Source organism: Micromonospora globbae, assembly GCF_003610785.1.
Lineage (GTDB): Bacteria > Actinomycetota > Actinomycetes > Mycobacteriales > Micromonosporaceae > Micromonospora > Micromonospora globbae.
In genome coordinates, this window is sequence record NZ_RAQQ01000015.1 from 1 (window position 1) to 115,343 (window position 115,343).

The 115,343-nt window shown below is 73.5% G+C and carries 89 protein-coding genes, 2 pseudogenes and 1 riboswitch; of the genes and pseudogenes, 42 read left to right on the forward strand and 49 right to left on the reverse strand.

Annotated features, from left to right (window positions below):
- Nucleotides 1-128, forward strand: a pseudogene (locus D7I43_RS20280) (IS5 family transposase); the annotation flags it as partial.
- A gap of 181 nt (nt 129-309) precedes the next feature.
- On the forward strand, nt 310-2,154 hold the full coding sequence (locus D7I43_RS20285; protein WP_120330129.1) for a M28 family peptidase: 1,845 nt from the start codon (nt 310-312) through the stop codon (nt 2,152-2,154).
- A gap of 48 nt (nt 2,155-2,202) precedes the next feature.
- On the opposite strand, the gene D7I43_RS20290 is transcribed toward D7I43_RS20285, so the two are convergent.
- The 3 genes from D7I43_RS20290 to D7I43_RS20300 all read right to left on the reverse strand — a co-directional run bounded on the left by D7I43_RS20290 (nt 2,203) and on the right by D7I43_RS20300 (nt 4,407).
- Nucleotides 2,203-2,892: an acetoacetate decarboxylase family protein gene (locus tag D7I43_RS20290; RefSeq protein WP_240033062.1), complete on the reverse strand. Its 690-nt coding sequence runs from the start codon at nt 2,890-2,892 to the stop codon at nt 2,203-2,205.
- Between the two features lie 165 nt (nt 2,893-3,057).
- Nucleotides 3,058-3,756, reverse strand: a complete 699-nt coding sequence (locus D7I43_RS20295; protein ID WP_120330130.1) for an SDR family oxidoreductase — start codon at nt 3,754-3,756, stop codon at nt 3,058-3,060.
- Nucleotides 3,757-3,921: 165 nt separating this feature from the next.
- Nucleotides 3,922-4,407 (reverse strand): winged helix-turn-helix transcriptional regulator, encoded by a 486-nt coding sequence (locus tag D7I43_RS20300; RefSeq protein WP_120330131.1) that lies wholly within the window; start codon nt 4,405-4,407, stop codon nt 3,922-3,924.
- A 151-nt stretch (nt 4,408-4,558) separates the two neighbouring features.
- Between D7I43_RS20300 and htpG the strand changes: the two genes are divergently transcribed.
- The 5 genes from htpG (at nt 4,559) to D7I43_RS20325 (ending at nt 16,829) form a co-directional block, all read left to right on the forward strand.
- Nucleotides 4,559-6,472: a molecular chaperone HtpG gene (gene htpG, locus D7I43_RS20305; protein WP_120330132.1), complete on the forward strand. Its 1,914-nt coding sequence runs from the start codon at nt 4,559-4,561 to the stop codon at nt 6,470-6,472.
- Nucleotides 6,473-7,259: 787 nt separating this feature from the next.
- Nucleotides 7,260-10,379 carry an OmpL47-type beta-barrel domain-containing protein gene (locus D7I43_RS20310; protein WP_120330133.1) on the forward strand — a complete coding sequence of 1,040 codons (3,120 nt, stop codon included), beginning with the start codon at nt 7,260-7,262 and terminating at the stop codon, nt 10,377-10,379.
- A gap of 22 nt (nt 10,380-10,401) precedes the next feature.
- Nucleotides 10,402-11,367 (forward strand): sugar phosphate isomerase/epimerase family protein, encoded by a 966-nt coding sequence (locus tag D7I43_RS20315; RefSeq protein ID WP_120330134.1) that lies wholly within the window; start codon nt 10,402-10,404, stop codon nt 11,365-11,367.
- A complete protein-coding gene (locus D7I43_RS20320; RefSeq protein WP_204985241.1) occupies nt 11,364-12,578 on the forward strand; it encodes a multicopper oxidase domain-containing protein in 1,215 nt (404 codons plus the stop codon). The genes D7I43_RS20315 and D7I43_RS20320 overlap by 4 nt, the downstream gene beginning before the upstream one ends.
- Before the next feature lie 204 nt (nt 12,579-12,782).
- On the forward strand, nt 12,783-16,829 hold the full coding sequence (locus D7I43_RS20325) for a ThuA domain-containing protein (protein ID WP_120330135.1): 4,047 nt from the start codon (nt 12,783-12,785) through the stop codon (nt 16,827-16,829).
- 90 nt (nt 16,830-16,919) lie between these two features.
- On the opposite strand, the gene D7I43_RS33100 is transcribed toward D7I43_RS20325, so the two are convergent.
- The gene (locus D7I43_RS33100; RefSeq protein ID WP_192902215.1) at nt 16,920-17,348 is read right to left on the reverse strand and encodes a hypothetical protein; all 429 of its coding nucleotides are present in this window, start codon (nt 17,346-17,348) and stop codon (nt 16,920-16,922) included.
- 189 nt (nt 17,349-17,537) lie between these two features.
- Between D7I43_RS33100 and D7I43_RS20335 the strand changes: the two genes are divergently transcribed.
- The 3 genes from D7I43_RS20335 to D7I43_RS20345 are packed head-to-tail and all read left to right on the forward strand — an operon-like array spanning nt 17,538 to nt 18,927.
- The gene (locus D7I43_RS20335; RefSeq protein WP_120330136.1) at nt 17,538-17,894 is read left to right on the forward strand and encodes an ArsR/SmtB family transcription factor; all 357 of its coding nucleotides are present in this window, start codon (nt 17,538-17,540) and stop codon (nt 17,892-17,894) included.
- Nucleotides 17,891-18,349 carry an SRPBCC family protein gene (locus D7I43_RS20340; protein ID WP_120330137.1) on the forward strand — a complete coding sequence of 153 codons (459 nt, stop codon included), beginning with the start codon at nt 17,891-17,893 and terminating at the stop codon, nt 18,347-18,349. The genes D7I43_RS20335 and D7I43_RS20340 overlap by 4 nt, the downstream gene beginning before the upstream one ends.
- A gap of 47 nt (nt 18,350-18,396) precedes the next feature.
- Complete coding sequence (locus tag D7I43_RS20345; RefSeq protein ID WP_120330138.1) at nt 18,397-18,927, forward strand: GNAT family N-acetyltransferase; 531 nt, start codon at nt 18,397-18,399, stop codon at nt 18,925-18,927.
- 61 nt (nt 18,928-18,988) lie between these two features.
- On the opposite strand, the gene D7I43_RS20350 is transcribed toward D7I43_RS20345, so the two are convergent.
- From D7I43_RS20350 to D7I43_RS20380, 7 genes are read right to left on the reverse strand one after another with little or no spacing between them, the layout of a single operon-like run.
- Entirely contained in the window at nt 18,989-19,696 is a 708-nt protein-coding gene (locus D7I43_RS20350) for an N-acetylmannosamine-6-phosphate 2-epimerase (protein WP_120330139.1), read from the reverse strand.
- Complete coding sequence (locus D7I43_RS20355) at nt 19,693-20,634, reverse strand: ROK family protein (RefSeq protein WP_120330140.1); 942 nt, start codon at nt 20,632-20,634, stop codon at nt 19,693-19,695. Before D7I43_RS20355 ends, D7I43_RS20350 begins: the two co-directional genes overlap by 4 nt.
- On the reverse strand, nt 20,631-21,473 hold the full coding sequence (locus D7I43_RS20360; protein ID WP_120330141.1) for a carbohydrate ABC transporter permease: 843 nt from the start codon (nt 21,471-21,473) through the stop codon (nt 20,631-20,633). Before D7I43_RS20360 ends, D7I43_RS20355 begins: the two co-directional genes overlap by 4 nt.
- Nucleotides 21,463-22,410, reverse strand: coding sequence for a carbohydrate ABC transporter permease (locus D7I43_RS20365; protein ID WP_120330142.1), 948 nt, complete (start codon nt 22,408-22,410; stop codon nt 21,463-21,465). The genes D7I43_RS20360 and D7I43_RS20365 overlap by 11 nt, the downstream gene beginning before the upstream one ends.
- Before the next feature lie 12 nt (nt 22,411-22,422).
- Nucleotides 22,423-23,706 (reverse strand): ABC transporter substrate-binding protein, encoded by a 1,284-nt coding sequence (locus D7I43_RS20370; protein WP_240033063.1) that lies wholly within the window; start codon nt 23,704-23,706, stop codon nt 22,423-22,425.
- A gap of 22 nt (nt 23,707-23,728) precedes the next feature.
- A complete protein-coding gene (locus D7I43_RS20375) occupies nt 23,729-25,324 on the reverse strand; it encodes an FAD-dependent oxidoreductase (RefSeq protein WP_120330144.1) in 1,596 nt (531 codons plus the stop codon).
- Nucleotides 25,325-25,363: 39 nt separating this feature from the next.
- Nucleotides 25,364-26,410 carry a LacI family DNA-binding transcriptional regulator gene (locus D7I43_RS20380; protein WP_120330145.1) on the reverse strand — a complete coding sequence of 349 codons (1,047 nt, stop codon included), beginning with the start codon at nt 26,408-26,410 and terminating at the stop codon, nt 25,364-25,366.
- 459 nt (nt 26,411-26,869) lie between these two features.
- Between D7I43_RS20380 and D7I43_RS20385 the strand changes: the two genes are divergently transcribed.
- From D7I43_RS20385 to D7I43_RS20395, 3 genes are all read left to right on the forward strand, one after another.
- Nucleotides 26,870-28,222 carry a glycoside hydrolase family protein gene (locus D7I43_RS20385; protein WP_192902216.1) on the forward strand — a complete coding sequence of 451 codons (1,353 nt, stop codon included), beginning with the start codon at nt 26,870-26,872 and terminating at the stop codon, nt 28,220-28,222.
- A 196-nt stretch (nt 28,223-28,418) separates the two neighbouring features.
- Entirely contained in the window at nt 28,419-30,419 is a 2,001-nt protein-coding gene (locus tag D7I43_RS20390) for an elongation factor G (protein ID WP_120330146.1), read from the forward strand.
- A gap of 119 nt (nt 30,420-30,538) precedes the next feature.
- A complete protein-coding gene (locus D7I43_RS20395) occupies nt 30,539-31,645 on the forward strand; it encodes an AAA family ATPase (RefSeq protein ID WP_204985242.1) in 1,107 nt (368 codons plus the stop codon).
- A 21-nt stretch (nt 31,646-31,666) separates the two neighbouring features.
- Here the strand turns inward: D7I43_RS20395 and D7I43_RS20400 are convergent, their stop codons facing one another.
- The 9 genes from D7I43_RS20400 to D7I43_RS20440 form a co-directional block, all read right to left on the reverse strand.
- Nucleotides 31,667-34,477 carry a glycoside hydrolase family 38 N-terminal domain-containing protein gene (locus D7I43_RS20400; RefSeq protein WP_120330148.1) on the reverse strand — a complete coding sequence of 937 codons (2,811 nt, stop codon included), beginning with the start codon at nt 34,475-34,477 and terminating at the stop codon, nt 31,667-31,669.
- On the reverse strand, nt 34,477-35,622 hold the full coding sequence (locus D7I43_RS20405) for a Gfo/Idh/MocA family protein (protein WP_120330149.1): 1,146 nt from the start codon (nt 35,620-35,622) through the stop codon (nt 34,477-34,479). The genes D7I43_RS20400 and D7I43_RS20405 overlap by 1 nt, the downstream gene beginning before the upstream one ends.
- Nucleotides 35,619-36,530: a sugar phosphate isomerase/epimerase family protein gene (locus D7I43_RS20410; protein WP_204985243.1), complete on the reverse strand. Its 912-nt coding sequence runs from the start codon at nt 36,528-36,530 to the stop codon at nt 35,619-35,621. The genes D7I43_RS20405 and D7I43_RS20410 overlap by 4 nt, the downstream gene beginning before the upstream one ends.
- Entirely contained in the window at nt 36,521-37,729 is a 1,209-nt protein-coding gene (locus D7I43_RS20415; RefSeq protein ID WP_120330150.1) for a CehA/McbA family metallohydrolase, read from the reverse strand. The genes D7I43_RS20410 and D7I43_RS20415 overlap by 10 nt, the downstream gene beginning before the upstream one ends.
- Nucleotides 37,726-38,871 (reverse strand): ABC transporter ATP-binding protein, encoded by a 1,146-nt coding sequence (locus D7I43_RS20420; protein WP_120330151.1) that lies wholly within the window; start codon nt 38,869-38,871, stop codon nt 37,726-37,728. The genes D7I43_RS20415 and D7I43_RS20420 overlap by 4 nt, the downstream gene beginning before the upstream one ends.
- The gene (locus tag D7I43_RS20425; protein ID WP_204985244.1) at nt 38,871-39,755 is read right to left on the reverse strand and encodes a carbohydrate ABC transporter permease; all 885 of its coding nucleotides are present in this window, start codon (nt 39,753-39,755) and stop codon (nt 38,871-38,873) included. Before D7I43_RS20425 ends, D7I43_RS20420 begins: the two co-directional genes overlap by 1 nt.
- Nucleotides 39,752-40,693: a carbohydrate ABC transporter permease gene (locus tag D7I43_RS20430; protein ID WP_204985245.1), complete on the reverse strand. Its 942-nt coding sequence runs from the start codon at nt 40,691-40,693 to the stop codon at nt 39,752-39,754. Before D7I43_RS20430 ends, D7I43_RS20425 begins: the two co-directional genes overlap by 4 nt.
- On the reverse strand, nt 40,668-42,065 hold the full coding sequence (locus D7I43_RS20435; protein WP_120330152.1) for an extracellular solute-binding protein: 1,398 nt from the start codon (nt 42,063-42,065) through the stop codon (nt 40,668-40,670). The genes D7I43_RS20430 and D7I43_RS20435 overlap by 26 nt, the downstream gene beginning before the upstream one ends.
- 161 nt (nt 42,066-42,226) lie before the next feature.
- Complete coding sequence (locus tag D7I43_RS20440; protein ID WP_120330153.1) at nt 42,227-42,964, reverse strand: GntR family transcriptional regulator; 738 nt, start codon at nt 42,962-42,964, stop codon at nt 42,227-42,229.
- A 188-nt stretch (nt 42,965-43,152) separates the two neighbouring features.
- On the opposite strand from D7I43_RS20440, the gene iolC reads away from it, so the two are divergent.
- From iolC to D7I43_RS20470, 6 genes are all read left to right on the forward strand, one after another.
- On the forward strand, nt 43,153-44,136 hold the full coding sequence (gene iolC, locus D7I43_RS20445) for a 5-dehydro-2-deoxygluconokinase (protein ID WP_120330154.1): 984 nt from the start codon (nt 43,153-43,155) through the stop codon (nt 44,134-44,136).
- Nucleotides 44,133-45,053, forward strand: coding sequence for a Cgl0159 family (beta/alpha)8-fold protein (locus D7I43_RS20450; RefSeq protein ID WP_120330155.1), 921 nt, complete (start codon nt 44,133-44,135; stop codon nt 45,051-45,053). Before iolC ends, D7I43_RS20450 begins: the two co-directional genes overlap by 4 nt.
- Entirely contained in the window at nt 45,050-45,952 is a 903-nt protein-coding gene (gene iolB / locus D7I43_RS20455) for a 5-deoxy-glucuronate isomerase (RefSeq protein ID WP_120330156.1), read from the forward strand. Before D7I43_RS20450 ends, iolB begins: the two co-directional genes overlap by 4 nt.
- Entirely contained in the window at nt 45,952-47,796 is a 1,845-nt protein-coding gene (gene iolD / locus D7I43_RS20460; RefSeq protein WP_120330157.1) for a 3D-(3,5/4)-trihydroxycyclohexane-1,2-dione acylhydrolase (decyclizing), read from the forward strand. The genes iolB and iolD overlap by 1 nt, the downstream gene beginning before the upstream one ends.
- Nucleotides 47,797-48,116: 320 nt before the next feature.
- Nucleotides 48,117-50,543, forward strand: coding sequence for a M14 family metallopeptidase (locus D7I43_RS20465; protein ID WP_120330158.1), 2,427 nt, complete (start codon nt 48,117-48,119; stop codon nt 50,541-50,543).
- 194 nt (nt 50,544-50,737) lie between these two features.
- The gene (locus D7I43_RS20470; RefSeq protein WP_120330159.1) at nt 50,738-54,151 is read left to right on the forward strand and encodes a S8 family serine peptidase; all 3,414 of its coding nucleotides are present in this window, start codon (nt 50,738-50,740) and stop codon (nt 54,149-54,151) included.
- A gap of 60 nt (nt 54,152-54,211) precedes the next feature.
- On the opposite strand, the gene D7I43_RS20475 is transcribed toward D7I43_RS20470, so the two are convergent.
- Nucleotides 54,212-56,602 (reverse strand): WD40/YVTN/BNR-like repeat-containing protein, encoded by a 2,391-nt coding sequence (locus tag D7I43_RS20475; protein ID WP_240033064.1) that lies wholly within the window; start codon nt 56,600-56,602, stop codon nt 54,212-54,214.
- 223 nt (nt 56,603-56,825) lie between these two features.
- Between D7I43_RS20475 and D7I43_RS20480 the strand changes: the two genes are divergently transcribed.
- On the forward strand, nt 56,826-57,158 hold the full coding sequence (locus D7I43_RS20480) for a PadR family transcriptional regulator (protein WP_120330160.1): 333 nt from the start codon (nt 56,826-56,828) through the stop codon (nt 57,156-57,158).
- A gap of 258 nt (nt 57,159-57,416) precedes the next feature.
- Nucleotides 57,417-58,121, forward strand: coding sequence for a hypothetical protein (locus tag D7I43_RS20485; protein ID WP_240033065.1), 705 nt, complete (start codon nt 57,417-57,419; stop codon nt 58,119-58,121).
- 2 nt (nt 58,122-58,123) lie between these two features.
- On the opposite strand, the gene D7I43_RS20490 is transcribed toward D7I43_RS20485, so the two are convergent.
- On the reverse strand, nt 58,124-59,362 hold the full coding sequence (locus D7I43_RS20490; RefSeq protein WP_120330161.1) for a helix-turn-helix domain-containing protein: 1,239 nt from the start codon (nt 59,360-59,362) through the stop codon (nt 58,124-58,126).
- Between the two features lie 120 nt (nt 59,363-59,482).
- Between D7I43_RS20490 and D7I43_RS34120 the strand changes: the two genes are divergently transcribed.
- Nucleotides 59,483-59,608, forward strand: coding sequence for a hypothetical protein (locus D7I43_RS34120; protein ID WP_275670846.1), 126 nt, complete (start codon nt 59,483-59,485; stop codon nt 59,606-59,608).
- Between the two features lie 67 nt (nt 59,609-59,675).
- On the opposite strand, the gene D7I43_RS20495 is transcribed toward D7I43_RS34120, so the two are convergent.
- The 9 genes from D7I43_RS20495 to D7I43_RS20535 all read right to left on the reverse strand — a co-directional run bounded on the left by D7I43_RS20495 (nt 59,676) and on the right by D7I43_RS20535 (nt 66,377).
- Complete coding sequence (locus D7I43_RS20495) at nt 59,676-60,470, reverse strand: phosphotransferase (RefSeq protein ID WP_120330162.1); 795 nt, start codon at nt 60,468-60,470, stop codon at nt 59,676-59,678.
- A 19-nt stretch (nt 60,471-60,489) separates the two neighbouring features.
- Entirely contained in the window at nt 60,490-60,981 is a 492-nt protein-coding gene (locus D7I43_RS20500) for a glycine-rich domain-containing protein (RefSeq protein ID WP_120330163.1), read from the reverse strand.
- Between the two features lie 115 nt (nt 60,982-61,096).
- Nucleotides 61,097-61,342, reverse strand: coding sequence for a hypothetical protein (locus tag D7I43_RS20505; protein WP_240033066.1), 246 nt, complete (start codon nt 61,340-61,342; stop codon nt 61,097-61,099).
- 29 nt (nt 61,343-61,371) lie between these two features.
- Nucleotides 61,372-61,587, reverse strand: coding sequence for a hypothetical protein (locus D7I43_RS20510; protein WP_120330164.1), 216 nt, complete (start codon nt 61,585-61,587; stop codon nt 61,372-61,374).
- 273 nt (nt 61,588-61,860) lie between these two features.
- Nucleotides 61,861-62,331, reverse strand: coding sequence for a hypothetical protein (locus D7I43_RS20515; RefSeq protein ID WP_120330165.1), 471 nt, complete (start codon nt 62,329-62,331; stop codon nt 61,861-61,863).
- Between the two features lie 18 nt (nt 62,332-62,349).
- On the reverse strand, nt 62,350-63,231 hold the full coding sequence (locus D7I43_RS20520; protein ID WP_120330166.1) for a carbohydrate ABC transporter permease: 882 nt from the start codon (nt 63,229-63,231) through the stop codon (nt 62,350-62,352).
- Nucleotides 63,228-64,241, reverse strand: a complete 1,014-nt coding sequence (locus D7I43_RS20525; RefSeq protein ID WP_120330167.1) for an ABC transporter ATP-binding protein — start codon at nt 64,239-64,241, stop codon at nt 63,228-63,230. Before D7I43_RS20525 ends, D7I43_RS20520 begins: the two co-directional genes overlap by 4 nt.
- Nucleotides 64,234-65,526 carry an ABC transporter substrate-binding protein gene (locus tag D7I43_RS20530; protein WP_120330168.1) on the reverse strand — a complete coding sequence of 431 codons (1,293 nt, stop codon included), beginning with the start codon at nt 65,524-65,526 and terminating at the stop codon, nt 64,234-64,236. The genes D7I43_RS20525 and D7I43_RS20530 overlap by 8 nt, the downstream gene beginning before the upstream one ends.
- Nucleotides 65,523-66,377, reverse strand: coding sequence for a carbohydrate ABC transporter permease (locus D7I43_RS20535; RefSeq protein ID WP_158610121.1), 855 nt, complete (start codon nt 66,375-66,377; stop codon nt 65,523-65,525). The genes D7I43_RS20530 and D7I43_RS20535 overlap by 4 nt, the downstream gene beginning before the upstream one ends.
- A 360-nt stretch (nt 66,378-66,737) precedes the next feature.
- Here D7I43_RS20535 and D7I43_RS20540 point away from each other — a divergent pair, with 360 nt between their 5' ends.
- Nucleotides 66,738-68,651 (forward strand): Xaa-Pro dipeptidyl-peptidase, encoded by a 1,914-nt coding sequence (locus D7I43_RS20540; RefSeq protein WP_120330170.1) that lies wholly within the window; start codon nt 66,738-66,740, stop codon nt 68,649-68,651.
- Between the two features lie 95 nt (nt 68,652-68,746).
- Here the strand turns inward: D7I43_RS20540 and D7I43_RS20545 are convergent, their stop codons facing one another.
- Nucleotides 68,747-69,973 (reverse strand): PucR family transcriptional regulator, encoded by a 1,227-nt coding sequence (locus tag D7I43_RS20545; protein ID WP_120330171.1) that lies wholly within the window; start codon nt 69,971-69,973, stop codon nt 68,747-68,749.
- A gap of 238 nt (nt 69,974-70,211) precedes the next feature.
- On the opposite strand from D7I43_RS20545, the gene D7I43_RS20550 reads away from it, so the two are divergent.
- The 3 genes from D7I43_RS20550 (at nt 70,212) to D7I43_RS20560 (ending at nt 74,024) form a co-directional block, all read left to right on the forward strand.
- Nucleotides 70,212-71,546: a nicotinate phosphoribosyltransferase gene (locus tag D7I43_RS20550; protein WP_120330172.1), complete on the forward strand. Its 1,335-nt coding sequence runs from the start codon at nt 70,212-70,214 to the stop codon at nt 71,544-71,546.
- Between the two features lie 205 nt (nt 71,547-71,751).
- A complete protein-coding gene (locus D7I43_RS20555) occupies nt 71,752-72,978 on the forward strand; it encodes an SGNH/GDSL hydrolase family protein (protein ID WP_240033067.1) in 1,227 nt (408 codons plus the stop codon).
- A gap of 14 nt (nt 72,979-72,992) precedes the next feature.
- Entirely contained in the window at nt 72,993-74,024 is a 1,032-nt protein-coding gene (locus tag D7I43_RS20560; protein ID WP_204985246.1) for an alpha/beta hydrolase, read from the forward strand.
- A gap of 48 nt (nt 74,025-74,072) precedes the next feature.
- On the opposite strand, the gene D7I43_RS20565 is transcribed toward D7I43_RS20560, so the two are convergent.
- Nucleotides 74,073-74,993 (reverse strand): RNA polymerase sigma-70 factor, encoded by a 921-nt coding sequence (locus tag D7I43_RS20565; RefSeq protein ID WP_120330267.1) that lies wholly within the window; start codon nt 74,991-74,993, stop codon nt 74,073-74,075.
- A complete protein-coding gene (locus tag D7I43_RS20570) occupies nt 74,990-76,150 on the reverse strand; it encodes an NAD(P)/FAD-dependent oxidoreductase (protein WP_120330175.1) in 1,161 nt (386 codons plus the stop codon). The genes D7I43_RS20565 and D7I43_RS20570 overlap by 4 nt, the downstream gene beginning before the upstream one ends.
- Before the next feature lie 232 nt (nt 76,151-76,382).
- On the opposite strand from D7I43_RS20570, the gene D7I43_RS20575 reads away from it, so the two are divergent.
- Nucleotides 76,383-79,424 carry a P-loop ATPase, Sll1717 family gene (locus tag D7I43_RS20575; protein WP_120330176.1) on the forward strand — a complete coding sequence of 1,014 codons (3,042 nt, stop codon included), beginning with the start codon at nt 76,383-76,385 and terminating at the stop codon, nt 79,422-79,424.
- Here D7I43_RS20575 and D7I43_RS20580 read toward each other — a convergent pair whose 3' ends face one another.
- Entirely contained in the window at nt 79,425-79,757 is a 333-nt protein-coding gene (locus D7I43_RS20580; protein WP_120330177.1) for a hypothetical protein, read from the reverse strand.
- Nucleotides 79,758-79,998: 241 nt separating this feature from the next.
- Here D7I43_RS20580 and D7I43_RS20585 point away from each other — a divergent pair, with 241 nt between their 5' ends.
- The 3 genes from D7I43_RS20585 (at nt 79,999) to D7I43_RS20595 (ending at nt 85,306) form a co-directional block, all read left to right on the forward strand.
- The gene (locus D7I43_RS20585) at nt 79,999-83,121 is read left to right on the forward strand and encodes an amidohydrolase family protein (protein WP_120330178.1); all 3,123 of its coding nucleotides are present in this window, start codon (nt 79,999-80,001) and stop codon (nt 83,119-83,121) included.
- Between the two features lie 66 nt (nt 83,122-83,187).
- A complete protein-coding gene (locus tag D7I43_RS20590) occupies nt 83,188-83,961 on the forward strand; it encodes a hypothetical protein (RefSeq protein ID WP_240033068.1) in 774 nt (257 codons plus the stop codon).
- A gap of 88 nt (nt 83,962-84,049) precedes the next feature.
- The gene (locus D7I43_RS20595) at nt 84,050-85,306 is read left to right on the forward strand and encodes a cupin domain-containing protein (protein WP_120330179.1); all 1,257 of its coding nucleotides are present in this window, start codon (nt 84,050-84,052) and stop codon (nt 85,304-85,306) included.
- On the opposite strand, the gene D7I43_RS20600 is transcribed toward D7I43_RS20595, so the two are convergent.
- Together D7I43_RS20600 and D7I43_RS20605 are read right to left on the reverse strand one after the other, a co-directional pair.
- On the reverse strand, nt 85,255-86,127 hold the full coding sequence (locus D7I43_RS20600; protein WP_120330180.1) for an NAD(P)-dependent oxidoreductase: 873 nt from the start codon (nt 86,125-86,127) through the stop codon (nt 85,255-85,257). The two genes, D7I43_RS20595 and D7I43_RS20600, sit on opposite strands and share 52 nt — an antisense overlap.
- A 48-nt stretch (nt 86,128-86,175) precedes the next feature.
- Nucleotides 86,176-86,802, reverse strand: coding sequence for a flavin reductase family protein (locus D7I43_RS20605; protein WP_120330181.1), 627 nt, complete (start codon nt 86,800-86,802; stop codon nt 86,176-86,178).
- Nucleotides 86,803-86,906: 104 nt separating this feature from the next.
- Here D7I43_RS20605 and D7I43_RS20610 point away from each other — a divergent pair, with 104 nt between their 5' ends.
- The 3 genes from D7I43_RS20610 (at nt 86,907) to D7I43_RS20620 (ending at nt 88,652) form a co-directional block, all read left to right on the forward strand.
- Nucleotides 86,907-87,527 carry an L-threonylcarbamoyladenylate synthase gene (locus D7I43_RS20610; RefSeq protein WP_120330182.1) on the forward strand — a complete coding sequence of 207 codons (621 nt, stop codon included), beginning with the start codon at nt 86,907-86,909 and terminating at the stop codon, nt 87,525-87,527.
- A 113-nt stretch (nt 87,528-87,640) separates the two neighbouring features.
- Nucleotides 87,641-88,099, forward strand: a complete 459-nt coding sequence (locus D7I43_RS20615; RefSeq protein WP_120330183.1) for an SRPBCC family protein — start codon at nt 87,641-87,643, stop codon at nt 88,097-88,099.
- Entirely contained in the window at nt 88,089-88,652 is a 564-nt protein-coding gene (locus tag D7I43_RS20620) for a TetR/AcrR family transcriptional regulator (protein ID WP_120330184.1), read from the forward strand. Before D7I43_RS20615 ends, D7I43_RS20620 begins: the two co-directional genes overlap by 11 nt.
- Here the strand turns inward: D7I43_RS20620 and D7I43_RS20625 are convergent.
- The 3 genes from D7I43_RS20625 to D7I43_RS33705 all read right to left on the reverse strand — a co-directional run bounded on the left by D7I43_RS20625 (nt 88,630) and on the right by D7I43_RS33705 (nt 92,163).
- Complete coding sequence (locus D7I43_RS20625; RefSeq protein ID WP_120330185.1) at nt 88,630-90,819, reverse strand: FUSC family protein; 2,190 nt, start codon at nt 90,817-90,819, stop codon at nt 88,630-88,632. The genes D7I43_RS20620 and D7I43_RS20625 overlap by 23 nt on opposite strands.
- A 100-nt stretch (nt 90,820-90,919) precedes the next feature.
- The gene (locus D7I43_RS20630; RefSeq protein ID WP_120330269.1) at nt 90,920-91,663 is read right to left on the reverse strand and encodes an N-acetyltransferase; all 744 of its coding nucleotides are present in this window, start codon (nt 91,661-91,663) and stop codon (nt 90,920-90,922) included.
- A gap of 167 nt (nt 91,664-91,830) precedes the next feature.
- A complete protein-coding gene (locus tag D7I43_RS33705; RefSeq protein ID WP_240033069.1) occupies nt 91,831-92,163 on the reverse strand; it encodes a hypothetical protein in 333 nt (110 codons plus the stop codon).
- A gap of 452 nt (nt 92,164-92,615) precedes the next feature.
- Nucleotides 92,616-92,798, forward strand: a riboswitch (cyclic di-AMP (ydaO/yuaA leader).
- Here D7I43_RS33705 and D7I43_RS20640 point away from each other — a divergent pair.
- The 4 genes from D7I43_RS20640 to katG all read left to right on the forward strand — a co-directional run bounded on the left by D7I43_RS20640 (nt 92,796) and on the right by katG (nt 102,142).
- Nucleotides 92,796-93,467, forward strand: coding sequence for a LysM peptidoglycan-binding domain-containing protein (locus tag D7I43_RS20640; protein ID WP_120330186.1), 672 nt, complete (start codon nt 92,796-92,798; stop codon nt 93,465-93,467). (Overlaps the previous riboswitch by 3 nt.)
- A 309-nt stretch (nt 93,468-93,776) precedes the next feature.
- A complete protein-coding gene (locus D7I43_RS20645; protein WP_120330187.1) occupies nt 93,777-99,224 on the forward strand; it encodes an ATP-binding protein in 5,448 nt (1,815 codons plus the stop codon).
- Between the two features lie 247 nt (nt 99,225-99,471).
- A complete protein-coding gene (locus D7I43_RS20650; protein WP_192902218.1) occupies nt 99,472-99,876 on the forward strand; it encodes a Fur family transcriptional regulator in 405 nt (134 codons plus the stop codon).
- Nucleotides 99,877-99,910: 34 nt separating this feature from the next.
- The gene (katG, locus tag D7I43_RS20655) at nt 99,911-102,142 is read left to right on the forward strand and encodes a catalase/peroxidase HPI (RefSeq protein WP_120330189.1); all 2,232 of its coding nucleotides are present in this window, start codon (nt 99,911-99,913) and stop codon (nt 102,140-102,142) included.
- A gap of 165 nt (nt 102,143-102,307) precedes the next feature.
- Here katG and D7I43_RS20660 read toward each other — a convergent pair whose 3' ends face one another.
- Both D7I43_RS20660 and D7I43_RS20665 read right to left on the reverse strand, forming a co-directional pair.
- Nucleotides 102,308-103,144 (reverse strand): aldo/keto reductase, encoded by an 837-nt coding sequence (locus D7I43_RS20660; protein ID WP_120330190.1) that lies wholly within the window; start codon nt 103,142-103,144, stop codon nt 102,308-102,310.
- 57 nt (nt 103,145-103,201) lie between these two features.
- The gene (locus D7I43_RS20665) at nt 103,202-103,939 is read right to left on the reverse strand and encodes a TetR/AcrR family transcriptional regulator (RefSeq protein ID WP_120330191.1); all 738 of its coding nucleotides are present in this window, start codon (nt 103,937-103,939) and stop codon (nt 103,202-103,204) included.
- Nucleotides 103,940-104,053: 114 nt separating this feature from the next.
- Between D7I43_RS20665 and D7I43_RS20670 the strand changes: the two are divergent.
- Nucleotides 104,054-105,038, forward strand: a pseudogene (locus tag D7I43_RS20670) (NAD(P)-dependent alcohol dehydrogenase).
- A gap of 6 nt (nt 105,039-105,044) precedes the next feature.
- Here the strand turns inward: D7I43_RS20670 and D7I43_RS20675 are convergent.
- From D7I43_RS20675 to D7I43_RS20705, 7 genes are all read right to left on the reverse strand, one after another.
- A complete protein-coding gene (locus D7I43_RS20675; protein ID WP_147427267.1) occupies nt 105,045-105,557 on the reverse strand; it encodes a hypothetical protein in 513 nt (170 codons plus the stop codon).
- 63 nt (nt 105,558-105,620) lie between these two features.
- Nucleotides 105,621-106,649, reverse strand: coding sequence for an SEC-C metal-binding domain-containing protein (locus tag D7I43_RS20680; protein WP_240033070.1), 1,029 nt, complete (start codon nt 106,647-106,649; stop codon nt 105,621-105,623).
- Between the two features lie 121 nt (nt 106,650-106,770).
- Entirely contained in the window at nt 106,771-107,424 is a 654-nt protein-coding gene (locus D7I43_RS20685; RefSeq protein ID WP_120330271.1) for a response regulator, read from the reverse strand.
- Nucleotides 107,421-108,626, reverse strand: coding sequence for a sensor histidine kinase (locus D7I43_RS20690; protein WP_240033071.1), 1,206 nt, complete (start codon nt 108,624-108,626; stop codon nt 107,421-107,423). Before D7I43_RS20690 ends, D7I43_RS20685 begins: the two co-directional genes overlap by 4 nt.
- An 87-nt stretch (nt 108,627-108,713) precedes the next feature.
- Nucleotides 108,714-109,688 carry a hypothetical protein gene (locus tag D7I43_RS20695; protein ID WP_204985247.1) on the reverse strand — a complete coding sequence of 325 codons (975 nt, stop codon included), beginning with the start codon at nt 109,686-109,688 and terminating at the stop codon, nt 108,714-108,716.
- 148 nt (nt 109,689-109,836) lie between these two features.
- The gene (locus D7I43_RS20700; protein WP_120330194.1) at nt 109,837-110,736 is read right to left on the reverse strand and encodes a permease prefix domain 1-containing protein; all 900 of its coding nucleotides are present in this window, start codon (nt 110,734-110,736) and stop codon (nt 109,837-109,839) included.
- Nucleotides 110,733-111,146, reverse strand: coding sequence for a PadR family transcriptional regulator (locus D7I43_RS20705; protein WP_120330195.1), 414 nt, complete (start codon nt 111,144-111,146; stop codon nt 110,733-110,735). The genes D7I43_RS20700 and D7I43_RS20705 overlap by 4 nt, the downstream gene beginning before the upstream one ends.
- 144 nt (nt 111,147-111,290) lie before the next feature.
- On the opposite strand from D7I43_RS20705, the gene D7I43_RS20710 reads away from it, so the two are divergent.
- From D7I43_RS20710 to D7I43_RS20725, 4 genes are all read left to right on the forward strand, one after another.
- Nucleotides 111,291-111,758 (forward strand): nuclear transport factor 2 family protein, encoded by a 468-nt coding sequence (locus D7I43_RS20710; RefSeq protein WP_120330196.1) that lies wholly within the window; start codon nt 111,291-111,293, stop codon nt 111,756-111,758.
- Between the two features lie 148 nt (nt 111,759-111,906).
- The gene (locus tag D7I43_RS20715; protein WP_120330197.1) at nt 111,907-112,383 is read left to right on the forward strand and encodes a VOC family protein; all 477 of its coding nucleotides are present in this window, start codon (nt 111,907-111,909) and stop codon (nt 112,381-112,383) included.
- A 20-nt stretch (nt 112,384-112,403) separates the two neighbouring features.
- The gene (locus tag D7I43_RS20720; RefSeq protein WP_192902217.1) at nt 112,404-112,745 is read left to right on the forward strand and encodes a YciI family protein; all 342 of its coding nucleotides are present in this window, start codon (nt 112,404-112,406) and stop codon (nt 112,743-112,745) included.
- Nucleotides 112,742-113,938, forward strand: a complete 1,197-nt coding sequence (locus tag D7I43_RS20725; RefSeq protein WP_120330198.1) for an RNA polymerase sigma factor — start codon at nt 112,742-112,744, stop codon at nt 113,936-113,938. Before D7I43_RS20720 ends, D7I43_RS20725 begins: the two co-directional genes overlap by 4 nt.
- Nucleotides 113,939-115,343: the final 1,405 nt, after the last annotated feature.

Consider the following 115,343-nt stretch of genomic DNA (forward strand, 5'->3'; position numbering starts at 1 on the left):
GCATCAATCGGCTCAAACGCCACCGTGGTCTGGCCACTAGGTACGACAAGCTGGCCGTCCGCTACGAAGCCACCATCCACGTCACCGCCATCAACGAATGGCTACGCGCACTTCGAGACACGACCTAGCTGGGGCGGGCCGGGACTGACCTCCTAGAACAACCTCGACGTCGGCGGGCGGTCGGCGCTCGGGCACCCCGGACATCACCGCACCGGAGTCGTTCATGCCGGCGGTTCCGGACGAACGGCCATTGCGCCAATGAATCGACGAGTGCCACTGTCTAATCCCCTCCGACCCCGAGGAGCCCCCATGAGAGGCAGTGCGTTGAGCGCGCGGATCGCGTTCGTCGTGTGCGCCGGGATATCGGTGACGCTGGCCGCCCACCCCGTGGTCGCGTCCCCGCCCGTCGACCTCCCAGCGCAGTCCGCCGGCCCCCACCCCGTGGCCGCCGCCCCGGCCGTCCCGGCCCCGGCAGCCCCGTTCACCGCTGCGGACGTCGCCGCCGCAGACCGGGCAGCCCCAGCGCCCGCGGCGCTTCTGGCCGCGCCGGACATCTCCGTGGCCAACGTGCAGGCGCACCTGGCCCAGTTCGGCAGCATCGCCAGCAGCAACGGCGGCAACCGGCGCGCCGGTTCGGCGGGCCACACCGCCTCCGTCGCGTACGTGAAGGGCCGGTTGCAGGCGGCCGGCTACACCGTCACCGAGCAGCGGTGCACGTCCTGCACCTACCCGTCGAACAACCTCATCGCCGAGTGGCCGGGCGGCCCCGCCGACCAGGTGGTCATGTTCGGTGCGCACCTCGACGGCGTGTCCGCCGGGCCGGGCATCAACGACAACGCCTCCGGGTCGGCGGCCCTGCTGGAGAACGCGCTCGTGCTCGCCGCGCAGAACCCGACGACCACCAAGCGGGTGCGGTTCGCCTGGTGGACCGACGAGGAGCAGGGACTCAACGGCTCGCGCTTCTACGTCAACTCGCTGAGCGCGACCCAGCGCGGCTACATCAAGGGCTACTACAACTTCGACATGGTCGGTTCGACCAACGGTGGCTACTTCATCAACCGGCTCACGTCGAGCACGGCCGCGCCGCTGAAGGCGTACTGGGACTCGCTCGGACTGCAACCGGAGGAGAACGTCGAGGGGCAGGGCCGCTCCGACGACTACCCGTTCCAGCAGGCCGGCATCCCCACCTCCGGCTACGCGGCCGGTGCCAGCGCCCGCAAGACCAGCGCCCAGGCGGCGAAGTGGGGTGGAACGGCCAACGCGGCGTACGACCCGTGTTACCACCGCTCGTGCGACACCACCAGCAACGTCAGCGCGACAGTGCTCAACCGGGCGGCGGACGGCATCGCGTACGCCATCTGGCAGCTGGCGGTCGGCGACGGCGCCCCGGCCGACGACTTCTCCGTCGCGGTGAGCCCGACCTCCGGCAGCGTGGCGCCCGGCGCGTCGCGCACCGCCACCGTCACCACGGCCACCACCGCCGGGTCGCCGCAGACCGTCGCCCTCTCCGCGACCGGCGTGCCCGCCGGCGTCACGGTGACGTTCAGCCCGTCGTCGGTCACCTCCGGCGGCTCGTCGACGATGACCGTGACGGCGTCCGCGACGGCCACCACCGGCACGTTCCCGATCACGGTGACCGGCACCGGGTCGGCGCGGCGGACCGCCACCTACACGCTCACCGTCACGGGTACGGGCGGCTGCCCCGGCGGCCAGCTCGTCACGAACGGCGGCTTCGAGAACGGCAGCAGCCCGTGGACCGCCACCTCCGGCGTGATCACCAACTCGACCGCGCAGCCGGCCCGCACCGGCACCTGGAAGGCCTGGCTGGACGGGTACGGGCGCAGCCGCACCGACACGCTGGCGCAGACGGTCACCCTGCCGGCCGGGTGCACCGGCTCCACCCTGTCGTTCTGGCTGCACATCGACACGGCCGAGACCACGACCTCCACCGCGTACGACCGGCTGACCGTGCGGCTCGGCAACACCACGCTGGCGACCTGGTCCAACCTCGACGCCGCGCCGGGCTACGTCCAGCGGACGCTAGCCGTCGGGGCGTACGCCGGCCAGACGGTGACCCTGACGTTCACCGGCACCGAGGACGCCTCGTTGCAGACCAGCTTCGTGATCGACGACGTGTCGCTGACGGCGAGCTGACCTGCTCGCCCGGCCGGAGCCGCCGGTGGCTACGCGCTCGGGGATCGCTCAGTCGAGCACCGACTCGCCACCCGGGTAGGCGAAGGACGACCGTGGCGAGTAGAAGCCCCACACGACCTCGAGCGGCTCGGCCGGACGCAGTGCGTACACCGGGTGGTCGGGTTCCAGGAACTCCAGTGACGTCACCTCGAAGGGGTCGACCGGCTCCGCCACGAACGGGTAGTTGCCGCTGACCAGCGTGCCGTCCACCTGCGTGAGGTAGCGGAGTTGTCCCCGGTTCACGGCGTCGCCGGTGCGGCCCACTCGGGCCGTCGCCCTGATGACGGGCACGCCGTCCGCCTCGGTGGTGGCGACCAGCCGGTTACCCCGTACCTCGATGGTGGTCGTCCCCGGGGTGGCCGGTACGCCGCGGGCGGTGGCGTACGCCCGGACCACCGGGCTCGAGTTGAAGTAGTGCGTCCACCACCGACCGGGGGTGACCCCGTCGGGAGCGTCCACCCCGGACAGGTCGGGCCCGATGTACGTCAGGGAGTAGGCGCCGAAGCCGGAGGTCTGTGCCTCGTCGTCGACGACGTACTGGTTCATGAACACCTGGCGGTTCGGTGCGGGCTTGAGCCCCTCGGGCACGAGGGCGGCCACGGCGTCGGGGTCGGCTGGTATCCAGCCGAAGTAGAGCATCCGGCTGTTCACGACGAGTTGAGGAGCGACGAGTTCGGTCACGAGGGGCCCCTTCCACACGACAGCAGTGTGTGGTCGCGACGCTACGGAGCCCTCTGGTGCGGGGCAACGACGGATTGCCGACACGCGACCGCCCGACCGGGGTCTCCCCGCGGTCACCGCCGTCTCGGCCCGGTCAGGGCGGGGTGGGGCCGACCTGCGCCACCCCGCCACCTACGCCGGCCGTCAGGGCAGGTCGGGGTAGAGCGCGGCGACCCCGCCGGCCAGGCCGGCCCGCACCTGGCGGCTCAGGTCGTCGGCCAGGATCTCGTAGGAGTCCGCCTCGATGCCGTCCACGGCGATCCGGGCGACGTCCGCCGGGTCGAGCTTCGGGGCGGTGACGTTTGCCGTCATGTCGGTGTCCATGTAGCCGACGTGCAGGCCGGCGACCCGGACGTTCCGCTCGGCGAGCTGGGTCCGCAGGGCGTTGGTCAGGGCCCACTCGGCCGACTTGGCCGCGCTGTACGCCCCGGCGTTGGGCAGGGCGATCCAGGACAGCACGGACAGGATGTTGAGGACGGTGCCGCCGCCGTTGCCGGCGATCACCGGTGCGAACGCCCGCACCATGGACAGCGTGCCGAAGTAGTGGGTGTCCATCTCCAGCCGGATCCGCTCCGGGTCGCCGTGGAGCAGGTCCGCCCCGGTGCCGGAACCGGCGTTGTTGACGAGCAGGTTCACGTCGCGGGCGCGCTCGGTGGCGGCGGCCACGGAGGCGGGATCGGTGATGTCGAGCCGGACGGGCGTGACGCCGGGCAGGTCGACGGTGTCGGGGTTGCGGGCGCCGGCGTAGACGGTGGCGCCGCGGGCGACGAGTTCGGCGGCGAGGTGCCGGCCGAAGCCCCGGTTGGCGCCGGTGACGAGGGCGGTGCTTCCGGCGATCTTCATGCGTTGCTCCTGGTGCTCGTGGGATGGCCGGGACGGCGGGACGCCGGTCGGCCGGTGGGAGTTCCGGGCGGCGGGGCGCCGACCGGGTGGCGGGAGGGTCGGGGACGGCGGCCGGATGTCGGCCGGTGGCGGGGGAGGAGGCGGCGCGCCGGCCGGCTCCGCGGATCAGTTGCCCTCGGCGCGCCGCAGGCCGGGCCCGGGGTGTACGTCGATGGCGTCGGGGTCGACGTCGTGCCCCGCGGTGCAGCGCAGCACGGCGTGCACCTCGGCGCCGCAGTCGTGGTGTGCGACCCGCACCGAGGGGCCGGCCGGGTCGGCCGCCCACGCGTCGCCCCACTGGCGCAGCGCGGTCAGCACGGGCAGCAGTTGGGCGCCCTTGTCGGTCAGCACGTACTCGTGGCGGGTGCGTTGCCCAGCCTCGCGGTAGGGCCGCCGTTCCAGCAGCCCGTCGGCGACGAGCTGCTTGAGCCGGGCCGCGGCGACCGGCTCGCTGACGCCGACGCGGGCGGCGAAGTCGTCGAAGCGGCGCGTGCCGAAGGACGCCTCGCGCAGCAGCAGGAGCGTCGAGCGGTTGCCGACCACGTCGAGCGCGCGGGCGATCGAGCAGTTGGTCGTGAGCCAGGCGTCCCGGTCGGCGAGGAGATCCGTCATGCCGGCGACGCTACCCGAGCTGACTTAGGGAAGACAAAGTCAGCTACGTCACGCCGCCAGGGACGGGGATCGGGAAGAGGTCGGCCCGGGCCGCCCGGGTGACGGCTCGTATCCTGTGCGCGAACACCACGTGAGGCAGAAGGGAGACGGTGTGGGCAACCCGGTCGAGACGCTGGAGTTCCAGGCCGAGGCGCGGCAGCTGCTCCAGCTGATGGTGCACTCGATCTACTCGAACAAGGACGTCTTCCTCCGCGAGCTGATCTCGAACGCCTCGGACGCGCTGGACAAGCTGCGGCTCGCCTCCCTGGTCGACAAGGACCTCGACGTCGACACCTCCGACCTGCACATCGCCATCGAGGTCGACCGGGACGCGCGGACGCTGACCGTCCGCGACAACGGCATCGGGATGACCCGCGACGAGGTGGTCTCGGTGATCGGCACGATCGCCAAGTCGGGCACCGCCGAGCTGCTGCGTACGCTGCGCGAGTCCAGCGACTCCGCCGCCTCCCAGGAGCTGATCGGCCAGTTCGGCGTCGGCTTCTACGCGGCGTTCATGGTCGCCGACCGGGTGGAGCTGCTCACCCGCAAGGCCGGGGAGTCCGGCGGCACCCGCTGGTCGTCCACCGGCGAGGGCACGTACTCGGTCGAGACGGTGGACGCGGCGCCGCAGGGCACCGCGGTCACCCTGCACCTCAAGCCGGCCGACGCCGAGGACAACCTGCACGACTACACCGCCGAGTGGACGATCCGGGAGATCGTCAAGCGCTACTCCGACTTCATCGCCTGGCCGATCCGGATGGAGGTCGAGCGCTCCGGCGAGGGCGGCGCCACGACCCGCGAGGTGCAGACGCTCAACTCGATGAAGGCGCTCTGGGCCCGGCCGCGCGACGAGGTCGACCAGGCCGAGTACCACGAGTTCTACAAGCACGTCGCGCACGACTGGGCCGACCCGCTCGAGATCGTGCACATGAAGGGCGAGGGCACCTTCGAGTACGAGGCGCTGCTCTTCATCCCGGCCCACGCTCCGCTGGACCTCTTCGCCCCGCAGGGCCGCCGCGGCGTCCAGCTCTACGTCAAGCGGGTGTTCATCATGGACGACTGCGAGGCGTTGATGCCGGGCTACCTGCGCTTCGTGAAGGGCGTGGTGGACGCCCACGACCTGTCGTTGAACATCTCCCGCGAGATCCTCCAGCAGGACCGGCAGATCCAGGTCGTGCGCCGCCGCCTGGTCAAGAAGATCCTCGCCACGGTGAAGGACCTCAAGGCCAACCACCCCGAGCGGTACCGCACGTTCTGGACCGAGTTCGGCGCGGTCGTCAAGGAGGGGCTCGTCGACGACGCGGAGAACCGGGACGCGCTCCTCGAACTCGTCAGCGCCGCCTCCACCCACGACGCCGCCGAGCCGACGGACCTGCGCGGCTACGTCGAGCGGATGAAGGACGGCCAGAGCGAGATCTGGTACGCCACCGGCGAGTCCCGCGCCATGCTGGAGAACTCGCCGCACATGGAGGCGTTCCGCGCCAAGGGGCTCGAGGTGTTGCTGCTCACCGACCCGGTCGACGAGGTGTGGGTCGAGCGGGTCGGCGCGTACGACGGCAAGCCGCTGCGGTCGATCGCCAAGGGCGAGGTCGACCTGGACACCGACGAGGAGCGCCAGCAGGCCGAGGCCGAGCGGGAGCAGCAGCGCAAGGACTTCGCCGACCTGCTGACCTGGATGGGCGGGGCGCTCGCCGACAGCGTCAAGGAGGTGCGCCTCTCCTCCCGGCTCACCACCTCGCCGGCCTGTGTCGTGGGTGACGCGCACGACCTCACCCCGACGCTGGAGAAGATGTACCGGGCCATGGGGCACGAGGTGCCGCCGGTCAAGCGGATCCTCGAGGTGAACCCCGGCCACCCGCTGGTCGCCGGGCTGCGCAAGGCGCACGAGCAGGGGGGAGACCAGGCCGAGCTGCGGGAGACCGCCGAGCTGCTCTACGGGATGGCGCTGCTCGCCGAGGGCGGCGAGCTGGCCGACCCCTCCCGGTTCACCCGGATCCTCGCCGAGCGCCTCACCCGTACCGTCTGACAGCCGTCGCGCCGGTCGACGCCCGCCTGGCGTCGACCGGCGCGGCACGTCCCGGCCCCGACGGGCGCGCCCGCGTCTCCTTCGCGCCCGGCCCGTCGAGGCCGTCCCGGGGGCGCTCCGGCGTGTCCTCCGGGGAGCCCTCGCCGAGCCCGTACGACCGCACCCACCCTCCGAGACCTGCCCGGTGACCTGCGCGGAAGCGGGTCACGCCCGGTCCACGCCGCCTCGCCTGGCGGCTACCCACGGTGACTTTTGTTGGTTCAGATAAAAGTACGCGCGGGGGTGACGAAAGGTCTGGACAGGGTGACACCAAGTTAGTAGTGTCGGGGCTCATCGATATGTTTCATCGAGATGAACCGCAGCGCGGAAGGTCTCGATCGGCGGCCTCGGGGCGGCGCAACACGCCCTCGCGGCCACCGACCCGAGCGGGGACGGCACCCCCGAGGTCAGTGGCACGCCCGGCGACTCGGTGCGACGACGCGCCGTGTCGGGTGACCGACGCCTGTCCCGCTCGATGACGCCTCGTCAGCTCCGACGCTCCGACACCCCGCCAGCACCGCGCTGAACGCCGCCCGTTCACGCGAGCGATCCGGCTCGCCCGCCGACCGGGCAGAAGGCCATCCACACAGGACGACCGTGGCGACGCCACGGCCGGGGACCCCGTGCGCCCGGGGAGGGGGACACACGGGGGTGTCGTTGGGCGACATTTCGCGACATGAGGTGACCCGACATCGGCGGGGGTGCCCGCTCCTGCGGTGCGCGCCTCGCGACTGGGAGAGAGGCATTGATGAACGGTTATCGACCCCCTGGTCGACTACGCAGATCGATCGCAGCCCTCGGAACGGCCGCCCTCGTGTGGCTGACCGCGCAGGTGGTGGCGGTGCCGGCGAGCGCGCGGCCGGTCGACACCGAACGACCGGCCGCCGCCGCGGCGTCGCAGCCCCGCCAACTGCAGGCCCAGGTGCTGACCTGGACCGCCGGCAACGACTTCATGGCCTACCGCTCCGCACCGACCACCGCGGTCGCCGGACCGGCCACGCTCGTCTTCGAGAACAGCGCCGCCACCGGCAACACGACCGGGATGCAGCACACCCTGACCTTCGACACGACCAACCCGGCGTACAACACCGACGTCGACGTGAACATCCTGGCCGACCCGACGGACGCCAACGGTGGCCGGTGGACGGTCGACGTGGTGCTCTCACCGGGCACGTACCGCTACTTCTGCGCGATCCCCGGCCACGGGAGCATGACGGGCCTCCTCGTCGTCAGCGGTGGCAGCTCGGACACCACGCCGCCGACGGTGACCGCCGCCGTGAGCGGCGAGCGCGACGACAACGGCGCGTACGTCGGTGCCGCCACGGTGACGCTGTCGGCCACCGACGAGGGCTCCGGTGTCGGCCGGGTCGAGTACTCGCTCGACGGCGGCCCCTACGGCACCTACTCGGCGCCGGTCACCGTGAACCAGCCGGGCCAGCACACCCTGACGTACCGGGCCACCGACAACGCGGGGAACACCTCGTCGCCGCAGTCGGTGTCGTTCACCGTGGTCGAGGCGCCGCCGACGGACACGACCCCGCCGACCGTGACGGCCGCCGTGACGGGTGAGCGGAACGACGACGGGGCGTACGTGGGGTCGGCGACCGTGACGTTGTCGGCCACGGACACCGAGTCGGGTGTGGACCGGGTGGAGTACTCGCTCGACGGGGCCGCGTACGCGACCTACTCCGCCCCGGTCACGGTCAACCGGCCGGGCCAGCACACGGTCAGCTACCGGGCGACCGACAAGGCCGGCAACACCTCGTCGCCGCAGTCGGTGTCGTTCACCGTGGTCGAGCCGCCGCCGACGGACACGACCCCGCCGACCGTGACGGCCGCCGTGACCGGTGAGCGCGACGACAACGGCGCGTACGTCGGGTCGGCGACCGTGACGCTGTCCGCCACGGACACCGAGTCGGGCGTGGACCGGGTCGAGTACTCGCTCGACGGCGGCGTCTACGCCACCTACACCGCGCCGGTGGCCGTGAACCAGCCGGGCCAGCACACCCTGACGTACCGGGCCACGGACAAGGCCGGCAACACGTCGTCGCCGCAGTCGGTGTCGTTCACCGTGGTCGACCTGCCGCCGACGGACACCACCCCGCCGACCGTCACCGCCGGGGTGACCGGCGAGCGCGACGACAACGGCGCGTACGTCGGGTCGGCGACCGTGACGCTGTCCGCCACGGACACCGAGTCGGGCGTGGACCGGGTCGAGTACTCGCTCGACGGCGGTGCCTACGCCACCTACACCGCCCCCGTGACGGTGAACCAGGTGGGCCAGCACACGGTGAGCTACCGGGCCACCGACAAGGCTGGCAACACCTCGACGCCGCGGTCGGTGTCGTTCACCGTCGTGGCGCCGCCGGTCCGTGACACCACGCCGCCGACGGCGACCGCCAACGTCACCGGCCAGCGCGACGACAACGGGGCGTACGTCGGCTCGGCGACCGTGACGCTGTCGGCCACCGACACGGAGTCGGGCGTCGACCGGGTCGAGTACTCGCTCGACGGCGGTGCCTACGCCACCTACACCGCCCCGGTGACCGTCAACCAGGTCGGCCAGCACACGGTGAGCTACCGGGCCACCGACAAGGCCGGGAACACGTCGACGCCGCAGTCGGTGTCGTTCACCGTCGTCGACCCGCCGGCGCCGGACACCACGCCGCCCACCGCCACGGCCAGCGTCACCGGCCAGCAGGACGAGACGGGCGCCTACGTCGGCAGCGCCACCGTCACCCTCGCCGCCGCGGACGCCGGCTCCGGCGTCGACCGGATCGAGTACTCGCTCGACGGCGCGGCGTACACCCGGTACTCGGTGCCGGTCACGGTCGACCGGCCGGGCGCGCACACGCTCAGCTACCGGGCCACCGACCGGGCCGGCAACACCTCGGGCACCGCGTCGGTCACCTTCACGGTCGTCGCGAGCGGCCCCCGCGCCTGCCCGGTGCCCGACACCCGGCCGACCGTCTGGTTCGGCACGGTGGACAGCGGCGTGCCCAACCGGGAGATCGCGGACGGCTGCACGATCAACAACGCCATCCAGGACGAGAAGGAGTGGCGTAACCACGGCCAGTTCCTGAAGCACGTCAACGAGGTCACCGAGCACCTGCACCACCTGGGCGTGATCGACCACGCCGAGCACGGCCGCCTCGTCAGCGCCGCCGCCCGTTCCGGTGTCGGCAAGCCGGACGGCAGGAACGGCTACACGGCCCTGCTCGACTCGTCGCCGGCCTCGTTCAAGAAGTGGGAGCACGTCGGGGCGGGCGGCTTCACCCGCAACGCCGACGGGTCGATCACCAGCCGGGCGGTTCCCGGTCTCGGCATGCTCTGGCTTCCCACCGCCGAGTACGGCGACTTCTCGCTCAAGCTGCAGTGGCGCGACGACGCACCCGGTGACGGCCGCGCCAACAGCGGCGTCTTCGTCCGGTTCCCGACCGTGCACGGACACCCCGACGAGCCCCGGCCGGAGTGGGTGGCCATCAAGTACGGCCACGAGCTGCAGATCTTCGACCGTCCCGACGGCGACCAGTACAAGAGCGGGTCGGTGTACGGCTTCGACCGCGTGGACCTGGCGGGCGCCGGGGTGACCCCGAAGGGCACCTGGAACGACTACGAGATCCGCGTGGTGGGGCAGCACTACTCGATCTTCCGCAACGGCGAACTGGTCAACGAGTACGTGAACTCCCCCGAGGCCGTGTTCAGCCCGCCCCGTGCGGACGATCCCGGCGGCGCGGGCCGCCAGCACGCCCGCGGCCACATCGGCCTGCAGAACCACGGCACCGGCGACGTCATCAGCTTCCGCAACGTCCGGATCGCGCCCCTGACGGCGTGCTGCCCGGGCGGGACGTCCGCCGCCTGCTGCTGACCCAGGAGAGGAAACGACCACCATGGCGAAGAACAGGATCGACCGGCGGGCGCTGCTGCGCGGCCTCGCCGGAACCACCGTCGCCGTCAGCGCGGCGAGTCTCGCCGGCGCCCTGCCGGCGACCGCGGCGGGCGAGTCGAACGGCCGCCTGATCCCGCGCGGCCACATGGGCATCCAGCTCTACAGCGTCCGGGACAAGATCGCCGAGCTCGGCTTCGCGGTCGTCTTCGAGGAGCTGTCCCGCATCGGCTACCGGGAGGTCGAGTTCGCCGGCTACACCCAGGGCAACGTCGGCCCCATCACCCCGCAGCAGATCCGGCAGCTGCTCGACGACAACGGCCTGAAGGCCGCCGGCAGCCACCGGGGCCTTCAGGACTTCCGCACCAACCTCGAATGGGAGCTGGACGTCGCCGAGATCCTCGGCATGCCCGCCATCGGCACCGCGCAGGCTCCCACGGGCAACCGCACCATCGACGGCTACAAGGCCGCCGCCGCCGAGTTCAACGAGTGGGGCGCCGCGGCCGCCGCCCGCGGGATCAAGCTCTACCAGCACAACCACACGATCGAGTTCAGCTTCGCGACGGACCGGCCGGACGTCCGGCTGTACGACCTGTTCCTGGAGCTGACCGATCCCCGGTACGTGTTCATGGAGCTGGACATCCTGTGGGCGTACGGCGGGGCGCGCAAGTACCCCGGATTCCGTCCGGTCGACTACGTGAAGGCCCACCCGCACCGCTTCCCGCTGTTCCACGTCAAGGACGGCGTACCCCTGCCCGACCCGCAGCAGGGCAACTCCTACCTCGACGTGGAGTTCGGCGCCGGGGTGATCCCGTTCGCCGAGTTCTTCACCGAACTCGACGGCGGCGGTCGCTTCACCTACCTGTGGGAGCAGGACACCGCGCCGAACGTCCAGCCCAATCCGCCCGGCTCGCTGGGCGCCGCGGAGCGCAGCTACCAGCGCATGGTCGACCTGCGGGGTGAGCGGTGAGCGGCTGGCGGCTCGTCGAGGACGACCCGGCGGGCGGAAACGCCGCGAGCGGGCCGGCGGCCGACGTCCCGGCGGCCGGCGCGCACACCGACCCGCCGCACCGGCGCCGGACGGGCGGTCGCCGGCTGATGGTGGTGATGGCCACCGTCCTGCTGACGCTGGTCGGCGCCGGTGGCTTCGCCGCCGCCCGCACCGGGGCCTTCTTCGCGGAGCGGCCCGACGGCTGCACCAAGCCGGACCGGACCCTGCAGCTGTACGCCGTCGAGCTGCCCAAGGACGGCACGCAGACCCGGCTCGGCTACGGCCTCACCCCGCAGACGGCCTCCTACCCGGGCCCGACGATGGAGATGACCGAGGGCGAGTGCCTCGCCATCACGCTGCACAACCTGGTGCCCGCCGCCACGCTGGAGCGGCTGCGTACCAACCCGGCGCACCCGCTGGGCGTGTCGCTGCACGTGCACGGTGTCAAGTACACGCAGCTCTCCGACGGCACCGTGCAGAGCGGCTCGTTCGTCCCGCCCGGCGAGTCGCGCACCTACACCTGGTACGCCGCGCCGCGCAACAAGAAGACCGGCGCGCCCGGCACCGCCGGCTACTGGTGGTACCACGACCACGTGGTGGGTGGCCCCCACGGCACCCAGGGCCTCGGCGCGGGCCTCTTCGGCGGGCTGGTGGTCCGCCGACCCGGTGACCCGAAGCCGGACCGCACCTACACGGTGGTCTTCGGCGACCTGCAGAGCATCAACCTGCGGCGCGGGGCGGCCGCCGACACCTGCGACGCGCAGAACCCCCAGCCGGGACCGACCTGCCTGGTCGCCCGCAAGGGGGAGCGGGTGGAGTTCATCGTGGTCGGCATCGGCAACGACATGCACACCTTCCACCTGCACGGCCACGCGTGGGTGGACAACCGCACCGGGGTGATGCCGAACGGGGAGGCGTTCGCCGACACCGTCAACGTCATCGACAACAAGCCCCTCGGGCCGGGCGACTCGTTCGGCGTCACGGTGACCGCCGGCGACTCGGTCGGGCCCGGCCACTGGATGCTGCACTGCCACATGCAGTTCCACTCCGACGGTGGCATGTCGACGATGCTGCACGTCCTGGACGAGAACGGGAACATGCCGCCCGGCCACGACGCGCACACCCACGCCGCCGCCCCCGCCGCGGCCGGCGCGACCACCGGCGCCGCCGGTGCGCACCAGCACAACTGACCACCAGCCGCCACCGCACCTCTGACCCAGGGTCCGTGGCTGCTGGTCCGCAAGCCGGAGCAGCAGCCACGGCCGGGACCCCGTGGTCCCCAGCCACCCCGCCCGTCCGCCGCAACGTCTCCCACCCACACCCCGTACGGGCGGCCGACCGATCCGGTGCGCCGCCCCGGTAACCGCATGTACCTCTACTGAGGAGGAGTCGAGATGGCTCACAGACGCCATTTCCGGTTGTCCCGATGGGTCGGACGACCGCCACGGTCCGACTCGCCCGTCGCGCCGCCACCCGCCCGTCGGCGGGCGCTGCGGCGGGCCGGGGCCCTCGCGTCGAGCGCCGCGCTGGCCCTCGGCGTGCTGGGACTGCCCACCCAGCCGGTCGGCGCCGCGCCCGTGCAGGCGGCCGCCGCCGAGGCCGCGGCGGCGGTGAAGGTCCTGGTGTTCCACGGCCCGGCCGACAAGCAGGACGACCCGGTCACCCGGGCCGTCGACGCGATCCGCGGCATCGGCGCGGAGCACGGCTTCGCCGTCGACGCCTCCAGCGATCCCGGCGTTTTCACGTTCGGCAACCTGTCCCGCTACCGGGGCGTGGTGTTCCTCTCCGCCAACGGGGTGACGCTCGACGACGCGCAGGAGGCCGCGTTCCAGGCGTACATCAAGGGCGGCGGCGGGTTCCTCGGCGTGCACGACGCGGCCCGCGCCCAACCCAGCTCCGCCTGGTTCACCGGTCTCATCGGCACCCGGCCGGCGGCCAGCCTGCCGAACGCCGAGAAGCCCGTCTCGGCCAGGGCGAGCGCCGAGAACCCGCCGAACGAGACCGCCGCGAAGGCGATCGACGGGTCCACCGGCACCAAGTGGCTGACCTTCAACCCGACGGGCTGGCTGGCCGTGCAGCTGGCGAAGCCCGTCGTCGTGAGCCGCTACGCCCTGACCTCGGCGAACGACTTCCCGGGCCGGGACCCGAAGAACTGGACGTTGCAGGGCTCCGAGGACGGCAACACCTGGACCGACCTGGACACCCGCACCAACGAGACGTTCCCGCAGCGGTTCCAGACCAAGCAGTACAGCTTCACCAACACCAAGGCCTACCAGCACTACCGGCTCAACGTGACGGCCAACAGCGGTGAGCCGCTCGTGCAGCTCGCCGAGTTGTGGCTCATCGGCCCGGACGCCGGACCGGCCCCGGACACCACCGTGCAGGAGGCCGTGGTCGACTTCACCGACCGCCAGCACCCGGCGAACAAGGGCCTGCCGCTGACCACCAAGCGGGCCGACCAGTGGATCAACTGGGACCCGAGCCCGGTCGGCCGGGTGCACACGGTGGCCCAGGTCGAGGAGGGCACCTACAACCCGGGCCTGAGCGGGAACGGCGCGTTCCACCCGGTCTCGTGGTGCCAGGACTACGAGGGTGGCCGCTCGTTCTACACCGGCATGGGCCGCACGGAGGCGAGCTGGACCAGCGACCGGCAGTTCCGCAGCCACCTCGTCGGCGCGATCCAGTGGACCACCGGCATGGTGCGCGGCGACTGCCAGGCGACCATCGGGTCGAACTACCGCATCGAGCGGCTCACCGCCACCAACCAGTCGGGCCAGCTCGACCAGATCGGCGAGCCGCACGGCCTGACCATCGCCCCCGACGGCAAGGTCTTCTACATCGGCAAGGCCGCGTGCGCGACCGGCCCGATCTCCAGCTGGGACAACCCGAACGTGGGCCTCGGCTGCGGCACCATCCACCAGTGGGACCCGAAGACCAAGCAGGTCAAGCTGCTCACCACCCTCGCGGTGATGGGCAACCGGGGCAGCGGCAGCGAACTGGTCAAGAACGAGGAGGGCCTGGTCGGCATCACCCTCGACCCCAAGTTCGCGGAGAACGGCTGGATCTACGTGTACTGGATGCCGCACGAGTCGATCGACCGGGACCGGCGCATCGGCAAGCGGACGGTGTCGCGGTTCACGTACGACGCCGCGCGGCAGACCATCGACCAGGGCACCCGCAAGGACCTGCTGAGCTGGGACACCCAGATCCACAGCTGCTGCCACGCCGGTGGCGGGATGACCTTCGACGAGTCCGGCAACCTCTACATCGGCACCGGTGACAGCAACTCCTCCGGCGGCTCGGACGGCTACTCGGGCAACAACTGGACGCAGGAGTACAAGGGCGTCTCGTTCCAGGACGCGCGGCGCACCGCCGGCAACACCAACGACCTGAACGGCAAGATCCTGCGCATCCACCCGGAGCCCGACGGCACCTACACGATCCCGCAGGGCAACCTCTTCACCGGCAAGGAGGAGGGCGGCGGCAAGACCCGCCCGGAGATCTACGTGATGGGCGTGCGCAACATCGCGCGCATCGCGTGGGACCCGGTCAACGACTGGCTGACCGCCGCGTGGGTCGGCCCGGACGCCGGGGGCCCGAACCCCGAGCTGGGTCCGGCCAAGTACGAGACGGCCACGATCATCACCTCCGCCGGCAACCAGGGCTGGCCGTACTGCATGGGCAACCGGCAGCCGTACCGCGACCGCAGCAACACCGACGCGAGCGTGCTCACCGGCTGGTACGACTGCGACAACCTGCGCAACGAGTCCCCGCGCAACACCGGCCTGGTGAACATCCCGCCGGCCCGGGACAACATGATCTGGTACTCGCCGCAGGGCGGTGGACCCGTCTACCCGAAGCGCACCGACGGGAGTGGCCTGCCGACGTACAAGCTCGGCGACGAGACCTTCACCCAGCCGTACCTGAAGGGCGGCGGGCAGGCCGTCATGGACGGCCCGACGTACCAGCGGGAGAACGTCGACGTCGACAGCGGTGTGGCCTGGCCGGAGTACTGGGACAACAAGTGGTTCATCGGTGACCAGTCGAACGCCAACAACCGGATCGCGGTCACCGTCGACCCGAGCAAGGTCCCGACCGCGGGGCCGCCGGCCTTCGCCGAGGACCTGCGCAGCATCATCCGCCCGGGCAGCGGCGCCAACCAGCTCCAGTCCTGGATGGACGCCAAGTTCGGCCCGGACGGTGCTCTCTACATGCTCGACTACGCCGGCGGGTTCTTCAGCCTGCACCCCAACCAGAAGCTGATCCGGATCACCTACCACGGTGGCCCGGCGACGCCGAACCCGAGCCACGCGACCGCGCGGGCCGTGGCGCAGAGCAGCCCGAAGACGATCGCCTTCTCCAGCGCCCGCGCCGGCGGCGTGGCCTGGGAGTGGAACTTCGGTGACGGCAGCGCGCCGTCGCGCGAGGCCAACCCCACGCACACGTACGCCGACTACGGCACCTATGAGGCGACCGTGAAGGTCACGTACGCCAACGGCGAGGTGGCCACCGGCACGGTCCAGGTCGTGGTCGGGTGCGCGGCGCCCGACACCCGCTCGACGGTGCGGATGCTCGACACCGACACCGGCGTGACCAACCACGAGGTGGGCGGCGACTGCACGGTCAACGACCTGATCGACGACGAGCGCATGTGGTCCAACCACGGCCAGTTCGTGAGCCACGTCGCCGGCGTGGTGGGCGACCTGCGGAAGGCGGGCGTCCTCGACAACCGCGAGGCGACGACGTTGCAGAAGGCCGCCGCCCAGTCGCAGATCGGCAAGGTTCCCGGCTACCAGCCGATCTTCGACGGCTCGGCGGGTTCGCTCGCCGACTGGCGGCAGGCGCCCAGCGGGTCGTTCACGCTCCAGCCGGACGGCTCGATCCGCAGCTCGGGTGGGCTCGGCATGCTCTGGTACGCGAAGAAGGAGTTCGCCGACTTCTCCATGCGGATGCAGTTCCGGGACGTGTCCACCGGCAGCACGTACGCCAACAGCGGCGCGTTCGTCCGGTTCCCCGACCCGAGGACGCCGCTGGAGGAGCGGCCGGACGGCAGCTGCGGCACGGTCGGCTCGGCCCGCAGCTCGCAGGCGTGGGTGGCCATCTTCTGCGGTCACGAGATCCAGATCTACGACGGTCCGACCGGTGAACCGCAGAAGACCGGGTCGATCTACAACTTCGACCCGACCACGCTGGAGCAGGCGGGGGCGACCCCGAAGGGCCAGTGGAACGACTACGAGATCCGGGTGGTCGGGCAGCACTACACGATCATTCGCAACGGCGTGGTGATCAACGAGTTCGACAACACCCCGGGCAAGCAGTCCTCGCGGGCCGGTGACCCGCCCACGGACCTGCGGCAGTTCCTCAGCGGGTTCGTCGGGCTGCAGAACCACGGCACCAACGACCTGATCGAGATCCGCAACGTGAGGGTCCGCGAGCTGTAACACCGAGAGCGTGCCGGGCACGGAGGACCCACCCTCCGTGCCCGGCACCGCCGTGTCCGCCGGTGGCGTGCCGACCGCCCGCGACGGTGGTCAGGCCTTGCGAGCCGTACGCCGGTTGCCGAACGTCTCCATGGTGGTCGCCTTCTTCGCCGGCGCCCTCGTGGCCGAGGTGGTGCGGGACCGGGCCGGGGCCTTCTTGGCGGCCTTCCGCGCGGCGGCCGGCGTGGCGGGCGCCTTCTTCGGCGGCGCGTTCTTCGCGGCGGCCGCCTTCGCCGTCGGCCTGCGCGTGGGCGTGGCCGTGGTGGCGGACGTGTCCTTCTTCCGTGCGACCCGGGCCGTCGTGGCGGTCGGCTTCTCGCCGGGAGACTTGGCCGCGCTCGCGCCGGTGGCCCGCTTCGTGGCGGCGGCGACCTTCTTCGCCGCCGCCTTCCGGTTCATCGGCGCCTTCTTGGCCCCGGTGGACTTCCGGGCCCCGCTCGGGCGGCTGCCCGGCGGGACGGCGTTCCTGCCTGCGGTCATCCTGGTCCTCCTCGGGTCTGCCGGCGTGGCCTGCTGCCGCACACCGGGCGCGGCGGGACCCGTGGGCGCGGCCGGCCCGGTCGCGCGGGTCTTCCCCGGGCTCTGGGCGGCAAACGCCGGGGGACATCCGCAGCCGAAAAAGTTAAGCAATCCCTTGACTATTGGGGGCGACGGTGAAAGGTTAAGTGAGTGCCTAACCATCAGGTTCCGTTGGACCGGGTGTTCCACGCCCTCGCCGACCCGTCCCGGCGCGCCATCGTCGAGCGGCTCACGGCCGGGCCCGCGTCGGTGAGCGAACTGGCCCGGCCGCTGCGGATGACGCTGCCGGCGGTGCTCCAGCACGTCCAGGTCCTCGAGAGCAGCGGGCTGGTCGTGTCGGAGAAGGCCGGCCGGGTGCGCACCTGCCGGGTCGAGCCGGCCGCCCTGCGCGCCGCCGAGGTCTGGCTCACCGCGCGGCGCACCGCCTGGGAGCGCCGCCTGGACCGGCTCGACGACGTACTGGCCGGGGCAACGGAACCGACCACCACCGAGGAGGACCGACCATGACCACGACAGAGATCACCCACTCGACGTTCACCCTCGAACGCCACTACGCCGCGCCGCCCGCCACCGTCTTCTCGGCGTGGGCGGACCCGAGCGTCAAGGCCCGGTGGTTCGCCGGGCCGGACGCCGAGCACGAGCTGGACTTCCGGGTCGGCGGCTGCGAGCGGGCGATCGGCCGGCACGACGGCACGGTGCTGACCTTCGAGGCCCACTACCAGGACATCGTGCCCGGCGAGCGGATCGTCAGCTGCTCCACGCTGTCGGCCGGTGACGCCCTCTCGACGGTCTCGATCACCACCGTCGAGTTCGTCCCGGACGCCGGCGGCACCCGCCTCGTGCTGACCGAGCAGGGCACCTACCTGCCCGGGCACGAGCAGCCGGCCTGGCGCGAGCAGGGCACCGCGTCCCAGCTCGACGCCCTCGCCGCCGAGCTGGACGCCGCCGCGACCACCAGGTGACGCCGCGCCGCGGGCGCGACGCGCGGGCCGTGGCAGGATGCGGTCCCGTGCGCACCATCACCACCGACCGCCTCCGGCTCCGCCCCTGGCGGGACGAGGACGCCGACTTCCTCCTCGACATGCAGTCGCGCTGGGAGGTCGTCCGCTTCCTCGGCGCGAACCCCACCGTGATGACGACCCGCGAGGAGGCGCTCGCCTCGATCGCCCGCCGCCGGGCCGTCGACCACCCCGTCCACGGGATCTGGGCGATCACCACGGCCGCCGACGACCGGCTCGCGGGCACCCTCCTGCTCAAGCCGATCCCGCTGTCGGCCGGTGAGACCACCGACGGGCCGGAGGAGGTGGAGATCGGCTGGCACCTGCACCCGGACGCCTGGGGGAAGGGCTACGCCACCGAGGCGGCGGCGGCCGTCCTCGACGACGCGTTCCGCGCCGGTCTGGAGCGGGTCGTCGCCGTCACCTATCCCGACAACCACGCGTCGCAGGCCGTGTGCCGGCGGCTCGGCATGACCCACCTCGGCCGCAGCAGCCGCTACTACGACCTCGAGATGGAGCTGTTCGAGAAGCGGCGCGACTGACGCGCGGCCGCCCGCCCCGCTGTGGCCGGCGCGGTCGGGTGCCGGTCCCGGCGGGGGCGTCTCACCGCTGCGGGGCGCCCGCTCCGGTCGTGCCGCGCAGGGACGCCACCAACCGGCGGGTGATCCACAACGGCGAGGTCACGGCGTTACCCACCACGACGGCGTGCGCCCCCGCCGCGAAGGCCGCGTCGATCTGCTCGGCCGTCCGGTAGCGTCCCTCGGCGAAGACCGGCACCGGCACGGCGGCGGCGAGCCGGCCGACCAGGGCGACGTCCGGGCCGTCGGCGTGCGGGCTCGCCGCCGTGTACCCCGACAGCGTCGTGGCCACGGCGTCCGCGCCGGCGGCGACGGCCGCCACGCCCTCCTCCACCGTCGAGACGTCGGCCAGCACCAGGGCGGCCGTCCGGTCCCGCAGCGCGCGTACGGTGTCGGCGAACGTCCGCCCGTCGGGGCGGGGCCGGTCGGTGGCGTCCACCGCGACGATCGGGGCCCCGGCGAGCGCCACCTCGACCGCGTGCCCGGCGGTCGGGGTGATGAACACGTCCGCGTCGCCGTGCTTGTAGAGGCCGATCACCGGCACGTCCACGGCGGCGCAGACCGCCCGGACGTGCGCGGGACTGTTGACCCGGACGCCCACCGCGCCACCGCGCACCACGGCGGCCGCCACCCGGGCCTGCACGTACGCGTCCCGCATCGGGTCGCCCGGGTCGTCGGGCAGCGGCTGGCAGGACACCACCAGCCCGCCCGCCAGGTCGTCGAGCACGCTCACGTCGGTCGTTCCCTCCTCGGTGACGCCGCAGCGCCCCCGTCGTACGGATCCAGGGCCAGCCGGGCCGCGCCGACGGCGACGGCGTCCCCGCCGAGGGCGGCGGCCCGCAGCGGCACGTCGGCCCACGCCGGTGGCAGCTCGGCGGCGTACGCGGCCGCCGCGGCGGGCAGCAGGGCCTCGGCGGCGCCGCCCGCGAGCAGCACCACCGCCGGGTCGAGCAGGGCCACGAGCCCGGCGAGGGCGCGACCCAGCGCGGCGCCGGCCCGGGCGAGCACCGTCTCGGCGGCCGGGTCGCCGCCCCGGGCCCGTTGCGCGACCGCCCGCCCGTCGACGTGCGCGCCGGTCTCGGCGGCGTACGCGGCGGCCAGCCCGCTGCCGGAGGCGACGGCCTCCAGGTGCCCGTACCGGCCGCACCCGCAGCGCAGCCGCTCGGCGCCCGGCGCAGGCAGGTGGGCGACGGCCCCCGCGGCACCGCGCGCGCCCGTGTCGACACGACCGTCCCGCACGAGCGCCCCGCCGAGCCCCGTGCCGACGGCGACCAGCAGCAGGTCCGCGTCGCGCCGGCCGGCACCGGCCCAGGACTCGCCGAGCGCGGCGGCGTGCACGTCGTTGGCGACCCGCACCGGGCGGCCGAGCCGGTCGGCCAGCGCGTCGGCCACCGGCGTGCCCGCCCAGCCCGGCAACGAGTCGGTGGCGTACCGGATGGTCCCGGTGGCCGGGTCGACGGTGCCCGCGGTGCCGACCCCGACCGGCCCGTCGCCGGCCGCGGGCAGCAGCTCCGCGGCCAACCGGGCCGCGGTGTCGAGCACCGCCCGCGGCCCGCCGCGGGCGGGCGTGGGGGCCCGCCGCCGGTCCCGCACGCTGCCGTCCGCGCCGACCAGCGCGGCCACCGTCTTGGTGCCGCCGATGTCCAGGCCGACGACCGTCGGTGTGCTCATCCCTTGAGGCCGGTGTGGGCCAGGCCCTCGACGAACTGCTTCTGCGCGAGGACGAAGACCACCAGGACCGGCAGCGCGGTCATCGACGCCGCCGCGAGCTGGACGTTCCACATCGGGCCGCCGTACGCGTCGACGAACTGGGTGAGCGCCTGGGGCAGGGTGAACTTCTCCGGGGAGGAGAGGAACACGATCGGCTCCAGGTAGAGGTTCCAGCTGTGCAGGAAGGTGAAGATCGCCACGGCGCCGAGCGCGGGCCGGGACAGCGGCAGGGCGATCCGCCGGAAGGTGGCGAACCGGCCGAGCCCGTCGACGCGGGCGGCCTCCTCCAGCTCGGCGGGCAGGCTGATGAAGAACTGCCGCATGATGAACGTGGCCAGCACGCTCGGGGCGCCGAGGATCGGCACCAGGATGAGCGGCCAGTGCGTGTCGATCAGGCCGAGCTTGAAGAACATCTGGAACAGCGGGACGATCGTGACCTCGCTCGGGATGAGCAGCCCGGTGAGGACCACCAGGAAGAGCACGTTCTGGCCGCGGAACCGGATCCGGGCGAAGGCGTACCCGGACAGCGCCGACACCGCGAGCGTCCCCACGGTGACCACGAGCGCGATGTAGAGGCTGTTCAGGTACTGCCGGCCGAACGGCTGCAGCTCGAACACCCGCTGGTACGCCTCCAGCTGCGGGTGCACGGGCAGGAGCTGCGGCGGGAAGGCGAAGATGTCCGAGATCGGCTTCAGCGACGAGGTGACCATCCACCAGGTCGGGAAGACGAACGGGATCGCCAGCACCAGCAGCACCCCGTAGAGCACCACCTTGGTCCGGGGCGACAGGTCACGACTCATGGAAGACCCATCTCTTGCGCATCTGCCACTGCAGCACGGTGAGCGCGAGGACGATGCCGAACAGGACGATCGACAGCGTCGCGCCGTAGCCGAAGTGGTGGAACTGGAACGCCTGCTGGTAGAGGTAGTAGACGAGCACGGTCGTGGACGTCCCCGGCCCGCCCTGGGTGAGCACGGCGATCTGCGCGAAGACCTGCAACGAGCCGACCACCGTGATGATCGAGGTGAGCAGGATCGTCGGGCTGATCAGCGGCACGGTGATCCGCCAGAACTGGCGCATCCGGCTGGCGCCGTCGACCTCGGCGGCCTCGTACAGCTCCGCCGGCACGCCTTGGAGCGCGGCGAGGAACAGCACCATGTTGAGGCCGACGTTCTTGAAGACCTGTACGACGATCACCGAGAACATCGCGGTGCCCTCGCCGCGCAGCCAGTTCGGCCCGTCCACGCCGATCGTGTCCAGCAGCCCGTTGACACCGCCGTTGTCCTGGAGCAGGAAGCCCCAGACGATGGTCCAGGCCACCAGCGAGACGACGACCGGGGAGAAGAACAGGGTGCGGAAGACGATGGTGCCGCGCAGCTTCTGGTTGAGCAGGACGGCGAGCAGCAGTGCGAGGCCGAGGTTGAGCACCACGAGGCCCACGGAGAACAGCCCGGTGGCCCGCAGCACCGACCCGAGGTTGGGGTCGTCGGCCAGCGCGGCGTAGTTCTCGCCGCCCACGAAGTCGAACGTGCCGGCGAGCACGTTCCACTCGTGCAGGCTGTACCAGACGACCAGCACGAGCGGCAGGAAGACGAAGACGAGGCTGCCGATCAGCTGCGGCGCGATGAACAGGTAACCGGCGAGGTGGTCCCGGCGGCGGCTCGTCCAGTACGGCCGGGCGCGGGCCGGGGTGGGCGGGGCCGTCGCCCCACCCACCCTGATGTCCGTCTGGGACATGACCCTGCTGCCCTACTTCGCCAGCATCGGCTGGATCTTGGCGCAGAGGCCGTCGAGGACGGCCTTCACGTCCGCGTCCGGCTTCCACAGCGGGTCGAGGCCGGCGCGCACCTGCTGGCTCAGCTCGGCCTGCCCGGCGTGGTTGGGCTTCACCACGCCGCTGGTGATGCCGTCGATGACGACCTTCTGCAACTGTTCCGGCTTGAGCTTGGGGTTCGTCTTCGCGAGCGTCTCCGCGGTGAGCTGCGACTGCCGCGGCGGCGGGAAGAACTGCGCGAGCTTCGCCGAGTTGGCGGGGTTGGTGAGGAAGGCCAGGAAGTCGGCCGCCTGCTCGGCGTGCGGGCTCTTCTTCAGCACCCCGATGCCGGCCTGGCCGACGACGGCGTAGGGGCCCTTCGGGCCGGCCGGCAGCGGGACGAGGTCCCAGGCGAAGCCGTCGTCCTTCAGCAGCGACGCGCGGGAGATCTGCGTGATCGTCATGGCCGCGTCGCCGGCGAAGAAGTCCGCCGTGGTGCCCGGCCCCGGCAGGGCCTTGTCGGTGAAGATCGCCTTGTGGAGCGTGGTCATCGCGTCGACCATCTCCGGTGCGGCGAAGCCGCAGGACTTCCCGTCCTCGCTCCACGCCTGGGCGCCCCAGCCGGTCCAGAAGGTGGACAGGTTGTCCCAGCCCTTGTAGTCGAAGTCCCGGATGACCAGGCCCGCCTTGCCGGTGGCACGGGCGGTCGCGCCGGCGGCGGCGAGCGCCGCGTCCCACGTCCACTGACCGGCGGCGATCAGCTCCGCCGGTGTCTTCTGCCCGGCCTTCTTGAGCAGGTCGGTGTTCACGAAGACGCCGAACGGGGAGGTGGAGAACGGGTACGCGTAGAGCTTGCCGCCGTCCTGCCACAGCTTGAGCGTGGCGGGGGAGAGGTCCTCGTACTGGTAGCCCTCGGTCTTCTTGAGCGTGTCGTCCAGGGGCGCCAGCGCGCCGGAGGCGACGAAGTCCGGCGCGGAGTTCTCGAAGATCCAGGCCAGGTCGGGGGCGTTGCCGCCGGCGATCTGGGTGGTCAGCGTGGTCGTGTAGTTCTCGAACGGCAGCGGGTCGAACGTGATGGCGCTGACGTCCGGGTGGTTCTTGCGGTACTCGTCGGCGATCTCGTTGAGCAGCTTGAGGTGCGCCTCGTTCGCCGACCAGACGGTCATCCGGAGGCTGGCCGGGCCGTCGTCGGCCGAGTCACCGCCGCCGCCGCAGGCGGACAGCGCGAGCGCGCCGGCCACCGCCGCGGCGGCGACCCGCAGTCCTTGACGGGTTCTCACAATCATCTCCTCACCGGGGGTTTCAGTAGCCCGCGATCGTCGGCCAGCGCAGCTCCACGCCGTCGGCCGAGATGCGGTCCTGGAAGTCGGCCAGCAGACGGGGGGTGCTGCGGACCGCGCGCGGGGACTCGCCCCGTGCCAGACAGAAGTCGGCGAGCAGGCCGGCGACCTCGCCGATGTTCCACTCGACCGGATGCAGCCGGTAGCTGCCGTTGGTGATGTGCGTGGTGCCGATGTTCTTGCCGGCGGGCAGCAGGTTCTCCACCCGCTGCGGGATGAGCGCGCCGAGCGGGATCTCAAAGGGGCAGGAGCCCACGTCGATGTAGTTGTCGCCGCCCGTGGACGGGTGCAGGTCGATGCGGTACATCCCGACGCCCACGGAGTCCGGGTAGCTCACGGCGCCGTGCTCGCCGCGTACGGCCAGCGACAGGTCCTGCTCCACGACCGTGTACTCGGCGCGGATGCGGCGCGCCTCGCGGATGTACGGCGCCTGGGCCAGCCCGTCCCGGCTGCCGGTCACGTCGCCGCGCAGCCGCAGCCCGGGGAACCCGGTGCCGCCGTCGGGACGGGGCGCCTCGGTCTGGAGCCAGTACAGGACCGACAGGGACAGCTCACGCGCCTTGGCCAGGTGCCAGGCCGCGTTCGGCACGTCGATGACCGGCCCCTCGAAGTAGTCGATCATCGGCCAGTTCACGAGCGTGATGTCGCTGGCGTACGCGCCGGTGGTGAAGTTGCGCCGCGCGGCGATGCGCCGGAACGTCCACAGGTTGCCGTCGCCGGGGTTGAGTCGCTGGTCGGCGTTGACGGTGAGCGGGTCGTCGTCGGGGTTCGGGGTGAAGCTGCGCTCGACGATCTCCAGCGTCCGCGGGTGCGGGGAGCGCCACGAGAGCAGCCGGTCGCCCCAGAAGTCCGGCTTGTAGTCGCGCCAGAAGTCGTAGCCGGCGGGGCGGTCGATGGTGTGGTCGCCGTCGACGTGGTCGATGGCGAAGCAGACCGAGACGGCCTGCATGTTCATGGGCTGCGCCTCGGCGGGCGCGCTGGGCTCGCCGGTCTGCGCCTGCGACTCGAACCCGGTGACGTACTCGGTGCCGGACAGCGGCAGCAGCTCACCGGTCTCGGTGGCGTCCAGCACGTACGGCGCCGTGAGGTCGATGCGGTCGTCGCGGTCCCGGTGCGCCACGGTGACCCCCACGACCCGGTCGCCGTCGGTGGCCACGGCGACCGGCCGGTACGGCTGGAGCACCGTGAGCCGCCCGGAACCCCGGTACGGCGCCAGCATGCCCTCCAGAACGGCGACGGCAACCCTCGGCTCGTGGCAGATCCGGCTCACCCAGCCGGCGCCCGGGTTCAGGTCCGTCCAGGCCCGGGAGCGCTCGGTGAGGGGGTAGTGCCGGCGGTAGTAGTCCCGGATGCCGTTGCGCAGCGCCCGGTAGCTGGCGGTGGCGCCGAACTGCTCGATCCAGGAGTGCTCGTCCGGTGGGACCGCCTGGCTGGTGAGCTGCCCGCCGAGCCAGTCGAACTCCTCGGTCAGGATGACCGACCGGCCGGCACGGGCGGCCGCGAGGGCCGCCGCGACGCCACCGAGCCCGCCACCGACGACGAGGACGTCCGCACGCATCTGTACCACTTGCTTCCTTCCGCTTGCGCGGCCGTCGCCTCAGGGGCGGCCGGCCGCCTGTCCGGGGGTGCCGAGGGTGTCGCCCTCGACGAGTTCGCAGGGGAGGAGCCGCTGCGGGACGTCGCTGGCGCTGCCGTCGATGACGCGGGCCAGGACCTCGACCGCCTGGCGGCCCATCTCCTCACGGGGGATGCGGAACCCGGTGAACGCCAGGTCCGTGGGGACCGGCACGGTCGGGTCGCCGAGGCTCAGCAGGGACAGGTCACGGGGCACGGCGAGGCCGCGCCGCCGGGCGGCCCGCTCCAGCGCCACGACGGTGGCGAAGTCCTCCACGAACGCCACCGTGCTGCGGTCGGCGAGCAGGTCGTCGAGGACCGTCTCGGCGTCCGCGGCGGTGGCCGAGCGGTGCCGGGCGCTCTCCGCGGCGGCCGCCGCCGCCAGGTAGCCGCGCCGACGGTCCTCGGACGACTCGGCCGTGATGCCCATGCCCAGGTAGGTGAGCCGGCGGTGGCCCCGGTCGAGCGCCATCTCGACGAGGCGGCGCACGGCGGTGGCGTAGTCGGCGCCGACGTACGGCACCGGTCCGCCGGCGTCGTCGCGGCGGCCCACCGCCACGTACGGGTAGCCGTCGCGGTTGAGCCGGTGCAGCTCCTCGCCGTCGATCTCCTGGCCGAGCAGGATGCAGCCGTCGGCCAGGCGCAGCCGGTTGTCCTGGTGGAAGATCCGCCGCCGGCCGTCGACCACCGGCGCGCTGGTGAACAGCAGCAGGTCGCAGCCGACCCGTTCGGCGTACTCCTCGATGCCGAGCAGGAACGGGTGGAAGAAGTCCCGGCTGCCGCTGGGGAACGCGGGCTCGTACGTGAACACGCCGATGATCCGGTTGAAGCGGGCGGCGAGCCGCCGCGCGACCGGATCGGCGGCGTAGCCGGTCTCGGCGATGACCCGCAGCACCCGGTCCCGGGTCTCCGGTGCGATCCGCACGTCGGCGTCGGCCCGGTTGTTGAGCACGAGGGAGACCGTCGCCTGGCTGACGCCGGCCAGCCGGGCGATGTCACGCTGAGTGACACGTCGGGGGGTAGCGGGCACGGGGGTTCCTTCCGATGGCGCTAATACGCATTAGCGCGCGGCGTAGGAGGGAGCTTCGCGGCCCCACCCGGGAGATGTCAAGAGGGTGAACGAAGATTTCTCCGAGATGAATCCCCAGGAGTAATGCGCATTAGTCGAATCTGGACGCCCGCCGGTGGGCGCCTGGCCCTAGGCGAGCGGTGGTTTCGGGGCAGCCTCTTGACAGGAGTGGCCGGCGGCGGCAACCATTCGAGAAACGTCACTGCTAATACGTATTAGCACGCCGGGTCGGTCCACCCGCCCGGCGTCCCCCCGCCGTACCCGCGTCACCGAGCGTCACCACCTTGCGCGCTGTGGACCACCCCCGACCGTCCACTGTCGCCCGTGCGGCGACCGCGACCGCGGCCACCGCGGGCGCGGACCATCCGGCCGACCGCGACCGGCCGGGCAGCCCGACCCGTCCCGAGAAGAGGAAGAGGCATGACGAGAGCACGTGTCGCACCGCCGCGCCGCGCCGTCGCGGCGATCGGCGCCGGCCTGCTGGTCACCGCCGGGGTCGCCACCCCGGCATCCGCCGACGCACCGGGGATCGACTTCCCCCGCTTCAGCTACGTGGGCGACGCCTTCGACAAGGCCGACCTCACCTACAACCCGACCAACGAGTTCATCTTCCCCAGCGTCATCCGCGCCGCCGACTACTTCCCGAACCCGCTCGGCACCTACTACCTCTACTACGCCCCCCACGAGCGCCCCGGCGGCATCGCCCTGGCCTACGCCGACTCGATCGACGGCCCGTGGACCGAGTACGCGGGCAACCCCCTGATCAGCAACACCTGGCTCCCGCACTACTCGACGGTCAGCCACGTCTCGTCCCCGCACGCAGTCTGGATCGAGGGCGAGGGCAAGCTCTTCCTCTACTACCACGGCGAGAACTCGATCACCCGCTACGCCACCTCCGAGGACGGCATCCACTTCACCTACGGCGGCACCGCGGTGAGCCGTGACGCCACCACCGGCGGCGAGACCTCCTACGCCCGGGTGTTCGAGCAGGCGGTACCCCGCCTGGGCAGCCGCTACCTCATGGTCTTCATGGACAACCCGACCGCCGCGCTGCCCGGCCCGACCGGGCCGGTGTCCCGCCGGATCCGCTGGGCGGTCTCCCCGGACGCCCGCACCTGGACCATCCAGCCGGAGCCGCTCGTGACCCCGCAGGGTGACGAGGGGCCCAACGCCTCCGGCCCGTTCTTCCTCCGTTGGCAGGACCGCAACCTGGTGATCTACCACGCCGCCGACGGCAACATGCACGCCGTCGACGTCGGCGAGAACTTCGACCAGGAGATCCACCTCGGCGTCGTCCACGACTCGATGACCGCCGCGCCGGACCTCGGCCGCTCGGCCGCGCCGACGTTCTACTTCGACGGCCGCACGGCGCACATGTACTACGAGGCCGGCGGTCGGCTCAGTGCGACCATCGGCCACGCCGTGGCCACCCTGCCCGAGCCGGTGCCCACCCGGCAGCTCGACTGCACCGTCGACCAGCCGGTCCTGTGGCCGCCGAACCACCGGATGGTCGACGTGACGGTGGACGTGGACCTGCCCGACGGGGTGCTCGGTCCGAACGCGTTCGCGCTGACCGCCATCAGCGGCGGCGACGCCGCCGACGTCAGCGGCTTCACCACCGGTACCCCGGACACCGCCGGCCGGCTGCGGGCCGAGCGCGCCGGCAACGGCGGTGACCGCGTCTACACCCTGACGTACGCGGGGCACGACGAGATCGGCCGGCCGGTCGGCTGCACGGTCACCGTCACCGTGCCGCACGACCAGGGCGCCTGACCCACCCCACCCGCCGCCCGCGGCTCCGACCGGTCACCCGGTCGGGGACGCGGGCGGCCCTATTTCGGTTGCCCACCCCGGCCGGTGCTGGTCGACTGGGGCGGGAGACACCACGACCGGAGGGAACGAGAGATGCGAGCCGCGTCCATGTCCAACCACCAGGGAACGTTCATCGACCCGAAGGACATGACGCTTCGTGAAGACCCTCAACGTCGGGATCCTCGCCCATGTTGACGCCGGAAAGACCAGCCTGACCGAACGCCTGCTGCACGCCGTCGGCGTCACCGACGAGATCGGCAGCGTGGACGACGGGACGACGCGCACCGACACGCTGGCGCTGGAGCGGCGGCGCGGCATCACCATCCGCTCGGCCGTCGTCTCCTTCGTGGTCGACGACGTCACGGTCAACCTCGTGGACACGCCCGGCCACCCGGACTTCATCGCCGAGGTGGAACGGGTCCTCGACCTGCTCGACGGCGTGGTGCTCGTGGTCTCCGCCGTCGAGGGCGTCCAGGCGCAGACCCGGGTGCTGATGCGGACGCTCCAGCGCCTGCGCCTGCCGACCCTCATCTTCATCAACAAGATCGACCGGGCGGGCGCCGACCCCGACCGGGTGCTGCGGGACATCGCGGCGCGGCTGACGCCGCGCGTCGTGGCCACCGGCACGACGCACGCGCCCGGCACCCCGCAGGCCCGGTTCGTGCCCCACCCCGACACCGACCCGGCGTACGCGGCCCGCCTGCTCGACCTGCTCACCGTGCACGACGAGCGCCTCCTCGCGGCGTACGTGCAGGAGCCGGCGCGGCTGACCGGCCGGCGGCTGCGCGCCGCGCTGGCCGCGCAGAGCCGTGGCGCGCTGGTGCACCCGGTGCTCGCCGGGTCCGCGATCACCGGGGCGGGCGTGGACGCCCTGACGGCCGCCCTGACCGGGTTGCTGCCCGTGCGGACGCAGGACGGGCGGGGCCCGGCGTCGGGGACGGTCTTCAAGGTGGAGCGGACCGCCGCCGGCGAGAAGGTGGCGTACGTCCGGATGTTCGACGGCACCGTGCGGGTCCGCGACCGCGTGCCGGTGGGCTCGCGGGTCGCGACGGTCACCGGTGTCGACCTCTTCGACCGCGGGTCGACCGTACGCGCCGAGGCCGTGACCGGCGGCCGGATCGCGCTCCTGCGCGGGCTCGGCGACGTACGGATCGGCGACCCGGTCGGGGCGGTCCGCGCCGGCGCGGCCGGCCACCACTTCGCCCCGCCCAGCCTGGAGACGGTCGTGGTGCCCGAGCGCGCCGCGCAGCGGGCGGCCCTGTACGCCGCGCTCACCGAGCTGGCCGAACAGGACCCGTTGATCAACGTCCGGCGCGACCCGCTCCGGCGGGAGATCACCGTGTCGCTCTACGGCGAGGTGCAGAAGGAGGTCCTCCAGGCGATGCTCGCCGACGAGTACGGCATCGCGGTCACCTTCCGGGAGACGACCGCCGTCTTCGTCGAACGGCCCGTCGGCACCGGCGCGGCCGTCGAGCTGATCGGGGTGGCGCCCAATCCGTTCCTGGCGACCGTGGGGCTGCGGGTCGCGCCGGGCGCGCCGGGCAGCGGTGTGACCTTCCGGCTCGGCGTCGAACCGGGCTCGATGCCGCCGGCCTTCTTCACCGCGGTGGAGGAGACCGTGCGGGAGACGTCGTCCCAGGGACTGCACGGCTGGCAGGTGCTCGACTGCGCGGTCACCATGACCCACGCCGGTTACTGGGCGCGGCAGAGCCACGCGCACGGCACGTTCGACAAGAGCATGTCGAGCACGGCCGGGGACTTCCGCAACCTCACGCCGCTGGTGCTGATGGCCGCGCTGCGGGAGGCGGGCACCCGCGTGGAGGAGCCGGTGCACCGGTTCCGCCTGGAGGTCCCGGCCGACGTGCTCTCCGCCGTGCTGCCGGTGCTCGCGCGGCAGGAGGCCGTGCCGCACGCGACGCTCACGCAGGGCGCGTCGGCGGTGGTCGAGGGGCTGGTGCCGGCGCGGCGGGTGCACGAGGTGGAGCGCCGGCTGCCCGGGCTGACCCGCGGCGAGGGGATCCTCGAGGCGGCGTTCGACCACTACCGTCCGGTCCGGGGCGCGCCGCCGCGGCGGGCCCGCTGGGACCACGACCCGACCGACCGCAAGGGTTACCTGCTCGCCGTCAACCGGCGGGTGGCCCGAGGCGGTGCGCGGTGAGGCGCCCCGAGAGGCCCCGCGCCGGGGCGGCCCCCACCGGGGCCGGACGCACCCGGGCGGGCCGCACGCCCGGCGGCGCGAACGCGTCCGGGAGCGACCGGACGGTTCCTGTGCTGTGGTTGTGCGGCCCTCCCGGCGTCGGCAAGACCGCGGTCGGCTGGGAGATCTACGAGGGCCTGGTCCGGTCGGGGATCCAGACGGGCTACGTCGACATCGACCAGCTCGGGATGTGCTACCCGGAGGTGGCCTCCGATCCCGGGCGGCACCGGATGAAGGCACGCAACCTCGACGCGGTGGTCCGCGGTCACCGGACGGCCGGGGCCCGGTGCGTGGTGGTGTCCGGCGTGGTCGACGCCCGGCACGGCGTGCACCGCGACGCGCTGACGGGGATGTCGTTGACGGTCTGCCGGCTGCGGGCCGACGAGGGCGAGCTGGCGCGGCGGTTCGTCGGCCGGCAGGGACACGCCGACGCGCTGCCGCACGTCCTTCGGGAGGCCGCGGATCTCGACGCCGGCGCGGTCGGCGACGTGTGCGTCGACACCACGGGCCTGACGGTGGCCAAGGTCGCCCGCCGGGTGCGGGAACGGGTGCCGGGCTGGCCGGCGACCGGCGGGCACGGCTCACCGTCCCCGGCCGATCCAGAGGGCCACACCGACGCCGCCGCCGTCACGGGCCCGTCGTCCGTGCTGTGGGTGTGCGGCGCGACCGGTGTCGGCAAGTCCACCGTCGCCTTCCAGGTCTACCTGAAGGCGCTCCGCGCCGGGCTCACGGCGGCGTACGTCGACCTCGACCAGCTCGCCATCTGCGGCCCCACGCCGGCCGACCACCGGCGCAGGGCCGGCACCCTCGCGGCCGTGTGGCGCACCTACCGCGAGGCCGGTGCCGCGGCGCTCGTCATGGCCGGACCCGCGGAGGACCGGTACGCCCTCGACCGGTACGTCCGTGCGCTGCCGACGGCGACGGTGACGGTGTGCCGACTGCACGCCGGCCGTGACGAGCTGACCCGCCGGATCCTGCGCCGGGGCCGGGGCCACGGCAGCTGGCCGCAACCAGGGGACCCGCTGGTCGGCCAGCCGGTCACCCGCCTGCGCCACGTGGCCGACCAGGCCGCGCGCGACGCCGACGCCCTGGAACGGGCCGCGATCGGCCACCGGATCCCCACCGACGGGCGCACCGTCGAGGAGGTCACCGCGATGGTCCTCACCCACGCCGGATGGGCGCACTAGCCAGCGGCCGGCCGGGCGACCTCACGCCAGGTCGAGCTGCACGGTGGCGATCTCCCACGGGCGCAGCGGCAGCCGGAGCAGGCCCTCGGCGTCGACGGGCAGCGGCTCACCCGGCCGGCCGAGCAGGTCGGCGCGGCGGGCGCCGCGTACGGCCCGGCCCGCCCCGATCACCGCCGTCGTCGCCTCCGGCGTCTCGGCCACCACCCGCGCCTCGATCCGGCCGTCCCGGGCCCGGACGCTGGTCAACGCCACCCCCGCGCCGGTCACCGCCAGTCCGGTGACCGGCTCCGGCAGCGCGCCGGCCGGACCGGCCGTGCCCGCGAAGGACAGCAGCTCGTGCCGGTAGTGCTCGGCGGCCTCGACCACCCCCGCCGTGTGCCAGTCCCCGCGGAACGGCAGCACGGCCAGCTCCACGCTGCGCGCGCCGCGGCACTGCGCCTGCGGCGTGGGCACCTGCGGCCCGGCGGGCTCGTCACGCAGCGCGTGCCGGTTGCGCGACAGCATCCCGATCGACCGCAGGACCGTGACGGCCAGCTCCCGTCCGGAGTCGGTCAGCTCGTACTCGGTGGGCTGGGTCAACAGCGCCGCGAGCGACCCGCCCGGCCCGCCGGCGGCCACGAACCCGGAGGCCGGGAACGTGGGCAGCGGCACCTCACCACCGCCGCCCTCCGCGGTCAACCCGCGCTCCACGACCGCGAACTGCCCCTCGGCGTACGACACGGAGGCGGGCGACGGCAGCGGCAGGTGCAGGCGTACGCGGTGGTCGTCGCAGCGGTTGTCGAACTCCACCCGCAGGCGGACGAACGGCTCGCCGGCCCGCAGCTCGACGCGGGTGGTGACGACGATCGCCTCCCGGTCCACCGCCCGGGAACCCGCGTCGACGTCGGCCGCCACGGGCCAGCGGTACTCGCGTACCACGTCGAGGACGGCGAGCAGCGGCCCGCGGTGGCGCGGCACGACGCGGACCGCCCGGGGCTTGTCGAACAGTTCGTCGGCGGCCGGCGGGGCGTAGTTGTAGCTGTCGCCCACGTCGCCGCCGTCCACGATCCGCCCCACCCCGTCCACGGTGAGCCCGTCCGGCGTGGACAGTCGCAGCGTGCCGTCGCCGGCCACGTCGACGCGCAGCAGGCCGTTGTCCAGGGCGCGGTCGTCGACCGTCGACACGGCCGGCGGTCGCGGGGCGCCGTCGGGGGCCCCCGCGGGCGGCCCGGCCTCCGCCGCGGCGGGTGGACCCGCCACGGGCCGCACCGCGGCGTGGCCGAGCGCCGGCACGTCGACCAGGGCCGCGACGGTCATCCGGGGCGCCGCGACGATCCGTACCCGCCACCGGTCGGCCGGCGCGGCCTCCGCGAGCGCCAGCCGCACGTCCTCGACGTCGAAGGCGGGGTCACCGTGCCGGGCCACCTCGAACGTGAGCGTGGCGTCGGCCGGCGACACGGACCAGCCGGTGACCTCCTGGCCGTACAGTTCGGTGCCGTGCACGCGGGTGAGCACCGCGGGCAGGTCGGCGGCGGGCACCACCTCGTCGGCGAGCACCGTGCGGGCCCGGTCGAGCACCTGGGCGGGCAGCGTCCGCCCGTCCGCCGTGGCCAACGCCACCGCGTCCCCGGCCGGCGCCCCGCCGGCCCCGGTCGGGGCCTGGACGTCGAGGCGCACCAGCGCCGTCCGGGGCGCCGGGCTCGGGTTGAACAGCAGGTACCCGTCGCGGGGCACCGCCGCGGCGAGCCGCGCGCCGACCAGGTCGCAGACGGCGCGGCCGAGCTGGTCGGCCTCGGCGAGCCGGGCCGCCACCTGCTCGGCGGTCTCGTCGCACCCGCAGCCGGTCACCGAGTCGTGGCAGCTCGCGTCGATCAGCCGGGCCCACGCCATGTCGAGGAAGCGCTGGACGGACGGATCGTGGAACAGCGCGGCCAGCGGCTCCGCGTACCGCTCGACCCGGCGCTCCGCGCGCCCCATCGCCTGCTTGAGGTGGGCGCGCACCGAGATGACGCCGGGCAGGATGTTGGCCCGCGCGTGCGACCGCAGCTCCCCGCATACGGTCGGCAGTCCGTCGACGCTGGTCGGCTGGGTGGCGAAGTACTCGGCGAGGGTGCCCAGGCGCAGCGCCACGCCGTCGACGTCCGCGGCCGCCAGCCGGTCGGGCGCGTCCGGGGCGGGGGCGGCGTGGTCCGTGCCGTACATGGCGAGCACCGGGCCGGTGGCGCCCTGCGGCCGCCAGGCGGCGAGCCGGGCGGCCAGGTCGGTGGCCCGGCGGGTGACCAGGGCTGGGTCGTCCATGATGCCGGCCGCGTTGCCGTACCCGCCCGGCAGGTACTCGGTGCGGATCGTGGTGCCGTCGGGGGCCTGCCAGGCGAACGCGTGGGTCCGCACCCGGTCCGGCACGCCACGGAACACGCAGGCGTGGGCGAGGCCCGCACCCGCGAGGATCTGCGGCATCTGCGCGATGTGGCCGAACATGTCGGGCAGGTAGCCGACCGGCATGGCGCCGCCCAGCTCGGCGCTGCGGGTCAACCCGCGCTCCAGGTTGCGGACGATGTTCTCCCCGCTGCACAGGAACTCGTCCAGCAGGATCTGCCACGGGCCCACGGCGAGCCGGCCGGCGCGGACCAGGTCGACCACCTGGCCCCGCCGCTCCGGGCGGACCTCCAGGTAGTCGTCGACGGCGGCGAGCTGCCCGTCGAGTGTGAACCGTTGCCGCTCGTCGCGCGCCATCCGGTCGAACACCTCGTCGAGCAGGGCCACCAGCCGCAGGCGGAACCGCTGGAACGGCTCGTACCACTCGCGGTCCCAGTGGGTGTGCGGAACCACGATGATCTCGGTCGGTTGCGCCATCAGCTCGCCGCCTCTCCGCCGATCGCCACCCCGGTCAGCTCACCGTAGCGGCGTACCACCTGCTGGCTGGTCCGTATGTCGGCCGCGCCCCCGTCGATGCCGGTCAGCGGGGCGGCGCCCGCCGTGACCATCGCGTGGAAGGCGACCAGTTCCTGCTCGAACGCCTCGGTGACCGACCGGAACACGCTGCGCCGCTCGCCGCCGCCGTGGTCGTCGACCACGGTGAGCGCGGTCGGCGCGTTGAGCAGGTACGGCGACGGGAAGACCAGTTCCAGCGAGCCGCGGGCGTGGTGCAGCGTCACGGTCTCCCGGTAGGCGGGGTAGTCCGGCAGGTTGAGCCAGCGGATCCCGTACCGGCCGCCGCCGGGCAGCTGCCCGCTGATGTCCACCGAGGGTTCGGCCGGCCCGCCGGGGCGTACCGGCCAGGTCGTCACGTGGTCCACGGTGGCCGGTGCGCCGGTGAACAGCCGCAGCAGCGACAGGTCGTGGCAGACGCTGTTGACGAGGATCCGGTAGAGGGTCCGGGCGCGGGGGTCGGCGCCGACGGCGGCGTCGAGCAGGGCCTCGTCGGCCGCCCGCAGCCGGGCCGCCTCGCCGGCCGGCGCGTCGCCGGGCGCCGGCGGCAGGTTGGCGAACGCGAGCTGCCGGTCGCCGCCGGCGTGCAGCACGGTCACCTCCACGGCGTGCACCCGTTCGGGCCCCCCGAGGTCGTCGAGCAGGCGGGCGGCCTCGGCGACCGCCGGGTCGTACTGCTTCATGTAGCCGACCATGAGCGCCGGCGTGCCGCCGCCCAGCTCGGCGAGGCGGTCCGCCTCGGCGAGGGTGTAGGCGAGGGGCTTCTCGCACAGGACCGGCAGGCCGGCGCGCAGGGCCTGCGCGGCCAGGTCGCCGTGGGAGCCGGAGGTCGCCAGCAGGACGGCGTCGTACCCGCCGTCGGCGAGCATCGCCGCCGCGTCGGTGTAGCGGCGGCCGTCCTCGACGCCGTACCGGCCGCCCAGCTCGGTGACCCGGGTGGGGGAGAGGTCGCAGAGGGCGACCACGTCGAACAGGTCGTCGCGGCGTTGCAGCAGGGGCAGGTGCACCGTGCGGGAGATGATGCCGAGGCCCGCCACCGCGATCCGGATCCGCTTGCCCGGCTCGGTCATCGCCGCACCCCCGCCAGCCAGCTCAGGTTCGCGGCCTGGTCCGCGCGGGTCCGGTCGAGGTCGCGGCCCCGGGCCGGGGCGTCCTGCTCGATGACCAGCCAGCCGGTGTAGCCGCCCTCGTCGAGGGCGGCGAGGACGCCGGCGAAGTCGACGTCGCCCGCGCCGAGCGGGCAGAACCCGCCGGCGGCCACCACGTCGGTGAGGCCGCCGCCGGCCGCGCGGACCCGTTCGTGGACGGCGAGGTCGGCGTCCTTCAGGTGGACCTGCGCGATGCGCCCGGCCCAGCGGCGCGCCGCCGCGACCGGGTCGCCGCCGGCCAGCAACAGGTGCCCGGTGTCCAGGCACACGTTGACGTCGGTGAGTTCCAGCAGCCGGTCGGCCTCGGCCTCGCTCTCCACCTGCGTGCCGAGGTGGTAGTGGAAGACCGGTTCCAGGCCGCGCTCGCGGCAGCGGTCGGCGGCCCGCTGGACGCGGGCGGCGAAGGCGGGCCAGTCCCCGGCCGGCAGCCCGGAGCCCGGGTCGGCGGGGACGCCGGGCCGGGCCATGCGCGCCGGGTCGCCGGGGCAGGCGAGCGTGGGCCGGGGCGCGAAGCGCGGGTCGTCCACCGGCGCCGCGGTGAACGCGTCGAGGGCCGCGTCGAGCTGGGCGAGGTCGGCCTCGAAGCCGTCGGGGTCGGCGTAGCGCAGGTCGACCCACCCGCCGGCCAGACCGAGGCCCGCCGTGGTGAGCCGGCGGGCCAGCGTGTCGCCGGTGCCGAGGTAGCCGATCGGCCCGGAGTCCACCCCGTCGTACCCGTCCCGGGCCAGCGAGGCCAGCAGGTCGTCCGGGCCGAACTCCACCTCGTCGGGCTGGTAGATGCCGTGGTTCACGGGTGCGCCGGCCACCCGGGTCCGTCCGGTCAGCTGCACAGTGCGATCACCTCCATGCGGTGGGACTCCAGGACGTGCAGGCCGTCGCCGGCGGGGAACCGGCACCGGTCGCCGCGTACGACGCGGTGGCGCCCGTCGGGGTGTTCGAGCAGCGCGCCGTCCGCGTCCAGGGCCAACAGTTCGTCGCCGACGCGCAGGAGCAGAGGCGCGTCCGGGCCCGCGGAGACGGCGGTACGGCCGGCGCGCAGCGCGTCGACCACCGCGGCCTCGACGGGCCGGTCGGGGTCGACCAGCAGCCAGGTCGTCGGGGAGCCGGGTGGGGCGTCGTCGCCGGGACGGTGGAAGTCGCTGCCGCCGACGGGCACCACGTCGGGGCGCCACGCCCGGGCCCAGGCCAGCGGGGCGCCCCAGGTGCGGTCCCACCAGCCGGAGTGCCACACCTCGGCCAGCCGGGTCCGGTCGGTCAGCGGCTGCCGCCAGGCGCAGTCGCCGCCGAGGGGATGATTGACCGACATCGCCCCGCCGGCCCGCTCGGCGGTGGCCCGCCACTCGTCCGGCGGCCGGCGGAAGTCCACCCAGCCGACCGGCCCGAACACGTTGGCGTGGCCACGGTCGGTGGTGACCTCCTGCCCGGGCACCAGGGCGATCCCGTACCAGGCGGACGCGGCCGGCAGCCACGGGTGGTGGCTGACCGTGTTGTGGTCGGTGACCGCGAGGAAGTCCAGGCCGCGGCCGGCCGCGAGGGCGGCCAGCTCGTCGATGGTGCACGACCCGTCGCTGTGCACGGTGTGCGCGTGCAGGTCGCCGGCGATCCAGCGGAGGCCGTCCACGGCGGGCAGGTCGCGCCGCGGCGGGCGCTCCGGACGGGGCGGCGCGGCCGGCGGCGGTGGTTGCGGCGGTGCGGTGGTGGCGACCGTCGCGGTCACCTCGTAGTCGAGCCCCTCGGGCGGGATCCGGTGCAGCCGCAGCAGCACCCGCCACTCGCCGGGCTCCAGCTCGCCGGGAAGGTAGCCGGGGGTGGCCCAGCCGGCGGTGATGGTGAACGTGTCCCGGGCGCCACCGGACCAGCCGCGGAAACCGGCCGGGCCGAGACAACCGAGGTCGATCACCCCCGCGTCGCGCGGGTGATCGAGCCGTACGGTCAGCGCGGCGGTGCCGGGCGGCACGGTGACCGGCAGCTCCCGCAGTACGGCGTCGGCCCGGTCGGCGAGGGTCCAGCGGCCCCGGTGGGTGGTCACTGCTCGGCGCCGGCGGCGGTGCGGGCGGCGGGCACGGCCGGGGTCGCCGTGGGGGTGACCAGCTCCCCGTCCCGGTAGAGCAGGGACCGGCCCGGCCGGGGCACCACCCACCCGGTGTCACCCGGCGCCGGCTCCCGCCCCTCGGGGACGACGACCTGGACGCTGGTGCCGGGGGTGTCGCCGGCCGGCGCGTCGGCGGGCTGCAGGTCGAGGGAGACCAGCGAGAAGCTGCCCAGGTTCTCCACGACCACCACCCGTCCGCGCAGGCCGCCGGACGCCGGTTCGGCGGTGTGGTCGAGGTACTCGGGGCGTACGCCGTAGGTCAGCTTCTCGCCGTCGGTGACCTGGACGCCCTCGGGCACCGGCAGCCGGGTGCCGGCGACGACGAGTTCGCCGTCGCGGACCTCGGCGTCGACGAGGTTCATCGGCGTGGAGCCGATGAACCCGGCCACGAACGTGTTGGCCGGGCGGCGGAAGACCTCGGTGGGGGTGCCGACCTGCCGGATCCGGCCGCCCTCCATGACGGCGATCCGGTCGGCGAGGGCGAGCGCCTCGGCCTGGTCGTGCGTGACGAAGACGGTGGTGACGCCGAGTTCGCGTTGCAGCCGCTTGAGGAAGGTGCGGGCCTCCAGCCGCAGGCGGGCGTCCAGGTTGGACAGCGGCTCGTCGAGGAGGAAGACCTGCGGGTGGCAGGCCATCGCCCGGGCCAGCGCGACCCGCTGCTGCTGCCCGCCGGAGAGCTGCCCGGGGCGGCGCTGCAACAGCGCGCCGAGCCCCAGCTCGTCGGCGGTCTCGGCGGCCTTGTCGGCGCGGGCGCGGCGGTCGACCTTCTTGATCCGCAGCGGGTAGGCGATGTTGTCCTGCACGGTCATGTGCGGGAACAGCGCGTAGTCCTGGAAGACCATCGCGACGTCGCGCCGGCCCGGCGGCAGCGCGGTGACGTCCCGCTCACCGATGTGCACGCGCCCACCGGACGCGGTCTCCAGGCCCGCGATGGTGCGCAGCAGGGTGGTCTTGCCGCAGCCGGACGGACCGAGCAGGGCGAAGAACTCGCCGTCGGCGATCTCCAGGTCGAGGGCGTCCAGGGCGCGTACCCCGTTGGGGTAGACCTTGGTCAGCTCGCGCATCGTGATGGCGGACATCAGCGCTTGATCCCTCCGTGGAAGCGGAATCCGTACCGGCTGCTGACGAAGACGAACATGAGCGCCACCGGCAGCGAGTAGAGCAGGGAGAACGTGGAGAGCAGCCGCAGGTCGGCCTGCCCGCCCTCGGTGTAGAGGGTGTACATGATGACCGCGGCGGGCGCCTTCTCCGGCCCGCGCAGCAGCAGGAACGGCACCAGGAAGTTGCCCCACACGTTGGCGACCGCCCAGACGCCCACGGTGGCGAGGCCGGGCCGGACCACGGGCACCACGATGTGCCGCATGATCTGCAGCGGGCTGGCGCCGAAGACCCGCGCCGACTCCTCGTAGGACGTCGGCGTGGCGTCCATGAAGTCCTTGAGGATGAAGATCGCGGCGGGGAGCAGCCCGCCGCTGAGGATCAGGATGACGCCGAGCCGCGAGTCGATGAGGTTGAGCCGGAAGGCCAGCTCGAACAGGGGCACCATGGTGGCCGTGCCGGTGACGATCGAGGAGAGCAGCAGCAGCCCGTAGAGCAGCGCGTCCCGCCCGGGGACCCGCACGCGGCTCAGCGCGTACGCGGCCAGCGCCGCGAACGTCACCACCAGCACGGCCGTGCCGGCGGCCAGGTAGACCGAGTTGAGCAGCGAGCTGAGGGCGTACGGGTTGTCGAGCAGGGCCCGGAAGTTGTCCAGGGTGAACCGCGGCAGCGACGCGGTGATCGTCGGCGTCTCGTCGAACGGCGCGGTGGCGAGCCACAGCAGCGGCAGCGCGAAGAACCCGAGCACGGCGCAGAGGAAGACGTAGCGCCCGATGCGGGAGAGCACGTGCCGTACGGCGACCGGCGCGGCGCCGGGCGCCGGACGGTCGGTGCGGGCCGGGGCGGTCCGGGTCGCGGTGCTCACGCCGTCTCCTTCCGCCGACCCAGCATCCGCAGGTAGACCAGCGCGATGACCAGGTTGATGAGCAGCATGACGAACGAGATGGCGGCGCCGAAGCCCAGCTCGCCGCCGGACAGCGCCACCTTGTAGACGTAGACCGGCAGGATCTCCGACCGCTGTTCGGGCCCGCCCGCGGTGATGAGGAACGGCGCGAAGTCGTTGAACGTCCAGAGGCTGATGAGCAGGAGGTTCGTCAACACGTGCCCGCGGATGCGGGGGAAGACCACGTCGCGCAGCTGCTGCCAGGTGCCGGCGCCGGCCAGCCGGGCGGTCTCCAGGTGCGAGCGGGGCACGTTCTCCAGGGCCGCGGCGTAGAGCATCATCGAGAACGCCGTCCCGCGCCAGGTGTTGAACACGATGATCGACAGCATCGGGTGGTCGAGCAGCCACGCCGTGCCGGGGATGCCGAGCAGCGCGTTGAGCGTCCCGCCGTCGCGGTCGAGCAGGGCGATCCAGAGGAAGGCGACCACCGAGCTGGGCAGGATCCAGGACAGCAGCACGAACCCCTCGACCAGGCGGCGCAGCGGGCCGCGGCGGTCGCGCAGCGCGTACGCGATGGCGAAGCCGAGCCCGGCCTGGCCGATGACCGCCGACCCGAGCACGAACTGGAGGGTGAGCACCAGCGAGCTGCGGAACCGCTCGTCGGTCAGGGCCCGGGTGTAGTTGTCCAGCCCGACGACCTCGGGGTTGGCGGCGGCCAGGCCGGTGAGCCGGTAGTTGGTGACACCCAGGTAGATCGTCCACGCGGCCGGCACGACCAGGAAGAGCAGGATCAGCACCATGCCCGGCACGAGGAACCCGGTGGCGCGGGCCCGGCCGAGGCCGGCGGCGTCGGGGGCGGCGCCGGTGGCCCGGCGCCGCCCCTTCACCGCCTGGTCAGGAGGTGACGTTACCGGGGCCACCGACGATCCCTTCGACCTTCTTCTGGTACGCGGCGGCCGCCTGGTCGGCGCTCGTGCCGGACGCGGCGGCGGCGGTCGCCTCCTGCAGCGCCACCGACACCTGCGGGTACACGGCCAGCGGCGGCCGGTACGCGGTGACGGGCAGGACCTTCTCGGTGATGAAGCTCAGCATCGGGTCGCCCGCGAGGACCTCCTTGTTGACGTCCGTGCGGGCGGTGATCCGCTTCTCGCCGGCCAGCTCGGCCTTGACCCCCTCGGCGGAGTGCATGAACGACAGCAGCTCCCACGCCTGGGACGGGAACTTCGAGTGGGGGTTGAGTACCCGTACGCCGCCGCCGGACATGCTCACGAAGTCCTGGCCGCGGATGCCGGCGCCGGGCTGCTTCGCGGGGATCAGCGCGTAGCCGACGGTGGTGTCGCGGTCGGCCATCTTGGCGATGCCGCTGGTGGGGTTGACGACGCTGCGCCAGAAGTAGTCGCCCTCGGCGAGGATGCCGATCTTGCCGGCCGCGAACTCCGCGAAGGACTTGTCGCGCCCCTTGGCCTCCTGCTGGAGCTTCGGGTCGCCGAGGCCGCCGCCGTAGACCTTCGCGTAGAAGTCCAGCATGTCCTTCACCGGCTGGGTCGCGCCGGCCCACTTGCCGTCGGCGTAGATCTCCCCGCCCGCCCCGGCGAGCAGGGGCAGCGCGCCCTGCATGGTGGTGGCCTCGCCCATGGCCGTGCCGGCGTTGATCTGGATGGGGGTCACGCCCGGCAGAGTCTTGAGCTTGGCGCCGGCGTCGAGGATCTCCTGCCAGCTCGTCGGCTGCCACTCGGCGGGGAGCCCGGCCTGGGCGAAGAGCTTCTTGTTGTAGTAGAGGACGCGGCCGTCGGTGCCCAGCGGGATGCCGTACCGCTTGCCCTCGAAGGAGCCCAGGCCCTGCACGGTCTCCGGGATCTGCGACCAGCCCTCCCAGGAGTCCACCTCGCCGCCGGCCACGTCGGACAGCGGCTTGAGGTAGCCGGCCTGGACGAACTCGCCGACCCAGATGCCGTCCAGCGCGATGACGTCGGCGCCGCCCTTCGAGCGCAGGTCGAGCGCGATCTTGGTCTTGTACTGCTCGTCGTCGACGCCGCTGGGGACGAAGGTGACCTTCGCGGTGACGCCCTTGGCCTTCTGCGCCTCGACGAACCGGGGGATCACCCACTTCTCGATCCACTCCGCGCCCGCGGAGTTCTTCCCGCCCACGATGGAGTTGGCGGCGATGGTGAGGGTGATGTTCTTCGCGTCCTTGCCGGCGGGCTCGGACGAGTCACCGCAGGCCGTGGCGGCGAGGGCGACGGCGGTGAACGCGGCGAGCACGCCCAGTGCGTGTCTCGGTTTGGCTGACATGGGCTGCTTCCCTTCGCAAGGAGAGACTTCGAAGAGACTCGCGGGTAGCCCGCCGGCCGCAGGTCACCAACCGGCGTGCTTGCGGCCACAATGTCATGACAGCCTGACGACGTAAATACCTGTCACTGAAATGAGCGCGAAACATCCACCGTCGCCACTGCTCACCGCTCGGCGACGGTCACCTCCAGTGAGTAGCGCGTGCCCCGGTAGATGTGGGCGCCGTGCTCCACGAAGCGCCCCTGGTCGTCGTACGCCGTGCGGGTCATGGTGAGCAGGGGCGCGCCCCGCCGCTCGCCGAGCATCTGGGCCTCGGCGGCGGTCGCCGCCCGCGCCCCGATGCGCTGGTGGGCGCCGCGGATGCGGATGCCGGCGGCACGCAGGGTCGCGTAGAGGCCGCCGGCCTGCAACCCGTCCATGGTGAGCCGGACGCGGTCGGCCGGCAGCCAGTTCTCCATCACGGCGAGCGGCTCGCCGTCGGAGAAGCGCAGCCGGCGCAGGTGCCACACCTCGCTGCCGACGGCGACGTCGAGGGCCGCCGCCACCGCGGACGGGCAGGGCACGGTGGTCAGCTCCAGCACCGAGGTCGACGGTTTCCGGCCGGCCCGCAGCAGGTCGTCGTGGAGGCTGGTGAGCTCCACCGACCGGCGTACCTCGCCGCGTGCCACCTGCGTGCCCACCCCCCGCCGGCGCACGATCAGTCCCTTGTCGACCAGGTGCTGGATCGCCTGGCGGACGGTGGGCCGGGACAGGCCGAGCCGGTCGGCGAGTTGCAACTCGCTGTCCAGCCGGTCGCCCGGGGCCAGCTCACCGCGCTGGATGGCCGCGGCGAACTGCTCGGCGACCTGGAAGTAGAGCGGGACCGGGCTGCTCCGGTCGACCGCGATCTCGGGGCCGGTCACGGCATCTCCTCGCTGACGAAGGACGCGGATTCTCGGGGCACGACGAACGGACGCCACTGTACCGAAGCGATCACCCACCGCAGAGGGCGGATGTCATGACAACACATTGACACAACTCAGCGGCGCTGTTACCAATCAGGGACAGCGCTGGCCCGCGCACCCGCGCCGGCCGGGACGGAGGACGCGGCATGCTGGACGTGCTCACCATCGGCCGGGTCGGGGTGGACATCTACCCGCTGCAGATCGGCACACCGCTGGCCGAGGTGGAGACGTTCGGCAAGTTCCTCGGCGGCAGCCCCACCAACGTTGCCGTGGCCGCCAGCCGGCAGGGCCTGCGCGCCGGAGTCGTCACCCGCACCGGCGCGGACGCCTTCGCCGACTACGTCCACCGGGCGTTGCGGGAGTTCGGCGTCGACGACAGCCAGGTCCGCCCGGTCGAGGGGATGCCCACCCCGGTGACCTTCTGCGAGATCTTCCCGCCCGACCACTTCCCGCTCTGGTTCTACCGCACCCCGACCGCCCCGGACCTGCAGATCCGGCCCGACGAGCTGGACGCGGACGCAATCGCCTCCGCCCGCGTCCTCTGGCTCACCGGCACCGGCCTCTGCCAGCAGCCGAGCCGGTCCGCGCACACGGCCGCCCTCGCGATCCGCGGCGGTCGGGCCCACACCGTGCTGGACCTCGACTACCGGCCGATGTTCTGGCCCGACCCGGCGGCGGCCACCGCGGCGGTCGCCGAGGTGCTGCCCCACGTCACGGTGACCGTGGGCAACCTGGACGAGGTGGAGGTGGCCGTCGGCACGCGCGACCCGGAGCGGGCCGCCGGCCTGCTCCTGCGACGCGGGCCCCGGCTGGCGGTGGTGAAGCTCGGACCCGACGGCGTGCTCGCGCGCACCGCCACCGAGACCGTCCGCGTGCCGCCGGTGCCCGTGACGGTGGTCAACGGGCTCGGGGCCGGCGACGCGTTCGGCGGCGCGCTCTGCCTCGGCCTGCTGCGCGGGTGGCCGCTGGAGCGGACGCTGCGCTTCGCCAACGCGGCCGGCGCCATCGTCGCCTCCCGCCTGGCCTGCTCCGCCGCCATGCCCGACGAGGACGAGACCCTGGCGCTGCTGCACGCCGTCCAGCCGCAACCGGTGCCGCCGACCGGCGCCGGGGGAGGAGAAGACCGGTGAGCACCGAGTACGACGCCCTGACCCGCACCCGCGCCCACCGGCCACAGGCGATCGCCGAGGCGGCCGCCCGCCGCGTCCGCCGGCCGTGGCCGGAGCCCGGACGGCCGCTGTTCATCATCGCCGCCGACCATCCGGCCCGGGCCGCCCTCGGCGTACGCGACCGGCCGATGGCCATGGCCGGGCGGACCGACCTGCTCGACCGGCTGCGCCTGGCGCTGTCCCGTCCGGGCGTCGACGGGGTGCTCGGCACCCCCGACATCCTGGAGGACCTGCTGCTGCTCGGCGCACTGGAGGACCGGCTGGCCATCGGGTCGATGAACCGGGGCGGCCTCTCCGGCGCCCGGTTCGAACTCGACGACCGGTTCACCGCCTACGACGCCGACAGCATCGCCGCGATGCGCTACGACGGCGGCAAGATGCTCTGCCGCATCGACCCGGACGACCCGGCCACCGCCTCCACCCTCCAGGCGTGCGCCCGGGCGGTCACCGCCCTCGCCGCGCACCGCACGGTGGCGCTCGTCGAGCCGCTGTGGGTCACGCGCACCGACGGCCGCGTCCACCCCGACCTGCGGCCCGAGGCGGTCGTCAAGGGGGTCAGCGTCGGCCAGGCGCTCGGCGCCACGAGCGCGTACACCTGGCTGAAGCTGCCGGCCATCGACGAGATGGAGCAGGTGATGGCCGCCACGACCCTCCCGGTGCTGCTGCTCGGCGGCGACCCCGTGGAGGCGCCCGACACGGTGTACGCGCGCTGGCAACGGGCGCTGCGGCTGCCCGGCGTGCGCGGGCTCGTCGTCGGCCGCGCCCTGCTCTACCCACCGGACGACGACGTGGCGGCCGCGGTGGACCTGGCCGGCTCACTGCTGCCCACCGGGCGCGACGACGACCGCGCCGCCGCGCAGCAGGGCGGCCGCGCGTGAGGACCGCCGAGGCCCACCTGCCCTGGGGCAGCACCGCCCGCCCACCCTGGGCGCTGGAGATCACCCCCGAGCGGGCCGGCTGGCGCCACGCCGGCCTGCGGGTGCTCACCCTGGCCGACGGCGCCACGGTCACGTTCGACACCGGCGACGAGGAGATGCTCGTGCTGCCGCTGGCCGGCGCCGCGACCGTCCACTGCGACGGGCTGCGGATCCGGCTGGCCGGGCGGGCGTCGGTCTTCGCCGCCGTCACCGACTTCGCGTACGTGCCGCGGGACGCCACCGTCACCGTCGAGGGCGCCGGACGCGTCGCCCTGCCGTCGGCCCGGGCCGCCCGGCGGCTGTCGCTCCGCTACAGCGCCGCCCGGGACGTACCGGTGGAGCTGCGCGGCGCCGGCCCGGCCAGCCGGCAGGTCAACAACTTCTGCGCCCCGGACGCCTTCGACTGCGACCGGCTCGTCGCCGTCGAGGTGCTCACGCCGGGCGGCAACTGGTCGTCGTACCCGCCGCACAAGCACGAGGAGGACCGCGTCCACGACGGCGGCCGGCAGGAGGCGGCGCTCGAGGAGATCTACTACTTCGAGGTCGCCGGCGGACGGCCCGGCGACCCCGCCGGGCCGGTGGGCTACCAGCGGGTGTACGGCACCGACCGCCGCCCGATCGACGTCCTCGCCGAGGTGCGCGCGGGCGACGTGGTGCTCGTCCCGTACGGCTACCACGGCCCGTCGATGGCCGCGCCCGGCTACGACCTCTACTACCTCAACGTGCTGGCCGGGCCCGGTCCGGTCCGCACCATGGCCTGCGTGGACGATCCGCGACACGCGTGGATCCGGGGCAGCTGGGCCGGGCAACCGGTCGACCCGCGGCTGCCGCTCGCCGGCCCCACGACCCGGGAGGCGTGATGCCCAGACTGACGGTGGCCCAGGCGCTGGTGACGTTCCTCGCCAGGCAGTGGTCCGAACGGGACGGGGTGCGACGGCGCCTCGTCCCGGCCTGCTTCGGCATCTTCGGCCACGGCAACGTGGCGGGCGTCGGCGAGGCGCTGGCCAGCACCGACGTGGACCTGCCCTACCACCTGTGCCGCACCGAGCAGGGGATGGTGCACACGGCGGCGGCGTACGCCCGGATGACCGACCGGATGAGCACCCTGGCCTGCACCACCTCGATCGGGCCGGGGGCGACCAACCTGGTCACCGGGGCGGCCGGCGCGACCATCAACCGGCTGCCGGTGCTGCTGCTGCCCGGCGACATCTTCGCCACCCGCGTGGCGAACCCCGTCCTGCAGGAACTGGAGGACCCGCGCTCGTACGACGTGAGCGTCACCGACGCCCTGCGCCCGGTCTCCCGCTACTTCGACCGGATCAACCGGCCCGAACAGCTGCCCGCGGCCCTGCTGGCCGCCATGCGGGTGCTGACCGATCCCGTCGAGACCGGCGCGGTCACCCTCGCCCTCCCGCAGGACGTGCAGGCCGAGGCGTACGACTGGCCGGCGGAGCTGTTCGCCGAACGGGTGTGGCACGTGCCGCGCCCCCGGCCCGACCGGGCGGCGGTCGACCGGGCCGCCCGCGTCGTCACGGCGGCGCGCCGACCGCTGCTGGTCGCCGGCGGCGGCGTCGTCTACAGCGGAGCGTGCAACGCGCTGCGCCGGTTCGCCGAGGCGCACGGGGTGCCGGTGGCGGAGACGCAGGCGGGCAAGGGCACCCTGCCGCACGACCACCCGTTGGCGCTCGGCGCCCTCGGCGTCAGCGGCACCACGGCCGCGAACACCGTCGCGGCCGACGCCGACCTGGTGATCGGGGTCGGCACCCGGTACAGCGACTTCACCACCGCCTCGGGCACCCTCTTCGGCGACGGCGCCCGGTTCGTCAACCTGAACGTCACCGGCTTCGACGCGGCGAAGCTGTCCGGGACGCAGGTCGTCGGCGACGCCCGGGAGAGCCTCGCGGCCCTCGACGCGGCCTGCGCCGGATGGGCCACGGCGGCGGCGTACCGCGACGAGGTGACCGAGCTGACGAGGCGGTGGACGGCCGTGGCCGACGCCGCGCGGCGGTCCGCGCCCGACGCGCGGCCCACCCAGACGGCCGTCATCGGCGCGGTGAACGAGGCGGCCGGGCCCCGGGACGTGGTGGTCTGCGCGGCCGGCTCGATGCCGGGCGACCTGCACCGGCTCTGGCGCGGCGTCGACCCGAAGAGCTACCACGTCGAGTACGGCTACTCGTGCATGGGCTACGAGATCGCCGGCGGGATCGGGGTGAAGCTGGCCGCACCGGAGCGCGAGGTCTTCGTGCTGGTGGGCGACGGCTCGTACCTGATGCTGCCCAGCGAGCTGGTCACGGCCGTGGCCGAGGGCGTGAAGCTGGTCGTGGTGCTCGTCGACAACCAGGGGTTCGCGTCGATCGGCCGGCTCTCGGAGAGCGTCGGCGCGCAGCGGCTCGGCACCGCGTACACCGACCGGGCGGGCGACCCGCTGCCGGTGGACCTCGGGGCCAACGCCGCGAGCTTCGGCGCGGACCTGATCCGGGTCGACAGCACGGCGCAGCTGCGCGACGCCCTGGCGCGGGCGCGGGCCTCGGAGCGCACCACGGTCGTCCACGTCCGCACCGACCCCATGGAGGCGGGCCCCGAGGGCGGCGCCTGGTGGGACGTGCCGGTCGCCGAGGTCTCCACGACGGCCGCCGCGCGGGCCGCCCGCGCCGGCTACGAAGCGGGGCGCAAGGCGCGCCGCAACCACCTCAGGCCCGGCTGACCGGGCGGGCGACGCGGCCGGGCCGTCGGCCCCTCGTCCACCGTCCCACCAGGGGATTGACAGATCACTTCCGGCCACTGAGGATGATCCCAGTTCACCGACCGCCACCGCGTCATCACGTTCTGGCCCGTCGCATGTCGGCGATGCGCGGCGTCCAGCCGGCGGTCGGCTCTGTCACCACCCGTCCCGTCCACCACGTCGCGTGCCCGGTCACCGCAACGATCGCACCCGACCCATTCGATGGAGCCGCGTACCCCGGGCGTGCCCCTCGGCCACCTCCGTCGGCCTGCCGGCCGAAGAGCCAGAAGGGCAGTGAACACATGCCGTACCCCCAGTCGCCACGGTGGCGACGTCGTCTACCCGTTCCGCTGGCCGCCGCGACGGCCGTCGTGCTGCTGGTCAGTCCGGCCGCCGCGACGGCGCCGCAGCCCGCCGCGCCCGCCGACGCCGGGCCGGTCGCCGGCGAACAGGCGAGCGTCGTCGAGGTGCTGCTCGACGGCACCGCGGAGCTGGACGCGCTCGTCGCCACGGGCGTCGACCTCGACCACCACGTCGAGCGCACCGAGGACGGCGTGGTCGCCCACGCCGTGGTCACCCCCAGCGAGGCCGCGCGGCTGACCGCGGCCGGCTTCACCCTGGGCGACACCCTGTACCGTCCCGAGGACTCCCGCGCCCGCATCGCCGAGCGCGAGGCGACGATCGCCGCGCACGTGGCGGAGAACCGCGAGTTCGCCGCGGCGGCGTCCGACCCGACGGCACCCGACGTCTCCGACGTCAAGATCATCCGGGCGGACTACTACACGTCCGGGACCAGCCAGATCCTCTCCGTCGAGGCGAAGTGGGCGCAGGGCCAGACGGCGTCGAACACGCTCACCGTCGAACGGGACAGCGGCCCCGGCACCGCCATGGGCTCCGGCGGCACGCAGACCATCTCCCGCTTCGTCGACGCCGGCGTCTACCTCTACCACCGCGGCGCCGCCACGGTGACCGCCCGCCCGGAGTACGTCCGGATCACCAGCCCCACCGGTGACGTGGCGGTCGCGAAGGTGCAGGAGTGGCTGCCCACCCCGGAGACCAGCCCGGAGCCCCCGGGGTACCAGAAGGACTTCGTCACCAGCTACCTCACCCCGACCGAGCTGTACGCGCGGATCCACCAGCTCGCCGCCGAGTTCCCCGACCTGGCCGAGATCGTCGAGCTGCCGTACAAGACCAACGGCTACCGCCGGCACGCCCAGGCCGTGCTCGGCACCGCCAACGCCAGCCGCGTCGCCGTGGACTCCCTCGCCTGGGGCCACGAGGGCGGCAACGACATCTCCGTCGAGCTGGCCAACCCGGGCCCGGGCAACGCGACGACCGGCGTGACCGTCACCGGCTCGCACATCCGGGTGAACCTCGCCACCGACGCCGCGGGCGCGGTCACGAGCACCGCCGCGCAGGTCGTCGCCGCGCTCAACAGCGGCGCCGGCTCCCTCGTGCGCGGGTACACCTACCGCGGCAGCCCGGGCACCGGCGTGGTGGCGCCGGCCCCGCGGACCCCGCTCACCGACGACCTGAGCGCGCCGGCCTCCGTCTCCCGCGACCCGCACCCGGTGTACGCGATCCGCATCGGCAAGCACCGCGACGGCACGAAGACGGGTGTGCTCGCGTACGCCCAGGAGCACGCCCGGGAGTGGGTGCCGCCGCTGGTCACCATCGAGACCGCGGAACGGCTGCTGCGCAACTACGCGCACGACGGCCGGACCAAGCAGCTGCTCAACAACCTCGACATCTGGATCGCCCCGTCCATCAACCCGGACGGCGGCCACTACTCGTTCTACGACTTCAACTCCCAGCGCAAGAACATGACGAACCACTGCCCGCTGACCGGCGCGGCCGACTTCCTCGGCCGGGACTCCTGGGGCGTGGACGTCAACCGCAACTACACCGAGTACAGCCTGTTCGACGGCTACTCGGGCGCCTCGTCGAGCTGCACCAGCGGCACGTACGCCGGCCCGAGCGAGCTGTCGGAGCCGGAGGACAAGAACCTCGACTGGCTGGCGTCCCGGCCGAACATCAAGTTCTCGATGAACCTGCACTCGTCCGGCAACTACTTCATGTGGTCGCCCGGCGCGTACGCCCTGCCGGACCGCACCTCGGCGCCGCGCCCGTCGCTCGCCGACGAGTCGTTCTTCTGGGGCGCGTCCTCCCGGATCCTCACGGCCATCAAGCAGCACCGCAACATGGCCGTGACCCCGGCCCGCACCGGCCCGATCTCCGACGTCCTCTACTCGGCGGCGGGCAACTCCGGCGACATGCTCTGGTACAAGTACGGCATCTACGCCTGGAACTTCGAGGTCGGCACCTCCTTCCAGCCGCAGTGGGACGAGGCGCACGACGAGACGATGGAGTTCGCCAACGGCCTCGTCGAACTCATGCGGGTGGCGCGGGACTACGCCTCGGACAAGAAGCGACCGGAGAGCACGCTCACGGTCGCGCCGAGTTCGACGCCGGGCATGGTGAACGTGACGTTCGACGTCTCCGAGCCGGCCGCCGTCTTCTACACCCTCGACGGCGCCGCCCCGACCTACGAGTCCACCCTCTACGGCTCGGCGGGCGTCCGGGAGGGCGGTGAGACGCTGACCGTCCCGGCCGGCACCCGGGTCAACTGGTTCTCCGTCGACGCGGCGGGCAACGTCGAGAACAACTACCAGCCCGACGGCAACGGCAAGAACTACCGCAAGGGTCAGGCGGTCCTGCCGACCAGCTGACCACCTGCCCCAACCGGCGGCCGCGGCGCACCCAGCGCCGCGGCCGCCGGCCGTTCTCGGGGCCGCCCGGCCTGAACGCTCGGTGACCGCACGGCGTACGCGATGCGTGTTCCCGGCGACCGCTCCGCGGACTAGCGTGAGATCAACTTTTCGGCCCGGTCCCGTCGGACCGGGTCAGTCCATGAAGGAGCGGCATGCTCAAGAGAACACGATGGCTGCTGGCCGTCGCCGTGTCGGCCACGGTGGCGGTGGGCGTCCCGGGCGGACCGGCGCTGGCGGATCCCAGCGACCCCGCCCCGACAGCGGTGGCCGGAACCCGGGTCGGCGCGGAGACGTACACGGTCACGCTGCTGACCGGTGACGTGGTGACGGCGCGGACGAACGGCACCGGCTGTCCGCAGGCGTCGGTGCAGCCGGCGACCCCGAACGCCGTGTTCCACCGGTGGTGCGGGCCCGACGGGCACCTGCACGTCGTACCCGCCAGCGTGGCGGCACGGATCGGCCCGGTGCTCGACCCGGACCTGTTCGACGTGTCGGTGCTGATCGCCGACGGCTACGACGACGAGAAGACGTCCGCCCTGCCGGTCATCGTGCAGCCGGCCACGAAGGCGGCCCGCGTGGCGGCCCTGGACGGCGTCGTCGACCTGCCGATCATCGACGCGGTGGCGGGCCACGTACCGAAGAAGGACCCGGCGGCCGCGAGGCTGGCGGCGAACCCGCTGCTGGCGGGAGCGAAGAAGGTCTGGCTGGACCGCAGGGTCCGCGCCACCGGCCTCCCGGCGGCGCCGCCGCGCGCCGTGCCGGCCGCCGCCCCGCGACCGACCGCCGCGGGCGCGGCAGGCCACGGCGACGACCTGGACTGGAACCTGCGGCAGGTCTCCGCGCCGGACGCCTGGCGGGCCGGCTACACCGGCCGGGGCGTGCGCGTCGCGGTGCTCGACACGGGCGCGGACTTCACCCACCCGGACCTGGTCGGCCGGGTCGTGGAGAAGGCCGACTTCACCGTCGACGGCGGCGACGCGGTCGACCACAACGGCCACGGCACGCACACGGCGTCCACGATCGCCGGCACCGGCGCGGCGGCCCACGGGCAGCGGCGCGGCGTGGCCCCCGACGCGCAGCTGGTGATCGGCAAGGTCCTCGACGACAACGGCTTCGGCGACGACTCGCAGATCATCCGCGCAGTGGAGTGGGCCGCGCAGCGTGCCGACGTGGTCAACATGAGCCTCGGTGGTGAGTACCCGGACGACGGCAGCGACCCGCTGGCGCTGGCCGTCGACGCCGCCACCCGTGCGCACGGCGCCCTGTTCGTGATCTCCGCCGGCAACAGCGGCGGCGGGATCTCCGCGCCGGGCTCGGCCACCACCGCCCTGACCGTGGGCGCGGTCGACCGGGACGGCGCCCTCGCGGACTTCTCCAGCCGCGGCCCGCTGGTCGACACGTCGGTGGCCAAGCCGGAACTGGTGGCGCCCGGTGTCGACATCGTGGCCGCCCGGGCGGCCGGGACGAACCTGCAGGACCCGATCGACCGGTACTACGAGGGCTCGACCGGCACGTCGATGGCCGCCCCGCACGTCGCCGGCGCGGCCGCGCTGCTCGCCCAGCGGCACCCGGACTGGACGCCCGACCGGCTCAAGGCCGCGCTCGTCGGCGCCGCCGACCCCGTGACCGGCGTCGACCCGTACGCCGTGGGCGCCGGACGCCTCAACGCCGCGCGCGCCCTGTCCGGCCCGGTCAGCGGGCAGCCCGTGGTAGACCTCGGCACCTTCACCCACCCGCAGTCCGGCACGGCCGAGACGACGCTGACCTGGACCGGCGACACCACACCGGCCACCGTCACCCTCGACCTGGACGTCACCGCCGTCAACCACGACGGGACCACGGCACCGCGCGGCGCGCTCACGCTCACCACGAGCAGGGTGACCGTCACGCACGGGTCCACCGCCCGCGCCACGTTGCGCGTCGACCGCGCCGCCCTGGCCGCACGGCCGGGCTACTACATCGCCACCGTCACGGCCCGGGGCCCCGGACACCGGCTGGTCGCCACCACCCCGGTCAGCTTCCACGTCGAGCCGCGCATGGTCGACCTGACGGTCGACACCAGGCCGATGGCCGACGCGCCGGAGGGCGCCGACACCTGGGTCGGTGTCCTGGTGACCAACCTCGACGACCCGTACGTCTCCGCCGGTGACGGGTTCTTCCGGCCCGGCGGCTCGGTGACGGTGCGGGTCGCCCCGGGCCGCTACGCGGTCACCGGCGCGTTCAGCTCGTACGACCCGCTCACCGACGCCCAGGCGGGCGCGTACGTCGGCACCACCGACCTGTCGGTCACCGGTGCCCGCAGCGTCGTCCTCGACCCGGCGACGGCACGACCCGTGACGGCGACCGTCGACGGGGCGCCCACCACGCCGATCCTCACGTCGTTCGTCCTCCAGCAGACCACGAGGAACGGCCTGAGCTGGTGGAACAGCGTCACCGGCCTCGGCGGCGGCGCGAAGGTGTCGGTGTCGCCGCTGCGCAGGCCCGGCATCGGGTCGCTGCGCACGTACGCCGCGTTCTACCTCCAGTCACCGCAGGGCACGGCGGACCCCTACGCCTACGACCTCGTCCACGAGTACGAAGGCGGCGTGCCGGCCGACCCGTCGTACCGGGTGAGCCGGGCCGAGCGGACCCGGCTCGCGCGCGTCGACCAGCGGTTCCAGCAGGTGGACTCGCCGGAGATGTTCACCTCGCTGCGGCGCTCCATGTACGCGCCCGACGGGCTGTACCTGACGCAGCTGCGCACGTTCGGCCTGCCCACGCGGCGTACCGACTACCTGTCGCCGGGCTACCTCTACCTCGACGAGGGCGTCTACGGCGGGCTTCCCGCCCAGGAGCAGGTACGCAGCTACCGGCCCGGCAGCCGGCAGTCGCGGATCTGGGCGCGCCAGCCGCTGCACTCGGACTGGGTCGACGGGCTCGTGACGATCGGCGACGCGTTCCCGTGCGCCACCGCGCCGTCGCGGACGCGGGGCAACCTGCACGTCGACCTCGCCATGCTCACCGACCAGCACGGGCGCGCCGACTGCCTCCAGGGCGGGACGATCGGGTTCAACCGGAAACTGTCGCTCTACCGCGACGGCGCGCTGGTCGAGGAGCGGAACGCGTCGCGGGCAGACTTCACGGTGCCCCGGCAGGCGGCCGACTACCGGCTGACGTTCGACCTCGAGACGAGCCTCGTGCTGCCCGTCTCGACCCGCGTCACCACGTCCTGGACGTTCCGCTCGGCCGGGCCCGCCGGTACGGGAAGCGTGCCGTTGCCGCTGCTCGCGGTCGACTACGCGCTGCCGATGGACGACGGGAACCACATCGTCGGTGGCACGGGCGAGTTCACGGTCCGGCAGGCCCGGGGCGTGCCGGCGCAGAAGGTGACCTCCTTCCAGGTGTGGACGTCCACGGACGACGGCGCGACGTGGAGGGCCGCCCGGGTCACCCGGGACGGGGACACCTACCGCGCGGCCCTGCCGCGCCCCACCGCCGGGCAGGCCGTCTCCCTGCGGGTGAAGGCGGACGGCAACGGCGGCAGCGGCATCGACCAGACCGTCATCCGGGCGTACCGGGCCGGCTGACCGCCGCTGGACGGACCGCGGCCCCGGCACATCGTGCCGGGGCCGCGGGTCCGGCCGGTATCAGGCCTTCTTGCAGGAGGACAGGACGCCGACCACGCCGACGCCGGTGGGCTTCAGCGGCAGCTTCGTGGAGGCCGCGGGGCACCTCGGCACGGTGAGGTCGTAGACGCCGCGACCGAAGGTCGCCGAGGTGAGCTGGCGGGTGGGCTCGTGGTACCGCAGGTACATGACGGGCGCCTGCGGCAGGTCGGTGCCGAGCGCCGCCCACTCGCCGCCGTTCCACGCCGACATGAACACCCCGACGTCGGTGCCGACCAGCAGGAGGCCGTCGGCGGTCGGGACGATGCTGTTCACCGGCGCGTCCGGCAGGCCTTGGCCGATGTCGCTCCACGTCCGGCCGCCGTCGCGCGTGATCATGACGTGCGGGCGGTCGCTGCCGGAGCGGAACCCGGAGAACGTCGCGTAGGCGATGTCCTCGTCGGTCGGGTGCACCGCCACCCGGGTGACCCACGTGCCGGGCAGCTGCGCCGGGTCGACCTGGTGCCAGGTCCCGCCGAGGTCGTCGGTCCACCACAGCCGGCCGTCGTCGGTGCCGACGTACAGCGTGTCGCCGTCACTGGGCGCGGCGGCGATCGTCGTGATCGTGCCCCACGGGTAGCCGGACGGGTCGTTGGGGCCGCCGCCGGTGAGGTCCGGGCTGATCGCCGTCCACGTGCGACCGTTGTCGGTCGACCGGTTGACGATGTTGCCGGCGTAGTACATGACGTCCGGGTCGCTCGGGTCGAACTGCAGCGGCGTGAGCCAGTTGCGCCGGGCCGAGGTCGTCTGACCGGCGCCGATGGTCTGCCGCGGCGCGGCGCCGGAGTTCTCCGACCGGTAGCAGGAGCCGTACTGGCTGCAGCCGAAGACGATCGTCGGGTCCTCCGGGTGGATGATCACCTGGAGACCGTCGCCGCAGCCGATCGCGGACCACGGCCCGCCGACGCCGGTGTAGCCGCGGTTGCAGCCGTTGTCCTGCGCGCCGCCGACCTTCAGCACCGGGTCGGTCTCGGCCACGTCCACCGTGTAGAACTGCGTGTACGGCTCGTAGGTCGACTTCACCCAACCGCCGGCCCCGTTGGCCTCGGAGCGGTAGAAGCCGCCGTCGTTGCCCAGGTAGACCCGACCGGGCACCTTCGGGTCCCAGCGCATCGTGTGCTGGTCGGCGTGCACCCCGCCCACCGACGAGAAGCTCTGCGCGCCGTTGGTCGAGCGCATCAGGTTCACGCCCGTCAGGAAGACGTGGTCGGCGTTGGTGGGGTCGACGAAGAGCTTGCCGAACCACCAGCTGAACGTCGACTGGGACGCCTGGCCGGCGGTCACGGGGGTCTGCGTCCAGGTGTCGCCGCCGTCGTCGGACCGGTAGAAGGCGCGGAACGGGCCGAGCGCGGTGCCGACGTACGCGTAGAGGCGCTGGGGGTCGTTCGGGGCGAGCGCGAGACCCCAGCGGCCCTGGTCGGCGTCGGTGGGCAGGCCGTTGGTCATGCGCTGCCAGGTCCGGCCGCCGTCGTCGGAGCGCCACAGGCTGGAGCCCGGGCCGCCGTAGGTGCGCTGGTGCGGTTCGCGCAGGTGGTCCCACATGGCGGCGTACATCCGGCGGGGGTTGGTCGGGTCGATGAGGACCTCGGTGGCGCCGGTCGTGGGGTTCGGCGGCGCGAGGACCTGCCGCCAGCTGTCGCCACCGTTCTCCGACAGGTAGACGCCGCGCTGGCCGCCGGGCTTGAAGAGGTTTCCGCTGGCGGCGGCGAAGATGCGGTCCTCGTCGGTCGGGTCGATGGCGAAGCGGGCGATGGCGTGGCTGTCGCGCAGGCCGACGTGCCGCCAGGTCTTGCCCCGGTCGGTCGAGCGGTAGATGCCGTCGCCTCCGAAGGTGATCGAGCCACCGCCGGGCTGGGCCTCGCCGGTGCCGGCGAACAGGACACCGTCGCTGGTCATGGCGACGGCGCCCATGCTCTGCGTCCCGTCGTCCGGCCAGGCCGTCTCGAACGTGGCGCCGGCGTCGCCGGAGCGCCAGATCCCGCCGGACGCGGCGGCGATGAAGACCTGGTCCGGCACCTGCGGGTCGACGGCGATGTCGACGACCCGGCCGCCGATGTTGCTGGGGCCGAAGAACGACCACGGCCGCTCGGCCAGGTGCCGGTACGCCTTGCGGGTGTGCGCGGCGACCAGGTCGGCCTCGCCGCGGGCCTTCGTGTACTTGGCGGTGGAGAGATCGGTGCTGCCGTCGCTCATCCGCTGGGCGGTCATCCACTCGTCGGGCAGTTCCATCGGGCCGGTGGGGGTGCTGGTGGCCAGCGACACCTCCTGGGCGGGCCCTGGCGTCGATGAGGCGGTCAGCGCGACTGTGGCGAGCAGCGCGACAGCCGCCGTCATGGTGAGGCCGCGATATCGGCGGATGAGCGTGAGCTTCATTCGGGTCTCCCTGTTGGCGGGGGTCGTGGGAAAGCGGTCTCCACCGTGCACGCTAGACAGGGGAGTGAGCCGGGTCACCGAGCAACTGTCGCGAATGCCGTCGGCCTCTTAGGACACCTGTCGAGGCCGCGCCAGCGCTGTCGGCAGCCGGCGGCTGCGGGTGCGCGACGACGGGCCCGGAAACGGGGCTGGACCCTATGTAGAGTTCCGATATAGTGGGCCGGTGCGTATCACCGTCCCCGTCGCCAAGGTCCTCGCGGCCCTCCTCGCCGATCCCGGCATCGAGTGCTACGGGCTGGACCTCATGAGGGTCACCGGTCTGCCCAGCGGCACGCTCTACCCGGTCCTGCACCGGTTGCAGAGCGCCGGCTGGCTCGACGCGCACTGGGAGGCGATCGACCCCGCGGCCGAGGGCCGGCCCGCGCGCCGCTACTACCGGCTCACCCCCGAAGGCGCCGTCGCGGCCCGCCGGGCGCTCGCCGAGCTGCGCGCCCTGACCACCGACGGACGGCAGTCCTGGGGTGGCGCCGAGCCGACGGGCGCACCGGCGTGGTGACCCGCCGGCTCGCCGAGGCCCTGCTCCGGGCGGCCACCCGGCGCTGGCCCGCCGAGTACCGCGACGAGCTGGGTCGCGAGTGGAGCGCGGAGCTGCACGTGCTGGCCGCGCAGCGGCAGCGTCTGCGGATGCTCCGCTACGCCGCGAGCCTCGCCGCCAGCCGACCCGACGGCCCGCTCGCCGGTCCGCGCGGTCCGCGGGCAGGCCGGGCGCACCGCCGCCGCGCTGCTGCTCGCCCCGGTCGCCGGCGTCGGGATCGTGCTGGTCAGCGCGGTCGTGATGGCCGTCGTGGTGAACGGGTTCCTCGCGACGACCGTGAGCTGGTCGACACGTGCGCAGTTGCCGCTGCTGACGGTCCTGACCGCCGCGTTGGCGCTGCTCCTGGCCCGGTTCGCGGCGCGCTGGGGTCGCCGCAGCGCCCTCGCCGGGCCGCTGCGTACGGCCCTCGGCGTCATGCTTCCGGTCGGCGTCACCGCCGTCCTCCTCGAGTACGTGCTGGATCGGGGCACCCAGGGCCTGATCCGGGCCGCCCCCGGCCTGGTGAGCTGGCTGACCCTGCTCACCCTCGTCCTGTGGGGCGCGTCGGCGCTCGCCGGTCGCGGCCGTGTCCGGGCCGCGTGGTGGTTCGGCGTGCTCGGCGCCCTCGTCGTGGCCGACGTGTCGGTCGTCCTCACCGTGGTCAACGCGATCCCCGCCGGCCCCCAGACCGTCGTCGACGGCCTGCCGCAGGCCGACACGGTCGACCGGATCTCCGCACCCCTCTGGCTCTTCGCCAGCTGGACGGACTGGTCGTTCGGGTTCCCCAGGCCGACGCCGTGGGAGCTGTTCCTGATCACCGATCTGGTGGAGGTGCAGCCCTACCTCTACCTGGCGGTCAGCCCGTACGCGCTCGCGTACGCCGTCAACGCCGCGCGGTCCGCGCCGCCGGCCGACGCGGCGCCGCCCGAGGGGTTGCCCGCCTGAACTCAGAGCGGGTAGCCCACCAACGACGCGAGGTCGGCCAGCTCGGCGCTCATCGCCCGGCGCCGCCGCTCGGAAATCAGCTTCACGATGTCCCGGGCGTACCGCTGGTGCCGCAGCCAGGCCGGCGCCAGCTCGCGAAGCTCCAGCAGCACGCCGGTGGCCTCGCCGTACTGCCGCTGCGCGGCGTACGCCCACGCCACGTCCAGGCGGTGTCGCTGCCAGCTGGAGCCGACGGGCGTCGGGCCGGGCGGCACGGACGCGGACAGGCCGAGCGCACGACCCGCATCACCGGCCACCGCGGCATTCTCCACCCGCTGCATCTGCACCCGGCCGGCGTCGAACCCGCCGACCATCATCAGGTGCTCGCCGCCCGGGTCACGCTCGCCCATGCGGACCGCCGCTGCGGCAGCGGCATCGACCAGTTCGGCCGCCGTGTCCGGCTCGTTGTTCCGGGCGTACGAGGCTGCAGCGCCCAGGAGCAGCCAGCCCCACGCGGCCAGCTCAGCGGGTGCCGCCCGGCTGAACCGGGGCTCAACCTGGTCCGCAGTGGACACCGCCAGCTCTGCCGCCTCGGCGATCCGGCCCTGGCGCATCAGCAGCCAGCACATGCCCTGGATGACCGTCGCTGCCACGACCTGGTCGCCGGAGCGGCGTGCGGCCTGGAGGGCGTCCGCGAAGGCGGTCTGCGCCAGGTCGCCGGCCCGCAACTGGATCAGCAGGTTGCCGGTCAGGTGCAGTGTGCGGGCGAGCAGCACGTTGGCCGCGGGCTCGTCCTCGTCGGTGGCGAGGTCGACTGCGGTGCGCACGTCGAGCACCAGCGACGGCAGTTCCGCGAGCGCGGAGGCGTAGTCGTTGGCCTGGTATGCCCGGTCGGTGGCGCGCAGGCGGGCGCGGAGCACATCGGACGGGGGCGGGTTGCTGGCGGGCGTGGTCAGCGCGGCGCCGGTGAGACCCCGTACCGGGGCGACCGCGCGGCGGATCTCAGCCAGGGACAGCGGTCGGTGGTCCGGTTCGGCGCGGGCGGCGGCCTCGGCTGTGTTGCCGAGCAGCGCGGTGGTGGGCACGCGGAGGGCGCGGGCGAGCGCGTGGAGGGTTTCCAGGCGAGCTGCCTTCCGTGCCCCCTGTTCCAGCTTGCGGATCACCTCGACGCTGATGCCGGACTGCTCGGCGAGCTGTTCTTGCGTCAGGCCGGTTTGCCGGCGGAGGCGGGCGAGATGCTCGCCGGTGGTGGGCTGGCTCATGGTCGTCTCCCAGGTAGCGTCTGGGGGCGGCCCGTCGACCGCTACACCGACGGGACCGTCATCTCCGACGGTACTCGCCGTCGTGGACATTGGCCGGGCTGGCTCGAACAATCCATTCAGGTGAACTTCGGACTCGCCGTCGTCTTCTACGTCGGCCTGCTCAAGGACACCCGCGTCCAGCAGGCGGCCCATCGACGGTGGCATCATCCGCGACAAGGTCATCGCGGGGAGGTCCGGGCGGGCTGACAGCCCCCGCCGCACCACAACCCCACCCCCTGATTCGCGCAGGGGTGGGGCTGCGGCATGTGGTGGGTCAACTGCTGTACCGCAATTCCCGGACGGTGGCCGCCCGGTAGGCCGCCCACGCGGCGGTCCAGGCCGCGATGTCGTGCACCCATCCCTGGTCGCTCCGCCTGGCCTTGCTCGACCACTTCGCGGCGTTGCCGAACGCGAAGTGGTCGATGACGTCACGGTCGACACTGGCCCACGCCGGGAACTGGGCCAACCACGCCTCAGCCTGCTCGGGGGTGTGGCCGCTACCGATCAACCACTGGACGAGCAACGCCAGCTCGACCCACGGGGCCGCCTTGGTCGCCCACGCCCAGTCGACGATCCGCAGCCCGTGCCGGGTCACGATCAGGTTGGTCGGGTTGAGGTCGGAGTGTACGACCGCCGTGCCGTTCATCGCCGGGTGGTCGAACCCGAGCCGGCCCGCTGGCGTGAACCAGGGGCCGCCGAGCGCGCGGGTCGCCTGGAGTCCGTTCAACGCGGCGGCCAGCAGGTCGAGGTCGGGGCTGCCGGGGCGCAGGTCGGCGTGGCAGCCGTCAAGGTGCTCGGTCCCCATCACCAGCCAGCCGGCGGCCTCGAAGTGCCACAGCACCTCGGGGGCGTACGAGCCGATCGCCTTGGTGGCGGTCAGCTCGTAGCGCAGTGACTGGACCCCCGCTGAAGCCGCCTTGACGAACACCGTGCCGGACGGGCCGGTGACGGCAGACGCGATCTCCGCGTGGTCGCCAGCCGGCGCAGGCACCACGTCCGGGTCGCCGCCGATCCGCTCGGCGATGCCCGCTGTCACGGCGTCAGGTAGGGCGGTCCAGTCACTGCGCATCCGTCAGACCTCCTGGTCGCTACCTGCCGAGTCCGGGCACGGGCGGGTTCGGCGGGCAGCACGACTCCGCCTCACCCGTCCAGAATTCCATGTCGACCCGGTAGCCGGTCTTGTGGAGCGCCGCGAGCGTGAACGTCACGGCCGTGCCGTCCATCATCCCTTCGGTGAGGATGGGAATGTGGTGAACGAAGCCGCCGGCGATCTGCTCGCAGGCGGCGGCGTACGGGACGGTGTGCTGCAACACGGAGTGCCACACCGCGTCGACCGGGAGGGTCGGCACGACGCGGCCGATCGACCCGTCCGGCAGCGGCATCCCGAAGTCCGGGTTGTCCACGTTGTCGGCGTGCGCCTTCAGGAAGATCAGGAACTGCTCGACGGCCCGCTCGGCGTAGGTGCGGGTGACGTGCCGGTCGGCGGCGAAGTAGTCGACCAGCTTGCCGAACGTGTCGGGGTCGACCAGGGTGCGGGGGTCTGTGGCGGTCCCGGCCGCCGCGTCCGTGGAGATGGTCATGACTCCTCCTTCGTTGGGGGTTGCGTTCGGAGAGTCGGTCTCCGTGCCGTCGTGCACCCGGCCGCGCGCTGGCGTCGTTGGCAGCATGCGGCCGGGGGTCTGGAGGCTCGGGGTGTCACCGAGTCCACGCCACGAACCGCTGGAAGAGGTCGTCTGGGGCGGGTTCGGGCATCTCGATCACGGCCGCGAGTAGCAGCGCGCCCATGTACATGCCCAGCCCGATCCGGTCGGGCCCGTACGTCTCGCCGAGCTTGACCCGGGCGGGTGGGCACGGCCACGGCTGGCGGCAGGACAGGCAGTCCCAGCTCGGCCGCTCGGGCTGGTGGCCGTTGCCGCCGATCCGAGCTTCGAGGGCGTTCACTGCGCGGACACCCCAGGCGGGACGGGCCGTCATCGGGCGCTGTGGGAGTTGACGCCGACGGCCCGGTGCATCTGGCCGTGGGTCATCAGCGGGGACGTGCTGGGGATCAGCGTCGGCCCGTCCCACGACGGACGGTCGGCGGCTGCCGCCCGGGACAGGTACGCGCCGCCGTGGTGCGGGTACGCGGTGGCGGCGCCCGTCTGTTCGATCCGGTCGGTCCGCCGACGTCGCTTGAATCGCCACACCGCTGAGACTCCCTCCGTCTGCCCTGTCGTCGGGGCGACGGCGGTGCTCGCGCGTCGGGTCACGATGGGCACCGCCGCCGCCGGGGCTCGGCCGGGGGATGCCGCCGACGGGGGACGACAGCGTGTGACCAAGCCCATACGTTAGGTTTCAGGGGCGGCCGGCGATCTTCCAGGTGCGGCCCGCACCACTATCCAAAGACGTCGGTCACGTTGGTACGCCACGTACCAGTCACGAGCCGGCCGGCCACCGACCACGCCGTCCGAGCGGGCCGGTTAGCGGCTCTGGAACTCCGGCAGCCCCGCGTCGTCGCTGTCCGGGCCCACCACGGCCGTGAGCGTCGTCCCGTCGGCGCAGAGGGCGGTGGCCCGCAGGTACGTCCGCCGCTGCTGCGCCCGCATGAGCACCTCGGCCTCGAAGATCTCGTCCTCCACGCGGAGCAGGTCGACGTCGTCGCGCCGCTCGTAGTGGGCCCGCACGTCCAGCGGCGTCATGCGGACGACGGCCTCGACCGTCGTGAGCGCGCCCTGCGGGACGACCGACGTGACCCGTGCCCCGTCGGGCAGCAGCAGGCCCGTGACGTCGGCGTCCACCTCGGCGTCGGCGTCCAGCGGCACCCGGTCGCAGCTCGGCAGGTTCGCCAGCATGCCCGGGCCGCGACCGGCCGGTTGCGGGGCGTCCGTCCCGCCGCACGCCGTCAGGAGCAGCGGGACCGTGGCGGCGACGGCCAGCGTCCGGAGTCTCACCGCCGCAGCATGGCACGCTCAGCGCAGCACGCGCCACCGCCGGACGGCGAGCAGCAGCGCGGCGATGACGACGGCAGTGACCACCATGAGGACGGTCGTGATCAGGGCGCCGTAGGCGAAACCGGAAAACTCGAAGGCCTGGTCGAAGATGTAGACGGGCAGGTAGAGGGTGGCGTTGGCCGGGCGACCGTCGGTGAGGACGTACGCGGGCACGAAGTTCACCTGCAACGTCAGGATGGTGTCGCGTACGGCGAGCAGGAGCAGCACGGGTGCGAGCAGCGGCAGGGTGAGCCGGCGCAGCTGCCCGAACGGGCCGCAGCCCTCCAGGGCCGCCGCCTCGTAGAGCCGCCCGTCGAGCAGCCGCCGGGCGGCGAGGACGACCAGGAAACCCTCCCCGATGGGGAACACCAGCATCAGGGCGACGGCCACCCGGGCGGTGCCCGGGTCCGACAGCCACGTGAACCCGGGATGGCCGACGAGCCCGAGCACCTGGTTGAGCGGGCCGTACAGCGGGTTGAGCACCCACAGGAAGAGCACCGCGAGGGCCACGTCGGGCACGACCGTCGGCAGGTACACCGCTACCCGGAACCAGCGGCCACCCGGTCGCGGCGCCGCGAGCAGCAGGCCCAGACCGACGGCGGCGAGCAGCCGCAGCGGCACCGCCAGCGCCACGTGGACCGCCGACGCCTCCACGCTGTCGAGCAGGAAACCGTCGGCGACCATCCGCCGTACGTTGGCGAAACCGACGAACTGGGGATCGCGGGTCAGCCCGGTGTGGTCGGTGAACGCGTAGCCGACGTTGAGCAGCGCCGGCAGCGCGATCAGCAGGCCGACCGCGACCGCGTACGGCGCGAGGAACGCCCACGCGGTCAGCGGCCGGCGGGACCGGTCGGCGCTCACCGCAGGCGCCGCCCGCTCGCCGTGTCGAACCGGTGCAGCCGACCCGGGTCCGCGCGCAGCCGCACCTCGTCGCCCGGGCGGACGCCGGGGCGCGGGCCGGTGCGGACGGTCAACCGGGTGCCGTCCGGGCAGCGGGTCAGCAGGATCGTCTCGCTGCCGAGCGCCTCCACCGCCTCGACCGCGGCCCCGACCGGCCCGTCGGGATCGAGCGCCAGGTCCTCCGGGCGGACGCCGACGGTCACGTCGTCGGCGCCGCCGAGCACGCCGCCGCCGGGGACGAGGTTCATGGGCGGGCTGCCCAGGAAACCGGCCACGAACACGTCCGCCGGCTCGTCGTACACCTGCTGGGGCGGCCCGACCTGGCGGACCCGGCCCCGGTCGAGGACGGCGACGCGGTCGCCGAGGGTCATGGCCTCGGCCTGGTCGTGGGTGACGTGGACGGTCGTCGTGCCGAGCTCCCGGTGCAGGGTGATCAGCTCGGCGCGGGTGGCGAAGCGCAGCGGCGCGTCCAGGCTGGCCAGTGGTTCGTCCAGCAGGTAGACGGTCGGTTCGCGCAGCAGCGCGCGGGCCAGGGCGACGCGCTGGCGCTGGCCACCCGAGGTCTGGTCGGGGTAGCGGTCGAGAAGCTCCCCGATGCCGAGCCGGTCGGCGGCGGCCCGGGCCCGCCGTTCGGCCTCCTGCCGGCGGACCCGGCGCACACGCAGCCCGAACGTCAGGTTCGCCAGGACGGTGAGGTGCGGATAGAGCGCGTAGTCCTGGAAGACCATCGCGACGGCCCGCCGGTGCGGCGGGATCCGGGCGACGTCCTGCCCGTCGACGAGGATCCGGCCGCCGTCGGGCCGGTCCAGGCCGGCGACCAGTCGCAGGATCGTCGACTTTCCCGAGCCCGAGGGGCCCACGAGGGTCAGCAGCTCGCCGGCGCGCACCTCCAGGTCGACGCCGTTGAGGGCCACGACCCGCCCGTACGACCGGGTGAGCGACTCGAGGCGGACGGCCCCGCGCTCACCCACCCGTGCCCGCCGGCTGCCTGAAGAGCGGGCGGATCTTCTCCTCCAGTTGTCGCAACCCCTCCTCCCGGCCGACCCGGCCGTAGAAGACCTCCTCGAGCAGGGCGTCCGCCTCCCGCTCGACGCGGGACCAGGTGCCGGTGCGGGGAGTTGCCCGCAGGTGCGGCTCGGCGTCGAGGTAGACGCGGGACGACGCGGGCGGCTTGGCCGGGTCGAGGAACGCGGGGGAGTTCGCCACGTCGAGCCGCGACGGCACGGTACGCCCCGAGGCGGCCAGGATCCGCTGACCCTGCTCGCCCATGGCGAACTCGATGAACCGCCACGCGTCGTCGTGGTCGGGACGGCCGGCGCTCATGCAGTACGCGTCGCTGTGCAGGATCGACGCCGGCACCCCGCCGGGCGCCACCGGCAGCGGCGCGGCGTCCCACGTGAAGCCGTCGATCGTGCGCAGCGTGGGGACGGCCACCCGGCTGTTGAGGTACATGCCGAGGGTGCCGCGCAGGAAGCGGGCCTCGCTCGACTCGCTCTGCTCCTCGGCGTCCGGGGGCACGACGTGGTGCGTGAGCTGGAGGTCGAGGAACCAGTCGACGGCCTTCCGGGTGGCCGGGTCGCCGGTGAGGGTGAGGGTGGTCGGCCGGGCCGGGTCGTCGACGAGCTCACCCCGGTTGGACCAGACGAACGGCGCGAGCCGCGGGATCGACGGCTCCACGCCCAGGCCGTACGTGCCGTCGCCGGTCAGCGCACGGGCGGCGGCGAGCAGGTCGTCCCACGTCCAGCCGGCGCGCGGCGGCGGCACACCCTTGGCGGCGAAGAGGTCGGCGTTGTAGTAGACGACCAGCGACGACATGTTCTGCGGCAGGCAGGTCAGGGTCTTCCCGTCGAAGCGGAAGGCGTCCAGCGCCCGCGCGCTGAAGTCGCTCTCGTCCAGGGCGGTGCTGCGGTCCAGGTAGGACTGCACCGGCTCGATGGCCTGCTGGGCGGCGAACTGCCCGTACCGGCGGTAGTTGAGCAGGAACACGTCGGGCGGCTGACCGCCGGCGAACGCGGTGGTCAGCCGCGCCATCAGCTCGTCCTGGGTGGCGACCGGGGACAGGTTGACGGCGACGTCGGGGTGGGCGTCAGAGAACGCGTCGACGAGGCCGCGGTAGCCGGCGATCTCCTCGGCGTCGCCGAAGAGCACGACCGTGATCCCCGAGTCGTCCGCCGCGTCGCCGCCGCTGTCACAGGCGACGGCGCCGAGCAGCAGCGCGGCGGTGACCAGGGCGGCACAGCGTCGGAAGCGGCTCACCTACGACCTCCAGATCTCAGGGCGGCCAGCGGATCGTCGTGCAGCAGGATCCGCTGCGCCAGCAGGAACACCACCACGCACGGCAGGGTCGCCACCACACAGCCGGCCATGAGCAGTGGCCAGTCCGTCGGGTTCAGCAGTCGCAGGAACTGCAGGCCCAGCGGGTACGTGTAGCGGTCGCCGCGGTGCAGGTACAACAGCGGGTCGATCAGGTTCGACCAGTGGAACGTGAACGCGAGCACGGCCACCGCGAGGGTCGCCGGCCGCACCTGGGGCAGCGCCACGCGGCGCCAGACGGTGAGCCACCCGGCCCCCTCCAACCGGGCGGCCCCGAGCTGGCTGTCCGGCACGCCGCCGAAGGCCCAGGCGTACAGCAGCACGAGGAAGGGGCTGCCGGCGAGCAGCGCCGGGGCCAGCAGCGGGACGTACGTGTCGACGACCCCGGCGAGCCGGAACAGCTCGAAGCGGGTGGCCCAGACGGCGGTGACCGGCACGAGCAACACCGCCAGCAGGCCGAGCACGGCCCGCCGCCGGGCCGCCGGCGTGAGCAGCCGCAGCCCGAAGCCGGTCAGCGAGGCGACGACGACCGTCAGCGGGACGGCGACCGCGACGACCATCGCCGAGTTCGCGAGGTAGCGGAAGAGGGGGATCAGCTCCGGCAGCCGGGCGTACGCGGCCACGGTCGGCTCGGGCGGGAGCAGCTCCAGGGTGCGGGGCGGGGGCCGGCCGGCGGGCCGGAGCGAGCCGACCACCATGAACCACAGTGGGGCGGCGAACAGGGCCGCGAACAGCGCCGGCACCACGAACCGCCCGATGATCCGCGGTGCCGCGGAGGGGCGCGAGGACCGCACGTCCCGCCCTTCCCGCCAACTGGTTGGCGTGCTCGTCCACGTCTCCCCGCCACCGGCTGGCATCGCCCATCGCCCAGCCCGGTGGCGGGTGTGCGGCTGAACCTATGGCCCGGCGGCGCACCCGTCATCGGGCACCTGTTGGAATCCCCCGCCCACCGCTCCTACGCCTGTCGCAGTCCTCGGGGTCACGCTGGGTGGCGGTGGCGTACGACAGACGTAGGAGACGCCGACGATCAACTTCCGCACCTGTCCGATGACCGGGCCACCCCCGGATTCCTAGGGTTCCACCATCTGCCGCACCGGCGGCCCGCCGACCCTGCCCGGGACGGCCGTGCCGGTGCCGGACCAGGGAGGAGCACCATGCGAACCAGGAGGAGCTGGTGGCGTGCGTCGGTGGTGGTCATGCTGACCGCCGCCGTCGGCCTGCCGGCGGCCGCCGCGACCGCGAAGCCGGCCGCGGAACGTCTCGGACCGGTCGTCCGGGACGGAGTCACCCAACCGGTGTTCGGGTACGCCGACGCGATCCGCGAGCGGGTATTCGTCACCTCGGACGTCGACACCGACGGCGACGGCGCGCGTGACGTCGTCGCCATGGACATCATCCGGCCCAAGGCCAGCGACGAGGGCCTGCGCGTGCCGGTCGTCATGGACGCGAGCCCGTACTACTCGACGGTCTGCCGCGGCAACGAGAGCGAGTGCAAGGAGGACGTCGACGGCGACGGCCTCAACGACAAGTGGCCGCTCTTCTACGACAACTACTTCGTCCCGCGCGGCTACGCGGTGGTGCTGCTCGACATGATCGGCACCAACCACTCGACCGGCTGCCCGGTCACCGGCGGGTACGCCGACAACATCAGCGCGCCGACGGCCATCGACTGGCTCAACGGCCGGCGCCCGGGGCGCAACGCCGCCGGTGAGCCGGTCGTGGCGACCTGGCACAACGGCCGCACCGGCATGATCGGCAAGTCGTACGACGGCACCCTCGCCAACGCGGCGGCCGCCACCGGCGTCGAGGGCCTCACCACGATCGTGCCGATCTCGGCCATCTCGAGCTGGTACGACTACTCGCGCAGCAACGGCCTGGTCACCCGCGCCAACAACTACTCCGGCAGCCTCGCCAACACCGTCACCAACCCGGACCGGCGGGCGTACTGCGCGCCGGTGCGCACCCAGTTGGGCGTGGACGGCGACGACGTGACCGGCGACTACAACGACTTCTGGGCCGAGCGGGACTACGTCCCGCACGCCGACCGGGTGCGCGCCAGCGTGTTCGTGGTGCACGGCATCAACGACAACAACGTCCGTCCGGACCACTTCAGCAAGTGGTGGGACGCGCTCGCGGAGAACGACGTCCCCCGCAAGCTGTGGCTGACCGGCACCGGCCACGTCGACCCGTTCGACTTCCGCCGCGGCGAGTGGGTGGACACCCTGCACCGCTGGTTCGACTACTGGCTGCACGGCATCCAGAACGGGATCATGAAGGAGCCGCGGGTCGACGTCGAGCGGGCCCCGGACGTGTGGGAGACCCACCGCGACTGGCCGATCCCGGGCGCCCGCCCGACCCAGGTGTTCCTGCGGCCCGGCGCCGAGGGGGAGGCCGGCGGCCTGTCGGTCCGCCCGAACGCCGGCAAGGCGTCCCGGACCTTCCAGGACACCCCGACCATGAGCCAGACGAACGCGATCCGGCACCCGTCCGACCCGGCGGCGAACACCGAGAACCGGCTCGTGTTCCTGTCCCAGCCCCTGAAGGCGCCGCTGCACATCTCCGGCACGCCGGTCGTGCGGATCAAGGCGTCGGTGAACGGTGAGGACACGAGCTTCGCCGGGCTGCTCGTGGACTACGGCACCCGGCCGCGGTTCAGCACGGCCGGCGACGGCATCGCGACGCTGACCGAGGAGGACTGCTGGGGCGAGGCGGCCACCTGGGGCGGGCACGCCGAGGACGCCTGCTACCGGCAGACCCGCAAGACCATCGCCACCGACGCGCAGGAGCTGGTCACCAAGGGCATCCTCGACGGGCTGAACCTCGACTCGCTGCGCGTGTCGACTCCGCTGGTGCCGGGGCAGAAGAACGCGGTCGACGTGCCGCTGCTGCCCGAGGACTACGTCTTCGAGGCCGGTCACCAGATCGGCGTGGTCCTGCTCGGCTCCTACTCCGGCTACAGCAGCCGGGCCAAGCAGAACCGGGCCGAGATCACTGTGCACTTCGACAGCAGCCGGATCGAGCTGCCGGTGGTCGGCGGCCGGACGGCCGCCGTCCGGGCCGGGCTGTAGCGACACCCGAACCGACGGGCGGGGCGGCCAGGCCGCCCCGCCCGTACGGCGCCCGACGTGTGCCGCCCGGTCAGCTCTCCGGGCGGTACGCGCCGTCAGCTCTCCGGGCGGTACGCACCGGTGAGCCGACCGAGCTTCAGCGCCAGGTGCAGGCAGAGCCGCTCGTTGCCGTTCTTCAGGTCGGTCTCCGCCAGCTCCTCGATGCGCTGCAACCGGTAGTACAGCGTGGTCCGGTGCAGCCGTAGCTGTTCCGCCGTGGCGTGGGCGTTGCCGGCCAGGTCCAGGTACCGCTCCAGCGTCTGCAACAGCACGGGGCTGGGCTGCTCGCGCAGGAGCCGGTCCAGGCCCGGATGCACGTCGGCCATGTCGAGGCGCCGGCCCTCCAGCCGCGACAGCACCCGGTAGATGCCCAGCCCCGACCAGGAGACGACGCTGCCGAGAGCCGGCAGCCGCACGCCGACCCGGGCGGCCTGCAGCGCCTCGCCGTACGACCCGAAGGCGTCGGACAGGCCCGGGCGCGTCTGCCCCACACCGACGACCGAGCGGTCGACGCAGGCGAGGCCCCGCGTGGCGTGGCGCAGGTTGTCGTCGAGGAGCTTCGCGGCCGTCTCGGGGGAGGGACGGCCCGCCCCCCGTCCGCCCGCGAGCAGCAGCACCCCGTGGTCGTCACGCACCAGGTGCAGCGCCTCCCGACTGCCGACCCAGCGCCGGGTGGTGACCAGCGCCTGTTCGAGCGCGAGCCGGGCCACCTCGTCGGGCACCCGGTCGTCGGGCGGGACGAGCTGCGCCACGAGCGCGGTGGCGGGCCCGTCGGCGATCATCCCCGCCTCGCGCAGGGCCTGCACCGAGCGGTCCCGGGTCGCCTCGCTGTCCGACAACAGCGTTCGGGCCGCCTCGGACTCGCGTTGCGAGGCCAGCTCACCGAGCAGGTTCTCCCGGTAGAGGGCCAGGGACAGCTCACTCATCAGCCCGGTGGCGGCGATGTCCGCGTCCGCCATCGTGCCGTCCGGGTCGATGAACCACACGAATCCCAGGAGCAGATCCTGGTGGCGTATCGGCACGCAGACCCGTGGCAGCAGGTCCAGTTCCTTCGACGCCGGCGTGCGCACAGGCTCGCGGGCGTCCATGATCCCGACGTTGCGGAACCACGCCATCACCTCCGGCGTGGTCTGGCGGCGCAGGATCGACGCCCGCCGTACGCCGTCCATCACGCCGGTGTGTTCGCTGTAGACCACGACGCGCTGGCGCCGGTCCTCGATCAGTGCTGGTCGACCCGCGTACGCGGCGAGCGCGTCAACCAAGCGTTGCAGCTCACCCTCCATTGGGCTCCTCCGGTCGCCCCTCACTGGACCTTCCACGACGGACAGGTACCCGTCGGTGCGCCCCACCGAGCCTCGATGGCCCGGCCGCGCCAGGGCCGCACAGAACGATCATGCTGGTCGGCATCGACCGGGACAACCGTCTACCCGGCCGTAGCCAGCGGCCCGGCACCCGGGAAGCCCGGGATCGCCCGTTTTCCGTACGCCGGGGCGACCCGTCCCCCACAGTGGTGCCGTGGGCATGAGCGGGCTGCGGACGGACCTGTACGAGCTGCGGATGGCGGCCAGCTACCTGCGCCGCGGCATGACCGACCGGGCGACGTTCAGTCTCTTCGCCCGCCGGCTGCCGCCCCGGCGCGGCTTCCTCGTGGCCGCCGGGCTGGCCGAGGCGCTGACCTTCCTCGAGGAGTTCGCGTTCGACGCCGCCGACCTGCGCTACTTGCGCGACGTGGGCGGCTTCGACCAGCCGACCCTGGCCGCGCTGTCGACCCTCCGCTTCACCGGCGACGTGTGGGCCGTCCCCGAGGGACGGGTGGTGTTCGCCGACGAGCCGCTGCTGGAGGTGACGGCCCCGATCGCCGAGGCGCAGCTCGTGGAGACCGGCGTGCTCAACATCGTCACGTTCCAGACCACGATCGCCAGCAAGGCGGCCCGCTGCCGGCTCGCGGCCGGCGACGCCCAACTGGTCGACTTCGCGTTCCGGCGCACCCACGGCATCGAGGCGGGGGCGGGGGTGGCCCGCGCCTCGGCCATCGCCGGCTTCGCCGCGACCAGCCACGTCGAGGCGGCGCGCCGCTACGGTCTCGCACCGTCCGGGACGATGGCCCACTCCTACGTCGAGGCGTTCCCGGACGAGCGGTCGGCGTTCCGTGCCTTCGCCACCGACTTCCCCGACAACCCGATCTTCCTCGTGGACACGTTCGACACGCCCGCCGGCGTGCGCGCCGCCGTCGACGTGGTCGCCGAGCTGGGGCTGACCGGCCCGCTGGGCGTACGGCTCGACTCGGGTGACCTCGCCGCGCTGGCCCGGCAGGCCCGCACGATCCTCGACGACGCCGGCCTGACCCACGCCCGGATCGTGGCGAGCGGCAGCCTCGACGAGGCCGCCGTCGCCGATCTCGTGGCCGCCGGCGCGCCCATCGACGCGTACGGTGTGGGCACGAAGATGGGCGTCTCCTACGACGCGCCGTCGCTGGACAGCGCGTACAAGCTGGTCGCGGTCGGCGACCGGCCGGTGCTGAAGCTGTCACCCGGCAAGGCCACCCTGCCCGGCCCCAAACAGGTCTTCCGGGACGCCGCCGGCGAGGCCGACGTGGTGGCCCGGCGCGACGAGCCCGCCCCTGGAGACCGGGAACCGCTGCTCGTGCCGGTCATGCGCGACGGCCGCCGCCTGGAACCCGTGGACCCGCCCGAGGAGGTACGCGCCGCGCGGCGCCGCCTCGACGCGGACCTGCGCTGGCTTCCCGAGCCGGCGCGCCGCCTCACCGATCCGACCCCGCTCACCGTCACCGTCAGCCCGGCGTTGCGGGCGCTGCACGACCGGGTGGCCGCAGAGGCCAGGCGGGGCGGCGCCTGACCGGGCCCGCGCCCGGGCGGCAAGAGGTGCACGCCCGTCGATGGCCGCTGGTCGCAGCGGCCGTCGCCGCTCGGCTCAGCCAGCCGTCCGCTCGTCGCGCCGAACCCCCCGGCTCATCGCCTGCCGCTGTCGGATGATCACCGTACGTGATTTCATTCCCCGCGCCGGCCGGCTTCCGCACCGAACTCGAGACGAGGAGCTGAGTGTGAAGAAGCGTCTACGAGTACGTCTCGCCGCCGTCGCCGCGCTGACCGTCGGCGCCGGCCTCCTGCCCACCACCGCGGTGGCCCAGTCCGGCGGGCACGCCGACTGGATCGGCAGCTGGTCCGCCGCCGTGGCCCGGCCGGGCACGTCCGGCACGTCGGCGGCCGGCTTCACCGACACGACCCTGCGGCAGGTGGCGCACCTGTCCGTCGGCGGTGACGGCGTCCGCCTGCGCATCAGCAACGTCTACGGCACCACCGCGCTGACCGTCGGCGCCGTCACCGTGGCGCCGCGCACCGGTGGCGCGGGCACCCCCCAGGTCGACCAGGGCGCCCTGCGCCCCGTGACGTTCGACGGCGAACGGTCGGTGACCATCCCCGCCGGCGTCGAGTGGTGGTCCGACCCGGTGCCGATGCGGGTGGCCGATGACTCCGACCTGGTCGTCAGCACCTACCTCCCGGGCCCCACCGGCCCGACGACCTGGCACCCCGCCGGCTACTCCACCTCCTTCCGCGCCACGGGCGACGCGACCTCCGACGCCGGGGGAGCGTTCACCCGCCTGGACACGGCGCGGTACTTCCTCTCCGGAGTGGACGTCGTCTCCCGCGCGGCCGGGTCGGTGGTGTTCTTCGGCGACTCGATCACCGACGGCGTCGTCTCGACGGTCGACGCGAACCTCCGCTACCCCGACCAGGTGGCGGACCGGCTGCTGCGGCGGCCCACGGCCCGGCAGTGCGGCGTGCTCAACGCCGGCATCAGCGGCAACCGGCTGCTGAACAACGCCGGGACGGCGGGCGACTCGGCCCTGGCGCGCTTCGACCGGGACGTCCTCGGCCAGGCCGGGGTCCGCAGCGTCGTGCTGCTGGAGGGAATCAACGACATCGGCAACAGCCGAGGCGCCCTCGAACCGGAGCAGCTCATCGCGGTCTACCGGCAGTTCATCGCCCGGGCGCACCAGGCGGGGATCCGGGTGGTGGGCGCCACGATCCTGCCGTACGAGGGCGCCGGCTACTACAGCGAGGCCGGCGAGGCCGACCGCCAGGCGGTCAACGAGTGGATCCGCACCTCCGGCGAGTTCGACGCGGTCGTCGACCTGGACGCCGCCACCCGCGACCCGGCCGACCCCGGCCGCCTCAACCCGGCGTACGACTCCGGCGACCACCTGCACCCCGGGAACGTGGGCTTCACGGCGATGGCCGAGGCCGTGAACCTCCGCGACATCTGCTGATGGAGGGCCGACCCATGCGCAGACGCGCCACCCTCGGCGCCGTGGTGGCGCTCGGGCTCACACTGGCCGGGCTCACCGCACCACCGGCCGCGGCGGCCGGACCGGCGGCCACCACGGGTGCCGTCACCGGCCCGGTGCACGCGCCCGACGGCGCGTACGTCGCCCGGGAGACCGTCGTCGGGCCGCGCCTGGTCGACCTCACGATCCAGTCACCGGCGCTCGGCGGGACCGCCGCCGTACGCCTGCTGACGCCCGACGGGTGGGAGCAGCGCCGGCCCGGGGACCGCTGGCCGGTCCTCTACCTGCTGCACGGCTGCTGCGACTCGTACGTGAGCTGGACGCGCTCCACCGACGTGGCGAGCATCCCGGAGCTGCGCGACGTGCTCGTCGTCATGCCGGAGGCCGGTGCCGCCGGCTGGTACAGCGACTGGTGGAACGGGGGCCGGGGCGGCACGCCCGCCTGGGAGACGTTCCACCTCGACGAGGTGCGCCGCATCCTGGAGCGGGGTTACGGCGCCGGTCCGAAGCGGGCGGTGGCCGGCCTCTCGATGGGCGGCTTCGGGGCCATGTCGTACGCGGCCCGCCACCCGGGCATGTTCCGGGCGGCGGCGTCGTTCAGCGGCGTGGTGCACCCGTCCCGCGACGCGTCCTACTGGCTGCCGTTCTTCGGCCGCACTGGGCTCGACCCGTACGACCTGTGGGGCGACCCGTTGGCGCAACGGCACATCTGGGCGGCCCACGACCCGTACCACCTGGCGAAGCGGCTGCGGCACACCGCGTTGTTCGTGGCCACGGGCGACGGCACCGCCGGCGGGCCGTTCGACCCGCCGGGGACGACCGACGGTCTGGAGGCGCTCATCCACGCCGAGAACGTCGCCTTCGTCGACCGCCTGCGGGAGCTGGGGATCTCCGTGCGGACCGACTTCTACGGGCCGGGCAGGCACAGCTGGCCGTACTGGGAGCGGGAGCTGCACCGGGCGCTGCCGACGCTGCTCGGCGCGCTCGGCACGGGTCGCGGCGCGGCGACCCACGAGGTCGCGCGGTAGCCCGCGGCGTCCGCCGGTGACCCTTTGTGGGTCACCGGCGGACGCCGGCTACCGCTCGGGGCCGCCCTCGACGGGGTGGACGGTGCGGGCGGCAACCGCGCGGAGCTTGTCGGGGTTGGCGACGTTGTGGATCGCGACGACGGAACCGTCCTCGTCCAGGTCGAGCGTGAGCGTGGCGAGGACCCGGCCGGCGCCGCTGAACACGATGCCCGGCCACCCGTTGATCTCGACCAGTTCGACGGCCATGTCGGCGGGCTCGACCCCCTGGTAGGGGCGGGCCCTGATGCCCGCGAACCACGCGGCCACCCGCTCCGCGCCGGTCACCGGCCGCATCGCCTGACGCACCTTGCCGCCGCCGTCGGTCCACAGGGCCACATCGGGGGCGAGCAGCTGCATCAGCCCGTTGATGTCACCGCCGGTGGCGGCGGCGAGGAAGCGCTCGGTCACCTCCCGCTGCCGGGCACGGTCGGTGTGGAACCGCGGCCGCCGGGCCTGCACGTGCCCGCGGGCGCGGTGCGCGGCCTGGCGCACCGTCGCCTCGGACCGGTCGACGGCCTCGGCGATCTCGGCGTAGCTGAAGCCGAACGCCTCCTTGAGCACGAACACCGCGCGTTCGAGCGGGGTGAGCGTCTCCAGCACCACCAGCAGACCCATCGACACGGCGTCCGCGGCGGCCACCTCGTCGGCGGTGTCCGTGCTCGTCAGGATCGGCTCGGGCAGCCACGGCCCGACGTACGTCTCCCGTCGGGCCTGCGCGGACCGCAGCCGGTCCATCGCGACGTTCGTGACGATCCGCACCAGGTACGCCTTCGGGTCGGCGACCTGCGACCGGTCGGCCGCCGACCACTTCAGCCACGCGTCCTGTACCGCGTCCTCGGCGTCGGCCGCCGTGCCGAGGATGCGGTAGGCCACGGAGAACAGCAGGTTCCGGTGGTCGTCGAAGACGCTGCCCCGCCGTTCGGTGGTCATCGGGTGTACCGGCCGCCGCGCCGCCACGCGAACGATCCGACGGCCGGGTACCTCTGGAGCCGACGGAACGACGGCCACCCTGACGAGCTCACCGTCTCCTTGTACCAGACGGCGGCGCGGCCGGTCAGGTAGAGCCGCTTGGGGCTGTCGTCGGGGTGGGTGAACTGGATCACGGCGTCCCGGCGGCCGAGGCTCACAGGAGCGTGCAGGTAGCCGAACCGGAACGGTCGTGGCTGCCGGCCGTCCAGCTCCCGCGCGATCGACAGGGCCGCGTGCACACCCGTCGGCATGCCGCTCTGGCAGGTGCCATGCATCACCCCGTAGCGCTGCCGGACCGCGGCCGCGTCGCCGATCGCGTACACCTGCGGGTGCGACACCGACCGCAGCGTCGGGTCGGTCACGATGCGTCCCCGCTCGTCGACCGCGAGACCCGCGGCGGCCGCCAGCGGCGGCACCCGGACCCCGCTGGTCCACAGCACCACGTCGGCCGGGACGATGTCCCCGCCGGCCAGCTCCACCGACTCCGGCAGCACCTTGACGACCTCGACCCCGCTCACGACCCGGACGCCGAGCCGGGCGAGCGCGCGACGCAGGTGGGCCCTGGCCCCCGGCGTCATCGTCGCCCCCGGCTCCTGCCGGCCGACCAGCACGACGTCCAGGCCCGGGTGCCGCTCGGCGATCTCGGCCGCGCACTCCACGCCGGTCAGCCCGCTGCCGCACACCACCACGGTGCCGCCGCCCAGGCCCGCGAGCCGCCGCGCCAGCAGGTCGGCGTCGTGGGCGCTGTCGAGGGTGTACGCGTTCTCGTCCACGCCGGGAACGGCCGCGGTGTCGGCGACGGCGCCCAGCGCGTACACCAGCCGGTCGTACTCCAGCACGCGTTCGTCGTCGATCCGCACGCGTCGCGCGGCGGCGCCGACGCCGGTGACCCAGCCGCGCACGAACTCCACCCCGGCGCCCGCCAGCAGGTCCGGGATCCGCAGATCCGCCAGCCGCTGCCCCGAGGCGGTCTGGTGCAGCCGCAGCCGTTCGGTGAACCGCTCGTCGGCGTTCACGACGGTGATCCGCACGTCGCTGCGGCGCCGGGTGCGCCCGGCGAGGCTGGTCGCCGCGGCCAGTCCCGCGTACCCGGCGCCGAGAATCACGATCCTGTTCATGTGCCTGCCCCTTCTCGCGTTGTCGACGACCACGGGACGAGCCGGTACGGTCTGCCCGTGAAGCGCGGTGACGGGCGTCACACGGCGGGCGGGCCACGCCCGTCCGGTCCGGCACCCGCCGGTGAGCGTCCGGCCGTTGCCTTCACGCGCGAACCCGGGTGATCCTTGGCCGAAGGCGACAGCGGGGACGCCCCGGGTTGCTCGGGCGCGGCCGGCGACGGAACGGAGCACGATGACCGATCAAGGTGGACTGCACATCGGCCCCATCGGCACCCTCCGTTTCGGGCAGGACGTCGCCGAGCACGACGAGCGGCTCGACTCCTACTTCCTCCGGACCGGGACGTACTGGGCGTTGGTCCACGACGACGTCGACCTCGTCATCGGCGCCAAGGGCACCGGCAAGAGCGCCATCGCCCGCTTCCTGTCCAAGGCCGACGTCGACATCGAGCAGCTGAACGACGTCATCATCATGCCGGCCTTCAACATCCGCGGCTCGATCCTCTTCAAGCGACTGATCAACCAGGTCGACGCGGACGACGAGGGCATCTACCGGGACATCTTCCTGGCCTACATGGTGGGCCTGGCCGGGAACTACCTGGTCAAGACGTTCTCCGACACGGCCGACGTCGCGGCGCTGGAGGAGGGCATCCGTAGCTGCGGGCTGATGGTCGACGAACCGTCGCCGCACTCGGTGTGGCGGCGGGTGCTGAGCCGCATCCGGCCGCAACTGGGCACGACGATCGTCGTCAGCGACGGGGACGGGTCGCCGGGCGCCCCGAACCGACAGGCATCCGGCGACGCGTTGCTCGTCTCGCTGGACACCCTCGAAGGGCTGCTCGATCTCATCTACGCGGCGCTCGAGCGGTTGAACCTGCGCATGTGGATCCTCTTCGACCGGCTCGACGAGGCGTTCCCGGACCGGCGGGACGTCGAGGTGGCCGCCCTGCGCGGGCTGCTGCGCGCCCACCTCGACGTGTGCAGTTTCGGGATGCGACTGCGGCCCAAGCTGTTCCTGCGCCTGGACATCTTCGACCGCATCACGCAGAAGGAGGGGTTCGTCAACGCGACCCACCTGCGGACGACCCGGATCACGTGGGACTCGGACGCCATCCTGCACATGATCGCCCTGCGGGTCACGGCGGGCGCCGAGCAGCAGGAGCTGGTGAGCCCGGCGGTCAAGGACATGCTGACCACCTCGACCGGCCGCCGCCGTCTCTGCCGCAGCCTGTTCCCCCGCCGCATGGAGAACCTCGATCCGCTCGTGTGGCTGCTGCTGGTCACCGTCGACGCGACCCGCGAGTTCAACCCGCGCAACGTGCTGACCCTGCTGCGCAGCGCGCAGCTCGCCGAGATCCAGATCGCCATGCGGGACCGGGCCGGGATGTCCGCCCGCCGGGACACGTTCGTCCTCTCCCCACGGGCACTCCAGCAGGGCTACCGGCAGCTCTCGCTGGCGCGCATGCAGGACACCCTCTACGCCGAGAGCACGATCGCCCGGACGTACATCGAGAAGCTCCGCGGCCGTGCGGTCAGATTCACCCAGGCGGAGATCGCCGAGCGGCTGGGCGTCACCGGCGAGGAGCTGGAGGAGGTGCTCCGTGTGCTGCGGTACATCGGATTCCTCCGCAAGAACGAGGGCGTCTTCATCGTTCCGCCGCTCTACCGGCCGGCGTTCTTCGTGTCGATCCACGGCGCCGAGCTGCGACTGGGCGCGGCCGAGGCCGACGAGATGACCGGGCTCGCCGAGCCGGAGGAGGCCGCCCGGCCCGACGACGACCCGGCGGCGGGCACGGTCGGCGGCGCGCCGGACGAAATCGGGGAACCGCGCGACGACGACGGCGAGGCGGCGGCCGACGCCCCGGCGCCGGAGGCCGCGTCGTCCGCCAAGCGCCGACGCCGCGGCCGCCGGCCGAAGCGCCGGGGCAGCAGCCGGGACGAGCTGGTCCCGACCAACACCCCCTCCGAGATCGGCGACCAGCTCGACTTCGCGCAGGAACTCGGCGACGCGCTCGGCAGCGACGAGGCGATGGTCGGCCTGCCGGCCGGCGACTCTCCGGTGAGCCTCGGCGTCGGCGACAGGTCGGGCGGGGCGTCGGCGCCGGCGGGTCCGACCTCGTCGCTCGTGGCCCGGACGGGAGCGTGGGCCGTCGGGCAGGCGCGGGAACTGGGGGAGCAGGGTGACCCGGTCGGCGGCTTCCACCTGCTCCACCCGGGCCACACCGGCCACGACGGCGCCGCCTGCGTGGCTGCCGACCTCGCCTACCTCTCCTGCGACGAGTCCACCATCGACCTGGCCGTCGAGATGTTGCGCAACGGCGGCGCGGAACGGTCCTGGCCGGCCCGGGCACGGTTGCTGGTCCTCGAGTTGATGAGGAACCACCTCGACGAGGCGCACTCACTGGTGGTGAGCGCGGCGAAGCGGTACCTGCAGGAGATCGCCATCGGCGTGGTGCGGATGGTGAGCCAGGTGCCGGAGCGGGAGGCCCAGTTCTGGCAGACCAGCCTGGCGTTCATCAGCGGACCGGACGCCCCCGTCTCGTCGCTGCGGCCGCTGTGGCCGATCCTCGCCGCCTCACGGGTGATGCCGATCGGCCGGCATTCGTGGGAGCGCGGCCTCGGCAACGTCACCGGCGACGTCGAGGAGCTGCGCAACCAGATCTGGACACGCGAACTGTGGAGCCTGACCATCCGGCACATCGAGGGCTTCCTGCACGCGTACGCGAAGGGCGGCCCCATGTCGACGGCGCCCGTGCTTCTGCCGTACCAGATCCTGTCCTGCGCCTGCGTCCTGGAGAGCGCCGGCCGGCTCAGCCCAGCCCTGCGGGCGGGGATCGCGCGGTCCCTCGGCACGCACCTGGAGGGCACGGACCTCCGTAACCGTGAGCGGTTCCTGGAGTGGGTCCAGTACGCGCCGCTGGTGCTGGAGGTGGAGATGCCGGTCGGACCGGGACCGGGGGCGGGACAGCGGCGGAACGTGCCACGGCAGGGCGGCCGGAACAACGGGGGCGGCTGGCGCGGCCAGAGCCGCAACGTTCCCGACCAGGAACTGTGCGACTTCGTCGTACGCGTCGTCCAGGACGGGCTGTTCGAAGGGCGGCCCGGCATGCTGCTGTCCGAGATGGGCAATCGGCTGCTGGCGCGTTCTCCGGGCTTCAACTACCGGGCGCTCGGCTACACGTCGCTGCTGGACTTCGTCAATGCCGTGTCGGAGGCCGACAATCGGATCGTCATCCAGAAGACGGCCGAGAACCAACCCTACGTCGTGCTCGGCTGACTAGCTCTTCGAGTGGTCGAACCGCACCCTGCTGAAGGCCGACACGAACATGGCCAGCAGCAGGACGACGAGGCTCGCCCAGACGACGGGCCCCGCGACGAGCGGGAGCCGCCCGTCGGTGCCCGCGAACACGACCAGCATGCTGCTGACCTCGCCCGCGGCGAAGACGGCGAGCAGCAGGGCCAGAGGCACCGACCGGAACGTCATGGTCATCCGCCCGTGCAGCCGGCCGAGCCCGTAACCGACGAGCGTCGCCCAGCGCTGCAGCACGAGCGCGATCGCCAGCGCCGGGAGGACCTGAGCCGACAGCGAATAGAACTCAACATTCCGCACGGACGCATGCTACTGAGCCCGGTCGACAGCACGGCCCGCCTCGACGCGCCGGGTGGGGTGCGACGACCGCGCCGACCGGGTCGCAACACGCGGTGATGTGCCGCTCAACGACCGGAACCGGCCGATCACCGCTCGTGCCTGTTCGCTGACCGCTCGCCGGCGGACGGCACCTGCGCCAGACCCGGGACGGCCCACGACGATCGAGACTGTTCGATCGACGGCTGTCGAAGGGGGAGGCGTCATGACGGGTGTACGGAGGCGGGACCTGCTGGCGGGAGCGGCCGGGGCGGCGGCGCTGGCCGGAGGCGGGACGGTGGCCGCGGAACCGGCGCTGGCCGGCCCGCGGGACGCGGCGGGGGACCGGAACCGGCGGGTCGCCCTGCGGGAGGGCACGGACGTGGCCGCCCAACTCTCCCCGGACGGCCGGATGATCGCCATGGACCTGGTGAGCGTGCTGTGGGTGCTGCCCGCGTCCGGCGGTCCGGCGCGGCGCCTTACCAGCGACCTGTTCGACATCGCCCAGCCCGACTGGGCGCCGGACAGCTCCACGATCGCCTTCCAGTCCTACCGGGACGGCGCCTTCAACCTGTGGCTGATCCGCCCGGACGGTTCCGGGCTGCGACAGCTCACCCACGGCCCGTACGACCACCGGGAGCCCCGCTTCTCGCCCGACGGGCGGCGCATCGCGTTCTCCTCGGACCTGACCGGCAGCTACGGGATCCACGTGCTCGACCTGGCCACCGGCGGGACGAGCGTCGTGGCGGACACCGGCGTCGAGGAGTACGAACCGGCCTGGTCGCCCGACGGCACACGGATCGCGTTCGTGGTCGCCAACACCCGCATCGACGTGGTCGACCTGGCCAGTGGCGCCCGCACCACGGCGGTGACCGCCCCGACCGGCGCCGTCCTGCACAGCCCCGCCTGGACCCCCGACGGCCGTGACCTGGTCTACCACCGGCTGCTCGACGGTCGCAGCGAGCTGTGGCGGGGCGACACGCCCCTGGTCACCGGCGAGGACACCTACCCCTTCCGGGTCTCCTGGCGCTCCGACCGCGAGTTCGTCTACGCCGCCGACGGCCGGATCCGCCGCCGCCGACTCGACGGAGGCCGCCGCCAGGACGTCGGCTTCGTCGCCGCGGTCACCGTGGCCACGCCTCGGTACCGCAAGCGGCGGCGGGACTTCGACTCCACCGTCCGCAGGCCGGTGGTGGGCATCGGCAGTCCCGTGCTGTCGCCGGACGGCCGGCGGGTGGCCTTCCGCGCCCTCAACGACATCTACCTCATGACCATCGGGCAGCCGCCCCGACCGCTGACCCGGGACCAGTGGTGGAAGTGCGACCCGGCATGGTCGCCGGACGGGCGGTACCTGTCGTACTCCACCGACCGGGGCGGGAAGCTGGACATCTGGCTGCGCGACCTGCGTACCGGCGAGGAGCGGCAGTTGACCGACCTGCCGGACGCCGCCGCCGTCTCCGGCTCCTGGTCCCCGGACAGCGCCCGCCTGGCCTTCCTCGACCAGAACGGCGCGCTCTACACCGTCGAGGTGGCCTCGGGAGCGGTGCAGCCGGTGTTCGGGGCGACCTTCGAGCCCGGCCGTCCCACCTGGTCGGCCGACGGCCGGACCATCGCACTGGCCGCCGTCGTGCCCTACTCCGCCCGCTACCGCGAGGGACTCAGCAAGATCCTGCTGGTCGACCGGGTCACCGGCGCCGCGCGCTACGTCGACCCGATGCCGCACCGGTCGATCCAGACCCGCGGTGACGACGGTCCGGTGTGGTCGCCCGACGGCCGCCGCATGGCGTTCGTGGTCGCCAGCGTGCTGTGGGTGGTCGACGTCGGACCCGACGGCACGTTCGCGGGCGCGCCGCGGCAGGTGACCCACGAGGTGACCGACGCGCCGAGCTGGAGCGGCGACTCCACCCACCTGCTCTACCTGAACAACGGGCGGCTGCGGCTGGTGTCCGCCGACGGCGGCGCCCCGCGTACCGTCCCGGTGGGCTTGACCTGGACCAACAGCCGGCCCCGCGGGCGTACGGTGATCCGGGCCGGACGCCTGTGGGACGGCGTCGGCCACCGCCTGCGCGCGGACGTCGACGTGGTGGTCGAGGGGCACCGCGTCGTCGCCGTCGAGCGGTCCCGGCCCGGCCGCGACGGCCGGATCGTCGACGCCCGCGACGGGGTGGTGATCCCCGGCCTCATCGACATGCACCACCACCGGGAGATGCAGGGGTACGCCTACGGCGCCCGGCAGAACCGGCTCTTGCTCTCCCTCGGCGTGACCACCACCCGCTCGCCGGGCAGCCCCGCCTACCACATGGTCGAGGAGCGGGAGTCGGTCCAGTCCGGCGCCCGGATCGGCCCCCGGTACTACGCCACCGGCGAGGCCGTGGATGGTCCCCGCATCTACTACAACTTCATGCGCCCCACCTTCGACGAGCGGCAACTGGCGCTGGAGCTGGAGCGGGCCGGGGCGCTCGACTACGACCTCATGAAGGCGTACGTCCGGCTGCCGGTCGCCTGGCAGCGCGCGGTGGTCGCCTGGTCGCACCGGCGGGGGGTGCACGCCACCTCGCACTACCACTACCCGGCGTTCGCGTTCGGCAGCGACGGGATGGAGCACACCGGCGCCACGAACCGCTTCGGCTACTCCCGCACGGTCACCGCCATCGGGGCCGGATACCAGGACGTCATCGACATCTTCAACGTCTCCCGGGCCGCCCGCACACCGACCCTGTTCGGCGCGAACACGCTGCTGCGCGAGGACACCTCACTGGTCACCGACCGGCGGGTCCGCACGCTCTACCCGTCCTGGCAGTACGCGGCGCTGCAGGCCGCCGTCACCGCCGCGCAGACCACCGACCAGACCGCCAACCGGGAGAACCTGGCCCGGCAGGTCGCCCAGGCGGCGGCGATGATCCGCGGCGGCGGGCGGGTGCTGACCGGCACCGACTCGCCGATCGCGTTCAACGCCGTGAGCCTGCACCTCAACCTGCGGGCCATGGTGAGGTACGGGCTCACCCCGTACGAGGCGCTGACGACCGCCACCCGGGCGCCCGGCGAGTTCCTGGAGGAGCCGATCGGGCAGATCGCGCCCGGCATGTACGCCGACCTGGTGGTCCTGGGCGGCGACCCGCTGAGCGACATCGACCAGGCGGCCAACGTGCGGCAGACGATGGCCAACGGGGTGCTGCACGGCGTCGACGAGCTGCTCGCCCCGTTCGAGGCGGCGCGGACGGCTTCGGCCGCCGCCACGACGAGTACCCTGCTGCCGCCGCTTCCCGCCCACCCGGACAACGCCCGGTACTGGTGGCACGACCCCCACTACGTCGAGGCCGGCCGGCACGCGTGCTGCGCCGAGGGCTGAGCGGCGCGACGACGATCAGTAGGCTGCAGGCCGGCACGTGGGTGTGCGGTCTGGGTCGGGGGTCGGATGCGCGGGAAGAGCCTCATCGCGGGGATGCTGGTGGCGGCGGGCCTGTCCGCCTGCACGGGACAGCCCGTCCCACCGGCGCCCCCACCGTCCACCGCGAGCGCCGCCGTGGCGTCTCCCTACGAGCCGGAGGCGTTCCTGGCGCTCGTCCGCGCCGCGGCCGAGGAGGAGGGCTTCGGCGACCGCGTCGCGGAGAGCGACGTCGAGGGCGGCGAGGTGTACCTGCGACCCTGCGACCTGCTCGTCACGGACCCGGACCGGGACGGGGGCGCCGAGCCGCCGGTCGAGGCGGTGTGGGCCGCCGAGGTCGAGGTCAACCCGACGCCGTCGTTCCAGGGCGTCTCCCGCCCGACCACCGCCCTGACCGTCGAGGTCGCGCGGCTGGCCGACGCCGACGAGGCCGCCGCCGCGGCCCGCCGCCTCCGCGCGACCCCGTGCCCGGACGGCGACTTCCGCCTCACCATGGGCACGGCCAGCGCGCGCTGGGCGGCGAGCGCGGTCACCGTCGGTGCGACGCCCGCGCGGCTGACCACGGCGACGCTCCACCGGATCGAACCGGAGGCCGAGGGCGGGATGACGTTCCTGCCCGGTGACGCGCGGCTGATCCTCGCGTACGGGCCCCTGCTCGTCGGCGTCGAGGCGGTCGCGTTGTGGCCGCGCAGCGCGAGCACCGCCGCCGAGGTCACCGCGATGGCGCGGGAGAAGGCCACCGCGTTCGCCCTCGCGATCGTGGAAGGGCTGCCGCCGGCGGACGCGCCCGGCCCGGGAAACTGACCGACGATCGCCCGCTCGCCGTTTCCGGCCCGCCGTCCGCGCCGCTCGGCCTAGCATGGCTCGTGGTCACGATTCGGACGGGCGGGGCATGACGGCCGCGTCGCCCCGCCGGTTGGTCGAGGAACTGCTCAACGACGGCGGGGGAGTGCTGCGGCTCGCCCCGGCCTTCGTCGCCCGGGACCTGGTGCCTCCCGGCCGCCGGTTCGGCCTGCCCGAGGACGCGTACGACCTGGGCGAGCGCGGCTACGTCTGCGAACGCTGGCTGGGCTCCACCACGAAGGCCGACAACCGGATCGGCCCGCCCGACGAGGGGCTCAGCCACGTCGTCGACTCGACGGGACGGCCGCGGATGACGCTGCGCGACGCCGTCGCCGCCGACCCCGCGGCGATCATGGGCGAGGCGTACGCGGCGAGCCACCCGCAGGGGCTGGGGCGGCTGGCGAAGCTGCTCGACTACGGCGCCCGCATCCCGTACCACATCCACCCACCGCAGCGGTTCGCCGAACTGCTCGGCCGCCGCTCCAAGGACGAGCAGTACTACTTCCCGGCCGGGGTCGACGCCGGCCCGCACCCGGAGACGTTCTTCGGGGTGCACCCGTGGATCGTCCGCGAGCGCGCGTACGACGTGCTCCTGCCGTACCTCGTCGACTGGGACAGCGACCTCATCCTGCGGCACTCGCGGGCCGAGCTGCAGGTGCCCGACGAGGGCTTCCAGGTGCCGTCGGGGGTGCTGCACGGGCCGGGCACGGCGCTCACCGTCGAACTCCAGGAGGACTCCGACGTCTTCGCCATGTTCCAGGCTCTCAACGCCGGCCGGATCATCTCCAAGGAGCTGCTCTTCCACGACGTACGCCCCGAGGACCGCCGCGCACACGGCGAGCGGTTCCCGCTGAACTTCGTCGAGTGGGAGTTGAACGGCGACCCGTACTTCTACGAGAACAACCACCTGACGCCCCAGCCGATCGACACCGACGGCGGCGGCAGCGAGTGGTGGATCTTCTACAACACGCCGAAGTTCAGCGGGAAGAAGCTCGTCGTCCCGCCCGGCGGCCGGCACACGGCGACGGAGCGGGGGGGTCTACTCGCTGCTGGTCTGGTCGGGCTCCGGCCGGTACTGCGGCCACGACGTCCGGGGCGGGGACGCCGACCGCGACGAACTCCTCGTGAGCCACGCCGTGGCGACGGCCCCGCACACGATCGAGAACACCGGCGACACCGACCTGGTGGTCTTCACGTTCTTCGGGCCGGACATCAACGAGACGCCGTCCATCCCGGTGTTCGCGGCGTAGGGGCTCAGCGGCCGGCGCGGGCGCCGTCGACGATGTGGGCCAGCACGCGCGAGTAGTCCTGGTCGCCGAGGCCCGCCTCCTCGGCCGCCACGATCCAGCTCCGGGCCGCCTCGGCCACCGGCAGGCGGATGTGCGCGGCCTCGGCGGCCGAGGTGACCAGGTCGGCGTCCTTGTGGGCGAGCGACAGGGGGAAGTGCAGCGGGACGTCGCCCGACTCGACCGCCGTCCGGCGCCGGTCCGCCTGCGCGCCGACGGGGGTCGCCGACAGCACGTCGAACGCCACGTCCCGCGACAGGCCGAGCCCCTCGGCCAGGGCGAGCGCCTCGCCGAGGACGGCGAGCACCCCGAAGAGGGTCGAGTTGGCGACCAGTTTGGCGGCCGCCCCGGCGCCGAGCGGGCCGACGTGCGCCGGCGTGCCGAGGGCGTCCAGCGTGGGCATCCACCGCCGGGCGAGCGGGTCCGGCCCGCCGACGAAGATGCGCAGCTGGCCCGCCTCGGCCTGGGGGTGGCTGCCCAGCACCGGCGCGTCGAGGAGGCCGACGCCCTCGGGCAGCGCCGCGGCGAGCCGCCGCACGGCGGCCGGCCCGACCGTCGACATCTCGGCGATGGTGGTGGGGGCGGCGGCACCGGCCAGGATTCCGTCCGGCCCCTCGGTCACCTGCCGCAACGCGGCCGGGTGGGCCAGCATCGTGATGACGAGGTCGGCCGCGCGGGCGGCGTCGGCCGGGCTCGCGGCCGCGCGTGCGCCGTGGGCGACGAGGTCGTCGGCCCGCTGCGGCGTCCGGTTCCACACGACGAGGTCGTGGCCGGCGTCGAGCAGCCGGCGCGCCATCCGGCGCCCCATCCCGCCGAGGCCGATGAAGGCGATCGTTGTCATGCCCTCCATCCTGGCAACCGCGGACGTGCCGAGCGCCGGATCGCCGGCTCATGCCACGACGGCGGCCCGGCCGGCGGTCGGTGTGTCGGAGCGGAAGCTGTGGCCGAGTTGCGCGCCCAGGCCGAAGTAGTGCCGGAAGTTGTAGATCAACGGCTGCCAGGCGGTGGGGTCGACGTGCTGGGTGCCGGGCACCACGATGGCGGGGTCGGCGTGTACGCGCAGCACGTCCGCCTCGACGATCACGAACTCGCCGCGCAGGTCCGGGGTGATCCGGGCGGCCCGTGCCTCCAGTTGGAGCGGGCACTCCGCGACGCGTTGCGGTCGGACCAGCTCGGCCGGTTCCGGCCGCAGCCCGGCGGCCTCGAACTTCGCCGGTTCGTAGCGGAACCCCCGCTTGTGCGCGGGCACCGGGTCGCGGCCGGTGAGCGGGGCGAGGCGTTCCACCGCCGTCCACTGGGCCGGGGACGGCAGGTTGATCACCATGTCCGGCCGTTCCCGCAGGTTGTGCGCGGTCTGCCCGGTGACGCCGAGGCCGAGGACCACCATCTGGCCGAGCGCCCAGGCCGACGACATGGGAGCGAGGTTGCTCGTCCCGTCCTCGTTCTCGGTGCTCAGCAGCACCACCGGGGTGCCGAAGTAGAGGATCTTCGGCTGGATCGTGACGTGTGCGGTCATGACCGCAGACGCTACGAGCGGAACCGTTCGGCCCACGCCGAACGGCCGCGCCGGAGCTGTCGCCGGTGTGGGCCGGGTGGGCACGGCCTGACTAGGCTCTCTCCATGGCGAGGTACTACGACGTCCACCCGGACAACCCGCAGCCCCGGGCGGTGAGCCAGATCGTCGGCCTGATCCGCGACGGCGGCCTCATCGCCTACCCGACGGACTCCTGCTACGCGCTCGGCTGCCGGCTGGGCAACCAGGAGGGCCTGGACCGGATCCGGGAGATCCGGCGCCTCGACGAGCGGCACCACTTCACGCTGGTCTGCCGGGACTTCGCGCAGCTCGGCCAGTTCGTCAAGGTGAGCAACTCCGTGTTCCGGCTCGTGAAGGCCGCCACCCCGGGCAGCTACACGTTCATCCTCCCGGCGACCAGGGAGGTGCCGCGCCGGATGCTGCACCCGCGCAAGCGCACGGTCGGTGTGCGCGTCCCCGACCACGTGGTGACGCAGGCGCTCCTCGCCGAGCTGGGCGAGCCGCTGGTGTCGAGCACGCTGATCCTGCCCGGCGACGAGGAGCCGATGACCCAGGGTTGGGAGATCAAGGAGCGGCTCGACCACCTCGTCGACGCGGTGGTCGACGCCGGCGACTGCGGCAAGGAGCCCACGACGGTGGTCGACCTGTCCCAGGACGAGCCGGAGGTGCTGCGCCGCGGGGCCGGGGACCCCTCCCGGTTCGAGTAGCCCCGCCCGGCGTCGGACCGGGCCGGGTCGGCGGGCAGGCCCGGCACGCGCCGCGTACGACGCGGGTACGCCGCGGGAGAGGGCGCGGTGACCGTCGATGTACCATCCGGTACATGGACTACGAGGAGACGACCGTCGCCACCGCCGGCATCGGCCCCACCTGGGCCGCGCTGGCGGACGTCACGAACTATCCGCGGTGGACCGCGTCCATGACGTCCGTCGAGCCCCTTGACGGTCCGGGACTGGTGGTGGGCAACCGCTTCCGCATCCGGCAGCCCGGCCTGCCGCCGACGGTCTGGCGGGTGTGCGACGTCCGCGAGCGCGAGTCGTTCAGCTGGGAGGCCACCGCGCCCGGCGTGCGCACGCTCGCGTACCACCACCTGAGCGGCGAGCCGGACGGGACGACCCGGATCCGCATCGGCCTGCGCCAGACGGGTGCCCTCGCCGGGCTGGTCGCGCTGTTCACCCGGGCGAGGACCCGGCGGTACGTCGCGATGGAGGCCGCCGGCCTCAAGGCCGCCGCCGAGGCGGCCGCCCGTTCCGAGGACGACGAGGCGGCGGATGGCCGGTGACGCCCGCGCGGCGCTGCTCGACCGGTGCGTGGCATTCCTGAAGGAGAACGGGTTCAGCGAGCAGAGCCTGCGGGAGATCGCGGCCGGGGCCGGCACCAGCCACCGGATGCTGATCTACCACTTCGGCAGCCGCGAGGGCCTGCTCGCCGAGGTCGTCCGCCGCGTCGAGGACGAGCAGCGGGCGGCGTTGGCCGCCCTCGCGACCGGCTCCGACGACCCGGTGGAGGTGAGCCGGCAGTTCTGGCGGCGCCTCGCCGATCCCGCGCTGGCCCCCGCGGAGCGGCTCTTCTTCGAGATCTACGCCCACGCCCTCCACGGCCGGTCCTGGACCGAGCCGTTCCGCGCCTCGGTCGTCGCCGCCTGGACCGGGCCGGTCGAAGAGCTGTTCGTCCGGCTCGGCTTCGACGAGACGGAGTCCCGCCGGCGGGCCCGCCTCGGCCTCGCCGCGACCCGCGGCCTGCTGCTCGACCTGCTCGTCACCGGCGACCGGGAGCTCCTGGACGCCGCCGCCGACCTGTTCGCGCGGCTCGTCACGGCCCCTCGGAGCCAGTGACGGCGCCGGGGTCACCCCCGGCGTCGCGCCCGGAACCGGTGCGGGCCAGGTCGTCGGCGGCGCTGGCGAGCAACAGGTGCACCTCCACGAGGTGCCGCACGGGACGGCCCGGCTGGTCGAGTGCCGGGCGGATCGGCTCCAGCTCGTCGACGCACCGGGTGGGGGTGACCGTCGGGTGCGCCGGTTCACCGTGGGCGATCCGCCGCGCCACCTCGTCGTACGCCGACCGCAGCCGCCGGACGGTGCCGCGGAGCTGCGCCGCGGCGTCCGGCCAGCCGGCGAGGCAGCCGGGCGGGTTCCGGTCCAGCGTCGACTCGGCGGCCAGCAGCGTGTGGTGCCCGGCGGCCAGGACGGCCTGCCAGTCCACCCGGCTGGTACGCGGGTCCGGACGCTCCCCGTGGTACTGGGCGTAGGAGGCGTCCGCCAGGATCGTGGCGCGCCGGGCCCGCTCGAACGTGCGGTCCGACGCCGGGCCGCCGAGCGTCGCCTCGACGACCTCCTCGAGCACCTCGGCGCTGGCCACGAGCGCGGCGGCGGCGTGGCGGCGCAGGTCGCCCCGCGCGCCGCGCGGCCACATCAGCAGGCCGGCCAGCACGCCGATCGCCGTGCCCAGCAGGACGTCCAGCAGACGGACCTCGGCCAGCTGGAGTCCTCCGGACGAGAGCTGCGCGAACACGAACGTGAGCACCAGGGTGAAGGCGGCCTGCGCCCAGGCCGGCGCGGCCAGCCGCCCCAGGGTGAAGGCCAGCAGCATGGTGACCGGCAGCGCGACCGCGAAGATGACCAACTGGCCCACGAAGTGCAGCAGCAGGCCGCTGACGATCGCGCCGGCGACCGTGCCCACCACCGCGGGGCGCAGCGCCGTACGGGTGTCCACGGCCGAGGTCCGCAGGACGGTGAGGGTCGCCAGCAGCACCCAGAACCCGTGCATGAGCGACAGCACGCCGGCCACCACGCGGGCGGCGGCCAGCGCCACACTCAGCCGCAGCGCTGTCTGGAACGGGGGAGAGCCGAGCGTCAGGTGGGCCTGGAACTGCCGCCGGTACAACGTCCACCGGCCGTGCCGCGCGTCGGCGAACACCTGCTGGTACGCGCTGGCCACGCGGTTCTCGTCGCTGGCCGGCACCCCGGCGGCGGTCCGCGCCGAGACGGCGAGGATGCGGGCCTGCTCGGCGATGCTCAGCACGGTCGCGTCCAGGCACAGCCGGGGGAGGTAGGCGGGGGAACCCGCGTGCGGGTACGCCCGCTCGGTCGCCCTGGTCGCGGCGTCCACGTCGTCGACCGTCACCGCGGGTGTGCCGCCGCGCAGGGTGCGGCCGGCGGCCCGGGTCGTGTCGGCGCACGTCCGCAGCAGCCGTACCGCCTCGGGGTCCGGCCGGGGCGGACGCTCCGCCGCGAGCCGTGCCGTCTTGACGAGGAGCCCCTGCATGGCCGCCTGGCAGGCCCGCAGCGCCCGGTCGGAGGCCCGGGAGGCGGTCGGTCGCTGCGGCGCCGGCAGCTCGGCCAGGCGGATCCGGGCCACCGCCTCGGCCGCCTGGTCGTGCCGGGCGTCCCGGTCACGCTGGGCGCTGACCGGACCGGTCAGCGCGGCCGTGGTGGCGTCGAGGAACGCCGCGACGCTGTCGGCCGCCTCGGCGAGCCGCCGCGGATAGGAGACGGGCGTGGCGTCGGGCCAGATCGTCACCTCGGCGGCGGCGAGCAGCGCCACGCTGGCCGTCACGCCCACCAGACGCTGCGGCAGGGTCTCCGGCTGGTACGGCGGGAAGCAGGCGAGGATGTAGAACAGCTGGAAGGCGTTGGCCAGGCCGACGAGGTGGGGCCCGCCCACACCGGCGAACGCCACGGCGAACCCGATGACGAGCATTCCGGCGGCGGCGCCCGCGGTGTTCCCGGCCAGCAGGGTGCCGGCGACGACCAGCACCCAGGCCACCGGCAGTGCCGAGAGCAGGATCCGGGCCCGGTGGCGGGCCGACCCCGGCAGCTGCGCGAACATGCCGGTGGCGACCACACCGAAGAGCCCGTACGTCGCGAGCGTCACGTCACCGGCGCCGTAGCGGCCGATGTAGAAGACGGTCGACGCCACGAGGGTCAGTCGCGCGGCGCGTCGCAGGGCCGCGTACCCCGGGTCAACGTGGCGCAGCCGGGCCAGGAGGCCGCTTCCGAGCACGCCTCGACCCCCGTCGTACGTACCTCGTCCCAGGGTCATTCTCCACGGTGACCTGCCGGGACGGGTCGCTTCCGGCGCAATCGCCGGTGCGGGGCGCGCGTTACAGCCGGTGCCGGACCCAGACGTTGGGCTCGACGTAGACGGCGTGGTCGTGGGCCACGTCGCAGTGCACCGGCACGAGGGCGCCCGGCACGTGGACCGGGCCGCTCGTGTCGAACGGCAGGCCGGTCCAGCGACGCCAGTCGGCGAGCGTCCCGGAGATCACCATGGACCGGGGCGCGACGCGCTCGATGCGCCCGCCGGCGCGTACGTGCACCCGCAGCCACGGGTCGACGGGCAGGCCGTCCGCGCGGACCTGCGCGGCGTACTCGGTCATCGGCAGGTCGGGCCGGGTGTGCTTGCCGTTCGGCCGCACCGGCGCCACCAGCGTGTCGAAGCCCCGCTTCGCGACCGCCCGCCGCATCGCGTCGAGCATGAGCGCGGACAGTCCGCCGCCACGACGGTCGGGGCGGATGCAGATCTCCAGCGCCGAGACGATGTTCGGTTCCGCGCCGCTGAGCCGGTTGACCGTGGCCCGCTGGATCATCCGGTCCCACCCGCCGTCGGGCAGCTCCGGCTCGGTCCAGCGCAGCGGCACCGCGTACGCCCGGGCGGCGAGGCGGCCCGGCTCGGCCGGGTCGACGGCGGCGAACACGAACTCCGGGTACAGCTCGTGGGCGACGCTGTAGTAGACCGAGCCCATCGGGTCCCAGACCATGAACGGCGGCCAGGCGCCGTCGAAGTCCTCGTCGAGCAGCGGGCCGACGTCCGGGCGCTCCGCCAGGGTCACGATGTCGAGGTCCACGCGGCGCACCCTAGAGGCGCGACCCGTCGGCCCGCAGCCGATATTCGGCCCGCTCCGGGGCGGCCACGGTGGCCGGCGTCGCTCAGCTCCCGCGTCACCGGTCCACCCGCGGCCGCAGCCCGGAGCGGAACCCACACGTCCTCCCGGCCGTCGGGCCGTCCGCCCCGTCAGGCGGCCGAGGCGCTCGTCGACTCCCGCAGGTGGGCGGTCGCGGCGCGGCGGGCCGCGGGCACGACCGGGGCCGCCGACCAGCCGGTGGGGCCGTCCTGCGCGGGCTCGGCCATGCCGTCGGCCTCGCTCTGGGCGGCCCGCAGCGCGCGCTGGGCGTTGTTCCACGCCGTGCACGGCCACGGCTCACCGGCGCAGAGAAGGTTCCGGCAGCCCCCCTCACCGTCGGGCTCGTGCGCGTCGGCCACCTCCAGCGCGAGCTTCCACAGCAACGGGTCGGTCACCCCGTCCGGTCGTTCTGTCACCGAGTCGGTACGGTCTGTCTCGGGCATGGCGATTCCCCCCTCTGGTTCGTGTGCCGCCCTACCTTCACCACTGTCTCCCCCCGGTAAACCCGGCTGCCGGCGGCCTGAGCTGCCGGGTCTCCGTAGCGGATTCTCACCCACGGTGTCGAGGCATCCCAGCCCCGCGCGTATTCGTGTCGTAGTCGTCACCGCCGTGTCCCCCGTACGGACCACCGATGATCGCGTTGGGTGATCATGTGCGTGCCATCGGTGGCCGTCCGGCATCCCGGGTGTCGGGTGTCGCACGTGGACGGCGGTGTCACCTTCCCGGTACGCCGCGTGGTCGTCCCGGCGCCGACGCGCCACTCATCGCACGGCCTCGCGCGGTCCGCAACTCGAGCGAGGGACGCCACGCGGGGCCCGGTGAAGAACTTCACAGGGGGTGGGCGACCGTCGTGAGAGCCGCCTAGCGTCGGTCGGGTCCGCCATCGTGGACACCGCGACCGGAAACGCCTAATCCTGCCGCCGGTCGTCGGCAATTCGTCACCCGGGCAGGAGCGGGGGACCCACGTTCCTCGGCGTGCGGCGGTGCGCCGCGCGCCTCGGGGTGAAGCCGCCATGGGCGGCCGGGCTCCTCGGCCCGAACCCGACAGCTCACCTCGCCGGCGTGGAGGACACCCATGTCATCTGCGTACAACGCCCGTCACCGTGCCGTGACCGCCCGTCGCGTCGCCCTCGGCACCCTGGCCGCCGGCGCCGTCACCGGCGCCGTCGCCCTCTTCGGCACCGCTTCGCCCGCTCAGGCCGCGGTCAACTGGGACGCCATCGCCCAGTGCGAGTCCGGCGGAAACTGGCACATCAACACCGGCAACGGCTACTACGGCGGGCTCCAGTTCTCCCAGAGCACCTGGGAGGGGTACGGCGGCACCAAGTACGCCGCGCGTGCCGACCTCGCCACCCGCGGCGAGCAGATCGCCGTCGCCGAGAAGGTGCTCGACGGCCAGGGCATCGGTGCGTGGCCGACCTGCGGCAAGAAGGCCGGCTCCACCGCCTCGACGTCCAGCGGCAAGTCGTCCACCTCCACCGGCAAGTCGTCCACCTCCACCGGCAAGTCGTCCACCTCCACCGGCAAGTCGTCCACGTCCACCCGGGACAAGGAGCGCGGTTCGACGACGCGCACCGCGCCCTCGTCCGGCGGGCACACGTACGTGGTGAAGCCCGGCGACACGCTGTCGGAGATCGCCGAGGCGCACCACGTGGACGGCGGCTGGCGGGCCCTGTACGAGCGGAACGAGCGGGTGGTCGGCGACGACCCGGGTCTCATCCTGCCCGGGCAGCGGCTCGCCCTCTGACGCACCACCGACGTCCGGGCATCCATCCTTCCGGGGTGGGTGCCCGGACGTGTCGGTGCGGCCGTCACGGACAGTGGTGGCGCGAATCTCCCCGGTCGGTCGGACGCGGTCACCGGCGGGGCTGATGCATCGATCTTTGGAGAAGGCGTACCGTCCGGGTTGGTGAATCTCCACAACTTCCGCCGTTCGCAGTTTGGTCGGTGCGACAGTTCCTTACCGGCCGGTAGCGGCGAAGGTTGTCGGCGGGGACCTCTGCCACCAGGGCGTCCCCGTTCTTCTGTGAACGACGCTCTTTGGGGGGCCAACTCGGTGTTCAGCCGCATCGCCATCGTCAACCGGGGAGAAGCCGCCATGCGGCTGATCCACGCCGTCCGCGAGCTCAACGCCGAGGCCGCAGCCCCGCCCATCGAGACCGTCGCGCTGTACACCGACGCGGAGCCCACGGCCACGTTCGTCCGCGAGGCCGACCACAGCTACTGCCTCGGGCCCGCCTCCGCGCGTCCGTACCTGGACCACGCCGTCCTCGAACGTGCCCTCGTCGAGACGGGCGCGGACGCGGCCTGGGTCGGCTGGGGCTTCGTCGCCGAGGATCCGGCGTTCGCCGAACTCTGCGCGAAGCTGGGGGTCACGTTCATCGGGCCCAGCCCCGAGGCGATGCGCACGCTCGGCGACAAGATCGGCGCGAAGCTGATCGCCGAGGAGGTCGGCGTCCCGGTGGCGCCGTGGAGCCGTGGCGCGGTGGAGAACCTGGCCGCGGCCAAGCGCGCGGCGGCCGAGATCGGCTACCCGCTGATGCTGAAGGCGACCGCCGGCGGCGGCGGACGGGGCATCCGGGTCGTCCGCAGCGACGAGGAGCTCACCGACGCGTACGCGCGCACGAGCCTGGAGGCCCAGCGCGCCTTCGGCAGCGGCGTCGTGTTCCTGGAGCGCCTGGTCACCGGCGCCCGGCACGTCGAGGTGCAGGTCATCGCCGACGGCCAGGGCACGGCGTGGGCGCTCGGCGTCCGCGACTGCTCGGTGCAGCGGCGCAACCAGAAGGTCATCGAGGAGTCGGCGTCGCCGGTGCTCGCCCCCGAGCAGGTCCGCGAGCTGAAGGCGGCGGCCGAGCGGCTCGCGCTGGCCGTGGACTACCGGGGCGCCGGCACCGTCGAGTTCCTGTACCACCCCGGTGAGAAGCTCTTCGCGTTCCTCGAGGTCAACACCCGGTTGCAGGTCGAGCACCCGATCACCGAGGCGACCACGGACTTCGACCTCGTGAAGGCGCAGATCCACGTCGCGGCCGGCGGCCGGCTCGGCGACCGGATCCCCGCCGAGGCCGGGCACGCCGTCGAGGCGCGCCTCAACGCCGAGGACCCCGACCGCGACTTCGCGCCCTCGCCCGGCCGGATCGTCCGGCTGGCCCTGCCCAGCGGCCCCGGCATCCGGGTGGACACCGGCGTCAGCGAGGGCGACGTGATCCCCGCCGACTTCGACTCGATGATCGCCAAGATCATCGCCTACGGCCGGACGCGCGACGAGGCGCTCGGTCGGCTCCGCCGCGCCGTCGCCGAGACCACGGTGATCATCGAGGGCGGCGCCACCAACAAGAGCTTCCTGCTCGAACTGCTCGACCAGCCCGAGGTGATCGACGCGAGCGCGGACACCGGCTGGATCGACCGGGTCCGCGAGCAGGGCCGCCTGGTCTCCACCCGGCACTCCGGCGTCGCGCTGGCCGCGGCGGCCATCGAGGCGTACGAGGACCAGGCCCTCGTCGAGCGGCAGCGCCTGCTCACCACCGCGCACGGCGGGCGTCCCCAGGTGCAGCACGAGAGCGGCCGGCCGATCGACCTCAAGCTCCGCGGCGCCAGCTACCGGGTGACCGTCGCGCAGACCGGGCCGCGCCGCTTCCGCGTCGGCATCGGCACCGCCCCGGCCGTGGACGCCGAACTGGAGCGTTTCGACGAGCACACCGGCCGGATCGTGGTGAACGGGCAACGGTTCCGGCTGGTCACCGACACCCACGGACCCACCCACCTGGTCGAGGTGGACGGCGTCACGCACCGGGTCAGCCGGGACGAGGGCGGCGTGCTGCGCTCGCCCGCGCCGGCGCTGGTCGTCGCGACGCCGCTGGAGGTGGGCGACGAGGTCGAGGCGGGCGCGCCCGTCCTCGTCCTGGAGAGCATGAAGATGGAGACCGTGCTGCGGGCGCCGTTCGCGGCGCGGCTGCGCGAGTGCCTGGTCTCCGTCGGCAGCCAGGTGGAGACCGGCGCGCCGCTGCTGCGCCTGGAGCCCGTCGGCGATCCCGCGGCGGGCGAGGCCGCGCAGGCCGAGGCCGTCGACCTGGACCTGCCGCCCGAGCCGACCGACCTGTCCGCCGAGGCCCGCGTGGCGCGTGGCATCGCCGACCTGCGCGGGCTGCTGCTCGGCTACGACGTCGACCCCCACGACGAGCGTCGCGCGCTGACCGCCTACCTGGCCGCGCGGGCCGAACTCGGCCGCCGGCCGCTGGAGGAGGAGGTCGGGCTGCTGCAGGTGTTCGCCGACCTGTCCGAGCTCAGCCGCAACCGGCCGCTCGGCGAGGAGACCCGGGCCGACACCCGCGTGCACAGCCCCCGCGAGTACTTCCACGCGTACCTGCAGTGCCTCGACGTCGACCGCGCCGCCCTGCCGGACACGTTCCGCACCCGGCTGGCCCGGGTGCTGGCCCACTACGGCGTCGAGGACTTCGAACGCACCCCGGCCCTGGAAGAGGCCGTGTTCCGGATCTTCCTGGCGCAGCAGCGGGCGTCGGCCGACGTCTCGGTGATCGTCACCTTCCTCCAGACGTGGCTGGCCGAGCCGCTGCCCGGCGACGAGCTGCGCGAGATGGTCGGCCAGGCGCTGGAGCACCTGATCTTCGCCACCCAGCTCCGGTTCCCGGTGGTCGGCGACCTGGCCCGCAGCATCGTGTTCCGCTGGGCGGCGCAGCCGATGCTGCGCCGCAAGCGCGCCGAGGTGTACGCGGCCGTCCGCGGCCACCTGCGCCACCTCGACCGGCACCCGGACGCGCCGGACCGGGCCGAGCGGATCGCGAAGATGGTGTCCTCGCCCGAGCCGCTGGTGCGCCTGCTCGGCCAGCGGATCGGCAAGCCCGGCCGCGACCACGGCCCGATGCTCGAGGTGCTGAGCCGCCGCTACTACGGCAACCGCGGCGTGAGCGGGGCGCGGTGCGTGACGACGGCGGGGCACGCCTTCTTCACGGCCGAGTACGACCGCGACGGTGAGCGGTTCCGGCTGGTCGCCGCGGCCGCGGACTTCACCGAGCTGCCCGCGGTCCTGGCGCAGGTCGCCGCGCTGTCCGGCCCGGGCGCCGTGGCCGACGTGTACCTCACCTGGACCGACCAGCCCGCCCCGGACGCGATGGCCGCGTCGCTGCGCGAGATCCTGGATGACGCCGGGCTGCTGGACGTCGTCTCACGGGTGACGGTGTCGGTGGCCGGGCGCACCGGGACGGAGATGCACCACCACTTCACGTTCCGGCCCGGTACCGGGGAGGACCGGCTCATCCGCGGGCTCCACCCGCTGATCGCCGAGCGCCTGCAACTGCCCCGCCTGCGGAACTTCGACCTGACCCGGCTCCCGTCGGCCGACGAGGAGGTCTACGTCGTCCACTGTGTCGCGCCCGACAATCCGGCCGACGAGCGGCTGGTGGCGATGGCCCAGGTCCGCGACCTGACGCCGCTGCGCGACGCCGACGGACGGATCCTCGCGCTGCCCGCGGCCGAGGGCGCGCTGGACGCGTGTCTCGACGCCATCCGCAAGGTGCAGGCGCAGCGGCCGGCGAAGAAGCGGCTCGACACCAACCGGATCATCATCTACGTCTGGCCGCCGAGCGAGCTGACCACCGAGGAGCTGAACGCCGTCGCGCAGCGTGTCCTGCCGCGCACGGCCGGCGCGGGCCTGGAGGAGGTCCTGTTCCTGGGCCGCCAGCGCGACCGGGCCACCGGCGAGCTGACCGACATCGCCGTGGAGATCTCCTACCACGCCGGCATGCAGGTGTCGGTCACGGCGCCCACGACCGAGCCGATCCCGCCGCTGGACGACTACCGGCAGAAGGTGCTGGCGGCGCGGCGGCGCGGCACGACGTACCCCTACGAGCTGACCGACATGCTGGCCGGTCCGCGCGGCACCTTCACCGAGTACGACCTGGACGACGCCGGCCAGCTGGTCCCGGTGGAGCGGCCGAAGGGGCGCAACCGGGCCGGCATCGTGGCCGGTGTGGTGAGCACGCCCACCGAGCGCTACCCCGAGGGCGTCACCCGGGTGGCGCTGCTCGGCGACCCGACCCGGGCGCTGGGCGCCCTCGCCGAGCCGGAGTGCGCGCGGGTGATCGCCGCGCTCGACCTGGCCGAGCGGATGCGCGTACCGGTCGACTGGTTCGCGGTGTCGGCGGGCGCGCGGATCTCGATGAGCTCGGGCACCGAGAACATGGACTGGGTCGCGGCGGCGCTGAAGCGGATCGTGGAGTTCACCCAGCGCGGCGGTGAGATCAACATCGTGGTCGCCGGGATCAACGTGGGCGCCCAGCCGTACTGGAACGCCGAGGCCACGATGCTCATGCACACCAAGGGCATCCTGGTGATGACCCCCGACTCGGCCATGGTGCTGACCGGGAAGCAGTCGCTGGACTTCTCCGGCGGGGTGTCGGCCGAGGACAACTTCGGCATCGGCGGCTACGACCGGGTGATGGGCCCCAACGGCCAGGCCCAGTACTGGGCGCCGGACCTGCGTGGCGCCCGGGACCTGTTGATGGCGCACTACGACCACACCTACGTGGTGCCGGGGGAGGCGCGACCGCGCCGGGCCGTCACGTCCGACCCGGTCGACCGCGACATCAGCACGTACCCGCACGCGGTGCCGGACAGCGACTTCACGACCGTCGGCGAGATCTTCTCGCGGGACCGCAACCCCGACCGTAAGAAGGCGTTCGACATCCGTACGCTGATGCGCGCCCTGGCCGACCAGGACCACGCGGTCCTGGAGCGGTGGGCGGGCATGGCCGACGCCGAGACCGCCGTCGTGCAGGACGTGCACCTCGGCGGCATCCCGGTGTGCCTCGTCGGCATCGAGTCCCGGTCGGTGCCGCGGCGCGGGTTCCCGCCGACCGACGGGCCGGACACGTACACGGCGGGCACGCTCTTCCCGCGTTCGTCGAAGAAGGTGGCGCGGGCGATCAACGCGGCCAGCGGGAACCGGCCGCTGGTCGTGCTGGCGAACCTGTCCGGGTTCGACGGGGCGCCGGAGTCGATGCGGCAGCTCCAGTTGGAGTACGGCGCGGAGATCGGCCGGGCCATCGTGAACTTCGACGGGCCGATCGTGTTCTGCGTGATCTCGCGGTACCACGGCGGGGCGTTCGTGGTGTTCTCCAAGGCGCTCAACCCGAACATGACGGTGCTCGCCGTCGAGGGCTCGTTCGCGTCGGTCATCGGCGGGGCGCCCGCCGCGGCCGTGGTCTTCGCCGGCGAGGTGAACGCCCGCACGGCGAAGGACCCGCGGGTGGCGGAGCTGGAGGCACGCGTCGCCGCAGCAAGCAACGGGGAGCGCGCGGCGCTGGTCACGCAGCTCATGGACGTCCGGGCCGCGGTCCGGTCGGAGAAGCTGGGCGAGGTGGCCGCCGAGTTCGACGGGGTGCACAGCATCCAGCGCGCGGTCGAGGTCGGCTCGGTGGACGCCATCATCCGGCCCGAGGAGCTGCGTCCGCAGATCATCGCGGCGGTCGAGCGCGGCCTCGGGGCCTGACACCGCCGGCTGCCCGGGACCGGTCCTCGGACCGGTCCCGGGCAGCGGCCGTACGGGCGTCCGTGAACCGACGGGCGGGAGCACACCGCCGATCCGGCCCGCGTGACCAAGATCACCTTCCGTGCGCGGCGGGGAAACCGCATCGTGGCCGGTCCGGGCTCCGGGTGACCCCGGACCCATAATCTTGACTCATTCCAAAAAACGAAGCAGACTTCGGGGCGTGCCCACGACCCTGGACTTCCCGCGGATGCTGCGTGCCGCCGCGCTGCGCGTGACCCGCCCCCGGCTGGCGGTGCTCGACGCGGTGCACACGCATCCGCACGCCGACACCGAGTCGATCATCGGTGTGGTGCGCACGGAACTCCCCGACGTCTCCCACCAGACCGTGTACGACGCGCTGCACGCGCTGACGGCCGCGCGTCTGGTGCGGCGGATCCAGCCCTCCGGCTCGGTGGCCCGCTACGAGTCGCGGGTCGGGGACAACCATCACCACGTGGTGTGCCGGTCCTGCGGGCTCATCGCCGACGTCGACTGCGCCGTCGGTGAGGCGCCCTGCCTGACCGCGTCCGACGACCACGGCTTCTCGATCGACGAGGCCGAGGTCGTCTACTGGGGCCGGTGCCCCGACTGTTCCGCCGCAGGCAACTCCTGATCCCCCTGGTACGCCCAGTCACGGAAGGAACCAGATGTCCGAGAACCACGACGCCGTCGTCCACGACGCCGAGGCGGGCAGCGAGTCCCGCTGCCCGGTCGCGCACGGACGCGCCCCTCACCCGACGGAGGGTGGCGGCAACCGCGGCTGGTGGCCGAACCGTCTCAACCTGAAGATCCTCGCCAAGAACCCCGCGGTGGCCAACCCGCTCGGCGAGTCGTTCGACTACGCCGAGGCGTTCAAGTCCCTCGACCTGGCCGCCGTGAAGCGGGACATCGCGGAGGTGCTCACCACCTCGCAGGACTGGTGGCCGGCGGACTTCGGCCACTACGGCCCGCTCATCATCCGCATGGCGTGGCACAGCGCGGGCACCTACCGCATCAGCGACGGCCGCGGTGGCGCCGGCCACGGCCAGCAGCGGTTCGCGCCGCTGAACAGCTGGCCGGACAACGCGAACCTCGACAAGGCCCGCCGCCTGCTCTGGCCGGTCAAGAAGAAGTACGGCCAGAAGATCTCGTGGGGCGACCTGATGATCCTCGCCGGCAACGTCGCGCTGGAGTCGATGGGCTTCAAGACGTTCGGCTTCGCCGGCGGCCGTGAGGACGTCTGGGAGCCGGAGGAGGACGTCTACTGGGGCCCCGAGACCACGTGGCTCGGCGACGCCCGCTACACCGGCGACCGTGAGCTGGAGAACCCGCTCGCCGCCGTGCAGATGGGCCTCATCTACGTCAACCCGGAGGGCCCGAACGGCAACCCGGACCCGGTGGCCGCGGCCCGCGACATCCGCGAGACGTTCGGCCGCATGGGGATGAACGACGAGGAGACCGTCGCGCTGATCGCCGGCGGCCACACCTTCGGCAAGACCCACGGCGCGGGCCCGGCCGACCACGTCGGCCCGGAGCCCGAGGGCGCCCCGCTCGAGGAGCAGGGTCTGGGCTGGAAGAGCAGCTACGGCAGCGGCAAGGGCGCGGACGCCATCACCAGCGGTCTGGAGGTCACCTGGACCTACCACCCGACCCGGTGGGACAACGAGTTCTTCCACATCCTGTTCGCGTACGAGTGGGAGCTCATGAAGTCCCCGGCCGGCGCGCACCAGTGGCGTCCCAAGAACGGCGCCGGCGCGGACCTGGTGCCCGAGGCCCACGACCCGACGAAGCGCCGCGAGCCGCGGATGCTGACGACGGACCTCGCGCTGCGGTTCGACCCGATCTACGAGCAGATCTCGCGGCGGTTCCACGAGAACCCGGACCAGTTCGCGGACGCCTTCGCCCGGGCCTGGTTCAAGCTCACCCACCGCGACATGGGCCCGGTTTCCCGCTACCTCGGCCCGGAGGTGCCGAGCGAGACGCTGATCTGGCAGGACCCGCTGCCCGCGGTCGACCACGAGCTGGTGGACGCCGAGGACGTCGCGGCCCTCAAGCAGCAGATCCTCGCCTCGGGCCTGTCGGTGTCCCAGCTGGTCTCCACCGCGTGGGCGTCGGCGTCGACGTTCCGGGGCAGCGACAAGCGCGGCGGCGCCAACGGCGCGCGGATCCGCCTGGAGCCGCAGCGGAACTGGGAGGTCAACGACCCCGACGAGCTGGCGCGGGTGCTGCGCACCCTGGAGGGCATCCAGGAGGCGTTCAACGCGTCGCAGACCGGCGGCAAGAAGATCTCGCTGGCCGACCTGATCGTCCTCGCCGGTGGCGTGGGCGTCGAGCAGGCGGCCCGCAACGCCGGCTACGACGTCGAGGTGCCGTTCACGCCGGGGCGTACGGACGCCTCCCAGGAGCAGACCGACGTGGAGTCGTTCGCGGCGATGGAGCCGACCGCGGACGGGTTCCGCAACTACCTCGGCAAGGGCCACCGCCTGCCGGCCGAGTACCTGCTGCTCGACCGCGCGAACCTGCTGACCCTCAGCGCGCCCGAGATGACCGTCCTCGTCGGCGGCCTGCGTGTCCTCGGCGCGAACTACCAGCAGTCGCCGCTGGGCGTCTTCACCACCAACCCCGGGTCGCTGACCAACGACTTCTTCGTCAACCTGCTCGACCTGGGTACGACGTGGAAGCCGACCTCGGAGGACTCGACCACGTTCGAGGGTCGCGACTCCGCGACCGGCGAGGTGAAGTGGACGGGCAGCCGGGCCGACCTCGTGTTCGGCTCGAACTCCGAGCTGCGCGCGCTCGCCGAGGTCTACGCGAGCGACGACGCGCACGAGAAGTTCGTGCAGGACTTCGTGGCGGCGTGGGTCAAGGTCATGAACCTGGACCGGTTCGACCTCGCCTGATCCCACACCGACGACAGGGCCGGCCCCCGCACGGGGGCCGGCCCTGCCGCATCTGCACGCCGGTGGCGCCGCGTGGGCGCCCTGATCGTGTCGCGGCCGCCTCGGCCCTGCCCGGCCGATCGCGACCGCGCCGCATGTCGCGGGCCGGTGTCGTGGCCCGTGGTGTCAGAACTCCTCGTAGACCGCCGGGTCCTGGCCCGCGAGACGCCCGTCGGGGCGGCCCAGCGCGGTGATGGCCGCGATCTCGGCCTCGTCGAGCGCGATGTCGAAGATGCCGAGGTTCTCCCGCTGCCGCTGCGGCGACGCCGCCTTGGGGATGGGGATGACCTGGCGGGCCACGTGCCAGGCGAGGATCGTCTGCGCGGGCGTGACGCCGTGGGCGGCCGCGATCTCCGTGACGACCGGGTTCTCCAGCAGGTCGTTCCCGCGGCCGAGCGGGCTCCAGCCCTGCACGAGGATCCCGTGCTCGCGGTGGTGGTCGAGGGCGTCCTGCTGCGGAAAGTACGGGTGGATCTCGATCTGGTTCACGACCGGGGCGACCCCGGTCTCGGCCACCAGCCGGTCGATGTGCTCGGGAAGGAAGTTCGACAGTCCGATGTGCCGGACGAGCCCGCGCTCGCGCGCCTCGACGAGCGCCTTCCACGCCTCCACGTACAGCCCGGTCCTCGGGTTCGGCCAGTGGATCAGGTACAGGTCGATCCGGTCGAGGCCGGTGCGGTAGACGCTCTCCTCGATCGTGGCCAGCGCCTCGGCGTAGCGGTGGTGCCGTCCCGGCAGCTTCGACGTGACGATCAGTTCGTCGCGTACGTCGCCGGCGGCGCGGACGGCCCGGCCCACCGCGCCCTCGTTCTCGTAGTTCACCGCGGAGTCGATCAGCCGGTAGCCGGCCCGGATCGCCTCGCCGATGGCGTCGACCCCCTCGGAGCCGGTCAACCGGTAGGTGCCGAGCCCGATCGCCGGCAACACGGTGCCGTCGGCGGCCGTCAGGCGGGGAATCGTCATCGTGCTGCTGCCTCTCCGGTGGCGCGGATCGGGCGACCGGGGCGCCCTCCCGCGTTCCTATGCCTCGTCCTGGTCCTTGCGGTGGGACCGCCGCGACGAGGACCAGCCCTGCCGCTGCAGCCGTTCGATGCCGTCCAGCAGCAGGTCCAGCGCGAACTCGAACTCGAACTGGTCGTCGCAGCCCTGCCCCACGACAGTGTCGCCGTCGTGGGAGGCCGCCGTGGAGATCTCCGCCAGGTGCGGGAACCGGGCCGCGACCTCCGCCGGCAGGGCCGCCGGCGGATCCGGGTTGGTCGCGCCGGACCGGCCGGCCTGCCGGGAGGGATCGAACAGTTCCTGGCTGAAGCCCAGGATCCGGCTGCCCATCGCGTGCATCACGTGGTGGGCGAGGTCGGTGGAGAAGCCGCCGGCCCGGAGGGTCGCGACCACCGAGTCGAGGTAGGCGAGGATGGCCGGCGTCGCCATGGTGCGCGACTCGATCGCGAGCGGCGCCCAGGGGTGGCGCCGCAGCGCCCGCCGCGCCGAGAGGATGCGCCGGCGCACCGACTGCTTCCAGTCGGTGCCGGGCACCGGGGGGTCGATCTCCCCGACGACCACGTCGATCATGCCGTCGAGCAGTTCGTCCTTGTTCGCGACGTGCTTGTAGAGAGCCATCGGTACGACGCCCAGGTCCTGGGCGAGGTTGCGCATGCTGAGGGACTCGATCCCGGCCTCGTCGGCGAGCGCGACGGCGGCACGCAGGATCCGTTCCCTGCTCAGCGGCGTCCGGCGCAGCGTCTGCACCTGCTCAGGCATCTCTCGGGTCCTCGTCTTCCGGCAGCGGTTGAACCTTAACCGTCTTGACGGGTGTACGGCGTACACCTATGGTGCGTGACATGAGGTGTACGCCGTACACCCGAGGGAGGGAAGATGAGAGCGATCGTCCAAGATCGATACGGCCCGCCGGAGACGCTCACGCTCGCGGACGTCGACACGCCGGTGCCCGCCCCCGACGAGGTGCTCGTCCGGGTCGAGGCCGCCTCGCTCAACGCGTACGACTGGCACGCCATGCGGGGCGACCCGCTGATCGCGCGGCTGGCCATGGGCCGGTCACGGCCCCGGGCCCGCATCCGTGGCCGCGACTTCGCGGGCCGGGTCGAGGCCGTCGGCGCCGAGGTCCGGCAGGTGCGCCCGGGTGACGCCGTCTTCGGCGACCTCGGCGACGCCAACGGCGCCTTCGCCGAGTACGCGTGCGTGCCGGAGACCCTCGTCGCGCCGCGACCGGCGAACCTGACACCGCAGCAGGCCGCCGCCCTGCCGCTGGCCGGCGTCACCGCGCTCATGGGCCTGTGCGACGTCGGCCGCGTCGGGCCCGGCTGCCGGGTCCTCGTCAACGGCGCCTCGGGAGGCGTCGGCACCCTGGCCGTCCAACTGGCCCGGGCACTGCGCGCAACCGTGACCGCGGTCTGCAGCACCCGCAACGTCGACCTCGTCGGATCGCTCGGCGCCGACCACGTCGTCGACTACACCCGCCACGACTTCACACGGGACACCCGCCGCCACGATCTCGTGTTCGACCTCGTCGGCAACCGCTCCCTCGCGGCGCTGCGTGCGGGCGCTGACCCCGACCGGGACGCTGCTGCTCTCCGGCGGCGGCGTCTACCGTGGCGGCAGCCTCCTCGGACCGGTCGGGCTCATCACGCGCGGACGGATGCTGGCGCCCTTCGTCCGGCAGCGGATCGTCGTGCTCACCACGGCGCCCGGCCGGCGGCACCTCGACGCGCTCCGCGTCCACGTCGAGAACGGCCGCCTCACCCCGGTCATCGACCGGACGTATCCGCTCCATGAGGTGCCCGAGGCCATCCGGTACCTCGAAGGTGAACACGCGCGCGCCAAAGTGGTCATCACCATCTGACGCGCCCTACGCCTGCTCCGCGACCCGGAACGCGAGCGAACCCATCGCCGTGCCGCGCACGGCGGTGACCGTCCAGCAGCCGGCCGTGGGGAACCGCCAGCCGGTGCCCCACTCCTCGCCGGGCCGTTCCCAGTTGCTGCCGCCGTGCGCCTCGGGACCCCAGGTCGGCTCGACGACCGTGCCGTCGGGGCCGGTGGCGCTGACGGCGAAGTCGCCACTGCCCGTCATGCGCCACACCACCTTGATCTCCGTGGCCGTGGTCAACAGCGGATCGCGGGGGAACAGCAGCGCCCACAGTGTCGCCCCGTCGCCGGTGCCCTGCCGCTCCAGTGTGGCGCCGGGCCCGCCGACCTGGGCGGTCGCCGGACAGGACGGCGAGGGCGCGGCGGCCGGTGACGCCCCGGAGGGCGACCCGGACGGTGGGGGAGGGGCGGGGTCGCACGCGCCGAGCAGGAGCGCCGACGCGAGGCCGAGCCACCAGACGCTGAGGGCGGGCCGGGCCCGCGCCACGGAAGCCATGGTCGATGCTACCGCCGACGGGGCGACCGCCGGGTACCCGAAGCGCGCGGCCCCGCCGGCTCGTCAGCTACGGGAGCGCGGCAGGCAGCACTTCTTGTACTTGAGGCCGGAGCCGCACCAGCAGGCGTCGTTGCGCTCCGGCGGCCAGGGGATCCGCGCGGCGGGCCGCGTCTCCAGCTCCCGCGCGTACCCGGCCCGGACCTGCGGGTCGGTCACGTCGCCGCGGCCGGTCAGCTCGTCCACAGACCCGCGCAGCACGTGCAGCCCGCCCCGGCCGGCGCCGGCCTGCCGGACCAGTTCCTTCTCCAGCCGCGCCCGGTGCGCGTCCCAGTCCGGCCCGTACACGTCGGTGAGCGCGGCCTGCTCGGCGAGCAGGCGGTCGAACTCGGCCCGGGGGAAGAAGACCAGGTCGGTCTCCCCGGCGGGCCGCTGCTGGGCGCGGCGGACGAGCTGCGCCTCCAGCCGGTCGGCGAGGTCGTCGTGCCGGTCGTGCGGCAGGTTCAGGTCCCGGCGTACGCGGTGCCGCTGCTGGAGCAGGAAGAACAGGACACCCGGCGCCTCCGGCGGCCCGACCTCGACGGCCGGCTCGGTCAGGGCCTGCGCCGGCTCGCCGCTGGCGGCGGCCCGCTGACCGAGCAGCGTGTCGACCGCCTCGCTGAGCCACTCGTCGGCCGTCGCCGTGCGTCCGCCGGCGTCCAGGGCCGCGTTGACGTACGCGGGGGCGTCCGGCTGTTGGGTGAGCAGCGGACGCAGGGCGTCCAGTTCGGCCATCGCCTCGTCCTCGCGACCACCGACCCGGAACAGGATCCGGGCCCGCAGCGCCCGGGCGCGGCCGGCGCGGGCGTCGTCCCGGGTCGGGTACGCGGCCACGGCCCGGTCGGCGTACCGCAGGGCGGCGTCCAGCCGGGAGCGGATCTCGGCGATCTCGGCGGCCAGGGTCAGCGCGTCCCCCGCGTCGTCCGGGTCCGCCAGCCGGCCCTGGTCCACGGCGTCGGCCAGGTCGGCGGCGACCCCGAGCGGGTCGGCCGTTCCGAGCGCGGAGCGGCGGATCTCGGCCAGGTCGGCGCTGGTGAGTACGTCTGTCGTCGGCACGATCTCACGGTACGTCCGCGGTGGCCGGATCCACCGCTGGATCACCTGTTACGCCGATCTCAGGCCGTGCCGGCGGTCACTGCACCGTCGCCGGCCGCCCCTGGGCCGGCGGACCGGGTGCTCACTCGTCCACCAGCAGGCCGGCCTGGGCGGCGAGCAGCGCCAGCCGGATCCGGTTACCCGCGCCCGTCTTGGCCAGCAGGCTCGTGACGTGCGTCTTCACCGTCGTCACGCCGAGGTGCAGCCGCTGGGCGATCTCCCGGTTGGAGAAGCCGGCCCCGACGAGGGTCAGCACGTCCCGCTCGCGGGCGGTCAGGGTGTCCGGCAGCGCGGGCGCCGGCGCCTCGCCGAGCCGCGCCCGCACCGCCTGGTCGACGAGGCGGCGCAGCACGGTGGGGCTGAACGGGGTCTCGCCGGCCGCCGCCTGGCGGATCGCCGCCAGCAGCTCGTCGGGGGAGGCGTCCTTGACGAGGAAGCCGCAGGCGCCGGCGGCGAGGGCGGGGAAGAGGTGGTCGTCGTCGTCGAAGGTGGTCAGCACCACGACCCGCACCGACGGCCGGTCGGCGAGGATCCGCGCGGTAGCGGCCGTCCCGTCGACGAGCGGCATCCGCAGGTCCATGAGGACCACGTCCGGCGCCACCTGCCCGGCCAACCGGATCGCCTGCTGGCCGTTCTCCGCCTCGCCGACCACCGTCATGTCGGGTGCGGAGTCGCAGAGCATCCGCAGGCCCGCGCGGACCAGCCGCTGGTCGTCGACGAGCAGCACCCGGATCATCGGGTCGCCCCCGCCGGCAGGACGGTCCGCAGCCGCCACCCGGCGCCGTCGGGCCCCGCGACCAGGGTGCCGCCGAGCAGTTCGACGCGCTCGCGCATGCCCGTCAGCCCGTGCCCCGGTTCGCCGTTCTCGGTCGCGGCGCGCCGCACGCCCCGGCGGGCGCCGTCGCCGCCGGGCCGGGCCGGGGCGTCCGCGCCGCCGTCGTCGCTGACCTCCCAGTGCACCGCGCCGTCCCGCATCCGGACGGACACCCGGGCCCGGGCGGTCGGGCCGGCGTGACGGGACACGTTGGCCAGACCCTCCTGGGTCAGCCGCAGGACCGCCAACCCGCGTACGGCGTCCAGCGTCGCCACCTCCGGGTCGATCGTGGCCTCCACCGTGAGGCCCGTCCTCACGGCCCGGTCCACGGTCTCGGCGAGCGCCTCGGGCAGCGCACCCGGGTCGATCGGGACGTACCCGGACCCGTCGCCGACCGTGGCCGGGTTGCGCAGCACCGCCACCAGGCGGCGCAGGTCGGCGAGCGCCGCGCTGCCGCTGGCGTGCAGGTCGTCGAAGACCTCGCCGACGCGTGGATCGGAGCCGGCGAGCACGTGCCGGGCCACGCCGACGCGCAGGACCATCGACGCCACGTGGTGGGCCACGAGATCGTGCAGTTCCCGGGCGATGGCCGCCCGTTCGCTGGCCCGGGCCGCCAGCGCCTCGACGGCCACCCGCTGGTCGGCCTGCCGGGCGAGCTGGCGGGCCGCCCGGATGTTGAGGCCGATCAGCAGCGGCACGCCCACCGTGAGGGCCACGCCGTAGAGCCAGGTGGGCAACCCGACCGGCGTGCCGTCGAACGAGTCGACGACGTAGCCGGCGAGCAGCGCCGCGAGACCGACGGCCACCTGCCGGGTCGGCACCCGCAACGTCAGTTCCAGGACCGCCCAGGTGGCGCCGACCTGCGGCACGACCGGCTCGACCTGGCCGAACCAGCCGGCGAGGCCGAAGACCAGCGCCGAGGCGAGCGCGGCGGCCAGGGGCCACCGCACGCCGAGGGGGCAGATCGCGAGGGCGGCGGCCGCGAAGGCCCAGTCCACCGGGGCGTACGGGCCGTCGGCGTGCGGCCGCAGCAGCAGGTAGCCGATGCCGCTGAGGGCCAGCAGGGTCAGCCGGAGCCACGCGTACCGGTCGTCGAAGAGCCGCGACACCCAGCGGGTAACCACCATGTCAGGGTAGGCGTGGGTCGGGTGCCGGGACAGCCGCCGACCGGTCCGGCCCGGCGTCGACCGCCGGGCCGGACCGTCCGCCGCTCACGCGTACACCCGCGGGGGTTCGTCCTGACCGGACGGCGCCGGCGCCGTCCGGCGCAGCGCGAGCAGGACACCGACGGCCGTGACGGCGGCGACCACACCGGCCGCGGCGAGCGTCGCGCCGTCGGGGTGGACCAGCGGCTGGCCGCGCAAGGCCTGCCAGGTGACGACCGCGAGCAGACCGGCGTACGCGACCGCGGCCGTGACGACGAGCCGCAGCCGGACCCGGACGTCGCGCAGCCGGGGGAACCGTCCGGCCAGCACGCCGAGCGCGATGGCCAGCAGCGGCAACGCCTGCAGGGCGTGCATGCCCACGAAGTGCGGGATGCGCAGGTCCCCGCCGGTGGTGCTCCACCCGGTGAGCGGCATCCCCGGCCCGCCGTCGGGCACGCCGACGCTGTGGGCGCCCACGAGCGTGACGGCGTCGGCGGCCCGCTGCTCGGGGGTCGGCAGGACCATGAGGTAACCCAGGCCCATCCCGACCACCGCGATGAGCAGGCCCAGCCGCAGCGTCCAGGCGATCGCCCGGTCGGGTATCCGCTGCAGCATCAGCAGGACGGCGAGCACCAGCGTCCCGGCGTAGATCCCGGCGACGAGGGCGGCCATCATCCCGAAGATCGTGGCGTCCAACGGGGTCGCGACGTTGAAGTGGCTCTGCTGGCCCCGGGCGGCCTGCAGGGCGATCAGTCCCACCTCGAAGAAGCCGGTCACGGCGACCAGGGTGCCGGCCCACCAGGCGACGCGCCGGCCGCGCGTCATGAGCGGGATCATCCAGGCCAGCGTCACCACGTAGACGAGGAACGAGACGGCGAACTTGAAGGGCTTGAGCCAGATCGGCGCGCCGACCAGGATCCGGTCGTCGACGACCAACCCGACCAGGGACACGACGCCGAGCGCCGCCATCGTGGCGGCCACGGCCATGAGAGGTGGGTGCCAGCGGAAGGCCTGTCGCAGCGATACGGGTGAGTACGTCATGCCCTCGACGGTCGCCGAACCGCGGCGCCGGATCGCCCGCCCGCCGTCCCGGACCGCCGGCCCCCGGTACGAACCGTCCTCCTACCGTGGGAGGAGGACGGTTCGGGTGGCGTGACGCCGGGGTGTCCGGCGCGCGGGCGCCGTCGGGTCAGTGCCGGGGCGCGAACAGCATCCGTGCGAGCACGAGCAGCATCGCCGCGAAGCCGGCCACGAGGGCGAGCGGGGACCACGCCCAGCCGACGGTGAGGCCCAGCACGGCGAACGCCGCGATCGCGACCAGCCACAGCGTCACCGTGTAGAGGCCGAACCGGGCCGCGGCCGACGGGTCCTCCGTGAACCGGTCGCCGACGTCCTGGTGGGAGGCCGCGAACCGGAGCACCCAGGGCTTGTGGCGGTTGGTCTGCGTGGCGCCGAGGACCGTGAACACCACGATCGAGGCCACGACGGCGAGGGCGCCACCGATGAGCCAGGGCAGCTCGCGGTCGAGCGCGTAGCGCCACGCGCCGCCCGCGCCGAGCAGCGCGACGGTCGTGGCCGCGCCGTATCCGGCGGCGCGACCGGCCGGCATCGGGTAGTTGGTGGTGGTCTCCTGCCGCAGCGCGTCGGCCACCACGAAGCCGGCGGCCAGCGCGACGGCGACGACCGCGACGAGTTGCGCCGGCCCGGGCACCGCGACGTCCACGGTGGCCAGCACGACAGCGGTGAGCGCGGCCGCCGCGACCGCCGCGAGGACGACCGTGCGTACCAGGAATCCGGGCTTCGGCCGGACCCGGTATCGCGCCCAGGCCGGCGTGGCGGCGTCGGTGGCGGTCTCCACCTCGTCGATCAGGGACCGGATGTCGCCCGCCTCGGGCATCGCACGCTGCGCGGCCGCGACGGGGGAGAGGCCCTCGCGTTCGAACTCGGCCGCCCGGGCCACCAGGTTGGCGCGCATCTCCTCCTTCAGGTCCTGGAGGTCGGCCGTCATCTCGACGCCGGCGAAGGCCTCGTCGAGGAGGCGGTGGATCTCCATGGCGGAACCGCGTGTGGTGTCGTCGGTGGCGGTCATGACGGATGCCTTTCCAGTGATCGGTCTCCGGAGGTGGGGCGGTCGCCGAGGTCGAGCAGGGAGTCGATGAGGTCGCGGGTGACGACCCACGCGGCCAGGTTGCGGCGGTAGACGGCGTGACCGGCATCGGTGATGCGGTAGTACTTCCGCCGCCCGCCCCTGGTCTCGTCGCCCCAGTACGCCTCGACGAGCCCGTCCTTGACGAGCCGCCGGTAGCTCGCGTAGAGGGTCGCCTCCTTGATCTCGTAGGCCCCGCCGGTGGCGTCGCGGATCGTCTTGAAGATCTCGAAGCCGTAGCTGTCGCCGCGGCGCAGGATCCCCAGCACGATCGTGTCGGTGTGGCCGCGCAGCAGGTCGGAGGCGAAGGCGTCGCCGAGGAGGGCGGTGTCGCTTCCGCTTCGCTCAAACATGTTCAGTACTGTATCAGATCAAGTACTAGCGCAGCCAGACCGCTTCGCCGCCCTCGTCGCTCGCCCCGTTTCGGCCGCCCCGAGCAGGGAATGCCTCGGCGCCCGTGGCGCAGGAGCAGATCGCGAGACGAAAGGGGCCGCACGATGAGCGACGCCCGCCCGCCGTTCCCACCGTTCGACCTCGACAGCGCGATCGCCAAGGTGCAGGCCGCGGAGGACGCCTGGAACACGCGCGACCCGCACAAGGTGAGCCTCGCCTACACGGAGGACTCCGTCTGGCGCGACCGCCACCGGTTCTTCACCGGCCGGGAACGGATCGTCGAGTTCCTCACCGCCAAGTGGGAACGCGAACTCGACTACGTGCTGCGCAAGAGCCTGTGGGCCTTCCGGGAGAACCGGATCGCGGTGCGCTTCCAGTACGAGTGGCACGACGCCGACGGCCGGTGGTTCCGCAGCTACGGCAACGAACTGTGGGAGTTCGACGAACGCGGCCTCATGCGTCGTCGCGAGGCCAGCATCAACGACGTGGCGATCGACGAGAGCGAGCGCCGCTACTTCGGGCCGCGCCCGGAGAACGAGCGCGGCGCGGGCCACGACATCGCGCTGCGGTGACGCCGACCGTGCCGGCGCGCGCCACCGGCCGGTGAGCGTCGCCGCCCACGGCAACGGACGGAGAAAAATCGTCCGGCAGGATGTCGGATCCGGCCGCCCGCCGGTCGTCTACCTGGGTGAAGGGCAACGAGAACCCAGGAGGACACCCATGACGGCACCATCGAGCCCCCACCCGATCCCCGACACCTACCGGCGGGTCACACCGTGCCTGGTCGTCGACGGCGCGGCCAGGGCCCTCGCGTTCTACGCCGACGTGTTCGGCGCCCGGGAACGGATGCGGATGGCCGGCCCGGACGGCACCATCGCCCACGCCGAGATCGAGATCGGCGACGCCGTGCTCATCGTCGAGGACGCCGACCCGCAGCGGGGCACGAGCGCGCCGCCGGCCGGCGGGCTGCCCGGCACCCCCGTGTTCCAGTTCGTCTACGTCACCGACGTCGATACCGTGGTGGAGCGGGCCGTCGCGCTCGGCGCCACGCTCCGGCGGGCCCCGGAGAACCAGTTCTACGGCGACCGCGACGCGTTCGTCGTCGACCCGTTCGGCCACGCCTGGACCGTCGCCACGCACGTCGAGGACGTCGACCCCGACGAGGCGGCGCGCCGGATGGCCGCCCTGTCCGCCTGAGCACCACGAACGGAGACCCGGTGAAGTACGTGCTGATGTTCGTCGAGACCGAGCAGTTCGCCGCCGACCTGGCGGCCATGGACGAGCCGGAGCAGGAACGCGCCTACGCCCGCGTACGCCAGTGGTTCGCCGACCACCACGACAAGATCACCCACCACACCCACCTCATGCCGCCGGACACCGCCACCACGCTGCGGCTCGACCGGGGCGAGCCGCTGATCTCCGACGGACCGTTCGTCGAGGGCAAGGAGATCGTCAGCGGATTCGCCGAGATCGACGTCGCCGACCTCGACGAGGCCCTGCGGATCGCCCGGTCCTGGCCCGCCTGCCCCGTGGTGGAGATCCGGCCCATCGCCGCATGAGCCGACCGACGTACGCCGAACTGGCCCGCGTGGTCCGCGACCACGCGGGCCGGCTCGCCGCGTCCCTCGTCCACCTCGTCGGCGACTTCGCCGCGGCCGAGGACCTCGTGGCCGACGCGGTCGAGGCCGCGCTGACCCACTGGCCCGTCGAGGGCATCCCCGACCGACCCGACGCCTGGCTGTACACGGTGGCCCGCCGCCGCGGCCTCGACCAGCTCCGCCGCGACAACCGTCACCGCCAGAAGCTGGCCCTGCTCCCGTGGCCGGTCGAGCCCCGACCCGACGACCGGCTCCGCCTCGTCTTCACCTGCTGCCACCCGGCCCTGCCCCGCTCCGCCCAGATCGCCCTCACCCTCCGGGTGGTGTGCGGCCTGACCACCGCCCAGATCGCCCGCGCGTTCCTCGTCTCGGAGAGCACCGTCGGGCAGCGCATCACCCGCGCCAAGCGGAAGATCAGCGACGCGGGCATCCCCTACCGGATCCCCTCCGCCGACGAACTCGGCGACCGGGTCGCCGAGGTGCTCGCGGTGATCTACCTGCTGTTCAACGAGGGCTACCTGTCCACCGGCGACCAGCAGGCCCACGCCCGCGACCTCGCCGAGGAGGCCGAGTTCCTCGCCACCCTGCTGCACACCCTCATGCCCACCGAACCCGAGGTGGCCGGCCTGCTCGCGCTGATCCGGCTGCACCGGGCCCGCGCCGCCGCCCGCTTCGACGACCGGGACGGCATCGTGCCGCTGCCCCGGCAGGACCGGTCCCGCTGGGACCACGACGCCATCGCCGCGGCGGGCCGGCTCCTCGCCCGCGCGGCCGCCCAGAAGCGGCCCGGCCCGTACCAGCTACAGGCCGCGATCGTGGCCTGCCACGCCGAGGCGCCCCGGTGGGAGGACACCGACTGGCCGCAGATCCTCGTGCTCTACGACATGCTGCTCCACCTGGCGCCGTCCCCGGTCACCCGGCTGCACCGGGCCGTCGCCCTGCGCTACGTCGCCGGTCCGGCCGCCGCCCTCGCCGAGGTCGACGCGCTCCGCGACGACCTCGCCGGCTACCACCTCCTGCACGCCACCCGCGCCGAACTCCTGCGCGACCTGGGCGACGCCACCGGGGCCCGGGCCGCCGACGAGCGGGCGCTCGCGCTGACCGCCAACCCCGCCGAACGGTCCCTCCTGCGGCAACGCCTCGACTGGACCTGAAGGCGTCCGCGCCCGCTCACCGGACGGCACTGTCGAGGATGTGCGCCGGAAGGTTGAGCCACCAGGACGCCGCTGCGCGGCACTCGGCCGGAGCGGTGGGGTCTTGACGTACGACATGGAGCATCCGACGGTTGCGGCCGATGCCCAGCGCGTAGACCAGCCCGACCAGCGCTGAGGCATGGGTGGTCGCCCGGGTCTGGCGCCAGCGGACGCTGTGGTGGTGGATGGCCCGGCGCCAGTAGCGGTCGTCGCTGCGTCCACCGATGTGGCCGACTGCCTGTACGGCGGCCACCGTGACCGAGGGCGGGGGGGCCGTCCGCGAGGGTCAGCCGTTCCACGACGGGCCGCTGCCGTGACGTGCCTACGACACGCAACGCCTCGATCATCGCGACGGTCCACTCCACCGGCCCGCCGGCGGCGGCGACCGCCAGTTCCGACCCGAGCGCCGCGGCGAGTGGCTCGCGGTACGGCGTGCCGGCGAGCAGCATCGCGGCGTACAGCCGTACGTCGAATACCGGGTCGAACAGCATCTCGTGCAGCAGGACCGGCAGCAGGCGATCGTCGAAGGGGACGATGTCGTGGGGCAGGTTCGCCCGGGTCGCTCGGGCCAGCCGCGCCGCCACGGCCCGGGTCGCCCCGTCGGCGCGCCCGATTTCCCTCTGTGGCCTTGGCGTCCGGTCAGGCCCCGGGTCGTGCCGCGCCCCGCCACGCGGCTCGTCGCGTAGCCGTCGGAGCAGTTCGGCCGCCAGTGCCGGGGCCTTCGACCCGGGCGCCGAGTCGGCGAGCAGGTCGTGCAGGGCCGGTACGAGCCGCATCATCTGTGCCCCGGTGAAGTGTCCGTACCGCAGCTTGCGAATCGATCCCAGCAGCGCACCGTACTGCGCCCGGTCGTTGGTGGGATCAACGAGTTGTGCGAGCAGGTGTCGGCCGGCGTCCGGATGCGGACTTCCGTCCAGGACACTGACGGTCTCGACGAACACCTGTCCCGTCCGGTCGGCGGCCAGGTCGGCGCAGGCGGCGACGGCGGCCTGCTGCCCGACCGGATGGGCGAGCAGGCGGTGCAGGGCCTCGTGCCGCTGCATCCACGGAACCCCGTCGGCGATGATCATCTCTGCGAGCAGGCGTTCCGCGAGATCACGCCACACCGTGCGCGGCGCGATCACCTGGCGGGGTGCGGCGGCGAGCCGCGCGGTCAGCTCGTCCCAGTCGGCGCCTGCGACCGGTGCGCCGGAGAGCGCGACCTCGAGGAGCTCCTCCAGCCGGCCCGGACCGTCGGCGCCGTGAACGTCGGTGCGCCGGCCCAGAAGGGGCGGGGCGGAGACGGTGGGGGCGAAGTACCGATAGACGGTGTCGACCAGGGCGACCAGGCTGCCCGCCTGTACATCGAGCAACTGCTCGTAGCGGC

Excerpts from the sequence above, each read along its gene's own strand:
- D7I43_RS20285 (WP_120330129.1), top strand. The coding sequence starts at position 310 with ATGAGAGGCAGTGCGTTGAGCGCGCGGATCGCGTTCGTCGTGTGCGCC.
- D7I43_RS20295 (WP_120330130.1), bottom strand. The coding sequence starts at position 3,756 with ATGAAGATCGCCGGAAGCACCGCCCTCGTCACCGGCGCCAACCGGGGC.
- D7I43_RS20300 (WP_120330131.1), bottom strand. The coding sequence starts at position 4,407 with ATGACGGATCTCCTCGCCGACCGGGACGCCTGGCTCACGACCAACTGC.
- D7I43_RS20310 (WP_120330133.1), top strand. The coding sequence starts at position 7,260 with ATGAACGGTTATCGACCCCCTGGTCGACTACGCAGATCGATCGCAGCC.
- D7I43_RS20315 (WP_120330134.1), top strand. The coding sequence starts at position 10,402 with ATGGCGAAGAACAGGATCGACCGGCGGGCGCTGCTGCGCGGCCTCGCC.
- D7I43_RS20325 (WP_120330135.1), top strand. The coding sequence starts at position 12,783 with ATGGCTCACAGACGCCATTTCCGGTTGTCCCGATGGGTCGGACGACCG.
- D7I43_RS33100 (WP_192902215.1), bottom strand. The coding sequence starts at position 17,348 with ATGACCGCAGGCAGGAACGCCGTCCCGCCGGGCAGCCGCCCGAGCGGG.
- D7I43_RS20340 (WP_120330137.1), top strand. The coding sequence starts at position 17,891 with ATGACCACGACAGAGATCACCCACTCGACGTTCACCCTCGAACGCCAC.
- D7I43_RS20355 (WP_120330140.1), bottom strand. The coding sequence starts at position 20,634 with ATGAGCACACCGACGGTCGTCGGCCTGGACATCGGCGGCACCAAGACG.
- D7I43_RS20360 (WP_120330141.1), bottom strand. The coding sequence starts at position 21,473 with ATGAGTCGTGACCTGTCGCCCCGGACCAAGGTGGTGCTCTACGGGGTG.
- D7I43_RS20365 (WP_120330142.1), bottom strand. The coding sequence starts at position 22,410 with ATGTCCCAGACGGACATCAGGGTGGGTGGGGCGACGGCCCCGCCCACC.
- D7I43_RS20375 (WP_120330144.1), bottom strand. The coding sequence starts at position 25,324 with ATGCGTGCGGACGTCCTCGTCGTCGGTGGCGGGCTCGGTGGCGTCGCG.
- D7I43_RS20385 (WP_192902216.1), top strand. The coding sequence starts at position 26,870 with ATGACGAGAGCACGTGTCGCACCGCCGCGCCGCGCCGTCGCGGCGATC.
- D7I43_RS20400 (WP_120330148.1), bottom strand. The coding sequence starts at position 34,477 with ATGGCGCAACCGACCGAGATCATCGTGGTTCCGCACACCCACTGGGAC.
- D7I43_RS20405 (WP_120330149.1), bottom strand. The coding sequence starts at position 35,622 with ATGACCGAGCCGGGCAAGCGGATCCGGATCGCGGTGGCGGGCCTCGGC.
- D7I43_RS20420 (WP_120330151.1), bottom strand. The coding sequence starts at position 38,871 with ATGTCCGCCATCACGATGCGCGAGCTGACCAAGGTCTACCCCAACGGG.
- D7I43_RS20435 (WP_120330152.1), bottom strand. The coding sequence starts at position 42,065 with ATGTCAGCCAAACCGAGACACGCACTGGGCGTGCTCGCCGCGTTCACC.
- iolC (WP_120330154.1), top strand. The coding sequence starts at position 43,153 with ATGCTGGACGTGCTCACCATCGGCCGGGTCGGGGTGGACATCTACCCG.
- iolD (WP_120330157.1), top strand. The coding sequence starts at position 45,952 with ATGCCCAGACTGACGGTGGCCCAGGCGCTGGTGACGTTCCTCGCCAGG.
- D7I43_RS20465 (WP_120330158.1), top strand. The coding sequence starts at position 48,117 with ATGCCGTACCCCCAGTCGCCACGGTGGCGACGTCGTCTACCCGTTCCG.
- D7I43_RS20470 (WP_120330159.1), top strand. The coding sequence starts at position 50,738 with ATGCTCAAGAGAACACGATGGCTGCTGGCCGTCGCCGTGTCGGCCACG.
- D7I43_RS20475 (WP_240033064.1), bottom strand. The coding sequence starts at position 56,602 with ATGAAGCTCACGCTCATCCGCCGATATCGCGGCCTCACCATGACGGCG.
- D7I43_RS20490 (WP_120330161.1), bottom strand. The coding sequence starts at position 59,362 with ATGAGCCAGCCCACCACCGGCGAGCATCTCGCCCGCCTCCGCCGGCAA.
- D7I43_RS20495 (WP_120330162.1), bottom strand. The coding sequence starts at position 60,470 with ATGCGCAGTGACTGGACCGCCCTACCTGACGCCGTGACAGCGGGCATC.
- D7I43_RS20500 (WP_120330163.1), bottom strand. The coding sequence starts at position 60,981 with ATGACCATCTCCACGGACGCGGCGGCCGGGACCGCCACAGACCCCCGC.
- D7I43_RS20540 (WP_120330170.1), top strand. The coding sequence starts at position 66,738 with ATGCGAACCAGGAGGAGCTGGTGGCGTGCGTCGGTGGTGGTCATGCTG.
- D7I43_RS20545 (WP_120330171.1), bottom strand. The coding sequence starts at position 69,973 with ATGGAGGGTGAGCTGCAACGCTTGGTTGACGCGCTCGCCGCGTACGCG.
- D7I43_RS20550 (WP_120330172.1), top strand. The coding sequence starts at position 70,212 with ATGAGCGGGCTGCGGACGGACCTGTACGAGCTGCGGATGGCGGCCAGC.
- D7I43_RS20560 (WP_204985246.1), top strand. The coding sequence starts at position 72,993 with ATGCGCAGACGCGCCACCCTCGGCGCCGTGGTGGCGCTCGGGCTCACA.
- D7I43_RS20565 (WP_120330267.1), bottom strand. The coding sequence starts at position 74,993 with ATGACCACCGAACGGCGGGGCAGCGTCTTCGACGACCACCGGAACCTG.
- D7I43_RS20570 (WP_120330175.1), bottom strand. The coding sequence starts at position 76,150 with ATGAACAGGATCGTGATTCTCGGCGCCGGGTACGCGGGACTGGCCGCG.
- D7I43_RS20575 (WP_120330176.1), top strand. The coding sequence starts at position 76,383 with ATGACCGATCAAGGTGGACTGCACATCGGCCCCATCGGCACCCTCCGT.
- D7I43_RS20585 (WP_120330178.1), top strand. The coding sequence starts at position 79,999 with ATGACGGGTGTACGGAGGCGGGACCTGCTGGCGGGAGCGGCCGGGGCG.
- D7I43_RS20590 (WP_240033068.1), top strand. The coding sequence starts at position 83,188 with ATGCGCGGGAAGAGCCTCATCGCGGGGATGCTGGTGGCGGCGGGCCTG.
- D7I43_RS20595 (WP_120330179.1), top strand. The coding sequence starts at position 84,050 with ATGACGGCCGCGTCGCCCCGCCGGTTGGTCGAGGAACTGCTCAACGAC.
- D7I43_RS20600 (WP_120330180.1), bottom strand. The coding sequence starts at position 86,127 with ATGACAACGATCGCCTTCATCGGCCTCGGCGGGATGGGGCGCCGGATG.
- D7I43_RS20605 (WP_120330181.1), bottom strand. The coding sequence starts at position 86,802 with ATGACCGCACACGTCACGATCCAGCCGAAGATCCTCTACTTCGGCACC.
- D7I43_RS20610 (WP_120330182.1), top strand. The coding sequence starts at position 86,907 with ATGGCGAGGTACTACGACGTCCACCCGGACAACCCGCAGCCCCGGGCG.
- D7I43_RS20615 (WP_120330183.1), top strand. The coding sequence starts at position 87,641 with ATGGACTACGAGGAGACGACCGTCGCCACCGCCGGCATCGGCCCCACC.
- D7I43_RS20620 (WP_120330184.1), top strand. The coding sequence starts at position 88,089 with ATGGCCGGTGACGCCCGCGCGGCGCTGCTCGACCGGTGCGTGGCATTC.
- D7I43_RS33705 (WP_240033069.1), bottom strand. The coding sequence starts at position 92,163 with ATGCCCGAGACAGACCGTACCGACTCGGTGACAGAACGACCGGACGGG.
- D7I43_RS20640 (WP_120330186.1), top strand. The coding sequence starts at position 92,796 with ATGTCATCTGCGTACAACGCCCGTCACCGTGCCGTGACCGCCCGTCGC.
- D7I43_RS20650 (WP_192902218.1), top strand. The coding sequence starts at position 99,472 with ATGCTGCGTGCCGCCGCGCTGCGCGTGACCCGCCCCCGGCTGGCGGTG.
- katG (WP_120330189.1), top strand. The coding sequence starts at position 99,911 with ATGTCCGAGAACCACGACGCCGTCGTCCACGACGCCGAGGCGGGCAGC.
- D7I43_RS20660 (WP_120330190.1), bottom strand. The coding sequence starts at position 103,144 with ATGACGATTCCCCGCCTGACGGCCGCCGACGGCACCGTGTTGCCGGCG.
- D7I43_RS20665 (WP_120330191.1), bottom strand. The coding sequence starts at position 103,939 with ATGCCTGAGCAGGTGCAGACGCTGCGCCGGACGCCGCTGAGCAGGGAA.
- D7I43_RS20675 (WP_147427267.1), bottom strand. The coding sequence starts at position 105,557 with ATGGCTTCCGTGGCGCGGGCCCGGCCCGCCCTCAGCGTCTGGTGGCTC.
- D7I43_RS20685 (WP_120330271.1), bottom strand. The coding sequence starts at position 107,424 with ATGATCCGGGTGCTGCTCGTCGACGACCAGCGGCTGGTCCGCGCGGGC.
- D7I43_RS20695 (WP_204985247.1), bottom strand. The coding sequence starts at position 109,688 with ATGACGTACTCACCCGTATCGCTGCGACAGGCCTTCCGCTGGCACCCA.
- D7I43_RS20700 (WP_120330194.1), bottom strand. The coding sequence starts at position 110,736 with ATGACCGCCACCGACGACACCACACGCGGTTCCGCCATGGAGATCCAC.
- D7I43_RS20705 (WP_120330195.1), bottom strand. The coding sequence starts at position 111,146 with ATGTTTGAGCGAAGCGGAAGCGACACCGCCCTCCTCGGCGACGCCTTC.
- D7I43_RS20710 (WP_120330196.1), top strand. The coding sequence starts at position 111,291 with ATGAGCGACGCCCGCCCGCCGTTCCCACCGTTCGACCTCGACAGCGCG.
- D7I43_RS20715 (WP_120330197.1), top strand. The coding sequence starts at position 111,907 with ATGACGGCACCATCGAGCCCCCACCCGATCCCCGACACCTACCGGCGG.
- D7I43_RS20725 (WP_120330198.1), top strand. The coding sequence starts at position 112,742 with ATGAGCCGACCGACGTACGCCGAACTGGCCCGCGTGGTCCGCGACCAC.